The sequence below is a fragment of the Acinetobacter sp. SwsAc2 genome, from assembly GCF_013391465.1.
Classification (GTDB): domain Bacteria; phylum Pseudomonadota; class Gammaproteobacteria; order Pseudomonadales; family Moraxellaceae; genus Acinetobacter; species Acinetobacter johnsonii.
The window spans coordinates 1-115,343 of sequence record NZ_JACBEZ010000004.1; the positions used below are offsets into that span (position 1 = coordinate 1).

At 41.4% G+C, this 115,343-nt stretch carries 109 protein-coding genes and 2 pseudogenes; 63 read left to right on the forward strand and 48 right to left on the reverse strand.

Annotated features, from left to right (window positions below; translation table 11 throughout):
• Positions 1-120 (forward strand): annotated as a pseudogene (locus HYI04_RS02920) (IS30 family transposase); the annotation flags it as partial.
• 29 nt (positions 121-149) lie between these two features.
• Here the strand turns inward: HYI04_RS02920 and HYI04_RS02925 are convergent.
• The 4 genes from HYI04_RS02925 to HYI04_RS02940 all read right to left on the reverse strand — a co-directional run bounded on the left by HYI04_RS02925 (position 150) and on the right by HYI04_RS02940 (position 3,130).
• Positions 150-755 (reverse strand): regulatory protein RecX, encoded by a 606-nt coding sequence (locus tag HYI04_RS02925; protein ID WP_005401033.1) that lies wholly within the window; start codon positions 753-755, stop codon positions 150-152.
• Positions 756-861: 106 nt separating this feature from the next.
• A complete protein-coding gene (gene recA, locus HYI04_RS02930) occupies positions 862-1,905 on the reverse strand; it encodes a recombinase RecA (RefSeq protein ID WP_005401034.1) in 1,044 nt (347 codons plus the stop codon).
• A gap of 114 nt (positions 1,906-2,019) precedes the next feature.
• Positions 2,020-2,463, reverse strand: a complete 444-nt coding sequence (locus HYI04_RS02935) for an RNA-binding S4 domain-containing protein (RefSeq protein ID WP_005401035.1) — start codon at positions 2,461-2,463, stop codon at positions 2,020-2,022.
• Positions 2,456-3,130 carry an HAD-IA family hydrolase gene (locus tag HYI04_RS02940; RefSeq protein WP_005401036.1) on the reverse strand — a complete coding sequence of 225 codons (675 nt, stop codon included), beginning with the start codon at positions 3,128-3,130 and terminating at the stop codon, positions 2,456-2,458. The genes HYI04_RS02935 and HYI04_RS02940 overlap by 8 nt, the downstream gene beginning before the upstream one ends.
• A 697-nt stretch (positions 3,131-3,827) precedes the next feature.
• On the opposite strand from HYI04_RS02940, the gene HYI04_RS02945 reads away from it, so the two are divergent.
• The 4 genes from HYI04_RS02945 to HYI04_RS02960 all read left to right on the forward strand — a co-directional run bounded on the left by HYI04_RS02945 (position 3,828) and on the right by HYI04_RS02960 (position 6,779).
• Complete coding sequence (locus tag HYI04_RS02945; RefSeq protein ID WP_004696593.1) at positions 3,828-4,073, forward strand: hypothetical protein; 246 nt, start codon at positions 3,828-3,830, stop codon at positions 4,071-4,073.
• Positions 4,074-4,390: 317 nt separating this feature from the next.
• A complete protein-coding gene (locus HYI04_RS02950; protein ID WP_178895825.1) occupies positions 4,391-4,642 on the forward strand; it encodes a hypothetical protein in 252 nt (83 codons plus the stop codon).
• A gap of 496 nt (positions 4,643-5,138) precedes the next feature.
• Positions 5,139-5,993 carry a 3'(2'),5'-bisphosphate nucleotidase CysQ gene (locus HYI04_RS02955; protein WP_010326979.1) on the forward strand — a complete coding sequence of 285 codons (855 nt, stop codon included), beginning with the start codon at positions 5,139-5,141 and terminating at the stop codon, positions 5,991-5,993.
• 54 nt (positions 5,994-6,047) lie between these two features.
• Positions 6,048-6,779: a histidine phosphatase family protein gene (locus HYI04_RS02960; protein WP_004696597.1), complete on the forward strand. Its 732-nt coding sequence runs from the start codon at positions 6,048-6,050 to the stop codon at positions 6,777-6,779.
• Between the two features lie 140 nt (positions 6,780-6,919).
• On the opposite strand, the gene HYI04_RS02965 is transcribed toward HYI04_RS02960, so the two are convergent.
• On the reverse strand, positions 6,920-7,360 hold the full coding sequence (locus HYI04_RS02965) for a hypothetical protein (protein ID WP_010326978.1): 441 nt from the start codon (positions 7,358-7,360) through the stop codon (positions 6,920-6,922).
• A gap of 466 nt (positions 7,361-7,826) precedes the next feature.
• On the opposite strand from HYI04_RS02965, the gene HYI04_RS02970 reads away from it, so the two are divergent.
• A complete protein-coding gene (locus tag HYI04_RS02970) occupies positions 7,827-10,451 on the forward strand; it encodes a M66 family metalloprotease (protein WP_171519347.1) in 2,625 nt (874 codons plus the stop codon).
• Between the two features lie 232 nt (positions 10,452-10,683).
• On the opposite strand, the gene rpsT is transcribed toward HYI04_RS02970, so the two are convergent.
• Complete coding sequence (rpsT, locus tag HYI04_RS02975) at positions 10,684-10,950, reverse strand: 30S ribosomal protein S20 (protein WP_004696602.1); 267 nt, start codon at positions 10,948-10,950, stop codon at positions 10,684-10,686.
• Positions 10,951-11,163: 213 nt separating this feature from the next.
• Here rpsT and HYI04_RS02980 point away from each other — a divergent pair, with 213 nt between their 5' ends.
• Genes HYI04_RS02980 through HYI04_RS02990 form a run of 3 tightly spaced genes read left to right on the forward strand, consistent with a single transcriptional unit; the run spans position 11,164 to position 13,179 of the window.
• Complete coding sequence (locus HYI04_RS02980; RefSeq protein ID WP_094148188.1) at positions 11,164-11,829, forward strand: nucleoside-diphosphate sugar epimerase; 666 nt, start codon at positions 11,164-11,166, stop codon at positions 11,827-11,829.
• Between the two features lie 8 nt (positions 11,830-11,837).
• Positions 11,838-12,350 carry a ribonuclease E activity regulator RraA gene (gene rraA / locus HYI04_RS02985; protein WP_062033117.1) on the forward strand — a complete coding sequence of 171 codons (513 nt, stop codon included), beginning with the start codon at positions 11,838-11,840 and terminating at the stop codon, positions 12,348-12,350.
• Positions 12,351-12,399: 49 nt separating this feature from the next.
• On the forward strand, positions 12,400-13,179 hold the full coding sequence (locus HYI04_RS02990) for a glutathione S-transferase N-terminal domain-containing protein (RefSeq protein ID WP_159152808.1): 780 nt from the start codon (positions 12,400-12,402) through the stop codon (positions 13,177-13,179).
• Positions 13,180-13,336: 157 nt separating this feature from the next.
• Here the strand turns inward: HYI04_RS02990 and HYI04_RS02995 are convergent, their stop codons facing one another.
• Both HYI04_RS02995 and HYI04_RS03000 read right to left on the reverse strand, forming a co-directional pair.
• Entirely contained in the window at positions 13,337-14,248 is a 912-nt protein-coding gene (locus HYI04_RS02995) for an alpha/beta fold hydrolase (protein WP_005401044.1), read from the reverse strand.
• A gap of 22 nt (positions 14,249-14,270) precedes the next feature.
• Positions 14,271-14,810 carry a PadR family transcriptional regulator gene (locus HYI04_RS03000; RefSeq protein ID WP_039890479.1) on the reverse strand — a complete coding sequence of 180 codons (540 nt, stop codon included), beginning with the start codon at positions 14,808-14,810 and terminating at the stop codon, positions 14,271-14,273.
• A 169-nt stretch (positions 14,811-14,979) separates the two neighbouring features.
• Between HYI04_RS03000 and HYI04_RS03005 the strand changes: the two genes are divergently transcribed.
• The 3 genes from HYI04_RS03005 (at position 14,980) to HYI04_RS03015 (ending at position 18,789) form a co-directional block, all read left to right on the forward strand.
• Positions 14,980-17,004: an NADPH-dependent 2,4-dienoyl-CoA reductase gene (locus tag HYI04_RS03005; RefSeq protein ID WP_005401046.1), complete on the forward strand. Its 2,025-nt coding sequence runs from the start codon at positions 14,980-14,982 to the stop codon at positions 17,002-17,004.
• 192 nt (positions 17,005-17,196) lie between these two features.
• The gene (locus HYI04_RS03010; RefSeq protein WP_005401047.1) at positions 17,197-17,610 is read left to right on the forward strand and encodes a nuclear transport factor 2 family protein; all 414 of its coding nucleotides are present in this window, start codon (positions 17,197-17,199) and stop codon (positions 17,608-17,610) included.
• A gap of 81 nt (positions 17,611-17,691) precedes the next feature.
• Entirely contained in the window at positions 17,692-18,789 is a 1,098-nt protein-coding gene (locus HYI04_RS03015) for a YheT family hydrolase (protein WP_005401048.1), read from the forward strand.
• A 59-nt stretch (positions 18,790-18,848) separates the two neighbouring features.
• Here the strand turns inward: HYI04_RS03015 and HYI04_RS03020 are convergent, their stop codons facing one another.
• The gene (locus HYI04_RS03020; protein ID WP_039890397.1) at positions 18,849-20,018 is read right to left on the reverse strand and encodes an MFS transporter; all 1,170 of its coding nucleotides are present in this window, start codon (positions 20,016-20,018) and stop codon (positions 18,849-18,851) included.
• A gap of 8 nt (positions 20,019-20,026) precedes the next feature.
• Complete coding sequence (gene dkgB / locus HYI04_RS03025; protein WP_005401050.1) at positions 20,027-20,833, reverse strand: 2,5-didehydrogluconate reductase DkgB; 807 nt, start codon at positions 20,831-20,833, stop codon at positions 20,027-20,029.
• 110 nt (positions 20,834-20,943) lie between these two features.
• On the opposite strand from dkgB, the gene HYI04_RS03030 reads away from it, so the two are divergent.
• Positions 20,944-21,834, forward strand: a complete 891-nt coding sequence (locus tag HYI04_RS03030; RefSeq protein ID WP_005401051.1) for a LysR family transcriptional regulator — start codon at positions 20,944-20,946, stop codon at positions 21,832-21,834.
• 60 nt (positions 21,835-21,894) lie between these two features.
• Here HYI04_RS03030 and HYI04_RS03035 read toward each other — a convergent pair whose 3' ends face one another.
• The gene (locus HYI04_RS03035) at positions 21,895-22,296 is read right to left on the reverse strand and encodes a hypothetical protein (RefSeq protein WP_004696625.1); all 402 of its coding nucleotides are present in this window, start codon (positions 22,294-22,296) and stop codon (positions 21,895-21,897) included.
• A 226-nt stretch (positions 22,297-22,522) separates the two neighbouring features.
• On the opposite strand from HYI04_RS03035, the gene HYI04_RS03040 reads away from it, so the two are divergent.
• From HYI04_RS03040 to rodA, 6 genes are all read left to right on the forward strand, one after another.
• On the forward strand, positions 22,523-24,163 hold the full coding sequence (locus tag HYI04_RS03040; RefSeq protein ID WP_004696627.1) for a CTP synthase: 1,641 nt from the start codon (positions 22,523-22,525) through the stop codon (positions 24,161-24,163).
• A 31-nt stretch (positions 24,164-24,194) separates the two neighbouring features.
• A complete protein-coding gene (gene kdsA / locus HYI04_RS03045; protein WP_005401052.1) occupies positions 24,195-25,052 on the forward strand; it encodes a 3-deoxy-8-phosphooctulonate synthase in 858 nt (285 codons plus the stop codon).
• Positions 25,053-25,112: 60 nt separating this feature from the next.
• Positions 25,113-26,402 (forward strand): phosphopyruvate hydratase, encoded by a 1,290-nt coding sequence (eno, locus tag HYI04_RS03050; protein ID WP_004696631.1) that lies wholly within the window; start codon positions 25,113-25,115, stop codon positions 26,400-26,402.
• A gap of 7 nt (positions 26,403-26,409) precedes the next feature.
• On the forward strand, positions 26,410-26,811 hold the full coding sequence (locus HYI04_RS03055; protein ID WP_010326966.1) for a septum formation initiator family protein: 402 nt from the start codon (positions 26,410-26,412) through the stop codon (positions 26,809-26,811).
• Entirely contained in the window at positions 26,771-27,490 is a 720-nt protein-coding gene (ispD, locus tag HYI04_RS03060; protein WP_005401055.1) for a 2-C-methyl-D-erythritol 4-phosphate cytidylyltransferase, read from the forward strand. Before HYI04_RS03055 ends, ispD begins: the two co-directional genes overlap by 41 nt.
• A gap of 113 nt (positions 27,491-27,603) precedes the next feature.
• Positions 27,604-28,740, forward strand: coding sequence for a rod shape-determining protein RodA (gene rodA, locus HYI04_RS03065; protein WP_005401056.1), 1,137 nt, complete (start codon positions 27,604-27,606; stop codon positions 28,738-28,740).
• An 81-nt stretch (positions 28,741-28,821) separates the two neighbouring features.
• Here rodA and HYI04_RS03070 read toward each other — a convergent pair whose 3' ends face one another.
• From HYI04_RS03070 to betI, 6 genes are all read right to left on the reverse strand, one after another.
• Positions 28,822-29,307 carry a hypothetical protein gene (locus tag HYI04_RS03070; RefSeq protein ID WP_005401057.1) on the reverse strand — a complete coding sequence of 162 codons (486 nt, stop codon included), beginning with the start codon at positions 29,305-29,307 and terminating at the stop codon, positions 28,822-28,824.
• Positions 29,308-29,363: 56 nt separating this feature from the next.
• Positions 29,364-30,638: an MFS transporter gene (locus tag HYI04_RS03075; protein WP_005401058.1), complete on the reverse strand. Its 1,275-nt coding sequence runs from the start codon at positions 30,636-30,638 to the stop codon at positions 29,364-29,366.
• Between the two features lie 73 nt (positions 30,639-30,711).
• Positions 30,712-32,346, reverse strand: coding sequence for a malate dehydrogenase (quinone) (gene mqo, locus HYI04_RS03080; protein ID WP_005401059.1), 1,635 nt, complete (start codon positions 32,344-32,346; stop codon positions 30,712-30,714).
• A gap of 492 nt (positions 32,347-32,838) precedes the next feature.
• Entirely contained in the window at positions 32,839-34,503 is a 1,665-nt protein-coding gene (gene betA / locus HYI04_RS03085; RefSeq protein WP_010326964.1) for a choline dehydrogenase, read from the reverse strand.
• Positions 34,504-34,623: 120 nt separating this feature from the next.
• Positions 34,624-36,096, reverse strand: a complete 1,473-nt coding sequence (gene betB / locus HYI04_RS03090; RefSeq protein WP_005401061.1) for a betaine-aldehyde dehydrogenase — start codon at positions 36,094-36,096, stop codon at positions 34,624-34,626.
• Positions 36,089-36,715 carry a transcriptional regulator BetI gene (gene betI / locus HYI04_RS03095; protein WP_005401062.1) on the reverse strand — a complete coding sequence of 209 codons (627 nt, stop codon included), beginning with the start codon at positions 36,713-36,715 and terminating at the stop codon, positions 36,089-36,091. The genes betB and betI overlap by 8 nt, the downstream gene beginning before the upstream one ends.
• A gap of 546 nt (positions 36,716-37,261) precedes the next feature.
• On the opposite strand from betI, the gene HYI04_RS03100 reads away from it, so the two are divergent.
• Positions 37,262-39,322 (forward strand): choline transporter, encoded by a 2,061-nt coding sequence (locus tag HYI04_RS03100; protein ID WP_005401063.1) that lies wholly within the window; start codon positions 37,262-37,264, stop codon positions 39,320-39,322.
• Positions 39,323-39,334: 12 nt separating this feature from the next.
• Entirely contained in the window at positions 39,335-39,949 is a 615-nt protein-coding gene (locus tag HYI04_RS03105) for a MarC family protein (RefSeq protein WP_004981851.1), read from the forward strand.
• A 54-nt stretch (positions 39,950-40,003) separates the two neighbouring features.
• On the opposite strand, the gene HYI04_RS03110 is transcribed toward HYI04_RS03105, so the two are convergent.
• From HYI04_RS03110 to HYI04_RS03145, 8 genes are all read right to left on the reverse strand, one after another.
• Complete coding sequence (locus HYI04_RS03110; protein ID WP_004696655.1) at positions 40,004-40,306, reverse strand: cyd operon YbgE family protein; 303 nt, start codon at positions 40,304-40,306, stop codon at positions 40,004-40,006.
• A gap of 3 nt (positions 40,307-40,309) precedes the next feature.
• Positions 40,310-40,411: a cytochrome bd-I oxidase subunit CydX gene (gene cydX, locus HYI04_RS03115; protein ID WP_002120988.1), complete on the reverse strand. Its 102-nt coding sequence runs from the start codon at positions 40,409-40,411 to the stop codon at positions 40,310-40,312.
• A gap of 24 nt (positions 40,412-40,435) precedes the next feature.
• Positions 40,436-41,581: a cytochrome d ubiquinol oxidase subunit II gene (gene cydB, locus HYI04_RS03120; protein WP_004981849.1), complete on the reverse strand. Its 1,146-nt coding sequence runs from the start codon at positions 41,579-41,581 to the stop codon at positions 40,436-40,438.
• The gene (locus HYI04_RS03125) at positions 41,578-43,158 is read right to left on the reverse strand and encodes a cytochrome ubiquinol oxidase subunit I (protein ID WP_010326963.1); all 1,581 of its coding nucleotides are present in this window, start codon (positions 43,156-43,158) and stop codon (positions 41,578-41,580) included. Before HYI04_RS03125 ends, cydB begins: the two co-directional genes overlap by 4 nt.
• Complete coding sequence (gene cydP, locus HYI04_RS03130) at positions 43,158-43,349, reverse strand: cytochrome oxidase putative small subunit CydP (RefSeq protein WP_004696660.1); 192 nt, start codon at positions 43,347-43,349, stop codon at positions 43,158-43,160. The genes HYI04_RS03125 and cydP overlap by 1 nt, the downstream gene beginning before the upstream one ends.
• Positions 43,350-44,048: 699 nt before the next feature.
• Positions 44,049-44,666 (reverse strand): OB-fold-containig protein, encoded by a 618-nt coding sequence (locus HYI04_RS03135; RefSeq protein ID WP_010326962.1) that lies wholly within the window; start codon positions 44,664-44,666, stop codon positions 44,049-44,051.
• Positions 44,667-44,684: 18 nt separating this feature from the next.
• Complete coding sequence (locus HYI04_RS03140; protein WP_010326961.1) at positions 44,685-44,996, reverse strand: Rieske (2Fe-2S) protein; 312 nt, start codon at positions 44,994-44,996, stop codon at positions 44,685-44,687.
• A 14-nt stretch (positions 44,997-45,010) separates the two neighbouring features.
• Entirely contained in the window at positions 45,011-46,015 is a 1,005-nt protein-coding gene (locus HYI04_RS03145; protein ID WP_010326960.1) for an adenosine kinase, read from the reverse strand.
• 139 nt (positions 46,016-46,154) lie between these two features.
• Between HYI04_RS03145 and HYI04_RS03150 the strand changes: the two genes are divergently transcribed.
• The 3 genes from HYI04_RS03150 (at position 46,155) to HYI04_RS03160 (ending at position 50,860) form a co-directional block, all read left to right on the forward strand.
• The gene (locus tag HYI04_RS03150) at positions 46,155-46,604 is read left to right on the forward strand and encodes a GNAT family N-acetyltransferase (RefSeq protein ID WP_010326959.1); all 450 of its coding nucleotides are present in this window, start codon (positions 46,155-46,157) and stop codon (positions 46,602-46,604) included.
• A gap of 159 nt (positions 46,605-46,763) precedes the next feature.
• Complete coding sequence (locus HYI04_RS03155) at positions 46,764-49,703, forward strand: insulinase family protein (RefSeq protein WP_094149052.1); 2,940 nt, start codon at positions 46,764-46,766, stop codon at positions 49,701-49,703.
• 17 nt (positions 49,704-49,720) lie between these two features.
• A complete protein-coding gene (locus HYI04_RS03160) occupies positions 49,721-50,860 on the forward strand; it encodes a phospholipase A (protein ID WP_178895826.1) in 1,140 nt (379 codons plus the stop codon).
• Between the two features lie 62 nt (positions 50,861-50,922).
• On the opposite strand, the gene HYI04_RS03165 is transcribed toward HYI04_RS03160, so the two are convergent.
• Positions 50,923-52,272, reverse strand: coding sequence for a TrkH family potassium uptake protein (locus tag HYI04_RS03165; RefSeq protein ID WP_178895827.1), 1,350 nt, complete (start codon positions 52,270-52,272; stop codon positions 50,923-50,925).
• Positions 52,269-52,922, reverse strand: a complete 654-nt coding sequence (locus HYI04_RS03170; protein WP_178895828.1) for a TrkA family potassium uptake protein — start codon at positions 52,920-52,922, stop codon at positions 52,269-52,271. The genes HYI04_RS03165 and HYI04_RS03170 overlap by 4 nt, the downstream gene beginning before the upstream one ends.
• Positions 52,923-53,072: 150 nt before the next feature.
• Between HYI04_RS03170 and HYI04_RS03175 the strand changes: the two genes are divergently transcribed.
• On the forward strand, positions 53,073-53,567 hold the full coding sequence (locus HYI04_RS03175; RefSeq protein ID WP_178895829.1) for a hypothetical protein: 495 nt from the start codon (positions 53,073-53,075) through the stop codon (positions 53,565-53,567).
• A gap of 40 nt (positions 53,568-53,607) precedes the next feature.
• Here the strand turns inward: HYI04_RS03175 and ilvA are convergent, their stop codons facing one another.
• The gene (ilvA, locus tag HYI04_RS03180) at positions 53,608-55,146 is read right to left on the reverse strand and encodes a threonine ammonia-lyase, biosynthetic (protein WP_178895830.1); all 1,539 of its coding nucleotides are present in this window, start codon (positions 55,144-55,146) and stop codon (positions 53,608-53,610) included.
• Positions 55,147-55,253: 107 nt separating this feature from the next.
• Here ilvA and rpiA point away from each other — a divergent pair, with 107 nt between their 5' ends.
• The 8 genes from rpiA to HYI04_RS03220 all read left to right on the forward strand — a co-directional run bounded on the left by rpiA (position 55,254) and on the right by HYI04_RS03220 (position 63,180).
• The gene (rpiA, locus tag HYI04_RS03185) at positions 55,254-55,925 is read left to right on the forward strand and encodes a ribose-5-phosphate isomerase RpiA (RefSeq protein ID WP_178895831.1); all 672 of its coding nucleotides are present in this window, start codon (positions 55,254-55,256) and stop codon (positions 55,923-55,925) included.
• A 127-nt stretch (positions 55,926-56,052) separates the two neighbouring features.
• Positions 56,053-56,736: a SprT family zinc-dependent metalloprotease gene (locus HYI04_RS03190; protein WP_010326953.1), complete on the forward strand. Its 684-nt coding sequence runs from the start codon at positions 56,053-56,055 to the stop codon at positions 56,734-56,736.
• Positions 56,737-56,995: 259 nt separating this feature from the next.
• Entirely contained in the window at positions 56,996-58,030 is a 1,035-nt protein-coding gene (locus tag HYI04_RS03195; RefSeq protein WP_010326952.1) for a GGDEF domain-containing protein, read from the forward strand.
• A 107-nt stretch (positions 58,031-58,137) separates the two neighbouring features.
• Positions 58,138-59,193, forward strand: coding sequence for an N-acetyl-gamma-glutamyl-phosphate reductase (argC, locus tag HYI04_RS03200; protein WP_171056745.1), 1,056 nt, complete (start codon positions 58,138-58,140; stop codon positions 59,191-59,193).
• 79 nt (positions 59,194-59,272) lie between these two features.
• Positions 59,273-60,019, forward strand: coding sequence for a DUF6776 family protein (locus HYI04_RS03205; protein ID WP_010326950.1), 747 nt, complete (start codon positions 59,273-59,275; stop codon positions 60,017-60,019).
• A 17-nt stretch (positions 60,020-60,036) separates the two neighbouring features.
• Positions 60,037-60,453 carry an ATP-dependent Clp protease adapter ClpS gene (gene clpS, locus HYI04_RS03210; RefSeq protein ID WP_004981811.1) on the forward strand — a complete coding sequence of 139 codons (417 nt, stop codon included), beginning with the start codon at positions 60,037-60,039 and terminating at the stop codon, positions 60,451-60,453.
• Positions 60,454-60,462: 9 nt separating this feature from the next.
• Complete coding sequence (gene clpA, locus HYI04_RS03215) at positions 60,463-62,739, forward strand: ATP-dependent Clp protease ATP-binding subunit ClpA (protein WP_010326949.1); 2,277 nt, start codon at positions 60,463-60,465, stop codon at positions 62,737-62,739.
• Positions 62,740-62,826: 87 nt separating this feature from the next.
• Positions 62,827-63,180: a YnfA family protein gene (locus HYI04_RS03220; RefSeq protein WP_010326948.1), complete on the forward strand. Its 354-nt coding sequence runs from the start codon at positions 62,827-62,829 to the stop codon at positions 63,178-63,180.
• Positions 63,181-63,207: 27 nt separating this feature from the next.
• On the opposite strand, the gene HYI04_RS03225 is transcribed toward HYI04_RS03220, so the two are convergent.
• From HYI04_RS03225 to HYI04_RS03235, 3 genes are all read right to left on the reverse strand, one after another.
• Complete coding sequence (locus HYI04_RS03225) at positions 63,208-63,681, reverse strand: hypothetical protein (protein ID WP_010326947.1); 474 nt, start codon at positions 63,679-63,681, stop codon at positions 63,208-63,210.
• Between the two features lie 90 nt (positions 63,682-63,771).
• Complete coding sequence (gene argF, locus HYI04_RS03230) at positions 63,772-64,692, reverse strand: ornithine carbamoyltransferase (RefSeq protein ID WP_010326946.1); 921 nt, start codon at positions 64,690-64,692, stop codon at positions 63,772-63,774.
• 119 nt (positions 64,693-64,811) lie between these two features.
• Positions 64,812-65,462 (reverse strand): TetR/AcrR family transcriptional regulator, encoded by a 651-nt coding sequence (locus HYI04_RS03235; protein WP_005401081.1) that lies wholly within the window; start codon positions 65,460-65,462, stop codon positions 64,812-64,814.
• Positions 65,463-65,708: 246 nt separating this feature from the next.
• On the opposite strand from HYI04_RS03235, the gene prpB reads away from it, so the two are divergent.
• The 5 genes from prpB (at position 65,709) to HYI04_RS16865 (ending at position 69,577) form a co-directional block, all read left to right on the forward strand.
• Positions 65,709-66,593, forward strand: coding sequence for a methylisocitrate lyase (gene prpB / locus HYI04_RS03240; protein WP_004696708.1), 885 nt, complete (start codon positions 65,709-65,711; stop codon positions 66,591-66,593).
• Between the two features lie 2 nt (positions 66,594-66,595).
• Positions 66,596-67,732 (forward strand): 2-methylcitrate synthase, encoded by a 1,137-nt coding sequence (gene prpC / locus HYI04_RS03245; RefSeq protein WP_004696709.1) that lies wholly within the window; start codon positions 66,596-66,598, stop codon positions 67,730-67,732.
• Between the two features lie 188 nt (positions 67,733-67,920).
• Positions 67,921-68,382, forward strand: coding sequence for a DUF2147 domain-containing protein (locus HYI04_RS03250; protein ID WP_010326945.1), 462 nt, complete (start codon positions 67,921-67,923; stop codon positions 68,380-68,382).
• Between the two features lie 302 nt (positions 68,383-68,684).
• The gene (locus tag HYI04_RS16860; protein ID WP_228127580.1) at positions 68,685-69,197 is read left to right on the forward strand and encodes a hypothetical protein; all 513 of its coding nucleotides are present in this window, start codon (positions 68,685-68,687) and stop codon (positions 69,195-69,197) included.
• 11 nt (positions 69,198-69,208) lie between these two features.
• Entirely contained in the window at positions 69,209-69,577 is a 369-nt protein-coding gene (locus HYI04_RS16865) for a hypothetical protein (protein WP_228140123.1), read from the forward strand.
• A gap of 67 nt (positions 69,578-69,644) precedes the next feature.
• On the opposite strand, the gene HYI04_RS03260 is transcribed toward HYI04_RS16865, so the two are convergent.
• Positions 69,645-71,282 (reverse strand): long-chain-fatty-acid--CoA ligase, encoded by a 1,638-nt coding sequence (locus tag HYI04_RS03260; RefSeq protein WP_010326941.1) that lies wholly within the window; start codon positions 71,280-71,282, stop codon positions 69,645-69,647.
• A gap of 603 nt (positions 71,283-71,885) precedes the next feature.
• Here HYI04_RS03260 and HYI04_RS03265 point away from each other — a divergent pair.
• Positions 71,886-72,122 (forward strand): hypothetical protein, encoded by a 237-nt coding sequence (locus tag HYI04_RS03265; protein ID WP_029575047.1) that lies wholly within the window; start codon positions 71,886-71,888, stop codon positions 72,120-72,122.
• A gap of 67 nt (positions 72,123-72,189) precedes the next feature.
• On the opposite strand, the gene bioB is transcribed toward HYI04_RS03265, so the two are convergent.
• Both bioB and queG read right to left on the reverse strand, forming a co-directional pair.
• Positions 72,190-73,179, reverse strand: coding sequence for a biotin synthase BioB (gene bioB / locus HYI04_RS03270; protein WP_004981788.1), 990 nt, complete (start codon positions 73,177-73,179; stop codon positions 72,190-72,192).
• A 301-nt stretch (positions 73,180-73,480) separates the two neighbouring features.
• The gene (gene queG, locus HYI04_RS03275) at positions 73,481-74,575 is read right to left on the reverse strand and encodes a tRNA epoxyqueuosine(34) reductase QueG (RefSeq protein WP_178895832.1); all 1,095 of its coding nucleotides are present in this window, start codon (positions 74,573-74,575) and stop codon (positions 73,481-73,483) included.
• A gap of 22 nt (positions 74,576-74,597) precedes the next feature.
• Here queG and HYI04_RS03280 point away from each other — a divergent pair, with 22 nt between their 5' ends.
• Together HYI04_RS03280 and HYI04_RS03285 are read left to right on the forward strand one after the other, a co-directional pair.
• Positions 74,598-76,067, forward strand: a complete 1,470-nt coding sequence (locus HYI04_RS03280; protein WP_159152533.1) for an NAD(P)H-hydrate dehydratase — start codon at positions 74,598-74,600, stop codon at positions 76,065-76,067.
• A complete protein-coding gene (locus HYI04_RS03285) occupies positions 76,064-76,342 on the forward strand; it encodes an acylphosphatase (RefSeq protein WP_178895833.1) in 279 nt (92 codons plus the stop codon). The genes HYI04_RS03280 and HYI04_RS03285 overlap by 4 nt, the downstream gene beginning before the upstream one ends.
• A 62-nt stretch (positions 76,343-76,404) precedes the next feature.
• Here the strand turns inward: HYI04_RS03285 and slyD are convergent, their stop codons facing one another.
• The 3 genes from slyD to HYI04_RS03300 form a co-directional block, all read right to left on the reverse strand.
• The gene (gene slyD / locus HYI04_RS03290) at positions 76,405-76,887 is read right to left on the reverse strand and encodes a peptidylprolyl isomerase (RefSeq protein WP_004696728.1); all 483 of its coding nucleotides are present in this window, start codon (positions 76,885-76,887) and stop codon (positions 76,405-76,407) included.
• Positions 76,888-77,026: 139 nt separating this feature from the next.
• On the reverse strand, positions 77,027-78,328 hold the full coding sequence (locus HYI04_RS03295; protein ID WP_178895834.1) for an NAD(P)/FAD-dependent oxidoreductase: 1,302 nt from the start codon (positions 78,326-78,328) through the stop codon (positions 77,027-77,029).
• Positions 78,329-78,453: 125 nt separating this feature from the next.
• Complete coding sequence (locus tag HYI04_RS03300) at positions 78,454-79,764, reverse strand: D-alanyl-D-alanine carboxypeptidase PBP6B (RefSeq protein WP_178895835.1); 1,311 nt, start codon at positions 79,762-79,764, stop codon at positions 78,454-78,456.
• A 179-nt stretch (positions 79,765-79,943) separates the two neighbouring features.
• Here HYI04_RS03300 and HYI04_RS03305 point away from each other — a divergent pair, with 179 nt between their 5' ends.
• Positions 79,944-81,647, forward strand: coding sequence for a M61 family metallopeptidase (locus HYI04_RS03305; protein WP_010326933.1), 1,704 nt, complete (start codon positions 79,944-79,946; stop codon positions 81,645-81,647).
• 82 nt (positions 81,648-81,729) lie between these two features.
• On the opposite strand, the gene uraH is transcribed toward HYI04_RS03305, so the two are convergent.
• Positions 81,730-82,128 (reverse strand): hydroxyisourate hydrolase, encoded by a 399-nt coding sequence (gene uraH / locus HYI04_RS03310; RefSeq protein ID WP_010326932.1) that lies wholly within the window; start codon positions 82,126-82,128, stop codon positions 81,730-81,732.
• 494 nt (positions 82,129-82,622) lie between these two features.
• Here uraH and HYI04_RS03315 point away from each other — a divergent pair, with 494 nt between their 5' ends.
• Both HYI04_RS03315 and HYI04_RS03320 read left to right on the forward strand, forming a co-directional pair.
• Positions 82,623-84,854, forward strand: a complete 2,232-nt coding sequence (locus tag HYI04_RS03315) for an NADP-dependent isocitrate dehydrogenase (protein WP_010326931.1) — start codon at positions 82,623-82,625, stop codon at positions 84,852-84,854.
• 126 nt (positions 84,855-84,980) lie between these two features.
• Entirely contained in the window at positions 84,981-85,355 is a 375-nt protein-coding gene (locus tag HYI04_RS03320) for a hypothetical protein (protein ID WP_010326930.1), read from the forward strand.
• 39 nt (positions 85,356-85,394) lie between these two features.
• On the opposite strand, the gene HYI04_RS03325 is transcribed toward HYI04_RS03320, so the two are convergent.
• A complete protein-coding gene (locus tag HYI04_RS03325; RefSeq protein WP_010326929.1) occupies positions 85,395-86,186 on the reverse strand; it encodes a pseudouridine synthase in 792 nt (263 codons plus the stop codon).
• Between the two features lie 197 nt (positions 86,187-86,383).
• On the opposite strand from HYI04_RS03325, the gene icd reads away from it, so the two are divergent.
• From icd to HYI04_RS03340, 3 genes are all read left to right on the forward strand, one after another.
• Positions 86,384-87,637 (forward strand): NADP-dependent isocitrate dehydrogenase, encoded by a 1,254-nt coding sequence (gene icd, locus HYI04_RS03330; RefSeq protein WP_010326897.1) that lies wholly within the window; start codon positions 86,384-86,386, stop codon positions 87,635-87,637.
• Between the two features lie 283 nt (positions 87,638-87,920).
• On the forward strand, positions 87,921-88,094 hold the full coding sequence (locus HYI04_RS03335) for a hypothetical protein (RefSeq protein ID WP_004696738.1): 174 nt from the start codon (positions 87,921-87,923) through the stop codon (positions 88,092-88,094).
• A gap of 350 nt (positions 88,095-88,444) precedes the next feature.
• Positions 88,445-88,996, forward strand: coding sequence for a M23 family metallopeptidase (locus HYI04_RS03340; protein WP_029575042.1), 552 nt, complete (start codon positions 88,445-88,447; stop codon positions 88,994-88,996).
• Between the two features lie 219 nt (positions 88,997-89,215).
• Here the strand turns inward: HYI04_RS03340 and HYI04_RS03345 are convergent, their stop codons facing one another.
• A complete protein-coding gene (locus HYI04_RS03345; RefSeq protein ID WP_029575041.1) occupies positions 89,216-90,418 on the reverse strand; it encodes a YbfB/YjiJ family MFS transporter in 1,203 nt (400 codons plus the stop codon).
• 108 nt (positions 90,419-90,526) lie between these two features.
• Complete coding sequence (locus HYI04_RS03350) at positions 90,527-91,132, reverse strand: flavin reductase family protein (RefSeq protein WP_010326894.1); 606 nt, start codon at positions 91,130-91,132, stop codon at positions 90,527-90,529.
• A gap of 159 nt (positions 91,133-91,291) precedes the next feature.
• Between HYI04_RS03350 and HYI04_RS03355 the strand changes: the two genes are divergently transcribed.
• The 3 genes and pseudogenes from HYI04_RS03355 to HYI04_RS03365 all read left to right on the forward strand — a co-directional run bounded on the left by HYI04_RS03355 (position 91,292) and on the right by HYI04_RS03365 (position 96,584).
• A complete protein-coding gene (locus HYI04_RS03355) occupies positions 91,292-92,680 on the forward strand; it encodes an L-cystine transporter (RefSeq protein WP_010326893.1) in 1,389 nt (462 codons plus the stop codon).
• Between the two features lie 152 nt (positions 92,681-92,832).
• Positions 92,833-93,660 carry a PhzF family phenazine biosynthesis protein gene (locus HYI04_RS03360; protein ID WP_010326892.1) on the forward strand — a complete coding sequence of 276 codons (828 nt, stop codon included), beginning with the start codon at positions 92,833-92,835 and terminating at the stop codon, positions 93,658-93,660.
• A gap of 146 nt (positions 93,661-93,806) precedes the next feature.
• A pseudogene (locus tag HYI04_RS03365) lies at positions 93,807-96,584 on the forward strand (M16 family metallopeptidase).
• A 92-nt stretch (positions 96,585-96,676) separates the two neighbouring features.
• Here the strand turns inward: HYI04_RS03365 and HYI04_RS03370 are convergent.
• The gene (locus HYI04_RS03370; protein ID WP_178895836.1) at positions 96,677-97,741 is read right to left on the reverse strand and encodes an amidohydrolase; all 1,065 of its coding nucleotides are present in this window, start codon (positions 97,739-97,741) and stop codon (positions 96,677-96,679) included.
• A 121-nt stretch (positions 97,742-97,862) separates the two neighbouring features.
• Positions 97,863-98,258 (reverse strand): DUF3144 domain-containing protein, encoded by a 396-nt coding sequence (locus HYI04_RS03375; RefSeq protein WP_004696747.1) that lies wholly within the window; start codon positions 98,256-98,258, stop codon positions 97,863-97,865.
• Positions 98,259-98,371: 113 nt separating this feature from the next.
• Between HYI04_RS03375 and HYI04_RS03380 the strand changes: the two genes are divergently transcribed.
• Positions 98,372-99,004: a hypothetical protein gene (locus HYI04_RS03380; RefSeq protein ID WP_178895837.1), complete on the forward strand. Its 633-nt coding sequence runs from the start codon at positions 98,372-98,374 to the stop codon at positions 99,002-99,004.
• Positions 99,005-99,074: 70 nt separating this feature from the next.
• Here the strand turns inward: HYI04_RS03380 and HYI04_RS03385 are convergent, their stop codons facing one another.
• Complete coding sequence (locus HYI04_RS03385) at positions 99,075-100,538, reverse strand: CHAD domain-containing protein (protein WP_010326890.1); 1,464 nt, start codon at positions 100,536-100,538, stop codon at positions 99,075-99,077.
• Positions 100,539-100,940: 402 nt separating this feature from the next.
• Positions 100,941-102,401 carry a CYTH domain-containing protein gene (locus HYI04_RS03390; RefSeq protein ID WP_010326889.1) on the reverse strand — a complete coding sequence of 487 codons (1,461 nt, stop codon included), beginning with the start codon at positions 102,399-102,401 and terminating at the stop codon, positions 100,941-100,943.
• Positions 102,402-102,687: 286 nt separating this feature from the next.
• Here HYI04_RS03390 and HYI04_RS03395 point away from each other — a divergent pair, with 286 nt between their 5' ends.
• From HYI04_RS03395 to HYI04_RS03415, 5 genes are all read left to right on the forward strand, one after another.
• Positions 102,688-103,071 (forward strand): DUF962 domain-containing protein, encoded by a 384-nt coding sequence (locus HYI04_RS03395; RefSeq protein ID WP_005401111.1) that lies wholly within the window; start codon positions 102,688-102,690, stop codon positions 103,069-103,071.
• 521 nt (positions 103,072-103,592) lie between these two features.
• Positions 103,593-104,213, forward strand: a complete 621-nt coding sequence (gene thiE, locus HYI04_RS03400; protein ID WP_010326888.1) for a thiamine phosphate synthase — start codon at positions 103,593-103,595, stop codon at positions 104,211-104,213.
• Positions 104,214-104,255: 42 nt separating this feature from the next.
• On the forward strand, positions 104,256-105,554 hold the full coding sequence (hemL, locus tag HYI04_RS03405; protein ID WP_005401113.1) for a glutamate-1-semialdehyde 2,1-aminomutase: 1,299 nt from the start codon (positions 104,256-104,258) through the stop codon (positions 105,552-105,554).
• 143 nt (positions 105,555-105,697) lie between these two features.
• Entirely contained in the window at positions 105,698-106,528 is an 831-nt protein-coding gene (locus tag HYI04_RS03410; RefSeq protein WP_005401114.1) for a hypothetical protein, read from the forward strand.
• A 103-nt stretch (positions 106,529-106,631) separates the two neighbouring features.
• Complete coding sequence (locus HYI04_RS03415; protein WP_010326887.1) at positions 106,632-106,958, forward strand: hypothetical protein; 327 nt, start codon at positions 106,632-106,634, stop codon at positions 106,956-106,958.
• Positions 106,959-106,961: 3 nt separating this feature from the next.
• Here the strand turns inward: HYI04_RS03415 and ruvC are convergent, their stop codons facing one another.
• Positions 106,962-107,507 carry a crossover junction endodeoxyribonuclease RuvC gene (gene ruvC / locus HYI04_RS03420; RefSeq protein ID WP_005401116.1) on the reverse strand — a complete coding sequence of 182 codons (546 nt, stop codon included), beginning with the start codon at positions 107,505-107,507 and terminating at the stop codon, positions 106,962-106,964.
• A gap of 122 nt (positions 107,508-107,629) precedes the next feature.
• Here ruvC and HYI04_RS03425 point away from each other — a divergent pair, with 122 nt between their 5' ends.
• Both HYI04_RS03425 and HYI04_RS03430 read left to right on the forward strand, forming a co-directional pair.
• The gene (locus HYI04_RS03425) at positions 107,630-108,202 is read left to right on the forward strand and encodes an FxsA family protein (protein ID WP_178895838.1); all 573 of its coding nucleotides are present in this window, start codon (positions 107,630-107,632) and stop codon (positions 108,200-108,202) included.
• Between the two features lie 132 nt (positions 108,203-108,334).
• Positions 108,335-108,976, forward strand: coding sequence for a LysE family transporter (locus HYI04_RS03430; RefSeq protein WP_087013406.1), 642 nt, complete (start codon positions 108,335-108,337; stop codon positions 108,974-108,976).
• Here the strand turns inward: HYI04_RS03430 and HYI04_RS03435 are convergent.
• On the reverse strand, positions 108,938-109,150 hold the full coding sequence (locus HYI04_RS03435) for a hypothetical protein (protein ID WP_004984928.1): 213 nt from the start codon (positions 109,148-109,150) through the stop codon (positions 108,938-108,940). The genes HYI04_RS03430 and HYI04_RS03435 overlap by 39 nt on opposite strands.
• Positions 109,151-109,464: 314 nt before the next feature.
• Here HYI04_RS03435 and HYI04_RS03440 point away from each other — a divergent pair, with 314 nt between their 5' ends.
• Positions 109,465-109,710 (forward strand): hypothetical protein, encoded by a 246-nt coding sequence (locus HYI04_RS03440; protein ID WP_005401120.1) that lies wholly within the window; start codon positions 109,465-109,467, stop codon positions 109,708-109,710.
• 97 nt (positions 109,711-109,807) lie between these two features.
• Here the strand turns inward: HYI04_RS03440 and metK are convergent, their stop codons facing one another.
• Positions 109,808-110,974, reverse strand: coding sequence for a methionine adenosyltransferase (gene metK, locus HYI04_RS03445; RefSeq protein WP_004984924.1), 1,167 nt, complete (start codon positions 110,972-110,974; stop codon positions 109,808-109,810).
• A 720-nt stretch (positions 110,975-111,694) separates the two neighbouring features.
• On the opposite strand from metK, the gene tkt reads away from it, so the two are divergent.
• The 4 genes from tkt (at position 111,695) to HYI04_RS03465 (ending at position 115,299) form a co-directional block, all read left to right on the forward strand.
• The gene (tkt, locus tag HYI04_RS03450) at positions 111,695-113,683 is read left to right on the forward strand and encodes a transketolase (protein WP_178895839.1); all 1,989 of its coding nucleotides are present in this window, start codon (positions 111,695-111,697) and stop codon (positions 113,681-113,683) included.
• Between the two features lie 116 nt (positions 113,684-113,799).
• Positions 113,800-114,015 (forward strand): hypothetical protein, encoded by a 216-nt coding sequence (locus HYI04_RS03455; protein WP_004696769.1) that lies wholly within the window; start codon positions 113,800-113,802, stop codon positions 114,013-114,015.
• Between the two features lie 114 nt (positions 114,016-114,129).
• The gene (locus HYI04_RS03460) at positions 114,130-114,579 is read left to right on the forward strand and encodes a GNAT family N-acetyltransferase (RefSeq protein WP_010326882.1); all 450 of its coding nucleotides are present in this window, start codon (positions 114,130-114,132) and stop codon (positions 114,577-114,579) included.
• A gap of 123 nt (positions 114,580-114,702) precedes the next feature.
• A complete protein-coding gene (locus tag HYI04_RS03465) occupies positions 114,703-115,299 on the forward strand; it encodes a YceI family protein (RefSeq protein WP_004984916.1) in 597 nt (198 codons plus the stop codon).
• Positions 115,300-115,343 lie beyond the last annotated feature (44 nt).

The window sequence follows — 115,343 nt, forward strand, 5'->3', positions numbered from 1 at the left end:
GTTGCCATGTCACTGAATACTCGTCCTAGAAAAGCGTTAGATTGGCTTACACCATTAGAGAAATTTGCTCAGCTTGTTGATTATCATAAGACTTTTCAAACTGTCGCACCTCATGTTTGAATTCGCCCTTGGTCAAGAGTGAATGGTGATTAGTCATCAACCCTGCGATTAATCGCTTTCATAATCGCGTCCATTTCAAAGCCACGATACATTAAAAAACGGATTTGCTTGGCTTTTAGTTTTGGATCTGTTGCGACCTCAGTTCCATACTTTCTAACTTTGAGTTGATAGGCTTGTTCGACCCAATCCGTTTCTTTCAATTCTTCTAAAATTAAACCAGTGTCAATCTTTTTGGTTTTTAGCGCCATTTTAATGCGATTAGGGCCTTTGCCTTTACGCTTTTGGCTCGATAGCATGATCTCAGCTACGCGTTGATCACTCTGATAGTTTTGTGCTGAAAGCTCTTCAACCAGTGTAATCACTTCTTCACGGTGCATCGCCCATGTAGCCAGTTTCTCAATCAATTCTGCTTTTGAATATTCCTTACGTGTTAATACAGCAAAGGCATAAGAACGTAGACGAGAACCTGTTAAACCTGTGGGTTTGGGCTGATTTTCTTCATCAAAATCTAAAGCATCATCAGTTTCTTGTGTTACCTGCGTGTGGCCGTATTGAGTAGCAGGGGATTCTTCCTCACCAAATTGTTGTTTGAGAGCATCATAGTCAAGGAGTTTGGGGAATTTTGAATTAGGCATAATCGGCTATGAAATAGATCTGAATAAACAAAACGCCCCGTAGGGCGTTTCTGAGTGTAAGCCTAAATGTCGTATAATAACATTTAATCTTTTTCGATACTTTTAATTAAGCATCTAAAAAGTCTGGCTCTTCTTCATTCTCTTCTACAGGCGCAGCGTTTGCAGTCGTCAGGAGTTTTTCTCGAATGATTTTCTCAATGGTTTCAGCCAACTGAGGGTTTTCTTCAAGGTGACGGATCACATTGTTTTTACCTTGACCAATTTTATCACCTTGGTATGAATACCAAGCACCTGCTTTTTGTACGATTTCTTGTTGAACAGCTAAGTCTACAAGTTCGCCCAAGTGGTTGACGCCTTTACCATATAGGATTTGGAAGAGCGCTTCGCGGAATGGAGGTGCCATTTTGTTTTTGACAACTTTCACTTTGGTTTCAGAACCAACGATTTCATCGCCTTCTTTGACCTGACCTACGCGACGAATGTCTAAACGCACAGACGCATAGAATTTCAACGCATTACCACCAGTCGTGGTTTCAGGGCTACCAAACATTACACCAATTTTCATACGAATTTGGTTAATGAAAATCACCATACAGTTTGAGCGTTTTGCATTACCTGTAATTTTACGTAATGCTTGGCTCATTAAACGTGCTTGGAGGCCCATGTGCGAGTCGCCCATTTCACCTTCAATTTCCGCACGTGGTGTCAATGCTGCAACAGAATCGACAACGATGAGGTCAATAGCACCAGAGCGAACCAGCATGTCTGCAATTTCAAGTGCTTGCTCACCATGGTCAGGCTGAGAAACCAGTAGATTGTCAATATCTACGCCAAGTTTACGCGCATACTGTGGGTCTAAAGCGTGTTCTGCATCGATAAATGCACATGTACCACCTGCTTTTTGACATTCGGCAATCGCTTGTAAAGTCATGGTTGTTTTACCTGAAGATTCAGGACCATAAATCTCAACGATACGACCTTTCGGTAAGCCGCCAATGCCTAGTGCAATATCAAGTGTCAAAGAACCCGTTGATACCGCTTCAACAGCTTGTACGGTGTTATCGCCAAGACGCATTACTGTGTTTTTACCAAACTGCTTTTCAATTTGGCTTAGCGCAGCATTGAGCGCCTTGCTTTTATTATCATCCATCTTACAACCTCAAAACGATGTCACGGATATTTACTGAATATGCTCAGTATAGTGACAGATTTAGTCTGTATCTTCTATAAAAGTCAGATCGTGTGCGACACAATATGACGCATGTCATTCATCATCATTATAAGACCAATATTGGTCAAATTGTTGATCATTTTCTTGTCTAAACTTACTGATATCGCGTCGGTCTTTTTTACTTGGACGATGATCAGGTCGAGCTAGATTATGCAACTTTCTTTGGCTTGCAATCAATTCCCGTCGTGTAATACTGACTTCAGTTTCTTCATATAATTTTTGTGCAACAGTAGCGGGGCCACGCACGTCAGAGAGTTCTTTGATCACTACGGTTTTCTTGTCAATACCTTGTTGTATGGTGAGTTCCATTCCAACCCGAACTTCTCTCGACACTTTGACACGTTCGCCATGGTGGTGAACTTTGCCCCCCTCAATTGCATTTTTGGCAATGGAGCGCGTTTTAAAAAAACGTGCTGCCCATAACCATTTGTCAATGCGCATGCCTACAGCATCTTCCGCTAAAGTGGATTTACGCATATTTGGCCGTGACCTCAGCTTGCTCTAAATAAGGAATTAAATCGGTGAGCTGATTTAAGATCGGATAAGGGCTGGATGTCTTGCTTTGACCTAGTGATGAGGGTTGAGCAATGGTAAATAGGTTTTGAATACCATAACTTTCAGCACCCTTTAGTACTTTTTCAGTGTCATCGATAAAGTAACACTGTGTGGTTGCAAAAGGATGGCGTTCATGGAGATGTTGCCAAAACTCAGTAAATTCCTTGGCATGACCGAGGGTTTCGCTGCTAATGATGACATCGAAATATGAGGCCAGCTTCGTGTGTTCGAGTTTGAACTTGAGTCCCTCACAGTCCGCATTGGTGGCAAGCCAGCAAGGGTAGCCGTTACTTTTTAAATAGTCGAGAAGTTCAAGACAGCCTTCACGCAGGCTAACTTTATGCTTAAATTCCTGCTGTAAGGCGAGTGTATCTACGCCGACTTTGGCTGTCCAAAAGCGCGTAGAATACCAATTGAGTGTGTGATTATGGGTTTGATAAAACTGAAATAGCGCTTGAGTACTTTGTTCTAAAGAGCACTGGTGTTGTTCAGCATAACGGATAGGAAGCTGATGATTCCAAATAAAATCATCATAGGCAAGATCCAGTAATGTACCGTCCATATCAAAAATGATAATTGGCTTTTCCACTCAAAAAATCTCCAAGGTTTCAAAGTTCAGCAATCGCGATAGAAAACAGTTAGCAACCGATTTAGCAGTTTTGCTTTATGCAAATATGGCGTAATTATAGCGTATAGCTGTATAAGATTACGGGCTTGCATAGCCCATTGTCAAAAATTGAAGAATACGGGATCTCAATTTTTTAAGTAAGAGCATATAAGATGTGTTAATCGCACATTGATTCACAACAATATTGAACTTCAGCATAAGAAATGATTCACCTTATGGAGAAGGAAGAGTTTTTATAAACATCCGATGAGAGCGCTTACAGCTGTAATTATTATGGAAAATCTTTACTGTTGTTGCTGATCTAAATCAGCCATGGATTACAACGGACTGCATCATTGGTTTTGGTCAGCTTTTCAGTACCACTTAGCTATTCGGCTCTCATGTCTATTTCATCAAATGTTCATTTTACATCGATACCATTAACACCACCTGAGGGTGATTTTCTATATTTGAATCTAAATTCAAAACACTTCATCTGATTGAGAAAGATTCGTTGTATCCAGCCTAGCGCAATAAAAGTAAGTTTTCTGACAAAAATGAAAATGAAAATGAAAATGAAAATGAAAATGAAAATGAAAATAAAGGGGTTTTGCTGGTTATTTAAACAAGAATCGGTTAAAAAAGATGTGGCGAATGAGAATAAAATAGAGAGGAATAGATGAGTGAATTAAATTTAGATTTTTTAGATGAAACCTTAGATAAATATGAAGCAAAAGGTAAGAAAAAGGCCATTAAAAAAATCCGTATTGGTTATATGCTTTATGCAAAATTTATGTCGAATAAAAAATTTGCAGAAAATGTAATGAGTTCATCTTTAGATCCAAATAAGCGGACTTATCGTAATACCAAGATTAAAATTACACATGATGAATATGAGCTAACTTTTTTACGTAATGATGATTAAATATTCAATTGTGTAAAAAAACTAAGGTTTCATTTCTTTGAAATATTTGAGCTGTAGAGTGTATGGCATAAAGAAATGAAAATATAATGATTAGATGATGTTTGTGCAGTTAAACCTGTTTATTTGGAGAGAGGTAAACAGGTTTTTTATTATAATAACTTTCTGGTCTGAGTGATTACAGACAAAAACCCGATTTGTTTTCATACTGATCGGGTTTTTATTTTTCTATTGAAATAAAAATAGTGAGAAAGATGATTTCTGACATCTTTTGATCATATTATTCATGGATAATCTTTTTTATTTTGAGTTGCTTCGATATGTCAATTGTTACTGCAAATGAACTAGACGATATTCTAAAAGAATTAATTTCCAAAAATAAAAAGCCTGAAAAGATTTTGATTGGTTATAAAGCATATAGCGAGCTTATGAATGACCGTAAATTTTTGCATGAAGTCGCTAGTTCGTCTATGGATCCGAATAAAAGAAAGTATCAAAAGATTAAGATCAAAGTGACGCAGGATGAGTATCAATTAGAAGTGAAGTGTTCAGATAAAAATGAGTCGCTGTAAAGTAATTTAAAAAAAACTGGAGAAAGGGTGCATTTTTTAATTGATGTATTTGAAATGCAGGTTTATACTACACTCGAAATTAAAGCGCTGTAGCTTTTCTTGTTTTATATCCCACGCTCCCATGCGTGGGATTTTTTTGCGCAATGATTTTTCATAAAGAAATCACTTGGATGTATAAAGCTGAAAAGAAATTAAGAGTAAGCACAAATTAGAAACGGTCAGCTTGTGACTTTCTATAGCCTCAATATTTAAGGTGTGGGTAAAGGTAAAGTCAGGTTGATTGGACCACTCAACCCAAAGTCAAAAGAAGAATTGGAATTGAGTGATATTTCCTGAGTGTCTTAGGCGTATAATATTTTTAAGGCAGTGTTGAAAAAGTGTTCGCGTGTTCTCCTCTGAGGTGACTGTATACCGTTGAATACGAGGCGATCAGCATGCTGCTATCCCAATAGATGAACTTCTCGATCTATAACTTAATGAATAAAAAGGCGGTCTCATGTTTAAGCCCACAACTGCACCTCAAGATGCGCTGATATTGCAACTTGTACCGATTGTGACTCAAGCGTGCGAGATTTTACGAGCAGAGTATCAAGCTTATGTTGCAGGTGGTGATTTTACAGTTGAACGAAAATCCGATCATTCACCCGTCACGCAAGCGGACTATCGTGTCAATCAATTTATTACTGATGCTTTAAACAACACCTTTCCTCATTTGCCTGTTCTTTCTGAAGAAGGGCAGCATGTGCATAGACAGCAGTGGCAGTCTTTTTGGATGCTTGATCCTTTAGATGGCACCAAAGAATTTTTGCATCAACGTCCTGAATTCACCATTAATCTCAGTCTAATTGAGGGTGCACATACAACTTTTGCTGTGCTGGCTATTCCTTGTGAACAGCAAATTTACTTCTGTCCACTACAAGGTCAGCCTTTAAAATATAATATTGAAAAAGACGTATGGTCTGAATATGTTCCAGTTGAAAACCACAGTGCTGTTAAAGTCGGCTTAAGTCAAAGTAGTCAGAGTAAACCACAGTACCATGTGTATTTAGAGCAGTTAGAAAAACTTACACCTATTCAAGAGTATCGCGCAGGGAGTGCATATAAGTTTTGTATGGTGTTGGAAGATCGAGTCGATATTTACCCGCGCTTTCACCCAACGAGTGAGTGGGATACCAGTGCTGGGCAGTGTTTATTGGAGCGAATCGGTGGTGGTTTGGTTGATTTTCAGGGACGACCATTCGTATATAACCAAAGATTGAGTTTACTGAATGGAGGTTTTATTGCATATCGAAATAAAGATATGAAAAAACTGGCATTACAAGCACTTGAACTAATGCCTTCGTCGGCTTGAGCTAAAAACTGAGCGTGCTATAGTGTTTTTTGAATTATTGAGTTGCTAGTGATTATGGCCTTAGAGTTACTCCCGCCTAGTATGTTAAAGGCAATCGATTTATTGCCAGATGCAAAAACGCCAGTGACGTTGTTTACACGTCATTCCATTCGTGAAGTAGTTACGGGTCAGGGGCTTGCAGGCTATGATTTACAGTTGACGCATCAAGGGCGCGATTTGGCGGAGGCGTGGGGTTCCTATCTGATCGATAATACGGATCGAGTGATACAACACTGTATTTCTAGCCCAATTCAACGTTGTATTGATACCGCTGCGCTAATGATTCAAGGGGCAGATGGACAAACCCTTGAGCCGAATACCCACCGCATTGAAATTATCGAACAAGGTTTATTGGTTGAGCCAGGCAGTTTTGTTTTGGATATTAAGCAAGCCGGGCCTTATTTTCAGCGTCAAGGCGCTCTAGGATTTATTAATAGCTTTGTGAATAATGCCTTACCTGGTATGAAGCACCCAATTCATGGCGTCGTAGATGTATTGGAGCTCATATATAACACGCATCCGAACAATCCCTATGGTTTGAGCCTTGCGGTCAGTCATGACACGATTTTAGCCGCAATTTTGGCGGTTATTTCAGGGCGCACGATTGTGACCAAAGAAGACTGGCCGAAAATGATGGAAGGTCTTTTTGTGTGGTTTGAGGGAGATGTGTTTTTGGAATCAAAATTGAAATGGATTTGGCGCGGGGAAATGAATGAACTTAATATTCATGAGTTTCAAAATCTGTAAGTGCTTTGTTCAAAAATAAAAATTAATTCAACTATAAATCTCGTTCATTCATTTAGACGTTCGTTTAAACGAGAAAAAGAATATACGAGATTTATAGATCGATCATTTGTCACCGTTATTGAATGATATATCGCATCAATTTAAATTTTTGCTTTGAGTCGATTGGGAAAATCGAGCAAGTCGATACTTAGGCCTTCATCATTTAAAGGCCATAATGAGGTATTCACCGCTACGCTGTGCTGATGAATACGATTGTATTTATCTGCAGCAATGAGCGTGGCAATCTCATGATTCGAAAGGGTATAAGCATTGACAACATCGGCTGGATATTGAGTGCGGTCATAAAACTCAGCTTCCGTTTCCCCTTGGTGCAGTGCAAAAATACGTTCAATTGCAGGCAAGTAAACGCCATAGCCTAACCATGCATCAACGCCCTGAGAAGCCTGAATTTCTGCGGTTCCCCGCATATTTGAGATGACTTTGGCGAGTATGTCTTTTTCACCTTTGGTATGAAAATACTCAATATATTGTTGTTCTGTCGGTTGGAATTTTTCAAGTGTTGGAAGAAATTTATTAATCATGCTATTCCCCAGTAGAACATTCTATGTGGTTTCATTATAAGAAAACAGAATACCATAATTTATTTATGGGATTTTAGTCATTTTGGATCTAAAAATTAAAATAAGCTACGTGCTTACAAAGAAAATTAATTGAAATATATTTTTTAAAGAAATTGACTGACAAATATTGGCACTATATTGGTGCAAATTTAAATGTATAACTTATCATTATTTTTCATAAATTCAAGCCCTGTCACAGAACTTTTATTTTTCGAACATTAGTTTCAAGACCGATAAAAAATATGTCCTGAAGTGACAAATTATGTAAATTGAATATGTATAGAAAATAGTGTTAAATAATTAAGCTTTTGATTTATATAAATTATTAATGGTTTTTTAATTTTTATTTGTGACTATTTTGGGGGAAGATGTGAAAAGTGTGAATGAGTTCTTGTATTGCAAGCTAAGTCTTTGCGTTGTAACACTGATGCTTGCTGCGTGTGGTGGAGGTGGTGGAGAAAGTGGAACCGAAAACTCTACAACGCCTGTAGTGAAAACCTATGCGGAACCTACACAGGATGTGGCTGATGGAAATACATTGGGTTATTTTGATTACGATGCAAACTCAAAAATACGTGTGATACGAAATGATTTAACTGGTAGTTTTGAGGCGATGTTGCAATTTGGTCAGAGTCATGTGGTTGATCCAAATGGTAATGAAAGTAAAAAAATGCCACGTCTTACGATGGAAAAAGAAGCATTGTTATTGGTTACACCCAGTCAAGCAATGGGAACAATCGAGAGGCTGAGTGCAGACATCTATATGAATAACCAATGGTTAAGAACTATTGAATTGGATGATCCAACACACATTCCTCAGTCTGATCAAACCAATACCGATGAGCGTCCGCGTGTGCAATATAGTAAGCGCGCGTGGAGTGCTCGACTCAATTGGGATGAAATACGCCCTGGTTTACGTATTCAGTTTAAAGATTTTCATGGACGTCAGGGACAAATTACGGAAGATAAAATTGACTTTGCCTCTCCAGGAGAGTTGGTCTTAAACAATATTCGTATTGGCATGTTAACTGCTCCCCCTGTTTCCAATGGTCACTATATGCTGAATGATCCTGTTCGGGCCGGTTCAGATTACTTTCAAACGATTCCAGCTGCTGAAATGACCGTTGCAAAATATGATGATATTCAGTTAGATCGCGTCATGATTGCCGACGGGACCATTTACGATACGGCAAGTGCCAGCCAAGGTGGGGTTTATGAGGGCGACATGCGTGAAAACGTGGGTAAGTCGACATTTAGCGTAGGCATTAATCTAGCAAACTGGGGAATTACCAGTGCTTCGATGGCAAGTCAAAATCAACCACAATTAACCCAAACCGTAGTTGCACACCATAGCCGTGGAAAATATGCCAATGGCGAAAGTAATCATGGTTTAAGTGGTGGTAACGGCATGCTGACGTTGTATGATTCGGTTGGAAACGAGTTTAGTCATGAAATTGGGCACCACTATGGACTGGGGCATTATCCTGGGCAGGAGGGTGATAACCAGTTTTGGACTTCACATCATGCGGATAGTGGTTGGGGTTATATTCCGTATCGCAATATGATGCGGGGTAATTTAATTTGGAATAATAAGGATTTATGGGCTGCTTCTACAGGAATTGCAAATTTTTTAGCTTTATATCCGCATAGCCGAGATGCAATGTCTGGTGGTTATGCATCAAGCTCAGTTTCACGTTATACCCACTATACGGGTTATAGCACTTATTTAAAAATTCAACCGCACTTTAACCGCTATGTGTGGGATAAGACTTCACCGACGGGCTATAAAAAATGGAATGAAGTCATACGGCAGATGGAAGTGGTTCAGCCTACTATGCCAGATTCTGCTGCACCTGTTTGGTATCAACCAAAGCAAAACTATTTACGCCCACGTGTCTTTGGTGAGCCTGTAGTGACCATTTTGGGTGGCTATGACCCTGTTGCAAAGGTTGGGCTACTATATCCTGCGGCACGTTCAAATTGGGGCAATGTCTATGATTTACCCGCTGCAAATACGGCGTTAAATCAGGATGCATGTTGGTTAAATGTACAGTATCCAAATACAGTAACCAATATTGCACTGGCTCCGACACGATTAGGTAGTAATGCCAATAAATTACATGTCAATTTAGCGCTTGCAGATCACCCTCAAAAAGTTGATTTATATTGTAAGCAGGCCAATGCTGCTGCCAAATTATTATCGACTACAGTGATTCCCCAATATGCTACGGCTATTACGCCTGCAGTTAAGATTGGGAAAGCACAGGGTTATAAAGCCTTACGCGATGTAGAGTTGCCCCTACTTGAGCAAGAGCTACTGAATCAAGCGGCGAACAATATTATTGTTTTGTCACCAAACGGTTTAATGCTTTATCAGGCTTATAAGTCATATAAAAATGAGATGAGTTTAGCTGCACAGCAGGTACTTGAGCGTTATGAAGAGCAAGAAACTAGGTGGATGCGTTTAAATCGTTGGGTAAATGTTTATTATGATGATTTAGCCAAAGATGTACCTGCTGCGATTGATGCACTCAATGCTTTTATCAAACAGCTAGGTTTACAACAAGATGACCCACTTGCACAAAGTGGATTGTTGAAAAATAACAAAAACTGTTTAAAAACGGAGTTAACTGCGAACAAAAAAATGGATGTTTACATTAGTGGTCCGTCGGCTTGTACTGCTGATGATACTGAGCAGTGGGTTTATGACAGTTTAGGACGTATCCATAGCAAAGCGGCTATGGGACAATGTTTAACGGGTAATGGAGGAAGTGCTAAAGTCACCTTGACTGACTGTGTGGCGAATAATACAGCACAAGTGTGGTCAATGGATGCGACGACGTCTGCTATTAAACAATCAGGACAGTGCTTAGATCTAAACTCGGGTAATTTGGTAAATAACCGTCAAATAGCAATTCGATATAGTTGCTCTGGAAATAATAATCAAAGATGGACAATGCTGAATCAAAATACAAGCTTGATTTTGGCTGGGGCAACCTCAAAAAATATGGGTATTTTAGTGAAAAACTTGAAAGCTCAATCTTTGAATTAAACCACTGCTCATCTGGCAAATGATTCAACATAAAATGAAAAGAGCTCCCTAAAGGGGGCTTTTTTTGTAAGTAGATGTTCTCGTGGGTGTTAGAGAGCGCTTGCTAAATTTTATTTGAGTTTTAAGCTGTATTGTTAAGTAACAGATGTATTGGAAAAGGTTTAGGCGTTGGAAGGTTCAAAAAATAGATACAAAAAAAGCCCTTTAAAAAGGGCTTTTTTTAATGCATAAATTAGTTAGCTAAAGCTTTAACTTGTGCATTTAAACGGCTCTTATGACGAGCAGCTTTGTTCTTATGGATGATGCCTTTATCAGCCATACGGTCGATTACTGGTACAGCAGTTTTGTATGCTTCAGAAGCAACTGCGTAATCACCAGCAGCGATAGCAGCTACTGTACGTTTGATGTAAGTACGAACCATAGAACGTAAGCTTGCGTTGTGTTTGCGTGCTTTAACGTTTTGACGAGCACGTTTTTTAGCTTGAGCAGAGTTTGCCACTCGTGCACTCCTTGAAATAGATTGGTCTGGGCGGGCTGAAATTCAAACTGAAAACCACATCAGAAGAACAATCACCAGCCCGTAAACAAGTGGCATATTTTGATTAATATACGCAGTGAAGTCAAGTCTTGACATGCTTTGACTATATTTAAGATACATAAAAATTCTAAAGAAAAGGTAAGATTAGCCATCTGCATGGGAGTTTGTATAAAAATGACACAAAATATAGAACAAGCGATTGTGATTGGAGCAACGGGTTTGGTGGGCTTAAACCTGATTCAACAATTACAACAACTGCCAAGTTGTAGCAAAATACTGGCTGTGGTCAGAAAGCATAATGTGCAGCTCGATCACTATGACAAAGTTCAGCAACTGGAGCTGGATGATTTTTTATTACTTAACCATGAAGATGTTCAGGGCTACAGTCATGCTTTTAGTTGTTTGGGGACGACTTTAAAGAAAGCTGGCTCAAAAGAGCAGTTTTATGCCATCGACTATGTGGTGAATGCACATTTTGCTGAGTTGTTTGTTTTGACCAAAACCCATTATGTGTTGATCAGTGCCTTGGGTGCGCAAGCCAATTCAAAAATTTTCTATAATCGCGTCAAAGGTGAGCTTGAAGAGACTATTCGAGGACTCGATTTATATAAGGTCAGTATTTTGCAGCCATCCTTACTGATCGGACAGCGTAATGAAGGTCGCATGTTGGAAGATATATTCCAAAAGGCTTATACCAAACTATCGCATTTTATACCAAAGCATTTTAAATATAAGCCAGTGACAGCAGAACAAGTGGCTCATACTATGGTCGAGGCTGCCCAAACGCAGACCGAGAAATTTGAAATATATGATAATTTACGCATACAAAAGACAAAATGAGGGGAAGTGTGGTGACGACAGCATTTGTGACATGCGATTTATTGGATGATCATCCTGAACTTGATTTACAAGTGGTCAGCCCATCGATGGATGGTAAGTTCTTTAGGAGCTATGGTGCACGTAAAACCTTTGGTGGTGAGGTGGTTACGGTTAAATGCTTTGAAGATAACTCTCGGGTGAAAGAGCTGTTAGCAACAGATGGTACGGGTAAAGTATTGGTTGTGGATGGTGGCGCTTCGATGCGCTGTGCCTTGATGGGAGACTTAATTGCAGAGTCAGCAGTCAAAAATCACTGGAATGGTGTGGTGATTTATGGCTGTGTCCGTGATGTAGATGCCATTGCTGAACTAGATTTAGGTGTGCATGCTTTAGCCGCCATTCCACAAAAAAGTAACCGTAAAGGTGTAGGGGAAGTTGATATCAGCCTGCATTTTGGTGGAGTCACCATTCAATCAGGTCATTATCTCTATGCGGATAATAACGGCATTGTCATTGCAAAAGAAAAACTGGTCGATGCATAAGTAGCAACCAGACTCATAACAACATAAACAAAAGATATGGACGTGTAATATGGTGAAGCATCAAATTAAAGTGATTCAGGCTCTTTTTTCGGGGCTTGCGCAAGGTGGGCGTGGTGTAACAGGAACGCCGCATCCTAAACAACCTGAGCAACCTTTAAAGCTCTATGAGTTTGAAGGCTCGCCATATTGTCGTCGTGTGCGTGAAGTATTGACTTTGTTGAACTTAGATTATGAAGTGTATCCATGTCCTAAGGGTGGAACTAAATATCGTCCTTTGGTGAAACAGTTGGGTGGAAAACCCCAATTTCCTTTTTTACTCGATGAAAATACAGACACTAAGCTATACGAGTCTGAAGATATTATTCACTACTTGTTTGAACAGTATGGACGCAGTGGTAAAACACCGAAAAAGTATGCACATTATCCCAAAACGCCTTATGTTGCTTATGTCGGTACATTGGTAAATGGAGCGCGTGGAGTGTGGATCAATAAGAGTATTAAAGATCGCGTAGCGCCAGAACAGCTGTTACAACTTTGGGGATTTGAAGCCAGTCCTTATACTCGGATTGTCCGTGGTTTGCTGACCGAGTTGGAGCTCCCTTTTAAGTTTCATAATGTGCCTAAAGAACGTTGGCAAGATCAAGGCCCAGCAGTACTGCGTTTAAAGCCGGGCAAATATGTACCTTTGGCAGGTGGAAAGCGCGAGCAAGTCATGCAGGTGATGGGGCGTGATATTCAAGTGCCATATTTGGTTGATCCGAATACCGAAACAGCTTTGTTTGAGTCGGCAGATATTGTTGCTTATCTCAAGCAGACCTATGCAGCATAAGAAAAAGGCATCTCTTAGAGATGCCTTTTTTAATTCCTAAACATTGGTGTTTTATCGGGTTGCTCTAATTTTTTGTCATTACAATGGAATGATTAAGTGTATATATATTTAGTTTTTATAAAAATATTCATTATTTGATTGATAATACGACACACATTCAAACATCCGTAGCGTTGAGGAAACGTGTAATTTCTTGGGAGAATTTGCGCGGTTCACTCAATAAAGGCGTATGCCCAGATTTTTTAAAGATCACTATTCTTGCATGAGGCACACTTGAGGCAATCAGCTTTTGTCCTTGAGCAGGATAAAGTTTTGAGCCTTCACCAATAAAAAATGTAGCCGGTCGGTCAATCTGACTGAGCGCACTGCGATAGTCTTCTTGATGGTCAAGATAATTTTGAATATACCAAGCCATATAGTCTAAACGCTGGATCGGGAGCATGAATTTTTGCAAGTATGGCTGTTGAAATGCTTTTTGAAATAAAGCCGCAGTTCGAGATGGTGTGGCTTGTAGTTGAATAAAAGCCAACCATTGCTTAACCAGTTCTGTACGCATGGACGCTGTTAAGTCTGAGACCAAACGATACTGCACATTTTGAGCCAATAGGTCTGCAATGTTTTGTAGGATGACTTTGAAATCGGCATGCTTTTCCGCAAATAAACCATGTGGCCAGTCTGCATCGACGCTAATCTTGGGGGTTTGGTCAATGTGTAAATAGCTGCGGAAATGGTTTTGAAAGCGACCATACTGCATGCCATGCATGGCTGTCGTGGCGCCCATAGAATAGGCAATCACATGGAATGCTGTATCAGCATATTGTTTTAGAAAGCAGTTTAAATCTTGCCAGTGGCTGGAAATCGCATCCAGTGTGGGAATTTTGCACTGCGCTGAACCACCAAAACCCCGCCAGTCAGGAATGTAAAAACGGTACTTTTTACGGTGTTGATATAAAAAAGGTAGCCATTGCCAACTTTGCATCCCTAAGCCAGATAAAACCAGTACAGGTGTGCCTTGTCCAAATTCTCGAACATAGAGTTTTTCGCCATCTGGCATTAAATAATGTGGCATGGTCCATCCTTTGCGTGGCTTATTATTTTTCGAAGTTTTTAAGCGCTGGAATCATGGTCTCTAGCCACTCAATCCAACCACATTCTAAATTAATTCCAAGTTGTAAAATCATTTTATGAATATATAAGGTACGATCATTTTCTTCAGCATGACCAAAGTCTTTGGCAAAAATACTTTGGTAGATCTGCAATTTTTCTTTGTGTAGGATCAGATGGCGTTCAAGTTCAGGCAAAACTGTATTGCCACCAAGCTGAGCCTCAACACGCAGTCTCACCATCAGTTCTTCACGGAGCTGGGCAGGTGGGCTTTGCTTTACTAACCAGTCCGCAAGTTCTGTACGTCCAAGCTGTTCTGCTTGATAGGTTTTTTTACGCGAGGTAGCACCATCATCTTCTACTGTTGAAATCCAGCCTTTGCTCTGCATAGCGCTGAGTTCTCTATATATCTGTTGATGTGTTGCATTCCAAAAGAAGCCCATTGAACGGTCAAAACGACGCGCTAACTCAATACCTGTGCTTGGTTTTTCAATCAAACTGGTCAATAAAACATGAGCTAATGACATTTCGGTAATATTTCGCAAATAAAATGGACGTAGAGTCATTATGCAACATGTTGCATAAAAAACAAATCTCGATTATAAAGATAAACATTATGCAACTTGTTGCATTAAATAATTTGATCTAACCTTGTATTTAAAATACCAGCCAGCGAAAGCACGCCAAGGAGTACACATGTCTAATTATCCGCATTTACTTGCGCCTTTAGATTTAGGCTTTACCACATTAAAAAACCGCGTATTAATGGGATCTATGCACGTTGGACTTGAAGAAGTTGAGGGTGGTTATGATCGCATGGCGGCATTTTATGCAGAGCGTGCCGCTGGCGGTGTAGGGCTCATTGTAACAGGTGGTATTTCACCGAATGATCATGGTGTGACTTTTCACGGTGGTTCTAAGTTAGATACTTTAGAAGAAGCGGAAAAGCATAAAGTCATCACACAAGCCGTACATGATGCGGGCGGTAAAATCGCATTACAGATTTTACATACTGGGCGTTATTCTTATCAGGCTGAAAACGTCGCACCATCTGCAATTCAAGCGCCGATTAACCCTGTAAAACCCCATGCTCTTACTTCTGCTGAAGTGAATCAGACTATTGCGGACTTTGTGAATTGTGCAAAATTGTCACAAGTTGCTGGCTATGATGGTGTTGAAATCATGGGTTCAGAAGGCTACTTAATCAATGAATTTATCGCAGCACGTACCAATCATCGTGATGATGAATGGGGTGGAAGCTATGAAAATCGTATTCGCTTTCCGATTGAGATCGTAAAACGCACTCGTGCAGAAGTTGGTGAAAACTTTATTATTATTTATCGTCTTTCAATGCTGGATTTGGTTGAAGGTGGTTCGACTTTAGAAGAAGTGATTCAGCTTGCCAAAGAAATTGAAAAGGCGGGTGCAACCATTATCAATACAGGTATTGGTTGGCATGAAGCGCGTATTCCAACGATTGCAACCAAAGTGCCACGTGCGGCATTTACATGGGTGACCAAGAAGCTAAAAGGTTCGGTTCAAATTCCTTTGGTGACGTCTAACCGTATTAATACCCCTGAAATGGCTGAACATGTTTTGGCTCAGGGCGATGCAGATATGGTGTCTATGGCACGTCCAATGCTTGCAGACGCGGAGTTTGTACTCAAGGCCGAACAAGGCCGTAGCGATGAAATCAATACTTGTATTGGTTGTAACCAAGCTTGTTTAGATCAAATTTTCTCCATGCAAATTGCGACGTGTTTAGTCAATCCACGTGCATGTTATGAAACTGAACTGATTTTTAAAGAAAGTGCGGCTAAGAAAAATATTGCGGTGATTGGTGCTGGGCCTGCAGGTTTGAGTTTTGCGACTTATGCCGCTGACCGTGGACATCAGGTGACTGTTTTTGATGCAGCAAGTCAGATTGGTGGTCAGTTTAATATTGCGAAGACTATTCCTGGTAAAGAAGAGTTTTACGAAACACTGCGTTATTTCAAACGTAAAATTGAATTACAACCGAATATCAAATTGGTGCTGAATCATACCGCAACTTATGAGGAGCTGAGCGCTGAGAACTATGATGACATCGTGGTTGCAACAGGCGTTACTCCACGTGAGCTGACTATAGAAGGGATTGATCACCCGAAAGTGTTGAGCTATATCGAAGTTCTACGTGAGCGTAAGCCTGTTGGTAAAAAAGTCGCGATTATTGGTGCGGGCGGTATTGGTTTTGATACGGCAGAATACTTAAGCCATGAAGGTGAAAGCGGTAGTTTAAACCCACAAAAATTCTATGATGAGTGGGGAATCGACACCAGCTATGCGCATGTCGGTGGCTTAAAACAGCCAGTTTTGGAGCAATCGGATCGTGAAATTTACCTTCTACAGCGTAAAGCGAAGGCAGTCGGTGCAAGCTTAGGTAAAACCACGGGTTGGATTCACCGTACGGGGCTAAAACATCGCGATGTAAAAATGATTGCAGGTGCAAGCTACGACAAAATTGATGATCAAGGTCTCCACATTACAGTGAATGATCAGCCAACAGTTTTAGAGGTTGATCACGTGATTATCTGTGCAGGACAAGAGTCTTATACTGCAATGTACGACCAGTTAAAAGCCGATGGTAAAAATGTGCATTTGATTGGTGGTGCGAAAGAAGCAGGTGAGTTGGATGCGAAGCGTGCGATTCGTCAAGGCGCTGAACTGGCTGCGACCATTTAATCGATAACAATAATTTATCCGCTTAAATTTTGTAATAAATCTCCCTCTCCTATACGGAGAGGGTTTGGGAGAGGTATTTTCTAAAATATTATCCTTTTCCCTCGTGTTGCCTTTTCCATGAAACGTGTGTGGTGTAAGAGAAGGTACCTTTATTGCAGATTTGAGTGGATTCACTTTCATAAGGACATAAGAATGAGTTTAGCAACAACAAAACAAGCATTGGTACGCTGGCATGATATGGTCACGACTCGTGATATGAGCATCTTAAATGAGCTTTTAGCAGAAGATGTCGTGTTCCGTTCACCTGTGGCATTTAATCCTTATCCGGGTAAGCAAGTGGTTTTTTTTATTTTAAGTAATGTGATTCAGGTTTTTGAAAACTTTACTTACCACCGTGAATTTTTTACAGAAGATGGTTTAAGTGTCGTCCTTGAGTTTTCTGCCAATGTCGGCGAAAAAAAGCTCAAAGGGATTGACATGATTCGTTTTAATGAGCAAGGTCAAATTGTAGATTTTGAAGTGATGATCCGTCCTAAATCGGGGTTAGAGGCCTTGGCTGTACAAATGGGACAGCGAATGGCAACTTTTGCACCTCAAGCTGGATGATAAACGTGTGACTTGTTATTTATAGTTAGGCACGAAAATTGATGCATCACCAAGAAAGATAGGAAAAAAGAAGGTACTGATATGAATGCTGTGTTCAGTTTGCTAAACCAATTAAGCCAAACGGCGTGGGATCGAGTGACTGGTGCGGAACAACCGAAGCTCTATATTAATCCGAAAGGGCAAATTCAAGAGACTGTTGGGGCGCTTACACAGCTTCAAGAAAAGTACCGACCAACGCCGTGGTTATCCAACACGCATGCCCATCTTTTGTATTTTGATGTGATTCGTAAGCGTCGGATTCAATTGGAATACGATCATTTTGATCAGTTAGAGATGCAAGACGGTGGGGTCACTGGCATTATGTGGTTCGGTTATGACTTGCCTGAAGCGACGCCAACGGTTGTGGTTATGCATACGATTACGGGCTCTCCTGAAAGTATGCGTGAAGTGGTGCGTGACTTAAATCGTTATACGGGTTGGCGCGTTGCACTGTGCTTACGCCGTGGACATGCAGACCTTCCAATGCCTGTACCTAAAATGAATCTTTTTGGTTCAACCGATGATTTACGTGAGCAAATTGCCTTTATTCAAAGCACATTTCCAAGTTCAATGTTGTATGCGGTAGGCTCTTCTGCGGGAACGGGGCTTTTGGTGCGTTACTTAGGCGAAGAAGGGAGTCAGACCCCTTTTAAAGCGGCTTTTGCGCTGTGCCCAGGTTATAACACGGAGTTGGGTTTTGTAAATGTGCATCCCTTTTACAGTAAAGTCATGACCAAGAAGCTGTTTAAGAAATTTATTTTTCCCTACCAGCAAACGTGGCAACAAACAGCGTCTGTGTCGCAAGTCTTAATGACCAAAACCTTGGCTGAGTTTGAGTCGAGTTATTATGAAATGGCGGGTTATGTGGACTATGATAGTTATAACCAAGCCACAAACCCAATCTATGTATTTGAAAATGTCACCATTCCATTGCTGATTTTAAATGCAGAGGATGATCCCGTCTGTCACATTAAAAATTTTGAACCGTATAAAGACATGATCCGTCAAATGCCGAATATTGCCGTTGTGACCACCAAAAAAGGCAGCCATTGTGGCTTCTATGAAGGGGCGCTTAATACTGAGTCTTGGGCAACCAAGCTGATTGCGGATTTTTTGAAATTGGAACAACAAAAACACTAAGTATAAAAAAGACCTACAGCAGTGTAGGTCTTTTTTTGATTGGTTTAGTCGTGTAAGGCTTAAACGGCTTCACAAGCTTTCTTGCTGAGACCGAACTTCATCTGCAGTAAAACCAAGATTAAGGCCATAAAGCTGAGTGCGGCACCTGCATATGAAACCGCTGTATAGCTGAGTTGCATACTCAGTACCGTTGCTCCTGCAAAGGCACCTAAGGCATTGCCTAAGTTAAACGCGCCAATGTTAACTGAAGAGGCGAGACCAGGCGCATCTGCTGCAACTGACATGACGCGCATTTGCAGTGGTGGTACTACCGCAAATGCTGCCGTACCCCAAATCACTAAGCCAATCGCTGCACCAACGGTTGTTTGCGCTAATACTGGGAAAACAAGCATCATCACCATTAAAAGTATAAGGAAGCCTATCAGGGTTTTCTCTAGGGATAGATCGGCAAACTTTCCACCCAAATGATTACCAATGGAGAAACCAATCCCGATTAAAACCAACATTAAGGTGATGGTTTGCGGTGATGCCTGCATAAATACATGTAGGCTCGGAGCAATGTAGGTATATAACGCAAACATTGCGCCCGCGCTCATGACCGTGGTTAATAAAGCAAGGACGACAGGCGCACGTGTTAAAACACGTAATTCTTTTGCTACATTCGGTTTAACCACATCGTGATCTTGTGGGAGTGCTTTCCATAGTGCCAATATGGTCATAATGCCTAAGATTGAAATCGCAGCAAAAGCCATGCGCCAACTGGTATTTTGACTGAGCCACGTTGCAAGTGGCACACCGCCAATATTGGCAATGGTGAGACCCATAAACATCATGGCGACTGCACTGGCTTGTTTGTCTTTAGGCACAACACTGGCTGCCACCACCGAACCTAAGCCAAAGAATGCACCATGGTTTAAACTGGTAATTAAACGTGCACCCATTAAGCTCATATAATCAGGTGCAACGGTCGCCAACACATTCCCAATCGTGAAAATAGCCATCAATAGGATTAAAGCGGTTTTCTTAGGAAAGCGTGCCAGCCATAAGGTCATGAGCGGAGCCCCAATCATGACACCTACTGCATAGGCACTAATCAGCAGTCCGGCTTGTGGAATTGAAACGGACAAATCGTTGGCAATTTCAGGCAAAAAGCCCATGGGTGAAAACTCGGTGGTTCCAATGGCAAAAGCACCCACTGCAAGTGCCAAAAGTGGAAAATTAATTTTCATAGCGATGCTCAATCCCACATCGGTGCTAATCCCTCAGGACTAACTTCACGTTGATTTCGGTCTAATTGCGTAATTGCCATCATTTCTTCAGTCGACAGTTGAATCTCTTGCGCCTTTAAGTTGGACATCAAGTGTTCACGTTTGGTTGAAGAAGGTATGACTGCAAAACCACGTTGTAATGCCCAAGCCAAGCTAATTTGTGCAGTCGATACTTGATGTTGCTGCGCGATGTGCATTAAAACAGGATCATTCAAAACCTTACCGTAAGCCAGTGTCATATATGAAGTGACATCAATGTTTTGTGCTTGGAGGAAATCAACCAGTTGATGGTTTTGTAGGTAAGGACTGAGTTCAATTTGGTTGGTTGCGATGTTTTCTAGCCCAATACTCTCAATCGCCTGTTGAGTCAGCTCAATATTGAAGTTAGAAATACCAATGTGTTCGGTCAAACCTTGTTGTTTCGCTTGCAATAAGTTCTGCATGAGTTCTGTAATGTTTACACCTGTACTTGGGGCAGGCCAGTGGATCAAGGTTAGATTCACGGTATCGGTTTTTAGTTTATGCAAACTTTCTTTTAAGCTTGGAATCAATTTTTCTACTGAATAATTTTCTGTCCAGATCTTTGTGGTGAGAAAAAGATCTTGACGATTGATACCACTGAGTTCAATGGCTTGACCAACTTCGGCTTCATTACCATAGATTTGAGCAGTATCGACCGCACGATAACCGACTTCTAGTGCAGTTTTAACAGACTCAATGACAGTGTCACCTGTTAAACGGAAAGTGCCTAGGCCGAATTGAGGAACGATATTCATTTTTTACTCGATAACTTGTTTCATGGAATGAGGCCATTTTGTAGAAAAAAGACTTGCTTAAAAACTAGGTAATTTGCAAAATATTATTGACTATTAATCAATAATTACACATGAAATCTACCATAGAAGAATTAACGGCTTTTGTGAGCATTGTTGATAGTGGCTCTATCGTCAAAGCTGCGCAGCAATTGGATCAAACCACATCGGGTGTCAGCCGTGCCTTGCAACGTTTAGAGTCAAAGTTGAATGTGACTTTGCTAGAGCGAACGACACGGAAGCTCAAGTTGACCTATGAAGGGCAGCAGTTTTTGACAAAGGCACGTAAAATTTTACTCGACTTGACCGAAGCTGAAGAAAGTTTGCAAAATAATGATGCTGAGGCATTTGGTTTAATTCGGATTGATTCAGCAACGCCTTTTGTGCTGCATGTGATAGTGCCGCTGATTGAAGAGTTTATGCAGCGCTATCCAAAAATTGATATAGAAATTACCAATCACGATCAGGTTATAGACTTACTTGAACATAAAACCGATGTCGCGATTCGGTTTGGTGAGTTGGCGGATTCAAGCTTACATGCCAAGCTACTTTGTAAAAGTCGGTTATATATTGTGGCTAGTCCTGTTTATGCGCAAAAACATGGTCTACCTAAAAATGCAGCAGAATTAAGCTCACATACTTTGCTTGGTTTTAGTCAGCCTGCACATTTAAATACGTGGCCTATTCAGTTGGAGGATGAGCCTTTAATTATTCAGGCCAAAATTAAATGTTCAAATGGAGAAACGGTTCGTCAGTTGGCATTGCAGGGGGCAGGGATTGCCTGTTTATCACGCTTTATGGTCGAGCAAGATATTCAAGATGGGCGGTTTATTGCTTTGTTGGAAGATCAAATTCAGATCAAAGAGCAGAAAATACATGCGGTCTACTATCAACAGAATTATGTGCCAAAACGTATTCGCTTATTTATTGACTTTCTTGCAGAAAAATTAAAAGCTTATTTATAAGCCGGCAATAAAAAAACCCGATATCAATCGGGTTTTTTTAATCATCTAATATAGCGATGATTAGTTTTCTAAAGCTGGTGTCGCTGCTGCAATGGCTGCTGCAACCGCATCATCTTCAGTTTGCGTATTTGGGTTTGTATTACTTGGGCGTGCTTGCGTTGGTTTTTCTTCTGCTTTTGGTGCTTCTGCTTTTGGTGCAGGCTGAGCTGCTGGAGCAGGTGCTGGCGTTTCACGACGGATCTCAGTAGTTGTATTCGGTGTTTCTTCGCGAATCACTTCAACTTGCGCTGGAATCTCAGGCTCAGATGCTGCTAAAGGTTGAAGTTCAACAGTTTGTTGTTGCTCTGTAGTAACGACTTCAACTTGTTCTTGTTCATCTTCTTTAGGTGCTTCTTTCTTTACACATGCTGTTAATAGTAAGCCTGCTGCAATGGCACCACAAATTAAAAGTTTTTTATTCATAATTACATAAAATCGAGTGTTTGAAGGATCGCGCCATTATAACAGCAAAATGCAAGATGAAAATCCTATGAACTTAGCTTAATTTTATCTGCCAAATGCTGATAGAATATCCAATTGTTTATTGTTCTATGAATTGATGCGGATTGACTTTGCTTTATTGGTACAAGGTAAAGTAAAATTGCGCAACATTGCAGGCCGAATTAGGCTCGATTGTACGAGAAACCCAATGACCCATTTTATTTTCGTGACTGGTGGTGTAGTTTCATCACTAGGTAAAGGTATTTCAGCTGCTTCAGTTGCTGCGCTTTTAGAAGCCCGTGGATTAAAAGTAACCATGGTAAAAATGGATCCATACATTAATGTCGATCCAGGGACTATGAGCCCGTTCCAACATGGTGAAGTTTTTGTCACAGAGGATGGTGCAGAAACCGATTTAGACTTGGGTTATTACGAACGTTTCTTGCGTCGTGCGAAAATGACCAAGTTAAATAACTTTACTTCTGGTCGCGTATACCAAGACGTTTTAAATAAAGAACGCCGTGGTGACTACCTTGGTGGAACTGTTCAAGTTATTCCACATATTACAGACAACATCAAAGAACGTGTACTTCGCGCAGGCGAAGGTTATGACGTTGCGATTGTTGAAATTGGCGGCACAGTAGGTGACATCGAATCTCTCCCATTCATGGAATCTGTACGTCAACTTATGGTTGAACTAGGTCATAAGCGCACTATGCTTATGCACTTAACTTTGCTTCCATATATCAAATCTGCGGCAGAGTTGAAAACTAAACCAACTCAGCACTCGGTAAAAGAATTGTTATCGATTGGTATTCAGCCAGACATTTTAATTTGTCGTACTGAATATGATGTTGATGCAGACACGACCCGTAAAATTGCCTTGTTCACAAACGTTGAAGCGCGTGCAGTTGTGGTGTGTAAAGATGCACGCAGCATTTACCAAATTCCGCGTACCTTCTATGAACAAAATGTTGACGACTTAATCTGTGAACGTTTTGGTTTCAATGACTTGCCTGAAGCTGATTTAACAGATTGGGACAATGTTGTAGAAGCACTACTAAACCCTGAATACACGGTTCGTGTTGCAATGGTTGGTAAGTATGTTGAACTTCCAGATGCGTATAAGTCTGTGAATGAAGCGCTTTTACATGCGGGCATTCAAAATCGCGTTAAAGTTCAAATTGACTATGTCAATGCTGAAGAACTTGAAAGCCAAGATGTCAATGAAGTATTGAAAGATATGGATGCAATCTTGGTACCGGGTGGTTTTGGTGAACGTGGTACTGAAGGGAAAATGCAAGCGATTAAATTCGCACGTGAAAACGGTGTTCCATTCTTGGGTATCTGTTTAGGTATGCAGTTGGCTGTGATCGAATATGCACGTAATGTCGTGGGTATTAGTGACGCGAGTTCGACTGAATTCAACCGTTCGACTAAGTCTCCATTGATTGGTCTAATCACTGAATGGTTAGATGAGCGTGGTGAAGTTCAACAGCGTAATGTTGACTCTGATCTTGGCGGTACGATGCGTCTTGGTGCTCAAAAATCAGAATTGGTTGAAGGGACTAAAACACGTGAAGTGTATGGTTCAGCAGATATTATTGAACGTCACCGTCACCGTTATGAGATGAATAACCGTTTTATTCCAGCGCTTGAAGAAGCTGGCATGAAAATTTCGGGCTATTCACCTGTACAGCACTTAGTAGAAACAGTTGAAATTCCTCAACATCCTTGGTTTATTGCTGTACAATTCCACCCGGAATTTACAAGTTCACCACGTGATGGACACCCATTATTTGCTAGTTTTATTGATGCTGCAAAAGCACAGTACAAAAAAGCGAAGTAATTTGGGTTAAGCAATAAACTAGGAAGTTTAAATGTCACAATTAAAACCACAAGAAATTGTACGTTTAGGCGATATACAAATGGCAAACCACTTGCCATTTGTACTATTCGGCGGCATGAACGTACTTGAGTCTAAAGATTTGGCTTTTGAAATTGCAGAGACTTATGTCGATATCTGCAAGCGTTTGGAGATTCCTTACGTATTTAAAGCCAGTTTTGATAAGGCCAACCGTTCAAGCTTGAACTCGTTTCGAGGGCCAGGCCTAGAAAAAGGGATTGAGTGGTTAGCTGACATTAAAAAACATTTCAATGTACCTATCATTACTGATGTACATGAACCTTACCAAGCTGCACCTGTAGCGGAAGTTGCGGATATTATCCAACTTCCTGCTTTCCTAAGTCGTCAGACTGATTTGGTTGAAGCGATGGCAAAAACTGATGCCATCATTAACATCAAAAAAGCACAATTCCTTGCACCACATGAAATGCGCCATATTTTGCATAAGTGTTTAGAGGCCGGGAATGACAAGCTCATTATTTGTGAACGTGGTTCGGCATTTGGTTACAACAATTTGGTTGTAGACATGTTGGGCTTTGACATCATGAAGGAAATGAATGTCCCTGTGTTCTTTGATGTGACCCATGCGCTTCAAACTCCGGGTGGTCGTGCGGATTCTGCGGGTGGTCGTCGCGCGCAAATCACGACACTTGCTCGCGCGGGAATGGCAACAGGTCTAGCAGGTTTATTCTTGGAAGCGCATCCAGACCCAGAAAAAGCCAAGTGTGATGGACCATGCGCATTGCGTATGTCTCAGCTTGAGCCTTTCTTGGCACAGCTAAAAGAATTGGACACCTTGGTTAAAGGTTTCAAAAAGCTAGATACACACTAAATTATAAACTCATTGATGCCATCTAAAGCATCTCGTTATTAATCAACTGAGGAATTGTTCATGAGCCAAATCGTTGACATCCGTGCACGTGAAATTTTGGACTCTCGTGGTAACCCAACCATCGAAGCAGACGTAATCTTAGCATCTGGCGTAGTTGGCCGTGCATGTGCACCATCTGGTGCTTCAACTGGTTCTCGTGAAGCTTTAGAACTTCGTGATGGCGACAAAGCACGCTATTTGGGTAAAGGTGTTAAAACTGCGGTTAACAACGTAAACACGATTATCCGTGATGCTTTAGTGGGCAAATCAGTATTTGAACAAAAAGACATCGATAATACGATGATCGAACTTGATGGTACTGAAAACAAAGAAAAATTGGGTGCAAATGCAACTTTAGCTGTTTCGCTCGCTGCTGCACGTGCTGCTGCCGATGAAAAGAAAATTCCTCTTTTCCAATACATTGCAGACTTACGTGGTCAAACTATTTTGACTATGCCTGTACCAATGATGAACATCATCAATGGTGGTTCGCATGCAGACAACAATGTTGATATTCAAGAGTTTATGATTGAGCCTGTAGGCTTCACGTCATTCTCTGAAGCACTACGTGCGGGTGCTGAAATCTTCCATTCTCTTAAGTCAGTTTTAAACAAAAAGGGTTTAAACACTGCTGTAGGTGATGAGGGTGGTTTTGCGCCGAACTTACGTTCAAACGAAGAAGCAATCACGGTTATTCTTGAAGCGATTGGTCAAACGGGCTACAAAGCGGGTTCTGATATTATGCTTGCGCTTGACTGTGCATCTTCAGAATTTTACAAAAATGGTCAGTACATCCTTGCTGGTGAAGGCAATAAAGCATTCACAAGCAACCAGTTCTCTGACTATTTGGCGGGCCTTGTAAACCAATATCCAATTATCTCAATTGAAGATGGTTTGGATGAGTCGGATTGGGAAGGTTGGTCTTACTTGACATCTATCCTAGGCGACAAAATCCAGTTGGTGGGTGATGACTTGTTCGTTACAAACCCGAAAATCCTTCAACGTGGTATTAATGAGAAAGTCGGTAACTCTATCTTAATTAAATACAACCAAATTGGTACGTTGACTGAAACTCTAGATGCAATCTATCTTGCGAAAGAAAATGGTTACTCTACTGTAATTTCACACCGTTCTGGCGAAACTGAAGATTCTACGATTGCTGATCTTGCGGTGGGTACTGCGGCTGGTCAAATCAAGACAGGTTCACTGTGCCGTTCTGACCGTGTAGCGAAATACAACCAATTGCTTCGTATTGAAGAATTGACAAATGCTGCTTACCGCGGTAAAGCTGAGTTTAAAGGTTTAAACTAAGCGACTAATGTCAATGTTCAATGTATTCGACTCGTTGATGAGTAAAGTACTACTAGGCCTTGCGATCATTTTGATCGCAGGGTTTCAGTATTTATACTGGTTTGGTGAGGGTGGTTATCAAGACCATTTACAACTCACACAAAAAATCCAACAACAAACTGAAATTAATAACGACTTAAAAGAACGTAATCGTGTCTTGGCGGCAGAAGTGTATGATTTGAAAAATGGTATTGAAGCCATTGAAGAGCATGCGCGCTTGGACTTGGGTTTAATCAAACCCCGAGAAACATTTATTCAAATGAGTACCATCAGTACTCAATATAAGCCTGTTTATATTGATCCTAACGCCCAAATTGATTTGCGAACCAATGAAGACGATGAGCCTGAAACCCCTCCAGCTACCCCATAAATTGTGGGCTATTATTCCTGCTGCTGGCTCGGGTAGTCGCTTTTCTAAAACTGAACTAAAACAATATCAAATGATTGGACAAAAGACCGTACTTGAACATACGGTTTTACGTCTTAACCAATTGCCTTTACAGGGCTATGTTTTGGCGATTGGTTTAGATGATGATGTCGCTCAAAGTTTGCCTTTTACCAACATGGAAAAAGCACATTTTTGTGAAGGTGGTGCTGAGCGTGTAGACTCAGTGCTCAATGCGCTCAATTATCTTTCCACAATCGCTGATGCTGACGACTGGGTTTTTGTGCATGATGCAGCTCGTCCATGTGTCACGCAGGATTGTTTGGTGAGACTGGTTGATACTGCTATTCAGTCCAATACAGGGGCGATTTTAGCTATTCCTGTTAGAGATACTTTAAAGCGTGTAGCCTCAGCGCAAGATATTCAAGAAACCGTTGATCGTTCACAGCTTTGGCAGGCACAAACTCCGCAGATTGCTAAACTGGGGGTACTGAAAAAGGCAATTGAACATGCACTAGAGGCACAAGCCTTAATTACAGATGAAGCTAGTGCTTTAGAGTTTGTTGGTGAAAAGGTTCAAGTCGTACAAGGGCGCTCCGATAATATTAAAATTACCTATCCAGATGACCTTGAGCTTGCGCGCCTGATTTTGGTAGCACAATAAAAATTATTTGGATTTATTGGGTTAAAACTACAGAAATATGGGTTTGAATGATGTTATCTAAAACACTTTGAACTTATAATTTGCCCTGTCTTTAGCTCATTCAATTTACGCAAATGATACCATCACAGCAGTATCGTTTTTTACGTCAGTCTTTACGTGACGGTAGAAGCATTAAACATGACTCATCTCGATGGGCTAAATTACATTTAGATCCATGGCTTTTATGCTTTCTGATTTTAAATGCCGTGTTGGGATTGTTGGTTATTTATAGTGCGTCAGCACAAGATATGGGCATGGTATTTCGCCAAGCCACGAGCTTTGCTGTGGGCTTCATTGTGATGATGATCTGTGCGCAAATCCCACCCAAAGTCTATCAGGCCATTAGTCCTTATTTTTTCATCTTCGCTGTGATTTTAATGGTATTGGTCTTGGTGGTGGGCGAAACCCGCATGGGAGCCAGACGTTGGATTAGTCTACCAGGTATTGGTAGCATGCAGCCTTCTGAGTTTATGAAGTTTGCCATGCCTTTGATGATGGCGTGGTACTTTGCAGGCCGCGCATTCCCGCCTAAGTTTATGCATATTGTGATTTCGTTGGGCATTATGATGTTGCCGTTTTTATTGGCAGCTTTACAGCCTGACTTAAACCTAGGTCTCTTGATCCCTGGTGTGTGTGTCATTTTCCTTAGCGGTATTTCTTGGCGGCTCATTGCGTTGGCCTGTGGTGCATTGGCTGTTGTCGCTCCCTTACTTTGGATGTTCTTTTTGCAAGAGTACCAAAAAAAGCGAGTGCTCACTTTATTTGACCCAGAGTCAGATGCATTGGGTGCGGGTTGGAATATTATCCAATCCAAGATTGCCATTGGTTCAGGTGGTTTAATGGGGAAGGGTTTTACAGAGGGCACACAGTCACATTTGGGGTATTTGCCTGAGCACCATACCGACTTCATTATGTCTACGTATGCGGAAGAGTTTGGCTTTATTGGGGTGTTCTTGCTGTTTAGTTTGTTTGCGGCCATTATCATTCGTTGTTTGATTATTGGTATGAACAGCTTTCATAATTTTGGGCGTTTATACGCGGGTGCTGTGGGCTTAACATTCTTCTTCTTTGTGTTGTTAAACTCGGGGATGGTCAGTGGGATTTTACCTGTAACAGGTGATCCATTGCCACTGATGAGTTATGGTGGAACCGCGGTGATTACCATGTTGGCCAGCATGGGTATCGTGATGTCAATTCATACTCATCGCTAAAGTTTAAAAGAATCAAGCCAGCGGTATTGCTGGCTTTTTTGTGTTTAAAATAAGAGGAAAACTCTAACGTTTTTTTGATCTTTATAAAGCACCATATTGTTGCCATGTTTCGCCTGTATGCAGGCTGTCATAATAGTTTTGCAGAGTATTCAAGTCATGGTATTGCGTATAGGCTAATACTAAAAGCCCAAAAATTAAAGCCGCCTTCAATAGATTTAAATGCAAGTGCTGCTGTGAAAAATAGCCTAAGCTAAGTGCGGTGAGTATGACTGAGGGAAGAATGGCAATACTTTCATACTGAGAAAGAAACATCCAATGATTGAGATAAATCAGAATTAGAATGAGTCCAATCAATCCCATGTAGTTATAGATCTTTTTATTTACAGATGCTTTAAAAACAGTAATTGTTTGAAATATTAAAATCAGACTACTGAAAAGGTATGCACTTTTTCCACCAATAATCACACTATAGATTGCATTGAATAGGCAATAAGCCAACAACATGGATAGTACGAAAGAATAGAGTTTGACATAGAGAGTGTGTGAAAAGGGGAGAATCTGTTTCATAATTTGCTCTATTGAAAACTCACATCATATTAAAAGGAGATTTGAAGCTTAACATGCTATTCGATTTTTGTGACGGTAGCATGTTTTTTCCGTGTTGGGGATGGCTTGAATAAATGTTGCGTACGAGTAGAACTTAGACCACAAATTATTAAACACAGCGTCCCGCCAATAAGTACTGCTGGCACTACCGAAAAATAGCGCGTCATTAGGCTTGTGTGTAGGGCACCGAGTTGATTGCCTGAAGTCACTAAGATGCCATTTAAAGCTGCTACACGCCCTAATAGTGCTTTTGGGGGGAGTTGCTGTAATAAAGTTTGCCGAATGATCATGCTGATGCTATCAAAGGCGCCAATCAAAACAAGGAAGAAGACTGAGAGCCAAACATGGGGGGATAGTGCAAAGGCCAAAGTGCACAAAGCAATTGCAAAACTACTATAGAGCATGTTTCTCCATGCATTTTTCATCGGAGAATAACAGGTCAATATCAACATCATGATACAGGCGCCAATGGCTGGAGCCGCTCTGAGTATACCTAAGCCTTCAACGCCTAGATGAAGGATATCGTGTGCAAAAATAGGCAGTAAGATAATGACACTACAAAAAAGCATAGCGCTGAGATCCAGCAACATACTCCAAAACATCAGTGGATGTTTAAAGATAAACAAATAGGCCTCTTTTAAGCTTTTGCTTAAATGTTGTTTATGCGTGCTAGGGAAGTCACGAGCACTTAATCCGAACAAGCAGATGCTACCCACGCAACACAAGAAAAAAACAATCAAGAGGGTTTTTTCAAGCCCAAGTTGGCCGAGTAAAAGTCCTGCGCATAAGGGCGCTAAAATGCCGCCTATTTGCCAAATGAGGGCAGTCCATGTGGCTGCATTGCTATAGGCTGACTCTGGGGTTAGAAAAGGGCGTAATGAATTAAAAGATGGGCTGTAAATACCTCTAAGTATGCCTAAGCAAAAGATGAGGCTATAAATGCCGCATAAAAGTGTATATTGTTGAATGTGCTGTTGTTGGTACTGAGAAAAAAGAACAATAAACAATAAGGGAATTAGTGTGCTACAGCTAAAACTCCACTGCACAATTTTTTGTCGGTTATAGCGGTCAGCCCAATCGCCACTAATCAGGGAGAGGCAAATAAAGGGAAGTAACTCAATTAAGGCAATCATGCCAAGGCTGAGTGGATTCTGAGTGAGTTGGTAGACGCTATAGGCAATGACGACTTCTTGAATCATGATGGCTAGAATTAAGCACAACTGATTGACACTCAGAAGTGAAAAATCACGTGAACGAAAAGCCAAAAAAGCGTCGGAATGGAAAAGCGACATAAACAGAATAGTTTCAAATATGAATTAAAAAAAGGATGGCGCAAAGTCCATCCTTTTTAGGGTTTAAAGCAGATTACTGTGCTTTTGCTACAGCAACAGTTTCGTCATTTGCAGCCTTAGCCATCGGTGTATATTTCAAACCCAAGGTTGTGCTGGTGTATTGGCGAACTTGATCAAGAAGAACAGGATTGGTGCTGAGTTCTTGTTGGTACGATTTTACAATTTCATGTAATTTCGGATTCCATTTACCTTCTACTTGTTGTGGGAATGCTTTTTCAAGCAAGCTCAACATAATATAAGGAGAAGTTGAAGCACCTGGTGAAGCACCTAATAGGGCAGTCACAGCACCATCTTGTGATGCAAAAATCTCGGTACCAAATTGCAAGCTTGCAGGTTTGCCTGGTTCTTTCTTAATGATTTGAACACGTTGACCACCTTGATTCATGCGCCAGTCCTCTGGTTTTGCATCAGGATAGTATTTTTTCAACTCATTAAAACGGTCTTCATCGGTCATCATGACTTGGCTAACTAAGTATTTCACCAAATCAAGATTTTCCATACCCACAGCGGTCATTGGTAAAACGTTGTTCTTCGTGGTTGATTTCAATAAATCAAGCTGAGAACCTTGTTTTAAGAACTTGTTTGAATAAGTTGCAAATGGACCAAACAACACATATTTTTTACCGTCGATATAACGTGTATCAATATGTGGAACAGACATTGGCGGTGCGCCTAATTCAGCACGACCATAAACTTTTGCAGTATGACCTTCAGTGACTTTTGGGTTGTCGGTCATTAAGAACACGCCACCTACAGGGAAGCCAGCATATTGCTTCGCTTCTGGTAAGCCTGTCATTTGTAAAAGTTTAACCGCTGCACCGCCTGCACCAATAAAGACAAAGCGCGTTTTCACGTGATCTGTTTTCCCTGTAGTGAGGTTTTTAAATGCAACAGTCCACGTTTTATCATCATTTTGGCTAATGCCAGTCACTTCAGTGGATGTTTGTAACTGGAAATTAGATTGTTTTTTAAGGTGATCGACCAATTGAGTGGTGATCGAACCATAGTTCACATCCGAACCTACATCCATGCGTGTTGCAGCTACTTTTTGTGCAGCATCACGGCCATTCATCACCAATGGTGCCCATTGTTTAATTTCAGCAGGATTCTCAGAGAATTTCATGCCATAAAACATTGGGTTTTTAACCATTGCAGCGTAACGTTTTTCGAGGAAATTCACGTTATCGCCCCAAACGAAAGCAATGTGCGGTACAGGGTTGATGAAGCTATTTGGTTGACCCAAAACCCCTTCTTTGACTTGATAAGACCAGAACTGTTTTGCAACTTCAAATTGTTCAGCCACTTTTACAGCTTTGGTAATGTCCATTTTCCCATCTTTTTCAGAGGTGTAGTTCATTTCCATAAAGCCAGAGTGACCAGTGCCGGCATTGTTGAAACCATTAGAGCTTTCTTGTGCAACTTTGTCGAGTCGTTCATACATGCGAATTTGCCAGTTTGGCTCAAGCTCGCTTAGATATGTGCCTAAAGTTGCACTCATGATGCCACCGCCAACTAAGACTGCGTCAACAACAGGCTCATTGTTGGTGGTTTGAATTTTTTTAGACGTGATGGGTCTAAATAAAAAGATCAGTGCTGCAATAATAAGCAGGACGATGAATACCAATAGGTATTTTAAAAATTTGTTCATGCGATTATGACCTTGGGGAGCAGGTTTTGGATCGCTTTATAGCGAAGAGAAAATAACAATTATGGTGATAGAGGTGCTTGTAAAAAATTAGCTTGGCAGAATTGAAGTAATACTTAAAAGCACAAGCATACAAAGATTAACGTTTGAAGCTATCACGCATTTTTGATTGATGTATATTTTAGACTAAATATGTATTGACTTAGTAATTTTTATTGTAAATGGGTTGGGTTGAATTATAAATATCAGTGATGTTTGTTTTTATTTATTGTTTTTATTGAATTTTATTTTGGTTTAATTTCTGCATTTAAAATGCAGATGTTGAATATCTATACAACTACTCAATATCTTAAACGTTTAAATGTCTAAGTTGAGTCGTAATATTAGTTTAAAAATCAAGCAATTTGTGATTATGTTGTTTTAGAAAATATGAATAATTGCCTGACCTAATTATTCTAAAGTTGAATAAAAGGTCAGGTTTTACACCATTAAGAGTTATGCGATTTCGGCGCGGTAAAATGGAGCAGTTGAACGTGGTAAAGCTTGATGACCACGTATTTGATCCGCGATTTTCTCAGCCATCATAATGGTGGTTGCATTTAAGTTACCTGTGATAATCAGCGGCATAATCGATGCATCAACAACACGTAAATTTTGCATGCCATGCACACGACCTTGTCCATCGACTACTGCCATATCATCTTCGCCCATTTTACAACTACAGGATGGATGATAAGCAGTTTCAGCGTGATTCCGCACAAATTCATCTAATTCAGCATCGGTACTCACATCTTTTCCAGGGCTGATTTCTTCGCCTCGATAAGGATCAAGTGCAGGTTGGTTCATAATTTCACGAGTAATCCGGATAGCGTCACGAAATTCCTGCCAGTCTTGTTCGGTCGACATGTAGTTAAATAAAATACTTGGATGGTCGAAAGGGTTTTTAGATGTCACCTGTACTCGACCGCGTGAAGGTGAGCGCATCGAACCGACATGGGCTTGGAAGCCATGCTCTTTGACGGCATTACTGCCATTATAGTTAATTGCAACAGGCAAGAAGTGGTATTGAATATTTGGCCAAGCAAACTCTTTGGAGGATCGAATAAAGCCACCTGCTTCAAACTGGTTGCTTGCTCCAATCCCTATTCCGTTAAACAACCACTCTGCACCAATTGCAGGTTGGTTTTGCCATTTTAAAGCAGGGTAGAGAGAAACAGGTTGCTTACACTTATATTGTAAGTACATTTCTAAATGGTCTTGCAGGTTTTCACCGACACCCGGTAAGTCATGCACGACTGGAATGTCGAGAGATTGAAGTAAGGTGCTTGAACCCACACCCGAACGTTGCAAAATTTGCGGTGATGCAATCGCTCCAGCACAGAGTAGGACTTCTTTATTGGCATAGACCTGAAGCAAGTTGTTTTGATTAGCACCTTGAATATATTCAACACCAATCGCTTGTTTGCCATTGAACAAAATTTGATTGGTCATGGCATGGGTGATAATGGTTAGATTCGCTCGACCTTTGGCCATATCTAAATAGCCACGTGCTGTGCTTGAGCGTCGACCTTTGGGGGTCACGGTTCGATCCATTGGGCCGAAACCTTCTTGTTGATAACCATTTAAATCATCAGTGCGTGGATAGCCTGCTTGCACACCTGCTTCAACCATGGCATGGAATAAAACATTATTGTCTGCTTTAGGCGTGGCGACAGAAACAGGGCCAGCATCGCCATGATAGTCATTGCCACCAATATCACGGGTTTCAGCTTTTTTGTAGTAAGGCAGACAGTCCGCATAACTCCAATCTTCAAGACCTTTAAGGGTTGCCCACTGTTCTAAATCCATGGCATTTCCACGGATATAACACATGCCATTAATGAGGGACGAACCGCCTAAGCCTTTGCCGCGACCACATTCCATACGACGGTTGTTCATGTGGGGTTCTGGGTCGGTTAAATACGCCCAGTTATAACGACGGCCTTGTAAGGGATAGGCCAAAGCCGCAGGCATTTGGGTGCGAAAGTCGAGTCGATAATCAGGTCCACCCGCTTCGAGTAAGAGCACTGAAACATCTGGGTCTTCGGTTAAGCGAGCAGCCAGTACATTACCCGCAGAACCTGCGCCAATAATAATATAATCGTAGTGTTGAGAATGCATAATGATCCTTTTTCTATGGCAGGGCCACGTTGCATGAGAACGTGGCCACATGTTGAGTTGAGGATGAAAAAAAGAATAAATAAAAAGGAAGTAAGGATTTAGATAATTAAAATTCAGACTTTAAAAAATACTTTGGTATTCGCTCAGTTCAACTTGAACCGATTTGATACGGGTATAGTGTTCAAGTGTGGTGATGCCATTTTCACGTCCGACTCCTGACTGTTTATAACCCCCTACAGGCATTTCAGCAGGGGATTCGCCCCATGTATTGATCCAGCAAATACCTGCCTCAAGCTGATGAATAATGCGATGCGCTTGGGAAATATCTTGTGTTACCACACCCGCAGCTAAACCATAACTGGTGTTGTTGGCACGTTGAATAGCTTCTTCAATACTGTCATAGCTTAAAATGCTCATGACCGGACCAAAGATTTCATCTTGCACAATGTGCATGTCGTCATGACAGTCGGTGAACACGGTCGGTAATACATATGCGCCCTGAGCAAGCGCTGCTTCAGTGGCACGTTGTCCACCAGTCAGTAAGGTCGCACCTTGTTGTTTGCCCGACTCAATATAAGACAAGACTTTTTCCATATGGGGAAAGCTGACTAAAGGTCCAAAGTTGGTTTCAGCCTGCATCGGGTCACCTATGCGGATACGTTTTACACGCTCAATCACTGCTTGTTCAAATGCAGCCTTGAGGGTTTGTGGTACAAACACACGGGTGCCATTGGTACATACTTGACCTGAGCTAAAGAAGTTTGCCATCACCGCAATATCGGCTGCGCGGTCAAGGTTGGCGTCGGCACAAATAATCAGAGGTGATTTGCCACCGAGCTCCATGGTGACTTCTTTGAGACTGGAAGCTGCAGCACTGGCCATGACCTTTTTACCCGTTGCCACACCACCTGTGAACGAAATTTTTTGGATATCTGGGTGTTCAGTCAACCATTGACCCACGTCAGCACCAAAACCCTGTACCACGTTGAAAACCCCAGCAGGTACGCCTGCTTCAGTATAGATCTCTGCTAACTTTAAGGCAGTAAGAGGGGTCACTTCGCTCGGTTTAAAAATCATGGCATTCCCAGCAGCAAGGGCCGGAGCTGATTTCCAAAGTGCTATTTGGATTGGATAATTCCAAGCACCAATGCCTGCCACCACACCTAAGGGTTCACGGCGTGTGTAGAAAAAACTACTTTCACGTAGCGGCACTTGTTCACCTTGAATGGCCGTTGCAAGTCCTGCGTAGTACTCTAAAACGTCTGCACCAGTGACAATATCGACGGTAGAGGTTTCACTGAACGCTTTACCTGTATCGAGTGTTTCTAGGCGTGCTAATTCGTCATTACGAGCGCGTAAAATATCGACTGCACGACGTAAAATACGGGCACGTTCGACCGCTGTTTTGGCAGCCCATTCACGCTGCCCTTGTACAGCACTTTGCACGGCTGCATCGACATCAGCTTTAGAGGCTTGCTGAATAGTGGCAATGACCTGACCTGTGGCAGGATTAATACTGTCAAAGGTTTGACCACTGGTGGCATTGAAATATTGTCCGTGAATATAAAGCGAGTGAAGCTGTACATCATTCATTTTGTTGTTCCTGCCGTATCTGTTGAATTAAGCGAAGTTGCATATCGACATAGTCGTATGCAATAGAACGTGCCAAATCACGATCAAATGCTTGATGACCACTTAAACTTCCACGTAACCATAAGCCATCAATCAGTGCTGCTAGCCCTTTAGCGGCTTGGCTTGCTTGGGCCTTTGGCATGAGCTGCAAGAAATGAAACTTCAAATTTGAATAAAGACGTTGGTCATTGATTCGTTGCAGTCGACCTAAGTCGGGTAGGTGCATACTGGCAGACCAGAAATCGAGCCAAACCCGCATAGCAGTGTTGTTGACCTGACTGATGTCAAAGTTGGCATCAATAATGGCTTTGAGCGAATGTTCTGGACTGGGCTGCACCACCTTTGCCTTATAGCTTGCTGTGGTCTCGGCTAAGACATTGAGCATTTGACGCATGCAACTGTGAATAAGGCCTTGTTTATCACCAAAATAATGACTCACAATGCCCGTAGAAAGCTGTGCTTTTTTCGCAATTTGAGCAATGGTGGTGTTGGATAAGCCCACTTCATAAATGACTGCATAGGCAGCATTAATGATTTCTTCACGGCGCTCATGCTCAGGTTTTACTCTACGTTTATTCATGACAATCCAGAACAATTTGCCTTAAATTTAAAGGCGTTAGATTCAATAACTTACATGGAAAGCATCATAGCATTTTTTTATGATACTTTTTATTGATTGAACGTTCAATCAATAAAAAGTACACTTATGGTTAAATTCAAAGCAAAATACTGCTAAATTGCTTTGAGTATTCGACATAACTTTTTATTTATCAAAAGGATGTGCCATAAGGGTTTAATTGCAGAACATCATTCAGAAAAGTGAGCTGATGAGCTATAGGCTTACGGTTTTATACTTTTTTTGAGTTGAGAAAACTCTTATAGTCATGTTGAAGGGAGATATGTGTAGGATTCCTATCAAAATATCGATGAACAAGGGTGGCTCACATTTTAAGCCTGTGTAGCAAATGCACCTCATAAATGATTTAAACCTTCAGGTTTAAAGAAGATAGCGTTTTTATTTCTGATAAAAGTACTGTCGTTTTCGTTAGTCGATTTTTAAGCTCTCGACCACGAGAAGTTTAAAAATTGGCTTTTGTCTTTTTTTATTTACTTTCTTGAGGATTGTATGGCAACAGATAATCCAAGAGCAGTTGATGATCAAACATTAGCGCCTAAAGACCGTTTAAATGGTGTGGTCTTTTATATTTCAGCTCTCATTATTTTAATTTTTTCTATTACCACCATTTTGTTTAATGACTTTGCTAATCGGACCTTAAATACAGTCTTGGCGTGGGTGAGTTCAACTTTTAGTTGGTATTACTTACTCGCAGCGACTTTGTACATGGTCTTTGTCATTTTTATTGCCTGTTCTCGCTATGGCAACATCAAATTAGGCCCCAAACATTCCAAGCCAGAATTTAGCCTTTTAAGTTGGTCTGCAATGTTGTTCTCAGCTGGGATCGGCATCGATTTGATGTTTTTCTCGGTAGCGGAACCTTTATCCCACTATATGCATCCACCCGTGGGTGAGGGGCAGACCCTAGAGGCTGCACGTCAAGGCATGGTGTGGACCCTGTTTCACTATGGTCTAACGGGATGGTGTATGTATGCCTTGATTGGCATGGCATTGGGGTATTTTAGTTATCGCTATAACTTACCACTGACCATTCGCTCTGCTTTATATCCGATCTTTGGGAATAAGATTCATGGGCCGATTGGTCATAGTGTTGATACCGCAGCGGTCATCGGGACGATTTTTGGTATTGCGACAACCTGCGGGATTGGGGTAGTACAGCTGAACTATGGCTTACATGTGTTGTTCGATTTACCTGAAAACCTCTGGATGCAAACCGCATTAATTGTGGTTGCGGTGGTAATGACCATTATTTCAGTGACTTCAGGGGTGAATAAGGGACTGCGAGTTCTCTCTGAGATCAATATTTATGTTTCTGTTGGGTTGATGCTGTTTATTTTGTTTTTAGGCAATACCGAATTTTTACTGAATGCTTTTGTGCAAAATATTGGGGACTACATTAACCGTTTTCCAAGTATGACTTTGGAAAGTTTTGCCTTTCAACAACCCAAAGAATGGATGAACAGTTGGACATTGTTCTTTTGGGCATGGTGGGTGGCTTGGTCACCATTTGTAGGTTTGTTTTTAGCACGGATTTCACGTGGTCGAACCATTCGTGAGTTTGTTAGCGGAACGCTCATTATTCCTTTATTTTTCACACTCACGTGGTTATCAATATTTGGAAATAGTGCACTACATAGTGTGATTTTTGATGGTAATTTAGCCCTCGCACAGAGTGTCATTGCCAACCCAGCACATGGTTTTTATGACTTGCTGGCACAGTATCCGTGGTTTCCGTTTATTGCAGGTGTAGCCACAATTACTGGCTTACTGTTTTATGTGACCTCGGCGGACTCTGGTGCACTGGTATTGGGTAATTTCACCACTCAATTTACCAATGTCGATCATGATGCACCGCGATGGTTGAGTGTATTCTGGGCCATAGCGATTGGTTTATTGACCCTTGCAATGTTGATGGCTAACGGGATTACGGCACTACAAAATGCCACGATTATTATGGGGTTGCCGTTTAGTTTTGTGATGTTCTTGGTGATGGCAGGTTTGTATAAATCACTGCGGTTAGAAGACTACCGACAAGCCAGTAGCAGTTTAAATGCCGCACCCGTGGTGGGCAATGTCGACATCCTCAACTGGAAAAAACGTTTGTCCCGAGTCATGCACCATCCAGGAACAACTGATACTCGGCGTATGCTCGATGACATCTGCCGACCTGCGGTAATGGCCGTTGCAGAGGAAATGCAAAAACGAGGTATCGACATCAGTGTTCAAGAGAGTGCACTAGAAGAAGACCCAAATCTATATCATTTAGATTTGATGATACATTTGGAAGAAGAACAAAACTTTGTCTATCAAATTTGGCCAGTGCGTTATATCGCGCCGACCTTTAGTGAGCGTGGCAAACTGGGTAAACGGTTCTACTACCGTCTTGAAACCTATTTGTATGAAGGTTCTCAAGGCAACGACCTTGTTGGTTATACCAAAGAGCAAGTGATTAATGATGTGCTGGATCGTTATGAACGTCACATGACCTTCTTACATATCAATCGAATCAGTCCAGGGAATCGTCCCTTATTTCCAGACCCTCAAGGATAATTAGGAGGAACCATGTTGACCTCATATTTACATGCTTTTGCTTTGTTTTTCTCATTGCTGAATCCGTTTTTAATGAGTATTTACATGATTGGCATGATTCGGAACTCCGAAGCTAAAGTGTTTAATAAGGCCTTGATTCAGGGCTGTCTCATTGCTTTTATAGTATTTATGCTGTTCGCATGGGGTGGGGAAGCGATTTTTAGTAAATATTTAAATGTACGCTTTGAAGCCTTTCAAATATTTGGTGGTCTGATCTTCTTGGTGATTGGTTATCGCTACGTGTTTCAGGGAGCAGATACCATTGGTGAAATGCGTGGTGCGCCTGAGCATTTGGCAGGAACCATTGCGATGCCTTTTATGATTGGTCCAGGAACCATCAGTGCTGCTGTGGTGACAGGTATGGCACTGCCAATCAGTGGTGCGGCCATGATTATTTTCCTGACTTTGGCGTTGACCTGTGGCTTGATGATTTTAATGAAATTTGCGCATGACCATTTGCGTTACAAGCATGCCAAATATATTGACCGTTATGTTGATATTGTCGGGCGACTGTCGGCCTTACTGATTGGGACTATTGCGGTAGATATGATTATTAATGGGATTATTGGTGTCATGGCTGAAATGTAGAATCCAAGAAAAACGAACTATAAAAAAGCCCTCAGTCAATGAGGGCTTTTTTATTTAACTGAAGAACCAGGTGTAATAACCCCAGATCATCAGTGGCCACGATAGAAACGGGCTAAACAGCCATTTCCAAATCCAGTGGCGTGGCACGAAGCCAACACCGTGGATAAAGCCACCTGAGATACCAATCATGATATACATCAGTGCACTGTGGCTATAGTGACCATTGTCATCCAACATAGCAGCAGGATGCACTAACAACACCGCTGCAAGTGGAAAGGCCAATAGGCAGGAAATTAGCATCGCAAATTTGTTCGGCTTTTTATCTACAGTTTGGTTTTCCATAGCAACGTCTGTCATGGTTTATTCCTCATCAAGGTCTTGATGATGTTCGATATACAAAGCACTGAGTACACCTGCAAAGCAAGCCATCAAAATGCCGAGAATCCATGCAAAATACCACATAATTTGATCTCCTTAGACACAGCCTTAGTAAAGGCTGTGTGAATTCTCTTTAATGTGTGTGTTGGTAATAACACCCCACATTTTGTAGTAACACCAAGTGGTATAGCACAAAATGAGTGGGACAAAGATACATGCTGCAACTGTCATTACAGTTAACGTCGTTTTACTTGAAACTGCATCCCACATGGTCAAGCTTGCAACAGGTTGAATGCTTGATGGCATTAAGAATGGGAACAGCGCAAAACCAGCAGTTAAAATTGCACCCACGACCGCTAAACTCGAACCTAAGAAGCTAAAGCCCGCTTTGTTTTTGCCTGCTGCAAGCACCACAATTAAACCACCTAAGATACCAGCGATAGGCGCAATCATGGTAATTGGGTAAGTCGAGTAGTTGTTCATCCAGCCATGGTTGGCATTGGTCAACACTTCTTTTGCCAATGGGTTAGCAACACCGTTGGTGTCAAATGGAGTGACTAAGGTATAACCTTCGATTCCACCAAAGTACAACCAAGCACCAGCACCTAAGAAACAGATGAGGTAAACAATGCCCATAAGTTTCGTTGCTTGAGCTGAGCGTCTGCGTAAGTCACCATCGGTACGAAGCATGAGCCATGCACCGCCGTGTGCACATAGCATTGATAAGCTAACGAGACCGCAGACTAAAGCAAATGGGTTGAGTAGGGCAAAGAAGCTCCCTGTATAAGTTGAACGGACGGTATCATCTAAGCTAAATGGCACGCCTAAGAACATGTTCCCAAACGCCACACCGAAGACCAGTGCAGGCACAGCACCACCCACGGCTAAACCCCAGTCCCATGACGTACGCCATTTGGTATTTTGCAGTTTAGAGCGGTAGTCAAAACCTACAGGTCGTAAGAATAGGGCAAACAGTACCAACAGTAGCGCCCAATACATGCCTGAGAATGCTGTTGCATAAACCATTGGCCATGCGGCAAACAATGCACCGCCAGCAGTAATGAACCAAACTTGGTTACCGTCCCAGTGCGGAGCGATAGTGTTGATGGCCGCACGGCGTTCTTCATCTGTTTTGCCCACAAATGGCATGATCGCCATAGAGCCCATATCGAAGCCATCGGTGAGAGCAAAGCCAATCAGCAAGACACCGACTAAAACCCACCAAATGATTTTGAGTAATTCATATTCGATCATGCTTGAGTCTCCTCATTACGAGCTGCTTCAAATTTTTCAAAATGGTATTTACCAGTGTGAAGCGAACTTGGACCAAGACGTGAGAATTTGATCATTAAATACATTTCAATAATCAAAAGAACGGTATAGAACGCAGCTAAAGCAGCGATAGAACCCCACACATCACCTGTGCTTAAGCTCGATGCTGACAAGTGTGTAGGTAGAACTTCACCAATCGTCCACGGCTGACGACCTACTTCTGCAACATACCAACCTGTTTGTGCAGCAATCCATGGCAGAGGCAGAGCGAAAAGCGCGAACTTCAGTAACCATGGTTTGTTTTCTGCATTGCGTTTTGCCACAGCAAAGGTTGCTAGAGCAAATAACAACAGCATAAGGAAACCAGATACAACCATGGCACGGAATGCCCAGAATAAGCTTGGCACGTGAGGAATCGTGTCTTTTGCAGCAGATTTGATTTGATCTTCAGATGCATCAACTACATTTGGTGTGTATTTCTTCAGCAGTAAGCCATAACCCAAGTCTTTTTGAGTTTCAGCAAAGGCAGCTTTTAGCTCTGGAGAAGTATCACCTGCGCGTAGTTTTTCCAGTTGTGAGTAAGCCACCATACCGTTACGAATACGATCTTCGTGTTGTACGATCAAATCTTTAATACCAGTCACTTCTTTGTCTAAAGAACGTGTTGCAATAAGACCCATCACATATGGAATTTTCACTGCATAATCTGTAGTCATGGTTTCTTTATTTGGAATACCAAACAAAGTAAAGGGTGCAGGTGCAGGGTGAGTATCCCATTCTGCTTCAATGGCCGCGAGTTTAGTTTTTTGAACATCACCCAGTTCATAACCTGACTCATCGCCCAGTAAAATCACTGAAAGTGTTGAAGCTAAACCAAAAATTGCGGCAATGGCAAATGAACGACGCGCAAACGGAATATCGCGTTTTTTCAGTAAGTAGTAGCTTGAAATAGCAAGGACGAAAATAGCACCTGTCACATAACCCGCAGACACGGTATGTACAAATTTTACCTGTGCAACTGGGTTAAAAATGAGAGCACCAAAATCTACCAGTTCCATGCGCATGGTTTCATAGTTAAAGACAGAACCGACAGGGTTTTGCATCCAACCATTTGCAACCAAAATCCATAAGGCAGACATATTAGAACCGAGTGCAACCAGCCATGTCACACATAAGTGCTGCACTTTGGATAAGCGATCCCATCCAAAGAAGAACAGACCGATGAATGTCGATTCTAAGAAGAATGCCATTAATCCTTCAATGGCTAATGGAGCACCGAAAATATCCCCCACATAGTGTGAGTAATATGCCCAGTTAGTCCCGAACTGGAACTCCATGGTTAAGCCAGTAGTGACCCCTAAAGCGAAGTTAATACCGAAGAGTTTCCCCCAAAACTTGGTCATGTCTTTATAAATTTCTTTACCTGAAATCACATAGGTGGTTTCCATAATGGCAAGAATAAAGGCAAGCCCCAGTGTAAGTGGAACAAAAATAAAGTGATACATCGCGGTCATAGCGAACTGGAACCGCGAAAGATCGACCACGCTTTCAGATATCATCAACGTGTCTCCTTGATTGGGGATGGATTGCCTGCAATACGCTCAGCAACTTGATTGTCAAAATTTTTAGGAATAGTCGGGGCGTCAAACCAGATGTTCTTAATGACCATTAAAATAATCACCTTAATGATTAAAATGGCCACAATCTCTCTGGTGACTTTTTGATTGAGATTTTTGGGGACTAAGCTCATTTCACAAAGCCTATTTTTTAACTTGCTATATATTATTAAACAAAAACATACAAAAGATAAATAGTCTTTAAACTTAAATAAAAAATATATTATTAAGTCTTTTAAATACATGAACTTAAAATAATGATGTGATGAAAAATAAACTAATATTTTTGTATTTTAAAGTTGACCAAATTACTTATGTTTTTATTTAAATACTTGACTAAAATACTTGTATATATTTATTTTAAATCCGACTAAAACGCTTATATTTAACGTTTATCGTTATTTTATTGATAATTCGTCTTAAGAATATAAAAGTGATAGGGCTTTTAAATGATGGATTTTAACGGATATGAATCATGGATGATTTGATCTGTTGCATATACCACAAGGAAATTAGGAATTGAAAATCGAATTCATATTAAAAAGTCTTTTATTGTGTCATATAAGCTTGAAGGCAGAGGCGGGGAGTAAAATTCTCATCCTGAGCTTATTTTGCGCAAATATTTTTAAATTGTAGAAAGCTGGATTGTGAATGAAAGATTGCTATAAAAGATTGAACAAGAAGATGAGGCAAGGGTTCGATTTAAACAACGCGTTGTGAGGCGTTTTTGGAGGTTGACGCTGTATCAAGATCTTGGTAGGTTAGGCATGGCAAAGGATAAACTTGCTCATAAAGGCGTACAGCGTTGAAATGGGATCAGATGGGGTGCTTGTTTAGCGCGTACTTTCACCACTAAAAAGTTGATTGGATTTTGAAATTTTCTTTGCTATGTAATGTGACTTTTTTAGACGAATGAGAATAATTTGTGACTGAAATTCAAGTTCACCAAACTCAGGTTCAACTTGCACATAGTGTAGCTGACCATATTCATCGCGAACGCGAGCTTGAGCCGAAAAACCAGGACGTGCATTCCCGCTGGAGATAGTCGCCAGACGACCCAGTAAGTTGGTTTGTTTTTTATCAGGTCTGGGTTTAATAACTTGATCCAAACAGTGGATCATAAAAACGGTAAAGAAAATTGCAATAATTAGCGCGGGCAAGATCAGATAGTAAGCCGAAGTAAACGCTTGTTCTTTGGCGTAGATGCAGAACTGAAGGAAATAACCTGCAACACTAAAATTAAGTAAGAGAAAAACGACAATCAGCACTTTAGAAAACTTAACGTCCAGCAGTGGAGATTCAGTCAGTTTTTGCGGCGAGAGCCTTTTGAGGAAATGACTTGGGCGGGATTTAAAAAAGTAGCCTAAGGTTTCCACCATGCTGAGTATGACTAAAGTCAATAAGCTGAAATGAAAGAGCATCAAGTCAGGGTGATGTAACAACTCATACATGGTGCACGTCCAATTTCATTATTCTTCTGTGAGATAAATCCCACCGTCAGAATGCACGGTAATCGCTACTTTTTCAAGTGCTTCGCCTTGGCATGGGCCAGAAATGCATTCACCTGTTTCCACCATAAATAGCGCACCATGGGTCGAACATTCAATAAATTCTTGGTCGCGGTCTAAAAACTGGTTTTCCAAAAATTCAAGTTCAACTTGCAAATGTGGGCAAATGTTTTGGTAAGCAAAGAAGGCACCGTCACGTTGGGTGATAAAAATCGTATCCCCTTTAGGTGTTTCAAAAGAACGCGCTTCGCGTTCTGGGATGTCTTCTGTCATGCAAATTTTTTGCATCATGCACATTCCTTTTGCAGTTGTTGGAGCAATTCGGCGTAATCTGCCACAGCTAAACGAGGGCCAAACTGAGACACCACTTCACTTGAAATCAAAATTGCAAGTTGCGCAGCTGTATGTAAGCCTAAGCCTGCATTCACAGCATAGAGGAAGGCACCAGCAAAGGCATCACCTGCACCATTGGCATCGATAGCGTGTACTTTACGACCCGCGACATTAAATGTTTCTTGTGCATTTGAAATAAGTGCACCTTCAGCTGAAAGCGTAATCACCACATGCTGGCTTAGTGTTTTGAGTTTTGCTAAAGCCGCCTCAACTGTTTCAGTTTCGGTGTACATCATGGCTTCTTGTTGGTTACAGAACAATAAGTCCACACCATCTGCAATCATTTCATCTAGACCCTGACGCGCGTATTGCACCATCGCAGGGTCAGATAGGGTTAATGCAATTTTAACACCATGAGCTTTGGCAATTTCACGCGCCTGCTTAACAGCTAAACGTGCGCTATCGCTGGTTGAAAGATAACCTTCGATATAGAGCCATTTCGCTGTTTTTAAGGGTTCAAAGTCAATCTGTTGTTCAGTTAACTCGGCTGTAATACCTAAATAGGTATGCATAGTGCGTTCAGAGTCTTCACTGACTAGAACCATACACGTGCCTGTTACGCCTTCACTGATTGATTTTTCAGTGTTTTTAATGCCTGCTTCGTGCAAACCGTTGAGGTAAGTTTGTCCTAGTTCATCATTGCCCACGCGGCATGCATAAAATGCTGAACCACCCAAGGCACTAAAAGCAACGGTGGTGTTGGCTGCTGAACCACCTGAAGCCTGACCTTTATAGCTTTGTGTTTCTTTTAATTTTTTGTAAAGATCTGCTTGTGTTTCACCATCAGTTAACTGCATAGTGCCTTTTTGCAAATGTTGTTGAATAAGGAAGTCGTCAGAGACTTTAAATTCTTGGTCGATTAGTGCATTACCAATTGCAAAAAGATCAACAGTTGCCATGTCTTTTTTCGTCACGTATTGAAAATAAAGCGACATTTTACACCAATGCTCAAGATTGCTGTAGTTTGTTGAGGAAAATTCATTTTATTTACGTGGCAAATGTAGTGAAATGGCTTTGCTCATATTCAAGGAAGTTTAGATGGAAATTTTAATTCAAGCGGCAGAACAATTACCTCCTCAAATACAAGCTTTAGCACAACTGGCGGCAAAAGAAGGATATGAACCGTTGACCCGCTTGATCGAAGAATATCAAAGTGGAAAAAATCGTTTTGATCAAACGGGTGAGGTGTTGTTATTGGCCTATGATCAAGACCAATTGATTGCCTGTGGCGGTTTAAATCAACAATGGGGTGAGAATGAAATCGAGGCGCGTATTGGGCGCGTACGTCGTTTTTATGTACATCCTAAATACCGTAAGAGCGGTGTGGGTCGTCAGTTGTTGGCGCATCTAGAAAAATGTGCACGTCCGAACTTTTCTGCACTGTGTTTAAATACCGCAGATTTGTCAGCAGCCAGTTTTTATCAAAAGCAAAACTATGTTTTTGTAGAAAATCACCCGAACTATAATTATTTTAAATATCTCATCTAGTTTTACTTTTTGAGAACGCTTCCCTCAAAAAGACTGAAATTTGGAAAGCAGCGAGATGCTTTTCAAATTTCCAGCAAATTACTCGGGTTTTCAGCGTGAAATCTTTTGACAACTAAAGCTATAATGCAGGCAGTGTATTAATTATTGTTAGGAGATCACATGACTGTAGATGTCACTGAAACCATTTCTCAAACTGTACATCCTGCGTTTCAGTTGGTACGTCAACACCATGTTGAAGCTTTAGACATTTTAGTGTCTGAATATAAACATAAAGTCACTGGGGCAGTGCATTATCACTTGGCCACCAATCATGATGAAAATGTATTCTTGGTTGCCTTTCGCACCCAACCTATGGATTCAAAAGGCGAAGCGCATATTTTAGAACACACAGCACTGTGCGGTTCGGAAAAGTTTCCTGTTCGTGATCCGTTCTTTTTAATGATTCGTCGTTCACTGAACACTTTTATGAACGCCTTTACTGCGGCGGACTGGACAGCGTATCCATTTGCGACTCAGAATAAGAAAGATTTCCAAAATTTACTCGAAGTGTATTTAGATGCGGCTTTTGCAGCCAATTTGAATCCGCTGGATTTTGCCCAAGAAGGAATCCGCATTGAGCTTGAAAACGGTGAGCCTGTTTATAAAGGTGTGGTTTTCAACGAAATGAAAGGGGCTATGAGTTCGCCTTCAGACCAGTTGTATCATCAGTTAGCGCACCACTTATTCCCTGAAACCACTTATCACTACAACTCAGGTGGCGACCCTAAAGATATTCCAGACTTGACTTACCCTGAGTTAGTGGATTTCTACAAGTCGCATTATCACCCAAGTAACGCAGTTTTCATGACCTTTGGTAATGAGCCTGCTTACAATCTACAAGAGCAGTTTGAAACTTTAGCCTTGGCCAAGTTTTCAAAAGGTGAAACGCTCTTTTCTAAAGAAGAGCGCCGTTTGACTGCGCCACTAGAAGTGACTGAAACCTATGCGGTAGATGCAGAAGATTTAAAAGACAAAACTTATCACATTATTTCGTGGTTATTGCCTAAAGCCAGTGAGATCAAACTACGCTTAGGTATGCGCCTTGTTGAAGGTGTATTGTTAGAAGATTCAGCTTCTCCATTGCGTCATTATTTAGAGACCTGTGGTTATGCACAGTCTACTGGCCCGATTATGGGTGTAGATGATTCAAACTACGAAATGACTTTCTACTGTGGCGTACAAGGTTCAAACCCTGAACATACAGCTGAGTTTAAAGCAGGTGTGTTTAAGGTTTTAGAAGATGTTGCTTCGAAACCTGTCGATCAAAACATGGTGGATGCGATTTTACATCAAATTGAATTGCACCAACGTGAAATCAATGGCGATGGCATGCCTTACGGTCTAAGCCTGATTTTAAATGGTTTGGGCAGTGCGATTCACCACAGCGACCCAGTCACTGTATGGGATGTGGACTCAGCCATTGCTGCGGTAAAAGAAGAACTGAAAGATCCAATGTGGTTGTCAAACTTAATCAAAACCTATTTGATTGATAACCCGCACCGTGTACAAATGACTTTGGTGCCTGATGCCAATAAATCTGCAGTAGAAGCAGCGGCAGAAAAAGCACGTTTAGCCGAAATAGGTGCGCAGCTAACAGACGCTGAAAAAGCAGAAATTGAAGCACAAACTGAAGCACTTAAAGTCCGTCAAGATACCCCTGATGACCTTAATCTTTTGCCAAAAGTGGGCTTGGAAGATGTGCCTGCTGAACTGCAAATTGTACAAGGGCAGTTGCGCGAGATTATCTCAAATCGTATCGATTATCCGTTGAATCTTTATCATGCGGGTACCAACGGTATTTACTACAACCAAGTACTGATTGAAATTCCGCAAGATGTAGTGCAGTCACCTTACTTTAACTTGCTATCCATTTTGATGGGTGAAGTTGGTGCAGGTCAGTATGACTATCTTGAACTACAACAACTACAAACTGCGGTGAGTGGTGGTTTAGGTATGGGCGCCTCTTTACGTTCTCAAGTAAATGACAAAAATCAAATCAGTGCATGGTTAACGCTGACCACAAAATCGTTGGTGAGTAATTTTGACAGTATTGCTTTGTTGAAGTTGGCATTTGAACAACTTCGTTTTGACGAAAAAGATCGCATTGTTGAGTTATTGCAACAACGTAAAACACGTTGGGCATCCCGTCTTTCAGGTTCAGGTCACAGTTATGCCATGCAAATTGCAGGACGTAACCACAGTGCTTTGGCAAAACGTGATTATCACAACACGGGCTTAGGTGCATTAAACTGGTTAGGCGATCTAGTCAGCCGTATTGAAAAAGATGCAGCAGCTTATGATGATTTGATCAATGAATTAAAAGCGATTCATTTAAAACTTTTACAAGCACCAAAACAGTTCTTACTGGTTTGTGAAGAACATCAGTCAGACCGTTTGGTTGAAGAAGTTCAAAATGTGTGGGACAAGTTAGCTATTCCTGAGCAAACTGTGACTTTAAAAGCTACTGAGCAGGTTGATACTGATGCAGATGAGGCGTGGTTAATTCAAGCCAATGTTCAATTCTGTTCATCGGCTTATCAGGCTGTTGAGGTGTCACATCCAGATGCTGCACCGCTGATGGTACTGGCAGCGTACTTGCGTAATGGTTTCTTACACAGTGCAATTCGTGAAAAAGGTGGGGCTTATGGTGGTGGCGCAAGCTATGACGGCAATGCATGTTCATTCCGCTTCTATAGCTATCGTGACCCGCGTTTGGCTGAAACCTTCAATGACTTTGAAGCCAGTGTGCAATGGTTGCTCAATACTGAGCAAAAGCCTCATCAGCTTGAAGAAGCAATTTTAGGTTTGATTGCTGGTATGGACAAACCAGGTTCACCAGCGGGTGAAGCGATTACGGCATGTTATGCACTTTTACATGCACGTACGCCAGCCTTCCGTAAGCAGTTACGTAGCCGTCTTTTGGCTGTGGGTTTAGAGGACTTGCAACGTGTGGCGGTACAATACTTGCTTGAACAAAAACCAACGAAAGCTGTGGTTGCACCTATGGCGAAGCGTGATACTTTAATTGAGTTAGGTTTTAGTATTCAACAAGTTCAGTAAAACAATAAGAGGGTCGTATGGCGTTCAAATCATTTGAGCGTTCAACTTTAGTACTGAGCATGACTGTACTCAGTACTTTGGGTGTCGCTAAAACACATGCACAAATTTCCGAAGTACCCGCAGCTCCTGCAACAGCCGAGGCATGTGTTGCATTAGCATCGAATGCAGACCGTTTGGCTTGTTATGATGCATTATTTAAAATTCCTGAAGCGGTAAAACCACATATTGTTTCTGAGCAACGTGCAGCTATGGAAATTGCACCAGAACCTGAAAATATCACAGGGAAGATTGCACAAAGTGTAAGCTCTGTCTTTGCTTCGGAAGGCCCTAAAATATCGCCAAATTTATCTTTAATGGATAGCCGTTGGGAGCTTTCACCAGAAAGCAAACTGGGAACTTGGAATATTCGTGCCTACCAACCTGTGTATTTAATGCCTGGTTTTTGGACGACAGATAAAAATGAATATCCACAAAGTCCAAATCCGACCAATACGGTGGATGAAGATCAGAACCTAAAGTCAATGGAAGCGAAATTCCAACTGTCTTTAAAAACTAAAGCGGTGGAAAACCTATTTGGGGACAATGGTGATGTTTGGTTGGGTTATACCCAGTCTTCTCGTTGGCAGCTTTATAATAGTGATGAATCACGTCCGTTCCGTGAAACAAACTATGAGCCTGAAGCCAGTTTGGTTTTCCGCACCAATTATGAATTGTTGGGTTTAAATGGTCGCTTACTGGGATTAACTTTCAATCACCAGTCTAATGGTCGTTCCGATCCGCTGTCACGTAGTTGGAACCGTGTCATGTTGAATGTGGGTTTAGAAAGAGACAACTTTGCGCTCATGCTGCGCCCTTGGTACCGTCTAGACGAAGACGCCGATGATGATAATAACCCTGATATTAAGGATTATGTCGGACGGGGTGATTTAACAGCATTCTACCGTTGGAATGAACATGATTTTTCAGTCATGCTACGCCATAGTTTAAAAGGTGGCGATGACTCGCGCGGTGCTGCACAGTTTGACTGGGCTTTTCCTATTTCAGGGAAGTTGCGTGGCCATTTCCAGTTGTTTGATGGTTATGGCGAAAGTTTAATTGATTATAACCACCGAGCGACTTATGTGGGCTTGGGCGTGTCTTTAATGAATTGGTACTAATTTAGAAACATAAAAAAACCACGTTTGATACGTGGTTTTTTTATGTTTAAGTGTTAGGTTTCTTAACCAATTTGAATATCAGCAGTTGGGTGTTTTAGGCGGCTCTTTTTCGGCGTTGCTATCAGGTAGGCCAGCGTTAAAGGACCTAAACGACCTGCAAACATCAAGAGCATCAGAATAAATAAACTTGCAGGTTGAAGTTCGCCGGTGATGCCACGTGACAAACCGACAGTACAAGCAGCGGAAATGGCTTCAAATAACAAATCCATAAACTGATGATTAGGTTCGATTAAAGATAAACTAAAGATGCCTAAGAAAATAAGTGCTGTAGTAATAGAGACGACAGCCATCGCCTTAAAAGAGGTTTTTTGAGAAACAGAGTGATTGAACACACGAATTTCATCTTCACGTCTAAGGAAGCTAATCACGCTGAGTAAAACAATAATAAAAGTACCTACTTTAATCCCGCCCGCGGTACTCATCGAGCCGCCCCCAATGAACATCAGTAACATGGTCACGAGGGTCGAAGCATCTTTCATTTGTGCTAAATCAAGACTGTTAAAGCCCGATGAACGAGGCACGGTGGCATGGAACCATGCATTTAAAGCTTGGTCACCTAAGCTCATTGGCGCTAAAGTGAGGGGATTGTTCGATTCAATCGCCCATAAGAGAACAAAAGCAATCAGGTTCAAACCTGCAATGGTGGATAAAATCAGTTTGCTATTGGTACTTAAGCCTTTCCAACGTTTGCTGCGTTTAATGTCCATTAACACCACAAAACCTGTCCCACCAATGATGTATAGCATACTGATGGTAAAGGTAATGAGATACTGACCCGAGAAGCTCATTAGACTGTTGGGAAACAGTGAAAAGCCACCATTGTTAAATGCGGATACACTGTAAAAAGCCGCATAAAACAGAGCTTGATTGAAGTTGTAATCTTCTAACCATGCAATGGTCAAAATAACCGTGCCGATCGCTTCAAAAAATAAGGAATACAGCAGTACCCCTTTAATGGTGAAGGATACTTTGGATAAGCTGGTTTGGCCAATGGTCTCTTGCGCCATGATTTGTTGCTTTAAACCGAGTTTGGTCGACAGACTCAGTGCGGCTAAAATTGCAAAAGTCATAAAGCCTAAGCCACCAATTTGAATCAGTAGCATGATGATGATTTTACCTGTTACGGTAAAAGTTTCACCGACATTCACCACAGACAGTCCCGTAATGGTGACTGCTGAGCTGGCGGTGAACAAAGAGTGAATCCAACTGAGTTCACCGTGGTGCGAAATGGGTAACTTTAATAATAGAGTCCCAATAATAATAAAGCTCAAAAAACCCAAAGCCAGCAGGCTGGGCGGGCTTAAATTAATGGTACTGTTTTGTGGGGTTTGCCATTCTTTGACTTTTTTCATGATTTGAACCGTGCTGAAAGACGACGTAATGTTTCAACTAAACCTTCAACAACAAGAATATCACCCACTTGTAAAATTAAATTGGGGTCAATGCTGTACAAAACGTTTTTTCCGCGTTTATGGAGTAATGTTTTCACATCAGGTGCTTGATCCATCAGTTGGCGGAAGCGAGTCCCTTGTAGTTTTTCATCAATTTCAATTTTGACAATATAGTGGTTATCTTCAAGCGCCATATAGCGACTGACCATGGGATAGCATAAAGACTGCGCAATCCGCACGCCCATGTCCTCTTCAGGGTGAATAATTTTACTAATCCCTAAATGGCTTAAAATCATATGGTGCGACTTTGATTTGGCTTTGACCCAAATTTTTTCAACCCCAATATTTTTGAGGTGCAGCACACACAAAATACTGGCTTCAATATTTTCACCAATTGCGACCACCACGGCATCGCAGTTTTTAATATTTAATTCATCGAGGACATGTTCATCTGTTGCGTCGGCGATGACAGCATGGGTCACCTGCTCAGAAATATTTTCAACATATTTTTTTTCACTATCGATACCAATGACATCATGTCCCAGTTCAATGAGTTGAGTTGCAACTGTGGCTCCAAAGCTTCCTAAACCAATCACTGCAAATTGTGCCATGTCATCTTTCCTTTAAATTTTTTTATACGTCGATTGTTAACGAATGTTGTGCCAAATTTCACAAGATGTCATCTTTATACAGACACGCTATTTTCGATCAACCGCGCTTTGCCTTATACCAATATATCACTCATCCAAAGGAGTATATAAATGCGGAAGACACTGTATGAATCCCTGAGGATCGCGTTTCCAGAATTGAATGATACCGCAATTCCAGAAGAACAAGATGAGTTCGAGCACTTTGTACGTTGGTTGAATAGCTATTATTCAAACATTCAAAAAATAGAGCTCGATGATTTTCGACAAAATGGTATTGATGAATGCCATCGACTCCAACAGTTAGGTATTGACTTAGACGAGCTGAAAAACCAAATCAATGATGATATGGCGTCTTTTTATCAAATGTATGACAGTGAGGAAGAAGAAACCTCAGACATGCATGGTTATGATTTTGAATTTAGTTTTGATGTTATTTTTAACCACATTAAAATTTTTATTGAGCCTTATGAACTCAGTTTACTGGTTATTGAGCGAGAGAACCCCTATTGGCTGTTGGTACCGCATAATGATGAACTGATCGACAGGATTATTGTCACGTATAACCACACGTTTGGTGATGAAGAGCCGCTGCAGCTCATAGAATAAAACCGCCTCGAAGGGCGGTTTTATGTATGTATTGAATCTTTTATTTTAAGAAACGTTGATAACCTAGGTTATTGGTAATTTCTTCATATGGATACGAAATACTTTCTAAGGTTTCAATCAACCCATCTGGGTTTTGTTTCGCATCACTTGCTTCTAAACCAACAAGGACACGACCTTCCGCCGCACCATGGTTGCGGTAGTGGAATAGGGTAATGTTATGCGTAGGGCCAAGGCGTTCGAGGAACATTAACAGTGCACCTGGACGTTCAGGGAACTCAACACGGAACAAACGCTCATTTTCAAGGTCTGCATGACCACCAATTAGGTAGCGAATATGCAGTTTTGCCACCTCATCATCAGACAAGTCATCGACATCGAACTGCGTTTTCAGCGCTTCAAAAATATCGTGACGCTCTTTTTCACCGCCTTTTAAGCTAATCCCGACAAAGACTTGCGCTGCACTGGCATCGCTCGCACGGTAGTTAAACTCGGTGATATTACGGCCCTGTAGCGCTCGGCAGAAATTCAGGAATGAACCTTTTTTCTCTGGAATGGTCACCGCAAAAATAGCTTCTTTACGTTCACCCAATTCAGTACGTTCTGCAATATAACGTAAACGGTCAAAGTTCATGTTGGCACCGCATACAATTGAAACGATGTTTTGCCCAATCAGCTCGTGAGTTTCAACATATTTTTTAATCCCTGCCAAGGCCATCGCACCCGATGGTTCAACGATGCTACGACATTCATCATAGGTGTCTTTAATGGCGGCACAAATTTCATCGGTATTGACTAAAACCACTTCACGCTCAACGATCGGGCCTGAGTTATCCGACTTTTGTAGTTGAATCACTTCAAATGGTTTTTCACCAATTTGTGCTACAGCTGTGCCATCAGCAAATAGACCAACTTGAGGCAGTACTACGCGTTCACCTGCTTCAAATGCGGCTTTTAAACAAGCAGATTCGTCATATTCAACAGGAATAACTTTGACATGTGGTGCAACATCGCCTAAGTAGGCTGCTATACCAGCAATTAAACCGCCGCCACCAACAGCGACGAAAACGTAGTCGACATCGCGCCATTGGCGCAAAATTTCATTGCCAATCGTGCCTTGACCTGCCATGACCAGTTCATCGTCATAGGGAGGGATAAAACTCATACCGTCTTCTGCGGCACGTTGAATTGCGTATTTGTTGGCAACATCAAAAGAGTCGCCGTGGAGAACCACTTCACCGCCTAAGCGTTTGACTGCCTGAACTTTAATATCTGGGGTAGTTTTCGGCATCACAATAATGGCACGAATCCCGAGTTTTTTACCTGACAGTGCTACGCCTTGGGCATGGTTGCCAGCAGATGCAGTAATCACGCCACGTTCAAGTTGAGCTCTAGGAAGTTGGCTAATGCGGTTATAGGCACCGCGTAGCTTAAATGAAAAGACTGGTTGTAAGTCTTCACGTTTAAAACGAATGTTGTTATTGAGTTTCTCACTAATTCGAGGTGCCGCTTCGAGTGGAGTTTCGATTGCAACATCGTAGACTGTTGCTTGTAATATTTGTCGAACCAAACGAGACAGCATGTTAATTTCCCATTTAACAGTTTAAAATAGAGGATCATTGTAACAAACCCCTGTACATTTGGGCTGTAAAATCAGCAACAAATGTCAAAAAATAGTTGAGCCAAATTATGAGTCTGTATGCTACCCAAGATGAAAAAAAGCAAGCTGCTGCAAAAGCTGCCTTAAAGCACTTACCTAAAGGTGGCATTTTAGGGGTGGGTACAGGCAGCACCGTAAATTTCTTAATTGAACTTTTACCAGAACTTCAGCTTGAAGCGGCTGTGGCAAGTTCAGAAGCAACGGCTGAGCGCTTAAAGAAATTAGGCATTGAAGTGGTTGATATGAACTCTGTCGGCGGTTTAGATGCCTATGTCGATGGGGCAGATGAAATTGACCGTCATATGCATATGATCAAAGGCGGTGGCGCCGCACTGACTCGCGAGAAAATTGTGGCTTCAATTGCGAGAAAATTTGTTTGTATTGTGGATGACTCTAAGTGGGTCGATCAATTGGGCCGCGACTTTCCACTTCCGATTGAAGTGATTCCAATGGCTCGTTCAGCTGTGGCACGTAAAATTGTCTCACTTGGTGGTGATCCTGCTTACCGTGAAGGCGTGGTGACGGATAACGGTAACGTGATTTTAGACGTTTATAACTTAAATATCTTAAATGCGCTTGAGCTTGAAAAAACCATTAACGACATTCCAGGTGTGGTGTGTAATGGTATTTTTGCAATCAATAAAGCAGATGTGGCAGTTGTTGCAACAGACAGTGGTATTGAAGAGCGTACCGTGGTTTAATTTTAAATCTTCCCTGAGCTCTTCTTTTAAAAAGAGGGGCTAAAAGCAAAAACATTTTTATCTTATGTTTTTCTCCCTCCTTTCAAAAGGAGGGTCGGGAGGATGATTCAATAAAAGAATAATATTAATGACCTTAGCAGACCTACCTGAAATTCAAATCACCCATCATGCACGTGCGACCCGGTTACGACTTCGTGTTGAACCAACTCAAATTCGTTTAACCGTGCCTAAATTTTGTAGCAAACGGCAAATTCAGGATTTTTTAAATCAATCTGAACAGTGGATGGTTGAAACTTGGCAGAAGCAACAAGCCAGTCTGCTACAGATAGATCAAACCCTTCCCACAGAATTACGGTTATTTAATCGCCAAAATGCTTTAACGGTGAGCTATCAAACACAAAAAAATGCATATATTTTGGATGAGGATAATCACCAGCTTTGGATCAGTGACCGTCAGCCCGAAAGTTATTTAAAATCTTTTGTAATTGCATATGCCAAACAGCACTTGCCTGTTTATTTGCAACAGATTAGTCATGAAACTGGTTTAAAATTTGCACAATGTTCAATTCGTCAGCCCAAGACCCGCTGGGGGAGTTGTAGTGCCAAATATGACATCATGCTTAACAGTGCTCTAGTGCTGTTTCCTGAAGTCATTACGCGTTACGTCTGTGTGCATGAACTCGCACATACGCAACATTTTGATCATAGTGCACGTTTTTGGGCGGAAGTTGCCAAATATGATGCCACTTTTCAACAGCATCGAAAAACCTTAAAAACAACCGCATTGCCGTATTGGTGGGCAAGCGTTTAAAGTTAATTTTACGTGCAAAATTTAAAAATAATTTCTTCTGATTGATTGAGCGTTAGTCAAAAAATGCTCTAAACTTCATGATCTAAGGTAAACATTCCTCAATTTCAGTCCAAAGACCTCAAATGTGAATTTTACAGATATCCACTATTTTATATTAATCGTTCCAGCTTGCCTGATTTTAATGGGAAGCTTACTTTTAATATGTCATTTTGCTTTTAGGGCTCCCTCATATTTATTGTGGCTCGGGCTTGGATATATTGTGCCTTCGTTTTCTGTGGCGGCACAAAGTTTTATGTCGAATAAGCAGTTGGCTTTGTCGGCACCCATTTTAGGCAGTATGTATTTGTTTGGTGCATGGGCCAGCGCTTATGCTATGGGCTTAAGAAAGAATGCGAATGCACGTCCATATTGGTGTCTGGCCTTGGTCGTAATGGCTTTACTTTCACTGAGTTATTATTCCTATGTAGATGATCAACTGTGGATCAGGATGCTGATTCTGAACATTTCAATTGCATTGGTTGAGTTTTTGGTTTTGTTTTCAATGTTTAAACATTATCAAGGGATTGATTTGCTCAATAAAATAGTCGACTTTTCCTACTTGTTTATTGTGCTGTATACCTTTGTTCGCGGAATCATTATTTTTCTCTTTTTAAGAAATATCGAAGTAGACATGCTGGCAAACTCAGTCTGGTGGTTGATGATGCTTGCTGCGAGCATTATCTTAAGTATGTGGTTTGCAATAGTGCTGCTCGGAACCTTGGTGCGCGATATTATCCATCAACTCAATGATGAGCGGCTAAGAGATCCGCTAACACATTTATTCAATCGACGTGGCTTTAACGAAGCCGCTAAACGAAAGTTGCATCAGCTCTCTAAACAGTCTTATTTCTTGCTCATGTGTGATATTGACCATTTTAAGAAAATTAATGACACCTATGGGCATTTGGTGGGTGATCAAATTTTACAACAAGTCGGTCAAATTATTGGGCAAAACGTCTGTGATCATGACTTAGTGGGGCGTTTTGGCGGGGAAGAGTTCATTGTCTTATTGCAAATTGATGACCCCACGCTGGCTTATAACATTGCCAATCGTATTCGTTTAGGTATTGCCGATGCACAATTATCCTCAAAAAGTATTGCCGTGACAGCAAGTTTTGGACTGGCTGCAGTACATCAACCCAACTTAAAATATGCCATACATACTGCCGATCAATTGTTATATCAGGCGAAACATTCGGGACGAAATCAGATTGGTTTTGAGCCTGCACAGAGTATATTGGATGCGTCTCATTAGGTGTCGATAGCACTAAAAACGCATAAATTCCAAGTAAAACAGTTTAGAAAGCAGAAACTTCCTGTCATACTAGGCAGTTACGAAATGGACAGTTTAAGTTTGAGGTAATACACGTGATTTCAGTTGGTATTGTCGGCGGTACAGGTTATACAGGCGTTGAATTGTTGCGTCTTTTACTACGACACCCAAATGTGCAAGTAAGCGTATTAACATCGCGTACAGAAGACGGTCGCCGTGTAGATGATATGTTCCCAAGCCTACGTGGACATACCGAACTCAAATATTCAGATTTGAATATTGATGAACTGAAAAAATGTGATGTGGTGTTCTTTGCGACACCGCATGGCGTTGCCATGAAGTATGCCGAAGAGTTGGTGGCTGCAAATACTAAAGTGATTGACCTTGCCGCAGACTTTCGTTTACAAGACTTAGAACAGTTTGAAAAATGGTATGGTATGCAGCATGCGTGCCCTGAACTACTGAAAGACTCGGTTTATGGTTTATCAGAATTAAACCGTGAGCAGATTAAACAAGCCAATGTCATTGGTAACCCTGGTTGTTATCCAACAACAGTACAACTGGGTTTAGCGCCGTTATTTAAGCAAAACGACACATTAGTTAAACCTGAAAGCATTATTATTGATGCAAAATCGGGTGTGTCTGGTGCTGGTCGTAAAGCCAGCCTTGGTATGATCTATTCTGAAAATGCTGATAATTTCAAAGCTTATGGCGTTGCAGGTCACCGTCATCATCCTGAAATTGTGGAAGCGTTGGAAGATATTTCAGGCTTAAAAGATGTATTTAACCACATTTTGTTTGTTCCGCATTTGGTGCCAATGATTCGTGGCATGCTGAGCACGATTTATGTGGACTTAACCGATGCGGGTGAAGCTGCTGATTTGCAAAGTTTATATGAACAGTTTTATGCCAATGAAGCTTTTGTCGATGTGATGCCTGCGGGAAGTTCACCAGAGACACGTTCTGTGCGGGGCGCAAATCAACTACGTATTGCACTGTATAAACCACAACCGAAAAAATTAGTGGTCATTTCTGTACAAGACAATTTGGTTAAAGGGGCAGCAGGTCAGGCCGTTCAAAACATGAACTTAATGTTTGGATTTGCTGAAACTGCGGGCCTAGACGGAATTGGTTTATTACCATAAAAAACGTTTTAAAACTTCACACACATTTAGATTTCGATTTAAATGTGTGTTTTGAATTGAATCAAAATAAGAGATGACGATGCCGAACACTGACACAAATATGACGTCACAACAGCCTGAACCTGCAAAGCCGTTTTTACAGACCAATAAGCCCTTGGCAATTGGTGCTGCAATATTGATGGTTGCAAGTGGGGTATTGGGCTATACCGTCGGACATCGTCAGGGTTTAACGGTGGTAGGTTTTGATGCAGATGCTGAGCAACTGGTCGAAGTGGTACAAAAGCAAAAGACCAGTCTGGATGCTTTAAATAAAAACTACAATGCTGCTGTTCAGGAGCGTGATGTTGCTGTGACCAATTCAAATGAGCTGTATTTGTCATTGCAAAAAGCTTTAGATCAACAAGCGCAATCTGAAACCACTGCTGTGATTTACCGTGAGGTTTTACGTCAACGCGGCGGTATTCCACTGGCTGTGCAGCATATTGCGATTAAACCTTTGCCTGAAAATGCATTTGAATATCAACTCGACTTGGTTCAAGTCAGTCCATCTAAACGTGCAGCTTCAGGTACAGTTGAACTCCGACTCATTCGTGGTACAGAGGTTTTAGTTGTACCTCTTGAAGACAAAAACTTTAACTTTGAAAACTATGAGCGTTTAACAGGGCGTTGGACAATGCCTAAAGGCTTTATGCCACAGTTTATCGAAGTCCGTTTAACAGGTAGCACACCAGTGACACGACGCTTTAGTTGGTCACGTGGTGAAGCCGTAGAAAGTCAATCAGCATTTGTCTCTGAAATTCCTCAGGCTGAGGCGAATGCACAATAATTGTGAATTGTAAGTTTATGGGTATCTCTAAGCGTTCAACGTGTTTAAATGAAATCAAGCAGTCTTTTCATGAATCTGGCTATGTCGATTGGCATATCAGCCCGCGCTTGAGCAATGATGAACCGCATGAAGAAGAAAATGGGGATGTCGCTGTTCAAACCGCGCCACCAGAACTTAAGCGTCCTCCACTCTATGCTGTCGTTTTAATGAACGATGACTACACCCCAATGGACTTTGTTATTGAAATTTTACAACAATACTTTGCTTTGAATCTTGACCAAGCCACTCAAGTAATGCTAACTGTACATTATGAAGGAAAAGGTGTTGCAGGCGTTTACCCGAGAGACATCGCGGAAACAAAAGCAAACCAAGTCAATAATTACGCTCGGTCTCAAGGTCATCCTTTACTTTGTCAGATTGAGCCGAAAGATTAAGGGGGTTCCATGCTCAGTCGTCAATTAGAAGTATCCTTACGTTTGGCTGTTAGTATGGCTCGACAAAAGAGACATGAATTCCTAACCGTTGAACATTTATTATTGGCTTTACTCGATAATGATTCGGCCGTAAATGCATTGAAAGCCTGTGGTGCAGATATTATTGTGCTTCGCAAAGAGCTTGAAGAATATGTAGAGCAGCACACCCCTAAACTGGGCGAAAACAGTGACCAAGCTCCGCATCCAACTGAAAGTTTTGACCGTATTTTACAACGTGCAATTTTCCATGTGCAATCAAGTGGTGGTGATCGTACAGTTGAAGGCGCAGATATTTTAGTGGCGATGTACTCTGAGCGTGACTCTTTTGCAGTCTACCTCTTAAAACGCCATCAAATTAACCGTTTAACTCTGACACAATACTTGGCCCACGGCACACGTAAAGACGAAGTGCAAGTGGAAGAAGAAATTGAAGATCTCGATGGTGAATCTGCTAGTTCAAGCAACGCAGGCCCTTTAGAGCTGTATACGAGCAACTTAAATGTTGAGGCACAAAAGGGTAAAACGGATCCTTTAATTGGTCGTGAAAAAGAAATTGAGCGTGCAGCACAAATTCTATGCCGTCGTCGTAAAAATAACCCGTTATTGGTCGGTGATCCTGGTGTCGGTAAAACATCGATTGCTGAAGGCTTAGCTTGGCTCATTGTTAATGGTAAAGCACCGAAACCATTGGCAAATGCTGAAGTGTATAGTTTGGACATTGGGGCTTTGGTGGCAGGAACCAAATACCGTGGTGACTTTGAAAAACGTTTAAAACAGCTTTTGAACGCGTTGAAAAAGAAACCAGAAGCAGTTTTGTTTATTGACGAAATCCACATGATTATTGGTGCAGGCTCAAGTATGGGCAGCACGATGGATGCGTCAAATTTGATTAAACCCGCTTTGGCCAATGGCTCATTGCGCTGCATCGGCTCAACCACATTCCAAGAATACCGCCAAGTCTTTGAAAAAGATCATGCATTGTCACGCCGTTTCCAAAAAATTGATGTCAATGAGCCATCTATTTCAGAAACGATTGATATTCTACGTGGTTTGAAGAGCAAGTTTGAGGATTTCCATCATGTTAAATATGATGACAAAGCATTAATTTCTGCGGTTGAGCTGTCTGCGAAGTTCATTAATGATCGTTTCTTGCCAGATAAAGCCATTGATGTCATTGATGAAGCAGGGGCACAACGTCGTCTGAAAGCTGAACAAGATGACACCTTGATTACCGTGGAAAATATTGAAGATATCGTGTCGAAAATTGCACGTATTCCACCAAAAACTGTGTCTAAAGATGACAAGACCGTTCTTGAAAATCTTGAGCGTGATTTAAAACGTGTGGTCTTTGGTCAAGATGAAGCCATTGAAGCTTTAGGCTCAGCAATTAAGCTGTCGCGTGCAGGCTTAAAATCACCAGATAAGCCTGTGGGTAGTTTTGTTTTTGCAGGCCCAACTGGGGTAGGGAAAACAGAAGTCACCAAGCAGCTTGCGAAATTACTGGGTGTTGAGCTGGTTCGCTTCGATATGTCAGAGTATATGGAACGCCATGCAGTTTCACGTTTGATCGGTGCGCCTCCAGGTTATGTGGGCTTTGATCAAGGCGGTCTATTGACCGATGCGATTCATAAAAATCCGCACTGTGTATTATTGCTAGATGAGATTGAAAAAGCGCATCCAGACGTGTTCAACTTATTGCTACAAATCATGGATCATGGTTCATTGACCGATAACAATGGTCGTAAATCAGACTTCCGTAATGTGGTGTTGGTCCTGACCACAAATATTGGCGCGGAAAGTATTTCTCGCGTGAGTATTGGTTTTATGGATCAAGACAATAGCAATGATAACCAAGATGCGATGAAAAAAGCATTTTCTCCAGAGTTCCGTAACCGTTTAGACAGCGTGATTCAGTTTAAAGCTTTACCAACGACAGTAATTGAAAATGTAGTGGATAAATTCTTAACTGAATTGCAAGCACAACTCGATGATAAAAAAGTCATTCTAGAAGTGGATCAAAGTGCACGTGAGTGGATGGCTGAAAATGGCTATGACCGTTTAATGGGCGCTCGCCCAATGCAACGACTCATCCAAGAGCATTTGAAAAAGCCACTGGCTGAAATGATTCTATTTGGTGAGCTTGCAGAACATGGTGGTAATGTTGCGGTCTCTGTGAAGAACGAAAATGGTAAAGCGGTTGGCTTAAAACTTGAAGTTTTTGAAGACCAAACGGCTGAACCTGCTTAAAGATCGCTACATAATAAAAAACCTGTGTTCGCACGGGTTTTTTATTGAAAAAGTATTTAACAGTTAGAAGTCACAAAAGTAGGTTGCATGGACATTCAATTGACGAAAGTTTTAAGTACATTTGTACTGTTTTTGGTAACCGCTGTGATGGAAATATTAGGCTGTTATTTCCCTTATTTGATTTTAAATCAGGGAAAAAGTCATTGGTTGTGGATTCCTACAGCTTTAGCGCTAGGTGCTTTTGTGTGGTTGTTGACTTTACATCCGGCTGCGTCAGGACGTATTTATGCCGCCTATGGCGGAATTTATATTTTTACCGCATTGCTATGGTTGCGTTATATTGATCAAGTATATTTATCCCGTTGGGACCTGATGGGTGGGGTAGTGGTACTAATTGGCGCGGGCATGATTATCTTACAACCGCAAGGATTGGTTCGCTAAAGTAGAGAACCAATCGCTAGAAAGGTACTATTTGATACCACAATCTTTTTGCTTGAGTTCTAAATCGTAGCTATTTTTCTCAGAGCTGAGCTGTAATTTTACAATGTAGGGGTTATGGTGTTGATATTGATGCTCGAAGAAAATATTGCAGTTTTGCACAACATTCTTTTTAATCACTTTTTGAACTTCTTTCGCACCCAAATCCTGTTCAAACTGCGCAAAATCAGGGGTAATGATCAAGCCTTTAAGCTCGGTACGGTCTGCATATAGATTAAATTGTTCAATGATAGTGTTGTTATCAATTTCAATTGGGAGGGTTCGAGAGTCTTCTGCAGTTAATACCGTTAATATTTCATTCAACGTTTCTGGTTGCTTAATTTTAAAATTTTGATCAATGATTTGTTTGGATTGTAAGTAGTCATCAAACTCTGAGGCTTGAACCTGAAAAAAAGTAGAGCTCAGAATTGTAGCAAGGCACAGGCCAGTTTTTTTGAAATGCATGGAAAGTGTCGCTTATAAAAATTATGTTCCGATTATAGCTTTGCTCGTATAAAAAAAGCACCCTTAGGTGCTTTTCGTTGGAAAAATTAATTAATCTTTCTTAGTGTTTTCATTGATTAAAAACTCAACCAATGCTTTTTGTGCATGTAAGCGGTTTTCAGCTTCATCCCAAACCACGGCATTTTTATGGTCGAGCATCTTTTCAGAAATTTCTTCGCCGCGATGCGCAGGTAAACAATGCATAAATAAACAGTCAGGATGAGCAAGATCCATAAGACGTTCATTCACTTGATAGTCTGCAAAAGCCGCTTCACGAATTTTTTGCTCTTCTTCTTGGCCCATGCTTGCCCATACATCGGTCACGATGAGGTCTGCATTTACAGCAGCATCTTCAGCTGAGTTAACCAGTTCTGCACAATGTGCAAATTCACTTAAAAATTCTGCTTTGGGTTCATAACCTTTAGGTGCAGCAATTTTTAACTTGAAGCCCCACATATGCGCAGCTTCAATATATGAATTACACATGTTGTTGCCATCACCAATCCAGGCTACCGTTTTGCCTGCAATGGGCCCACGGTGTTCAACAAAAGTTTGAACATCTGCAAGTAGTTGGCAAGGGTGGTGATCATCAGTCAAGGCATTAATCACAGGAACTTTTGAATAAGAGGCAAAACGTTCAACAATGTCATGTCCAAAAGTACGGATCATCACAATATCCAACATGCTTGAAATCACGCGTGCTGAATCTTCAATCGGTTCACCACGACCCAATTGGGTGTCTCGTGGAGAGAGGAAAATTGCACTGCCACCAAATTGGCTCATGCCTGCTTCGAACGATACACGGGTACGGGTGCTCGATTTTTCAAAAATCATACCCATGACTTTACCAACAAATGGTTGGAATACTTCGCTGTTGTGCTGTTTACGCTTTAGTTCGATACCGCGTTGCACAACTTGGTTCAGTTCTAAAGTAGATAAATCGCGTAAGGTAAGAAAGTGACGTAGAGCCATTGTTACTCCACAATAATTGCTGAAAACCGAAATAGGTACAGAACAACAATTAGTTGTTGGTTGGTGGAAAGAAAAAGAGAGTCGATTAATATACTATATGCAAAGGAAATTGCAAAAAACTAGACTTTTTGATGACCTGCTAAGAAACGATCTACGCAATAATGAACATATTCTAGATTTTCTTGTTCATTTTCTTCAACATAGATGTTCATAAGCACGCGCCACTCTAATTCGCGCACAATGCCAAAAAAAAGCTGCGCAGAATAATTCGGGTGTTCACATCGAATAATGCCTATTTCATCTGCTTTGGTTAAAACACAAGCCACGGCATCTTCAATATGTTTAGGCCCTTGTTTGTGAATATGGAAGGCCAACTGTGGATTACGTTGCACTTGTTCCATAATGAGTCTTAAAAAAGAGGCATTTTCTGGAAGCACAAGATGCGTTTGAATATTTAAAATGGTTTGTATTAAATAAACGCGCAAATTGTCCTTAGTGAAATCAAAAGGCATACAAATATCTTTAAAAAACAGCTCACGACGGTAGTCGCAAATTGCTGTAAAAAGACCGTCTTTATTTCCAAAATATTTGTAAATCGATGCTTTTGAACCACCCGCATGATTGACAATATCATCAAGTGAAACTGCATCGTAGCCATGTTGCAAAAACAACTCGTTTGCACTTAATAAAAATGCAAGACAGCGTTCATGACCTCGTTTTGTGTGAGGTATGTCACGTGTAAGGGGTTCTAGTTGAACTGAGTCGTGCATATAACTAACAACAGCCTAATAAATGTGGATCTCTGGTTGCTATCATAGCAAAAATATGCACACATTGTTGTTTTGGGGCTTATCTGTTTACCACTAAACCCCAATGCATGGAAGAAAATTACACAATAAAAACGTGAACCATGGGACTAAAGTTTTAGAGTGATCATTCTAAAATGTCATAGCCAATTCAGTCATTATGGCTATACTCAAAACTCGAAAATTAAAGTAAATGCCGTGGAAAGGACGATGACAGAACAAAGATCTGCAGGCTTAAGATTTAGACAAGCACTGGAAGTGGAAAAACCATTACAAATTATCGGTACAGTCAATGCTTATGCAGCAATGATGGCGAAACAGGTGGGCTACAAGGCCATCTACCTTTCGGGTGCTGGTGTAGCCAACTACTCTTATGGATTGCCTGACTTAGGCATGACCAGTCTGGATAATGTTTTGGAAGATGTACGCCGCATTACCGAACGTGTAGACACCCCGTTACTGGTCGATATCGACACCGGTTGGGGTGGGGCATTTAACATTGCCCGTACTGTGAAACAAATGATTGCCGCAGGGGCAGCCGCAGTGCACATCGAAGACCAAGTAGCACAAAAACGTTGTGGCCACCGCCCCAACAAAGAAATTGTCACCCAACAAGAAATGGTTGATCGCGTAAAAGCCGCAGTTGATGCCAAAACCGATGCAAACTTTGTGGTGATGGCCCGTACCGATGCCCTACAAAAAGAAGGCCTACAAGCGGTGATTGACCGTGCCTGTGCCTGTGTAGAAGCCGGTGCCGATGCGATCTTTGCCGAAGCAATGACTGACATTACCATGTACAAAACCGTCTGTGATGCAGTCGGTGTCCCTGTACTGGCCAACATTACCGAATTTGGCGATACCCCGTACTACACCAAAGAACAACTGGCAGAACAAGGCATCTCGATGGTGCTGTATCCATTGTCACCGACCCGTGCCATGCAAAAGGCAGCACTGGAAGTCATGCATGCCATTCGCAATGACGGTACCCAAGTCAACGTCCTCGACAAAATGCAACAGCGCAAAGAACTCTACGAATTTCTGGATTATCACACCTTTGAAAACACATTAGACAAGCTGTTTAAACAGGAGAATTAAAAATGGCTGAAGGAAAAGTCCTCACAGGCGCAGGATTGCGCGGACAAGTCGCAGGTAAAACAGCACTATCAACCGTAGGCAAAAGCGGAGCAGGTCTAACCTACCGTGGTTATGACGTCCAAGACCTCGCTGAAAACTGCCAGTTTGAAGAAGTGGCTTACCTGATCTTCTTTGGTGAACTACCAACAGCAGCACAGCTCACCGCTTACAAGGCTAAACTTAAATCACTGCGCCAACTACCACAAGCACTCAAAGAAGTCTTAGAGCGTATCCCAGCAGACTCACACCCAATGGATGTAATGCGCACAGGCGTATCAATGCTGGGCAACCTAGAAACGGAACAATCTTTTGCAGAACAACAAGATGTTGCAGACCGTATTCTTGCAACCCTTCCAGCAATCATTTGCTACTGGTACCGTTTTAGCCATGATGGCGTACGCATTGAAGAAAACACCGATGATGATTCAATCGGTGCTCAATTCCTACACCTACTTCGTGGTGAAAAACCAAATGAACTGCATGAGCAAGTGATGAACGTATCACTGATCCTCTATGCAGAGCATGAATTCAACGCATCGACTTTCACCGCACGTGTATGCGCATCAACATTATCCGATATGCATTCATGCATCACTGGGGCAATTGGTTCACTACGTGGTCCATTGCACGGTGGAGCAAACGAAGCAGCGATGGAAATGATTGAAAACTGGACGTCCCCTGAAGAAGCAGAGCGAGAAATGCTGGGTAAATTGGAACGTAAAGAAAAGATCATGGGCTTTGGACATGCAATCTACAAAGACAATGACCCACGTAATGGCATCATTAAAATTTGGTCAGAGCGTTTAGCCAAAGATGTCGGTGACACGGTACTGTATCCAGTTTCAGTACGCTGTGAAGAAGTGATGTGGCGTGAAAAGAAATTATTCTGTAACGCAGACTTCTTCCATGCATCGGCTTACCACTTCATGGATATTGCGACTAAATTATTCACCCCAATCTTCGTGATGAGCCGTGTGACAGGTTGGGCAGCGCATGTGATGGAACAACGTGCAGACAACCGTATTATTCGCCCAAGTGCGGACTATACGGGGCCTGAGCTGCGTAAAGTAGTACCGATTGAAGAACGTTCAGCGGCTTAATATAAAGCTCTGATACATTATAAAAAAAGCCTCTTCGGAGGCTTTTTTTATATGCAATTTTTTTGTTGATGCTTCTCACAGCTTAATTCATATAAATATTTAATTTTAATGAAATAATAGATAATTAAAAGAATAGAATTGCTATAATCTCGACCGTTTATTTCTTCATTTTTATTGTAATTTACTTTATGAAACATAAGTTTTTGTGTGCATCAGCACTGTTTTTGGGGTTGTCTCATTCTGCTTTCGCCATGCCATTTGACCCGCTTATTGGAACATGGAAAGTGATTGATGATCGGACAGGATATTACATTTCAGATATTGTGATTCGTAAGAATTCTAAAACATCACAATATAGCGCAGTGGTGACTAAGTACTATCCTTTGGCTGGAGCGCCTGTGAGTGATGTATGTAGTAAGTGTCAGGGTGGGCTTAAGGATAAACCGATTTTTGGTATGCAAGTGCTGAATGGCTTAATGGGTGATGCAACAGGTCAAAAATTCGCAAAAGGCCAATGGCTGAATCCTCAAGATGGCCGTGTGTATAATATCAATACTGCGCAGTTAAATGCTGGTAAAGATCAGATGAAGGTACAAGCCACAGCAAAAGATGCGAAAGGTTTGAGCAACATGACATGGAAAAAGCTTTAAGTTTTTTGCTTGTATCGATAAAGCCATCGCACGGTCATAATGCGGTGGCTTTTTTATGGATAAAAAAGCTGGAAGGGTATTTTCTAGACTTGTTGAATCCGTATAAAAAGGAAAAATCATCTTTCGGAGTGCGTGGTCAAAGAAAATGTAGTCTATTTAATCGATGAGATGTACGTCATGACAGAGAGATGATTAAGATTTACTTAATTGATAATGATAACTATTATTGTGTGTTAAGCTTCGGTATCTCATGGCTGTATATACGAAAAATGACTCATCTTTATAGAAAGATTTTTACTACTGTGCTTTTGCGAATTTTTGGCTCGTTATTGATTTTGGGTGCCAGTTTAAGTATTTATGCGAAACCTGAAATGAAACCTTTACCTGCCAATATTGCAGAAATCGGCTCGGCTTATTACAGTTTTAAAGTCAAAGAGTTTACAACTACAGATCCAAATAAAACTTATCGCGTTTGGTTAGGTATTCCAAAGACAGTACAGAAGACGCCGAACGCCTATGCATCGGTCTTTATGCTGGATGGAAACGCTGCGATGTCCCATCTGAATGAAGAAATACTTAAGTCTTTGTATGAAAATGATGCCCCTGTATTGGTTGCCATTGGTTATAAAACCAATTTGTCATTTGCCACAGCTTTTCGTTCACTTGACTATACTCCAGCAGATTTATTAATGGGGAAACCCGCTCAAGACCCAAGAAATCCAGAGCGGATGAGCGGGGGACGTGCTAATTTTAGAAATGTGATTTTGAAGGATATCGCCCCTTGGGTTGAGCAGAATGTAAAGTTGGATGCGTAAAAAAGAGCGTTATGGGGCATTCCTATGGAGGGCTTTTTGTGCTTGATAGCTTGCTCGATGGGCGTTATTTCAACCATTTCTTTGCTGCAAGTCCATCACTTTCTTGGGCTGATGAGCGTATGATGCAAAAAATTAGAACAGTAAAATTAGTCAAAGAGCCACAAAAACATCTATTGTTGATGGAAGGTGATCTTTTAACACATACTGGAGCACAGCAAAGCGCTAATTTTGATGCAAATGGCATCAATAAAAATAGAGAAATTTTGTCTATATTCGATCAGCAGGGCATAGAGTCTAAATTTTTAATCTATCCAAATCTAAAGCATGGTGAGGTGTTTAAAGCGTCTTTATTAGACGTGCTTTCAAATAAATTGTATTGATGGTATTTACACTATCCGAACATGAGAAAAGCCTGATTATAAGATCAGGCTTTTATTCTCAACAACGTTAAACAGGATTTTGTTCCAGTAGGACTTGTCCATATTGGGCGCGGAGTTCACGTTTTAGCATTTTACCCGTACCGCTCAGTGGAATACTGTCGACAAAGATCACACGGTCAGGGATCTGCCATTTCGCAATTTTGTCGGTATAGTAGTCTAAGACACCTTGTTCAGTGACCGTGCTATCAGGTTTCTTCACAGCGATGACAATAGGACGTTCATCCCATTTTGGATGTTCGGCTGCAATAACGGCTGCCATAAGAATGTCTGAATGTCCCATCGCAAGGTTTTCAAGTTCAACTGATGAAATCCATTCGCCGCCAGACTTGATCAGATCTTTAGAGCGGTCACTGATGCATAAGAAGCCATCCTCATCTAAGGTTGCAATATCACCTGTGTCAAACCAGCCATCGGTTGTGAGTGCAGATTCATCTTTACCAAAGTAGCTATCAATAATCCAGTGACCCTTAATTTGTAGATTTCCAATTTGCTCACCATCGCGGGCAATTTCATGGCTGCCTTTTTCTTCATCGGTAAGACGTAAATCCACGCCAAAAGGCGGACGGCCTTGAGAAAGACGTAGCTTGAAACGCTCTTGTTCAGAGAGCTGTTGATGTTTGGCTTTAAGTTGGTTGGCAGAACCGAGTGGACTGGTTTCGGTCATGCCCCATGCATGGATAGTGTCGCAGTTATAGTCATTTTTAAAGGCCGCTAACATGGATGGTGGACATGCAGAACCACCAACAACGTTACGGTTCATACTTGCCAGCTGGCTGCCTGTTTGTTTGGCTGCTACCAGTAAACCTTGCCAAATGGTGGGAACACCCAAAGCCACAGTGACTTTATAGGTGTCAATCATATTCACTAAACTTGGCCCATCTAAGCCTGGCCCAGGCAATACAACTGTACAACCGACCATAGCTGCTGCATAAGGCGTACCCCAAGCATTGACATGGAACATGGGTACTACAGGCAACATAATGTCATTTGCAGACAGATTGAGAGAATCGGGTAGGCTGATGGCAAAACTATGCAAAATGGTGGAGCGGTGGCTATATAGCACGCCTTTTGGATTTCCAGTTGTGCCCGAGGTATAGCACAAAGAGCTTGCAGTTTGCTCATCAAAACTTGGCCATGTGAATTGTTCAGACTCTTTGCTGACCAAGTCATCATAAAATTTTACATCGGCAATTTTTTCTGCAATAGCGTCATCTACGGCATCTAAGCAAATAAAGTGCTCTACATGGGGTAAATGTGCTTTTACCGCAGCAATGAGTGGTGCAAAGGTTTTATCAAATAACACCACACGGTCTTGGGCATCATTGATAATAAAAATCAGTTGTTCTGGAAATAAACGTGGGTTGATGGTATGGCAAATATAGCCACTACCAGAGATCGCATACCAAGATTCTAGGTGACGATGATTGTTCCATGCGATGGTCGCCACGCGGTCACTTTGCGAAAGTCCTAAATCTTTGAGTACATTGGCAAATCGCTTAGAATTGGCTGCGACTTTGGCCCAGTTGGTTTCAGTGATACTTCCGTCTGTATTTTTAGAAATAATGGCTGTATCCGCATGGTAGCGTTCTGCGTGATCAATAAGATTGCTAATTAATAGCGGTTGAAACATCATACGTCCAAGCATGTATAAATATCCTTATCGTTGCTTTTTTATCAAATTCTTTATTGGTTGCTCGATACATCTGTTTTGAGCATTCATTGTATTTTTATCCTAGCTTGATCCAAATTTAAATCAAGCATTGTTTCATTCTCAGCCGCATTTTTAACAGCGATGTAATATAGAACCACAATTAAATGAAAAGCATCATTTAAAAAAGTAAATGACCATTTATCACTTTATGCTGTTATTCGACAAAAGGCACTTGAAATTTATAAAAAGTATGTTTAAAACTGTGTATAGCTCATGAGATATGAGTTGTGGGTATTTCAGGAAGATATACCTATTTTAAGAAGCGAATTTTTAAAAAATCATTTACAGGAGTTAAAAATGCTTCAGTTGTTTAAAAAATTATTTTGCATCCACGTTTATGAATATGAACAAATGACTGAAATAGGGGAGCATATGGAATGCCGAAAGTGCGGTGATTCTAAAACCGACTAATCATCTTAAGGAAAAGTGAGCGTAGGCTCACTTTTTAATGCCTGTATTTTTTTATGGCTTAGTTCGACTGAATTGACGCAGAACGGCTTACAATAGCCGAATAACAGTGTTTAGCGTATTCGGATGATGACCAAAAATTTTCAAGCACAGACTTATATTGTTGATAATAATTTGAGTGATACCTTAAGCTGGCTGTGTCAGCATCAAGAGTGTTTTGATTCTTTTCACTATGACGCGATTCGCCAAACCTTAACTGTACGCCATGCCAATGGTGAAGATGAGATATTCCAAGGCGATTATCTGAATGTCAGTTATGGTATTTTAATTACTGCGCATAATTTTGCTCAGTCATCTGAAGGTTAAATAGATAGACATTAAAAAAGCCCCATACTGAATAAGGGGCTTTTTTGTGCTTAGCAAATCTTGGGAATTAGCTTGCCATGGCATCTAGGCTAAGGTCTGCCACCGTTGGTTTTGGCTTTTCTGCCACTAAACCTAATTTTGTGAACAGTTGACGATCTTTACCTTCGCCTGCATTTGGCGTGGTCAGTAGTTTCTCACCCGAGAACAATGAGTTTGCACCCGCCATAAATGCAAGTGCTTGGTCTGAGTCAGAAAGTGCTTCACGACCTGCAGATAGGCGGATATAGCTGTGCGGCATGATAATTCGCGCAACAGCAATGGTACGAATCCATTCCGTCACATCGAGTTTTTCAACATCTGCCAGTGGCGTGCCTTCAATTGGAACCAACATGTTGATTGGCACAGATTCTGGGTGAATTGGCATCGTTGCAAGCTCTTGCAATAAACCAATACGGTCTTCTTTCTTTTCACCTAGACCAACGATACCACCGCTACACACTTTCATACCTGCTTGACGGACATATTCTAAGGTATTTAAACGGTCGTCAAAGGTACGTGTACTAATAATATGTGAATAATACTCGCGTGAAGTGTCGAGGTTATGGTTGTAATAATCTAAACCTGCATCTTTTAAACGTCCAGCTTGAGACTCATTCAGCATCCCTAAAGTCATGCAAGTCTCTAAACCAAGAGCTTTCACTTCTTTAACCATTTCTAGTACATAAGGCATGTCACGTTCATGTGGATTCCGCCAAGCTGCGCCCATACAAAAACGAGATGAGCCTGAGGCTAAAGCTTCTTTGGCTTCTGAAATCACTTTGTCTACAGCAATGCGTTTTTCGGCTTCAAGTTTTGAGTCATAACGTGCTGACTGAGAACAGTACTTACAGTCTTCAGGACATTTACCTGTTTTAATCGACAATAAAGTACTGACTTGAATGGTGTTGGCTTGGAAATGTTGGCGATGTACGGTCTGCGCTTGAAAGACGAGATCAAGAAAAGGCTGATCATACAAAGCTTCGATTTCTTCACGCGTCCAATCATTGCGTAGGTTCATAATGGGGATCCATTTTTAATTCTAACTTGTATACATCATACATTTAACGTGCCAACTTAAAAGGCATTATTGCTCAGTTTTGATAGTATCTCCCGATTATATTTTTAATTTTATCTTTTTATGAGATTGTAAAAATAGTTGCAAAGTTGAGCGTTTTTTCGCAAATTTGGCCGCAAAATTCTATTTATTTGGATTTTGATTTACACTGAAAATGCAGCTAAATAGATAAAATAAATAAAATTATGCAAGCAAATGTCTGTTTGATTGAACTTTTATTGATTGAGTCTGTTTGAAGCAAGTATTAGTGCCTTTTCATCAGTTGCTCTTGGATGGCCCATTCAATATGGACTTGCACAATATCGTTAAGCTCTGGGCGAGAAGCTTGTAATTGCTGCAATATTTCATCTGAAAATGGTGCATTACCTAGACCAATCGCGACGTTACGCATAAAGCTTTGGTAGCCTGTACGACGTAGGGGACTCCCTTCTGTATTTGCCATAAAGATGTTTTCATCCCATTGCCAAAGGTCAATTAGTTGAATGTCATCCAAACCATGACGCGGGTTAAAATCATCAATTGGTGTGGTTTTGGCAAAGCTATTCCACGGGCAAATGAGCTGGCAGTCATCGCAACCAAACACACGGTTACCAATACCGCGGCGTAGTTCTTCAGGAATAATGCCTTGAAACTCAATAGTTAAATAGGCAATGCATTTACGCGCATCTAATAAATAAGGCTCAACAATCGCTTGAGTCGGGCAAATATCAATACAAGCGCTACATGAACCACAGTGTTTGGTGGTGGCTTGGTCAAAAGGTAGCTCTAAAGAGGTAAAGAGCTCACCCAAAACAAAAAATGAGCCTGATGTTTTATGAATGAGTAAGGTGTGTTTACCGACCCATCCCATCCCTGCATTTTCAGCCAATGATTTTTCAAAAATGGGTGCTGAGTCTGCAAATGGGCGAGATTCAAAATCGCCAACTTTGGCTTTGATTTTCTGAGAAAGGGTCTTTAAACGCCCACGCATGACTTTGTGATAGTCACGTCCGCGTGCATAACGCGCAATGATGGCGCTATTTGGTGCAAAAGGCACAAGACGTGGTTCAGGAACGGCAACTAAATAATCCATACGCACACAAATAATGCTTTTGGTGCCCGGAACAAGCAGTGTTGGATCTGCGCGTTTTTCTAAGTTTGCAGCAAGAAAATGCATGTCACCATGATAACCAAGCTCTAAATATTTTTTAAAACGCGGCAATTCAACTTGAGCATCTGGTTTGGCGATGACACAATCAGAAAATCCTAAAGCCAGTGCTTCAGCTTTAATCCAAGCCTTAAGCTGCTCTGGATCATATTGATCTACAGGGATTTTTGAGGAAGATGTGGATGTTGTCATAACCAAGAACAAAGGAAAAATCATGCATCAGCAAGTGTACCACAGCAGCGAGATTCAAGCATGGGAAGGGCGTTGGTTCGCACAGCAAAATAGTGCTTATGGGTTGATGCAACAAGTCGCATGGTCAACAACTGAACATATGCTGCCTAGGCTTAAACAGCAGCAGGTCAAAAGCCTCGCAGTGTGTTGTGGTCAAGGCAACAATGCAGGTGACGGTTACTTGATTGCATCGTATCTAGCCGCGCAAGGTTATGACGTTGAAATTTATGCAGCTGCATTGGGAGAGTCTGTATCACTACAACAAGCACATGCAGCGGCCGTGAAACAGGGAATAATGATTCATACCGGTTTTGCATTTCAACGCCCTTATGATGCCTATATTGATGCTTTGTTTGGCATTGGGTTAAACCGTGAACTAAGTTCAGACTGGCAGGCAGTGATTCAGCAGATTAATAGACAAACAGGTTTAAAAATTGCGGTTGATATTCCAAGTGGTTTGCAGGCCAACACGGGGCAAGCTTTACCTTGTGCAGTTGTCGCCGATTATACCTTTACAGCTCTGGGCTTAAAGGCGGGTTTATTTACTGGGCAGGGTAAAGCCTATGCAGGAGTCGTTGAGCTTATTTCGCTACTTCCCGTAGACAGTGCTTTAAAACCTTTAGCTTCGCTTGCTCCACAACATATGCACCTTGTACCGCGTCAAGCATTTGGACATAAAGGAAGCTATGGGCACGTACTGGTGATTGGGGGACATGCACAGATGGGTGGTGCGGTGATGTTAGCCGCTGAAGCTGCCTTTCATGCGGGAGCTGGCAAGGTGACGGTGGTGTGTGATGCAAAACACCATACTGCAATTTTAGCCCGTGCACCGAATATTATGCTGCGCGATATTAACCAAATGTCGCTCCAAGAGCGTGAAGCATTGGTGGAACATGTGGATGCAGTCAGTTTTGGTATGGGCTTGGGAAGAGACTCGTGGGCTCAGCAGCAGTTTGATGCATGGTTTCCACTCATTCAAACCAGTGCTTTTCAGGTGGTATTGGATGCAGATGCTTTATGGTTTTTGGCTGAAAAGCCAGTAAAACTCGGTGAGCAGGTGTACGCAACACCGCATCCTGGGGAGGCCGCGACTTTACTCGGTATCAGTACTTCAGCGGTGGAGTCCGACCGTATTGCAGCTATTTACGCTTTACAAGAAAAATATGCAGGACAATGGGTGCTGAAAGGTTCGGGAAGCTTGATTTTAGATAAGCAACTCTGGATTTGTACCGCAGGTAATCCAGGGATGGGGACAGGTGGAATGGGTGATGTATTGGCAGGCATGATTGCCAGTTTAAAAGCACAGTTGCAAGATGACATTGCGTTACATCAAATTGTGACCTTACATGCCCAAGCAGGCGACCTTTTGGCTCAGCAAGGTGAGCGTGGTTTACAAGCGCAGCAAATGAGTCAGGCTATTTATACGGTCGTGAACCGAGAGCATACAGTATGAAAGCAGTAAAACTGACCATATCGGGAAAAGTTCAGGGTGTTGGATATCGACGCTGGTTTGCACAATATGCTGTTGCTTTAGGTTTAAAGGGTTATGTACAGAATCTGGATTCAGGTGCAGTTGAAGCACTGCTTTTTGGGGATGATGGTATGGTTGCCGAACTGGTGAATCATGCTAAAGTCGGGCCAACTCATGCGGTAGTTACGGATGTGGTCATCGTAGAATTGGCTTCAGAACAGCAAGGATTTACAGATTTTCAAATACGTCGCGAATGATCAAGTATGCAAAAAAAAGGGCGGAAGTTAAACTTTCGCCCTTTTTTCTAAGATGTTGAATCTTAGTGGTGGTGACCACCAGCACCGTGCGCATGGCCGTGCTGTAATTCTTCTTCAGTTGCATCGCGGATTTCTACGATTTCAACTTCGAAAGTTAAGTCTTGACCAGCAAGTGGGAAGTTCGCATCAACAATTACGTTTTCGCCTTCAACTGCTTTTACAGTTACGATTTGAACGCCATCATCAGTTTGAGCTTGGAACTGCATACCCGCTTGGATGTTGTCTACGCCTTGGAACATTTGCGCTGGAACTTCTTGAACGAGTTCAGGGTTGTATTCGCCATAACCTTCAGCAGCAGGAACAGTAACAGTGAATTTTTCACCTACAGTTTTGCCTAGCAATGCATTTTCTAAACCTGGGATGATGTTACCTGCGCCGTGCAAATATGCAAGTGGTTCACCTTGTGATTGGTCTAGCGTTTCGCCTTCAGCGTTAGTCAATTTGTAGTTGAAAGAAACCACGTGATCATTTGCGATAGCAGTCATGTTTTTCGTCCATTCATTTAGAATTTAAGGGGTATATCATAAAGTGAAAAGCAGCTTTTGTAGACTAAATTTAGCAAAAAAACTGCATTTTCCACGTTCTTATGGCGTTTTTTTATTAGTGGGGACGCATTTTTAGATTTCAATGCAATTTTATTTTCGGACCGACTTTTTTATTCATCAGGTCTTTTGCGGTCATCAGCCCAGCTTGGGTATAGCCATGTAAGGTGGCCTGATGGAGTCGATATAAAGAAACATACATGGTTTTTGCCAGCACGCCTTGCACATTGACTTGGCCCAGTAGCTCGCCGACAGCTTTATATTGACTGAGGGAAACCAAAGAGCCTTTGTCAGAAAATTTAAACATCGGCAAAGACTGACTACGAATGCGCGCTTTGAGGGCTCGAAGCAAAAAGGCCGCTTGTTGACTGGCCACTTGAGCGCGTGGGCCAAGGACTGGTTCATCGGCTGCGGGCTGGCAGTGAGCGCAATCACCAAAGGCAAAAATGTTGGGGTCGGAACGGGTTTGCAAAGTCGCATAGACTTTAAGACGTCCAATCGCATCTTTTTCAAAGCCTTCAAGCGCATTTAAAACGAAAGGTGCTTTGATGCCTGCCGCCCAAACTTTTAGATCGGCATCGATTTGTGTGCCGTCGGCAAAATAGACATGGTCTTTATCTAACTTGGCAACACGGTGATGGGTGAGGACTTCAATGCCAAGCTTTTCCAATTGGGTATGTGTGTGATTTGCCATTTTGGTGGATAGGGCGGGAAGAATGCGATCCGCTGCCTCAATCAAGGTCACTTTGACTTTGTTTGGGTCAATTTTATTGAGACCGTATTTAAAAAAGGTACTTTTCGCATGGACCAATTCGGCTGCAAGCTCGACTCCTGTGGCACCTGCACCAATAATCGCAATATTGAGTGCGCGTGTTTCGGGACGGTTTTGTGCATCCAAATACAAATGTAGAAGGTCTTGCTGGAAAATTTCAGCTTGCTGGCGACTGTCGAGGAAGTGGCAGTAATGTTTAGCGCCTTCGGTCGCAAAGTCGTTAGAGGTCGAACCGACTGCCAGGACTAAGGTGTCGTAGTTGAGTTCAAACTGCGTGGTTTCCGTGCTTTGTTTGGCATATTGGCGTGCTTCAAGTTTTACTTGTTTATGTTCTTGGTCTAAGCCGACAAAACGACCTAAAACAAACTCATAGTGATGTTTAGACGCATGTGCAAAATAATTGATTTCTTCAACACTTGGGTTGAGTGTACCTGCCGCAATTTCGTGTAGTAAGGGTTTCCAGATATGGGTGAGGTTTTGATCGACGAGGGTGATTTTCACCCACTTGGATTTTGCGAAGCTGTCACCGAGTTGCGTTGCTAACTCTAGACCACCAGCACCACCGCCAATAATAACAATATGGTGTGGCACTTGTTCTGTTTGTACAGCCATATGAAGCAACCTATTTATTATTAAAAAAAAGAAGATGACATTGAATATGCCATCTTCTTGATTTATTGATAATTAGATTGTCTTACAAGTTACATAAAGTATAAAACTCGGGATTCTGCTCGAACTTAACCGAGTGTATAGGTTTTTACTTTAGGTTCATCGCTTGATAAAAATGGAAACAAGCTTTTGAACCAAAACATAAGTCGCTGGAAAATATTGGCTTCTTCAATTTGTACATCTTCTTCAATGGTAAACGTTTGAATGAGCTGATTGTTTTGATAAACCTGCACTTTCGCCAGTTGCATCACTTCAGCCAGCGGAGCGGTCAGTTTGTTTTGCAAAACTTCAATATTGAAATGCGTTTTTGTAGACTCTAATGGATCAATGCGTTGTATAGTGCCATTGCCTGTATTGAGCATAATGCGTTGGTTGGTCTGGTCAAAGGCATGTAAGTCAATGGCATAGGGCTGCTCGTACAATGATGTGGTCACAATTTTCGGTTGCTTACTTTCCACTTTGAACATTTTTAATGTCGATTTGACTACAGGCAGTTCTGCGATAATTTGCTTATCTTTCAGCGCAACTTCGTTACGAGTATAGGTATAAGACAAATTCATGAGGTTGTGTGCAACTTCAGCGCGTTTTGCTGCACTTTCTGTACCCAATACAATCACCACCAAACGACGGTTTGGATTATCTGGATTCATGGTCGGGCGGTTTGCTGTCAGCGCTAAGTTGTATCCCGCTGCTTTGGTATAACCTGTTTTTAAGCCATCTACCGTCGGGTCTTGTTTTAACAGAATATTGGTTGCACGGTGAAAACGTTGGTTGTAGCTAAAACTTTGCTGTTTTGAATAGTATAAATAGTCTGGCGTTTCATTCACCAAGGCTTGGCCTAAGAGCGCTAAATCATGAGCGGTCGAATAGTGCTCTGGCATGGTGATACCCGCAGGGTTTTGAAAATGCGTTTCAGTCATTCCCAGCGCTTTGGCTTCTTGGTTCATTCGTGCAACAAAGTTTGGAATATCACCTGAGATGCGTTCCGCTAAAGTCACGGCTGCGTCGTTGGCAGACATCACCACTAAACCGGCTAGAAGCTGATCCACAGAAATCTGTTCGCCTTGTTTTAAGTACATTTGGGACTCATCCCACATCACTGTACTGACCACAGGTGTTGCGGTAAGAATTTCGCTCTTATTGAGCTTCCCTGCATTGATTTCTTTGAGTGCAATATACGCCACCATCATTTTGGTGAGCGAAGCGGGTGCACGTTGAACATGACTATTATGCTCTGCAATGACTTGCCCCGATTGGCTGTCAAAAATGGTCCAAGCTTGAGCTTCAACTGTTTCAGGAACAATATTGAGCAATGCCGCTTGAGTGAAACTTGAACATAAGGCGAAGAGTGTAGCGATGAAGTAGATGACAGCTTTCAATGAAATTCCCTAACCAAGCCATTCCGTGACTTTTAAACCTAAAACAGCTGCAAATGCTATGCCTTTTTTTCCTCAATGACCAGTCAAAAATGCAGACAAATGTGACTGTGACGCAAAACTGGCGTAAATAATGCTAAGCTAAGTTATAACTCATTTCATTTTATTTTGTATCGCCCATTATGTTGCATTATCAGATCGAATTTGACGATTATCGTCAGCACCTTATACACGTGACTTTACGTTTTGTAGCAGACCCAACACAGGTACTTTCATTACCGACTTGGATTCCGGGTAGTTACCTCATTCGCGAGTTTTCAAAGCATATAGAGTCGGTTCGTGCTTATGATGAAGAAGGGCGTTTGTTAGAAATTCAAAAATTTGAAAAGAATAAATGGCGTCTTTTTAATACTGACCATGAACTGATTACGGTTGAATATGATGTCTATGCCTATGATCTGTCGGTGCGCGGTGCGTATGTAGATCAAACCCGTTTATATGTAAACCCTGCATGTGCTTGCTTAGGTTTGGAGGGTCAAGAGGACAAAGCAGTTGAAGTTGAACTCTTCCTTCCTGATGAGCTGAAACACTTCCAATTGGCTACTGGTATGGCTTCAAAAAGCCTCGTTAAAGGTCGTTTTACTTTAAAAGCCAAAAACTATGCCGAGCTGATTGATGCACCATTTGAGTTGGCCGAACAGACGCGTTTTGGTTTTGAAGCCAATGGTATTCCGCACGAGTTTGTGGTGTCAGGTAAACATGCCATGAATGCTGCACGTATGCAGCAAGACATTGAAAAAATCTGTGCAACAGAAATCTCAATGTTTGGGTCAGCGCCATTTTCAAACTACACCTTTATGACGATGGCGACAGCAAATAGTTATGGTGGTTTGGAGCATCCAAATTCAACCAGCTTGATTGGTCCACGTGAAGACTTACCAAAAGCTAACGAGCCTGAAGAGCCGTCTGAAGACTACCAACGTTTCTTGGGTTTATGTAGCCATGAATACTTCCACTCATGGTTGGTCAAATTCATTCGTCCTGAAAATTTTGTCAATTATGATCTGAACAAAGAAGGCTATACCTCTTTGCTTTGGATTTTTGAAGGTTTCACGTCTTATTATGATGACCTGATTTTGCTGCGTAGTGGTGTGATTTCCCAAGCCTCATATATCAAACTACTCAAAACTCAGATTGATCGTTATTTGCAAAATCCGGGTCGTTTTGTTCAGTCTGTGTCTGAGTCCAGCTTTGATGCATGGGTGAAATTTTACCGTCAGGATGAAAACTCGAACAATGCAGGCACTAGCTATTACAACAAAGGCTGTTTGGTTGCACTATGCTTAGACTTAGGTTTGCGCTTACGTGGTTCAAGTCTAGACGCGCTTATGCGTAAACTTTATGAGAACGCGCAAAAGGGCATACAAGTACATGAGCGTACGATTGTAGAGTTGTGTAATGAGCTGACGGGTGATAACTGGATTGAGCAAATCAATCACTTAATTAATACCACAGATGAGTTACCGCTGGATCAACTTTTCCCTGAGTTTGGTTTAAGTTATAGCCTGAAAAATGATAAGTCATTACCTTTAGGTTTAAAGCTTGTAGATAAGCCAGAAGGCGTATTGGTGCAAAGCGCACGTCGTGATGGCGCTGCGGCTCAAGCTGGCCTTTCTGCCCATGATGTGATCATTGCGATTGATGGTCTCAAAGCAACGGTGAAACTGGTAGAAAAGTATGCCAAGCAAGAAGGCTCGTATAGCATATTGGCATTCCGCCGTGATGAGTTGATGAGCTTTGACGTAAAAGCTGCTGGCTCAGAGCTGACTGAAGTTGAATTGAAAGTCGAAGATCAAGCGAAAGCAGAGAAGTGGTTCAAGGCTTAGTCCCTAAGCCACTTTATTTGATTCTGTACAGACAAAAAACCGATGCTTAGGCATCGGTTTTTTATGCGCTTATTTATGTGCATTAACTACCACGGTAAGTGGAATAGCCATATGGGCTAATTAATAGAGGAATATGGTAATGATCTAATGAGCCATCAATTACAAACACCACGGGCACTTCAGGAAAGAATGAGCGCTGATTTTTTTGGCGAAACCAATCACCCGTTTTAAAGGTAACTTTGTATACACCTTTTTGTAAGGTCGTATCTTTTGGATATAAATCATTGATTCGACCTTGGTCATCGGTCGTACTTGAGCTGATTTCTGTCCATTTATCATTTTGTTGGGCTTCAAGTGTCACTTTGACATTGGCAGAAGGGAGACCATTTTCCAAATTCAGCACATGAACGCTCAATGGATTTTGAGCAAAACACCAAGAAGAAAAACCAAGTCCAATGAGCGGAAGCAGCATTTTTAGCATTGAATTGACCCTTACCGTTGCAGAAAAAAGATTAAGTTTAACCAACCCTATAAAAATCATAGGTTTAAAAATGTAAAAATGGAGGAGTACGAGTACATGGTTTATGTATCAATATTTAAGCTGTGGCATGATGAATGGTTCTGCCGATCTAAATTTAGTGCTGAAAAAAGTCATTCTGATGCATGTAGGGCTACAAGACTGTATTATGTGAAAAGTATCTGTTGTTGTGGCTTAAATGAGGTAAATAACACATTTCGCTAAAAAATTTGTTTATTTGCTAAGCAAAAGCTAAAGCCTTGTGGAAAGACGTGATTTTGAAAAACGAAGGCTGTAGTGGTATTTTCTGGCGAAATGTCGTTATCACTGGATATTACGTTGACTGTAAAGCCCTGAGGGACGATACTTTCAGGGTTTTATTCAAGCACATCGGTTCGCAGGGGTTGAGCCAGAAGCTCATCACCCTAAAAAACTCAATCTAACGCAAGGGGCTATATATGGCTGGTGGAAAGTCAACCATCATTTACACACTGACCGACGAGGCGCCATTGCTAGCGACTTATTCGCTACTGCCGATCATTGAGACCTTTACTAAACCTGCTGGTGTAGAGATCGTTAAAACTGATATCTCTGTTGCCGCACGTGTTCTCGCAGAATTCTCTGAATACCTAAAAGAAGAGCAAAAAGTCCCAGACAATCTTGCAGAACTAGGTCGTCTTACCCAAGATCCAGATACTAATATCATCAAACTCCCGAATATTAGTGCCTCTGTTGCTCAGTTAACAGCATGTATCAAAGAGCTTCAATCAAAAGGCTACGCGATTCCTGACTATCCTGAAAACCCAACCACTGAAGACGAAAAAGCGCTTAAAGCACGCTATGGCAAATGTCTTGGTTCAGCTGTAAACCCTGTATTGCGTGAAGGTAACTCTGACCGTCGTGCACCAGCTGCAGTGAAAAACTATGCGAAAAAACACCCGCACTCTATGAGCGAGTGGAAGCAATGGTCTCAAACTCACGTTTCTCACATGGATGAAGGCGACTTCTACCACGGTGAAAAGTCGATGACTTTAGACCGTGCACGTAATGTGAAAATGGAACTCATCACCAAGTCTGGTGAAACGATTGTTCTGAAGTCAAAAGTTGCACTTCAAGACGGCGAAATCATCGACTCAATGTTCATGAGCAAGAAAGCGCTTTGCGACTTCTATGAAAAAGAACTTGATGATTGTAAAGAAGCGGGCATTTTGTTCTCTTTACACGTTAAAGCAACCATGATGAAAGTTTCACATCCGATTGTTTTCGGTCACTGTGTGAAAATTTACTACAAAGATGCTTTTGAAAAACACGGTAAATTGTTCGATGAGCTAGGCATTAACGTAAACAACGGTATGGCTGGTCTTTACGAGAAGATCGCAACTTTACCGACGTCTTTACGTGAAGAAATCATCGAAGATTTACATGCTTGCCAAGAACACCGTCCTGCACTTGCAATGGTTGATTCGGCGAAAGGTATCACCAACTTCCACTCACCAAACGATGTAATTGTAGATGCTTCAATGCCTGCAATGATCCGTGGTGGCGGTAAAATGTGGGGTGCTGACGGCAAACCTTACGACTGTAAAGCAGTAATGCCTGAGTCAACTTTCGCACGTATTTACCAAGAAATGATCAATTTCTGTAAGTGGAATGGTAACTTTGACCCACGTACGATGGGTACTGTGCCTAACGTTGGTTTGATGGCGCAAAAAGCTGAAGAATACGGTTCGCACGACAAAACTTTCGAAATGTCTGAAGCGGGTGTTGCAAACATCACTGACCTAGAAACTGGCGAAGTGTTGATGACTCAAAATGTTGAGGAAGGCGACATCTGGCGTATGTGTCAGGTGAAAGATGCACCGATTCAAGATTGGGTAAAACTTGCAGTAAACCGTGCTCGTAACTCGGGTATGCCAGCAATCTTCTGGTTAGACCCATACCGTCCGCACGAAAATGAAGTGATCAAGAAAGTACAAAAATACTTGAAAGACCACGACACTGCTGGTTTAGACATTCAGATCATGTCTCAAGTACGCGCAATGCGTTATACACTTGAACGTGTAGCGCGTGGCCTAGATACGATTTCTGTAACGGGTAACATCCTACGTGACTACCTGACCGACTTGTTCCCAATTATGGAATTGGGTACTTCAGCGAAAATGTTGTCTATCGTTCCGTTAATGGCGGGCGGTGGTATGTACGAAACTGGTGCGGGTGGTTCAGCGCCTAAACACGTACAACAGCTTGTTGAAGAAAACCACTTACGTTGGGATTCTTTAGGTGAGTTCTTGGCGCTTGCTGTTTCTTTAGAAGAGCTAGGTATTAAAGAAGATAACGCTCAAGCGAAACTTCTTGCGAAGACTTTAGACCAAGCGACTGGCAAATTACTTGATAACGACAAGTCTCCATCACGTCGTACTGGCGAGCTAGATAACCGTGGCAGCCACTTCTATTTAGCGAAGTTCTGGGCTGAAGCGCTTACTGCACAAGATGAAGACGCTGAGTTGAAAGCGAAGTTTGCTCCACTTGCGAAAGCACTTGCTGAAAACGAAGACAAGATCATTGCTGAACTTGCTCTAGTTCAAGGTCAAGCTGCTGACATCGGTGGTTACTATGCTGTAGATACAGCTAAAGTAAATGCTGTAATGCGTCCAAGCGAGACTTTGAATGCTGCACTTGAAGCGATCTAAGTCAAAACTAAATCGGTAAATTTACCGATGAAGTGAAAAAAGCCGATGCATATGCGTCGGCTTTTTTTAATAAATATATAATTAATGTAAAACACACTGAGCATGGATTTAAAGAAGAAAAAGTAGATGAAAGTTTATAAATATAGATATGGCTCAAAACGTGATAGCTATCAGTTTGAATATGTAGAAATTGAAGATTTGTTTAAAGATTCACCTAAATATAAAAGTAATATTAAATCTATAGATAAGTCTTTGATTGATTATAATGATTATGGGTGGGGTGTAGAAAAGCAATATTTTGATAAAGTAGCAGAGGTTATTAGATGTGACCCGTATTTTGAAAAATTGGACTCAATATTTATTTCGTCAAGTGAATCAAAAAGTAGGAATGAGCCAATAATTTATGTTGGCTTTTATAGGTCGGGAAATGATTTATTGCCAAATAAGCGGTATTTGACTTTGACACAAATTGATGAGCTATATAAAGAAATAAATTTATAATAAAAAGCCCACTTTCGTGGGCTTTAAAATACTTAATTTTTAACGACCATTATTACGTCCGCGACCACGTGGTGCTTTCGTATTTGGACGAGTAGTACCATTGGTTTTACGCTTTGGTTTCTCACTATCATCCATTTGCCAAATACGCTTTGTACCTGACTTTTTCACAGAACCATCTTTGTTCTTACGAACCATAGGCTTACCACCTGTACCACCCGGTTTTTTCACATAAGAGCGCGAACGGTAAGGTTCTTCCGCAGGAATGTTTTGAAAGTCAGGGTATAAAAGGGGTTCGATTTCTTTAGATTCACCTGGTTGTAAACCCATTTGAACCAAATCAATTGCACCAATTTTAGTACGGATTAAACGTAAAGTAGGAAAACCTACAGCAGCAGTCATGCGACGTACTTGACGGTTACGGCCTTCACAAATTGAAATTTCGACCCAAGAAGTCGGCACAGACGCACGAAAACGTACAGGAGGATCTCGCTCCCATAACCACTCAGGTTGTTCAACTTTAGATGCTTCAGCAGGCAAAGTCATACCATCTTTCAGTTCCACGCCTTTACGCAACTGCTTCAGCGCTTCTTCAGTGACATCACCATCGACCTGAACCAAATACGTTTTAAATTTTTTATTGGCAGGGTTGGTGATGTATTGGTTCAAACCACCATGATCGGTTAAAAATACCAAGCCTTCAGAGTCCATATCCAAACGACCAGCCAAGCGCAAAGTAGAGTCGCTGACAAAGTCAGACATCGTCATATGTGCTTCATCTTTACGGAACTGGGAGAGGACGTCATAGGGCTTATTCAGGATGACGATTTTCATAGTCAATAACTTCTGTAATTACATAAAATAAGAAATATCAAGATTTATTTAATAGAGAAATGTAGTTATTTCTCGTATAAATCTCAAAAACAGCGGAATTCGATTAAGCTATTATGCGATAAGAAGAGTGGAAAGTATTGTCTATCGGCAATTATTTTTTAAATTTGCCAATTATAATAAAAGGGAGCGCCTGCAAAATGGGTTATCAGAAGATCATCGTTCCTGCGGATGGTAGTAAAATTACCGTAAACGCAGATTTATCCTTAAATGTTCCAAATCAACCGATTATTCCTTTTATTGAAGGCGATGGTATTGGTGTCGACATTACACCAGCCATGAAAACTGTAGTAGATGCTGCAGTACAAAAAGCATATGGCGGTAAACGCTCGATTGAGTGGATGGAAGTTTACTGCGGTGAAAAAGCCAATAAAATTTATGGCTCCTATATGCCAGAAGAAACTTTTGATGCGCTACGCGAGTTTGTGGTTTCAATTAAAGGCCCTTTAACCACACCTGTCGGTGGGGGCATTCGTTCTTTGAACGTGGCGCTACGCCAAGAATTAGATTTGTACGTTTGTGTACGTCCTGTACGTTGGTTTGAAGGGGTACCATCACCTGTTCAGCATCCTGAACTGACCGATATGGTTATTTTCCGTGAAAACTCAGAAGATATTTATGCTGGAATTGAGTGGAAAGCCGATTCTCCTGAAGCGAAGAAAGTGATTAAGTTTCTCAAAGAAGAAATGGGCGTGACTAAAATCCGATTTGAAGATAACTGTGGTATTGGGATTAAGCCCGTATCGAAAGAGGGAACGCAGCGTCTTGTGCGTAAAGCGATTCAATTTGCGATTGATAATGATAAGCCGAGTGTGACCTTGGTTCACAAAGGCAATATCATGAAATATACCGAAGGGGCATTTAAAGAGTGGGGCTATGAACTTGCGATGGACCGTTTCGGTGGTAAGCTCATTGATGGCGGGCCATGGGTAAAAATTAAAAACCCAAAAAATGGTAAAGACATCATCATTAAAGATGTGATTGCCGATGCATTCTTGCAGCAGATTTTAATGCGTCCTGCGGACTATTCAGTGATTGCAACTTTAAACCTGAATGGTGACTATATTTCTGATGCATTGGCTGCAGAAGTTGGAGGGATTGGTATTGCGCCGGGTGCGAATATTGGTGGGGCGATTTCTGTTTATGAAGCCACGCACGGAACAGCGCCAAAATATGCCGGTCAAGATAAAGTCAACCCAGGCTCTATTATTCTTTCTGCTGAAATGATGCTACGGGACATGGGCTGGGTAGAGGCGGCAGATTTGATCATTAAGGGGATTTCAGGGGCAATTGAGGCGAAAACAGTCACTTATGATTTTGAGCGATTAATGCCGAATGCAACCTTATTGCGTTGTTCGGAGTTTGGAGAGGCTATCATTGCAAATATGGAATAAGTTTTAAGCTGAATTGGTAGAAGCCCGCACATACTGCGGGTTTTCTTTTGTTGTGTTGAAAATAGCTCTGGAAATAGGTTTGCAATGTAAAACTAGGTTAAAGGATTTGTGCTTTCAGTGAGTATAGGTAAGGTTAAATAAAAAGGAGAGTTGATTCTTAACCACAATTTATATATGTAATTACAATGAAGTACTTTGATACAGCTTATAGCTTGGGTTTTTAGCTGAGTGATGTATGGTGGTCTTTGTCGAATGTTACGGCAGATGATAAAGGAGTAGTCTCATGGCTAATCAACAAAATCAACAGCAGAACAATCAGCAGCAACGTCAACAACAACCAAATCAACCACAAGAACAACCAGACCAGCAACAACAGCAACAACAACCCAAACCAAATCAAGGTCAGCAAAAACAGCCGAATCAAAACCAACCGAACCCAGATCAGCAACAACGCTAGGCGTATTGCTATTTCATGAACGAATGTTAAAGGCATTTCAAGGAAGAATCGATCAAAGGGAGTTGAACCAAAGGAGGACCCTATGTCGAATAATGTTGTGAAAACATTAAAACAGAAGATCAAAGCACGTTTAAAAAAGATCTCTAAGCATCAGTCTAAGCTGAAAGCCTTAGAGAAAAAACTGAAGAAGCGTAAGTAGTTTTACGTGGTTTATTCGAAGCAAAGCCCTCATTTTATATGAGGGCTTTGCCGTTACATATATAAGATATCTTTCAATATATGAGGCATTTAGTATGAAAAGGTAACTTTATCTTATTTTAATATCTAAAAATTAGCTGAGTAGTTGAATCATGTCTCGTTTAGTTCTGAGTGGAGCTATTTTAAGTACAAGTCTGTTGATGAGTGGATGTCAGCCATCCGTTTCGGGTGAAGCAGCAGGTTTGAGTTATCCATATTTATATTGGCAGTTATATAAGACGCCTTTAGAGAAAAACTTAAATGTGCCTGTACAAGGTGTAAGTCATAAGCACATACAGGACACTTGGTGGGCTGCACGTGGTCAGGGCCGAAAACATCAAGGTATTGATATCTTCGCTAAACGTGGTACACCTGTCTTAAGTGCTACATCAGGCATTGTCTTGGATGTCGGCATCAATAGTTTAGGTGGACAAGTGGTATGGGTAATGGGACCAAACTTAAGCCGTCATTACTATGCACATTTAGATGCTTATGCGCCTAATATTCAAACGGGTGATTGGGTTGAAGTGGGAGAAGTATTGGGCTATGTCGGGAACACCGGCAATGCCAAGAATACGCCACCACATTTGCACTATGGAATTTATAGGACTGGGAAAGGAGCTGTGAATCCTTATCCGTATTTAACTTTAAATGCATCGAAATAACCGAGCTTTGATCTACAGATGTAAAAGTTCGAATGCGTGAATTGTATTGGTGATAGAAGGTCCCTCAATTGGGTTCTTTTCTTATACTTGCACAGTACATTTGTATTATTTAGAGGTAAGTTAAAAATATCACAGGTATTTAACATGGACGGCCTTCTATAACGGAACCTACTAACCTAAGTAGGTTACCTCTTTTTCGATTTCCTTCTATGTGAAGGATTAAAAGGCCTCTTTTTTAGTTGTTGGATTGGAGGTGGATGTCCTACGGGTAAAGTAAAATAGTTGCAATGTTCCTAAACCGAGGACTCCCGCAGCAAGCATAAACTGAAAGTGATATGACCAACCCAAATGCTGTAAGGTACTAAAACTTAAACCACCGACCAGTTGTACCGTTGCAAAGCTGAGTGTCGCCATACTCCACAGTTTTTTATAGGCCAAGCCGTAGAGTTGTAAGATGGTGTAGGAGGTGAGAAAGACTACCGCAGGGTTCAGTAGACCTGTGAGAAATGAAGACAGGAGCGTAAATACAGGCGAAAAACTCAGAACCGCAATAAAAACTGCCGCAATATAGACACTGTATAGAATCTTTAAAGCCAGAAAGTTACCAAATTTACGTGCTAAAGCATAAGCTGTCGCTGCACCTAGAGCGCTGCCTAAGCCATATAAAATCCAGTTAAAATTGATCCAATATAAATTCAGCGTTAAAACATGGCTTAAATAATCAATCCAAAACAAAGAATGGGGAATATAGGCAAAGGCGCTGCAGGCATAAACAATGAGTAAGCTATAGTAAGTTTTATTCACTGTATGAGTCTGGGGCTGGCTTGTAGGGATACTGTGCAGTTGCTTTTGGAAAGGACGAACAAGTATCCATAATAACCACGTAATGACAAATGCAAAGCCACAGAGAATGAACCATGCGCTACTGATTGCAATACGGTCTAAATACGGCATAAACAGCGTGGCTGCCAATACACCAATTCCTATTCCACTAAATCCAATCAGATTAATTTTAAAACGGTGCTGTAACTCACTGCACTGTGCCACAATACTGGGTGATAGAATCATCAGCAAACCGCCGCCGATACCTGAAATGATGCGCCACACCAAATACCAAACTTCGTTAAAATGCGAAAATGCACAGGCAAACAGGCTGATTGAACCAAAGAGCGCAGCAAAAATGATATAGATCGGCATTTTTGCATTTTGTGGCAACTTCATCGCCCAAAATGCGCCGATCAGATAACCCAGCAGATTAGCGCTACCGAGTAAGCTGGCGAAATTGTGTGACCATTCATAGGCTTCGCGTGTGGACGGCAGTAGCGCGGTATAAGAAAAACGTAAGATGCCAATTCCCAAGCACATACTCAGGCAGAGAAAGAGACTCAGTTGTACGGTGCTTGAGAACGTCCTGTTCATCATAATTTGACTATTTGTTTAAAAAATACACTTGAACTATAAGATGAAATTTACAATAAAACAATCGGGTGATGTCCACCTTTAGTCGAGCGGAGTAAAGGCGCAGTCAATTTAATCAGTATCTTTGAGTTGATTGATATCCACTGCATCACCAATGGTATAAAAGTGTCCGCCTGCAACATGATGGATGCTTTTCCATTCATCTGCGGCTTCATGGTAGTACCAATGGCCATCTCTAAAAACCCGATCATCTGCATAAGCTGCAATGACTTTGCCAATAAACAAGTCATGCTGTTGCTGATTATGTGGTTCAGGAATGAGTTCACACAGAATCCATGCGCTACAGCCTTCAACCACTGGAATTGGGCTGTGACCAAACTGAAAAAGGTCGACCCCACACTGACGTAACTTTTCAGGAGCATCATATTGACTGATCATGCCTAGTGCGTAGACCATTTTCAGCTGTTTAAGTGTAGGGACTTGCAGCGCAAACAAACCCGATTTTTCAATAATGCTGCGGGTTTTTGTCGATTTATCGAGTACCACCGTCACTTTGGCTGGGCTAAACTCTAGGGCGCATGCCCAAGCCGCGGCCATGACATCGGTGCTTTCATCATCTTGACTGGAAACCAGCACGGTTGGGCCGTGGTTGAGTAGCCGATATGCTTTTTCTAAAGGTACGGGCAGAATGTGAGGATTAAGCAGAGATTGATTCATATAAAAGAACACTTTAACAGCCGTTTAAATGCTTTATACCACATTCTAAAACTGCCAATTCAGTCTAAATTTGTACATTCAGCGTGGAATATGGCGCAAAACAGTAAGCCCGTTTAAATTTTGATTTATAATTATGACAGCATCATTTAGGGAAACAGTATGAATATCCCCTTAATCGTCAATGTCATCATTTTTATTGCATTGCTTTTTTTACTGGGCCGAACCCGTAAAACCGATTGGAGTTTAGCGAAGAAGGTACTGGCAGGTCTCTGTCTCGGTATTGTTTTTGGTCTCGCTTTACATGGGTTTTATGGTACGCATTCGCCTGTACTACAAGAGTCGGTACAGTGGTTTAATTTGGTCGGTAAAGGCTATGTCAAACTACTACAAATGGTGGTGATGCCTTTGGTATTTGTTTCCATTTTAGGCGCTGTGATTAAGCTGCACGATGCGGGTTCATTGGGTAAAATTAGTTTTATCAGTATTGGGACTTTGTTATTTACCACAGCGATTGCTGCATTTGTCGGTGTGGTGGTGACCAATCTGTTTGGCTTAACTGCGGCAGGTTTAGTGCAAGGGACACAAGAAACTGAACGTTTAAATACGATTCAAACTGACTATGTCGGGCAAGTGGCTGACTTGCAAGTGCCTGATTTATTTCTGTCATTTATTCCGAGCAATCCTTTTGCCGAGCTGACTGGGGCACATCCAACCTCCATTATTAGCGTAGTCATTTTTGCAGTGTTTTTAGGCATTGCAGGCTTGAACCTCATGAAAGCGGATGCTGAGAAAGGGCAAAAGCTGTTGTCTGCAATTGACATCTTGCAAGCGTGGGTCATGAAGTTGGTGCGTCTCATTATGATGCTCACTCCTTATGGTGTGTTCGCACTCATGACCAATATTGTGGCCAACTCTAAAATGGTGGACATCTTAAACTTAGGTGGCTTCTTGGTTGCGTCTTATATCGGTTTGGCGATTATGTTTATCGTGCACGCCGTGATTTTGGCGCTCACAGGCGTGAACCCAATTCAGTTCTTTAAAAAGGTTTGGCCTGTGCTGACCTTTGCGTTTACCAGCCGTTCAAGTGCTGCCAGTATTCCTTTAAATATTGAAGCGCAAACACGACGTCTGGGCGTACCTGAGTCGATTGCCAGCTTTTCAGCATCATTTGGTACGACCATTGGGCAAAATGGCTGTGCGGGGCTGTATCCTGCGATGTTGGCTGTTATGGTTGCACCGACAGTGGGTATTAATCCGCTCGATCCAATTTGGATTTTGACTTTAGTTTGTGTCGTGACCTTGAGCTCGATTGGGGTGGCGGGTGTAGGTGGTGGAGCAACATTTGCAGCACTGATTGTCCTGCCGATGCTGGGCTTGCCTGTGACTTTGGTTGCACTGCTTATTTCAATTGAGCCTTTAATTGATATGGGGCGTACGGCTTTGAATGTGAATGGTTCTATGACTGCAGGTGTTGTGACCAGTCAAGTCTTAGGTCAAACGGATAAGCGTATTTTTGAGCAAGACAATGTGGACTTAAAAGAAGTCTAAGCTGAGAAATATATAGCTTATGAACTGAAAAGAAGCCTATCTTCATGATTAGGCTTCTTTTTATTGGGCGTGTATCCATAAATGACTAAAAACTGTATCTACTTTTTTACTCAGTTTTTTGCAAAATAAAGCCTCAATTTAGGAGAAAAACGATGAAAATGTATCAAGTCGATGCCTTTACAACTGAATTATTCAAAGGTAATCCTGCCGCTGTGATTGTGCGTGATGAATGGTTAGCAGTAGATTTGATGCAGAATATTGCCTTGGAAAATAATTTGGCAGAAACGGCTTTTGTGAAAGTGATTGATGCTGAAAACTATGAAATTCGCTGGTTCACTCCTCAGGTTGAAGTGGACTTTTGTGGGCACGCGACTTTAGCCAGTAGTTTCGTCCTATTTCGGGATTATACCGATGCCAAACGTATCCAGTTTCATGTAAAAGACTTGGGTGTTTTTATCATTGATCAAGATGTTGACGGTAAGATTCATATGAATTTTCCAATTCGAGCACCGCAAAAGTTAGAAGACTATCCTGCGGAAATTCATGAATTGGTCGATTGTGAAATTAAAGAAGTCTATTTAAACCCACAGGCTTATATTTTAGTGTGTGAGTCTGAGCAGGCCGTTAAGGATGCCAAACCGAACTTGGACAAAATTCGTCAACTGGCAGAAAAGCATAAAGTCAGTACTGCGATTACCGCTGAAAACTTGGATGTTACCCTGACCTCAACATCTCAAGACTATGACTATATCGCGCGTTATTTCGCACCGCATAAAGGCATCAATGAAGACCCAGTGACAGGCTCCATGCATACAGGTCTTGCACCACTATGGGCGGAGAAGTTGGGTAAAACCTCATTGATTGCCTATCAGGCATCGAGCCGTGGAGGATTGCTTTACTGCGATCTTCAGTCTGAAACACGGATCCAAATCTCAGGCTATGCCAAGTTATATATGACGGCTGAACTTTACTTAGATTAAGTTGTAATTCTTTTAAATTAAAACTGCTGGTGAAAAATAAGCATTGATTAAAATGCTATTTTTCACCAAATTACTATAAAAATAATTTCACTTTCCTCTATGATGTTGAGAATCATTCATATTTTGTCGAATTATTTGGAAAAATAATGTTAATGCGTTTTAAAACATTGAGTTTGTCGGTATTGCTACTTGGCTTTGGGGGCACAGTATGGGCACAACCCGTATTGGTAAAATCGGAACAGAAAATTGAAGAATATAAATTAGATAACGGTTTACGTATTATTCTTGCGCCAAACGATAAAGAAAATAAAGTGTATATGAACATGGTCTATTTGACTGGTTCATTGAACGACCCAAAAGGTAAGGGCGGTTTAGCGCACCTATTGGAACACTTAGCGTTCAAGGGGACTAAAAATGTTCCAGGGGACGAGTTTCAACGCCGTTTAGATCAATACGGTTTAATGAATAATGCCAGCACGGACTATTATTCAACCAAATATATTAATGTGGTTCGTCCTGAACAAAATGCAATTAATGAGCTAATTCATCTTGAAGCAGAGCGTATGGACGGTTTGGTGCTCCAAGAAAAATATGTACCATCTGAAATCGCGATTGTAAAACGCGAGCGTGAAGTCCGTATGGATCAGCCTTTTTCAGTGCTCATGGATCAGATGTGGAAGTCCGCTTATGGTAATCAATATTTAGGGCGTTTACCGATTGGTGATTTAAATGAGTTACAGTCAATCAAAATGGCTGAGCTGAATAAGTTTTATCGTGACTGGTATGCACCGAATAATGCGGTGTTTGTCATTTCGGGCAAGTTTGACCAAGCTGCTGTACTGAAGCAGATAGATGAAAAGTTTAGTGCGATTAAAGCGCGTGCTGTGCCTGCGAAAGTCAAAGTGCCTGTCTTAGATGCCAGTAAGATTAAAGATCGTCAGTTTGTGGTGAAAAAGGGCAGTAACTTAGCCAAATATAATATCTACCTGAATGGTAAAAACGAGAACATTAAGACCGCGTTGGCGGTGTCACCGTATTTATACACCATGCAACCCAGTGGGCATTTGTACCAAAGCATTGTAGAAACGGGAACGGCGACAGCTGTTCAGTCGACCACATGGTTAGACCAAGATTTTAATATGGTGTTTATGGGCGCAGTTTATGCCCCCAACCATGATGTGAAGAAAGTCGAGTCGGCTTTGGTTACTGGTGTAGAAAAAACACCAAGCTTCAATGAGGTTGAGCTCAACCGTGTGAAGAGTATGATTAAAAATGCACAAGAAAGCATGTTCAGCAGTGCAACGGCAGTCGGTGGCATGCTCAGTGACTATGTGGTTTCTGCCAATGGTGATTGGACACAATACTTTAAAGATCAGCAACAATTACAACAGCTCAGCGTTACTGATGTGAACCAACGTTTAGATGACTTTTTAGTGCCTGAGCATCGTATTTCAGGCACTATTTTACCGACCCCAGAAGATCAGAAAAAAGCACTTGAACAAGCGGCAGCAGCGACCCCAGCAAAAACTTTAGACCAACAAGCCGTTGCTGAAGAACCATTGAAAGATGTCAGTGCGTATAAGGCAGAAGTGGCTGGATACGTAAAAAGCTCAAAGCAATATTTAGAAAGTGCTGAAAAACAAATTCAGCGTGGCAAGTTAAAAAATGGTATGCAATATGCGCTGTACCCAAGTACCACGCGTGATGATAAGACTTATGCCACCATTTCGATTGATTTTGGTACTGCAGAAAGTCTGTTTAATAAAGCAGAGTTATTAGATCTTACCTCTTATTTACTGCTCAGAGCTTCAACTCAATATAGTTTGCAAGATATTGCCGATCACTCGATCGATGCGGGTGGTGGAGCAAGTGCCTCAAGTAATGGTAACGGCATCAATATTTCAATCGTGGCAAAGAAAGAAAAGTTTGATGAATTTTTTAACTTCGTGATAGATGTACTTAAAAATCCAACCTTTGAACAAAGCCAGTTTGATTTGATTAAGTCACAAAGCTTAGCAAGTCTAGATCGACCGTATACAGAACCTGAAACTGTAGCAGCTTTAACCATTGCTCGTTTACTTGAAACTTATCCAATAGGGGATATTCGACATCACTTCGAACCTGAATATGTCAAGAAGCAGTATCAGGCCGCAACACAAGGACAGGTGAAACAGCTGTATCAGCAGTTCTTTGCGATGAATCATGCACAAATTTCGGTAACGGGCGTGATTGATACGAAAAAGATGAAAAAGACTTTAAATCAGGCTTTTGCAAACTGGAATTCGGCAGCGCCTTATCAGCGGATTACTTCTGACTTTACTGCATATAAAGCGCAGCGTGTACATGCACTGTCAGAGCAGCGTGAGTTTGGTAGCTATCAGAGCATTATGACGTTCCCTGTGGGTACATACCACCCAGATGCACCTGCTTTACAGGTACTCGAGCACATTTTAGGTGAGTCGCAGTTATCTTCTCGTTTGGCACAAGAGCTACGTGAAAAGAATGCCTTGGTCTATGGTTTTGGTAGTAGTATTTCGCTGGATGACTGGACGGAGTCAGGAGCGCTGACGATTGATGCGAACTATAGCGCAGGCAAATAGGCTCAAGTGTCTCAAGCGGTGTATAAAGTGTTGAATGAGTTACTGGCAAAAGGCGTTACTGAACAGGAAGTGGAAGCTGCCAAGGCTGATATTTTGAAAAAGCGTGTGACTGCACTTGAAGATAGTCGCAATATCCATCGCATGTTGATTCCTCAAATGAAGCGTAATCGTACTTTACTGGATCGCGAACAGCGTGATTTAGCATTAGCAAAAATTAGTAAAGCCGATGTTGATGCGGTGATTCAGAAGTATATTAAGCTGGATCAGTTGGTTGAAGTGATGGCTGACCAATATGGCAAAGCGCAACCAGCGCTGAAAAAGTAAAGATTTCAGTTTTCATCTAAAAAGAACCCCTCAAAATTGAGAGGTTCTTTTTGTCATAGGTTTGATAAATTAGTTTTCTTATTTTTTCTCAATTAAAGCCGATAAAACTGTTTGGCATTGTGATGGAAGACGCGCTCTACAGCATCAGGGTCATAGGCTGCGACAACATCACTAAAGGCATCGATAATATTCACCAACGATGTACTGACCGAATCCATCGGAAAGTTAGAGGCAAACATCACCCGATAGGTGCCAAAACAGGCGAGGGCATGTGTAATCATGGGATGTGCAAGGTCAAAGACTTCTTGTTTAGACGCCAGTCGACCTTCTTTATGAAAGCGATGTCCCAATACAGGCATGAAGAGCCCTGACATTTTGGTATAGACATTTGGACAACTGGCGAGTTCTGCTAAGTCGTCCTTCCAACGGAAGAAAATATTTTCCCGCGCCGTTTGTGTTATCCCTGTATTTGCACCAATTGGGCCAAATAAACCTGCGGGTGTACCCAAATGATCTAACACAATGGAGGTTTCAGGGAACTGCTTGGCTAGATAAATTACATCTTCAAGCTGTGTGGAATAAACCCAAGCATCAAAACTCAAGTTGTATTGGGACAATACTTCGAAGCCTTTGAGAAATTTTTTATTGCGATATAAGTGAGGCTCATCTGTCCACGCATGGATTGCTTTGTCTTCATGAAAAGACGCCATTTTACGAATACCACGAAAGTGTGGTGAAGCTTTATGGTGTAATTTTAGGATCTTTTTAAAGTTACGATCACGTGGATCAGCTGTTGCGACAATGCCACCCAATTTGACGGTATCTACCCCAAAAGCTAAAGACTCGATAAACTGAGTTTCCTCAACCACACCTTTGCCTTTGCTGTGATGCCAACTGGCTTCAACATGTACCACTTGTTCGACTGTGTATGGGCCAGTATCGAGTTTATAGTCTTGGGGCAAATAAGGACGTGTAATATGACGGGTTAGACCGATGGTTTCAATCAGGTCTTTAGGTTTCACCAAACGAACCATTTTGTCCAAAAGCTTAGGATGCTTACCTAATAATTTGACTGCCAAAGCCGCTGCATGTGGCGTGTTATAGGGGTCCCACTGGTGGATGTGTGGATCGATGAGTGCAAAGTCCAAATGCTGCATGTTCTTCCCTAAGTCATATTCCTTAGCGATTACCTTACTGTAAATTGAGGTGTTGCAACATTGTATTTCGTTTCAAATATAACGAAATGAAAAAAGCCTGCGCAAGGCAGGCTTTGATTGATCAGTGATCGTGTTTGTGGTCATGCTTATTGGCATGAAATTCTTCGTTATGACGGAAACGAAGGTAGTTTTCAAACTGTTCACAGTATTCGTCATAGTTGTCTTCAAGCATCATTTGGAACTGCTGCAAAATATAAGACATCACTTGCTCTTTGGCATCACGCATTTCATCGCCATCTTTAAAGTTGTTGGCTGCCACCCACGTGTTAAAACGGGCTGTACCAAACAACATCGCAGCACTCACTTGGCCACGTATTTCGGCAGGTTTCACTTGTGAACCTTTTTCAGTGCGACAAAAATCGTTGGCTTGCTTAATAAATTCATCTGCACGTTCAAAAAAAGCAGCATTCAACGCTTCTTCTTCGGTTACATCTGTTGCTTCAATCTTCTGAACCATGAACTTGTCCTAAAATACATAAATAACTCAGACTGCATTATAGGCAAAGCCTTGCAGAAACTAAACCTTTGCCTTAATCTAAAAATAGCCTAAGCAGTAAAAAGAGAATATCCATGCAAGACGCGATTGCGGTACAAAGTTTAAAAAGTGATATTGCCTTATTGCGTCAAAACATTTGGCCACCACAAAATTTAGCCAATGTCGAAGGCTTACCGATCTATTACGGAACGAAAACAGAGGTTGAGGATTACTACCGTCAGTGGACGGGTTTGATTGAGCGGGCACAAGACTTGTTCCAACCTTTTATGGAAGATGAAGTGTTGGATGCAATTCATTTACCTAGTCATTTGAACTTACCGCTGTTTTATTTTCACGTCGATCGTATTCGGATCAATAAAACCCGCGCCAAAGAGTCTAAAAGTTTTCGTGGCATTGCGAGCCTAATCGAAAAATGTGGGCAGTTTGAACCCGAGCAAGTCCAAGCCATGAGCGCTTGGTTGGACAGCGATGATAACGCAGCCTTGGTTGCGCATAGGGAATTTATTGACCTCAGAACCTATGTGTTTCAGCATGGGCAGAGTGAATATACCCGTACCCGATTTTATGTAAATGGTATCGTGTTAAGTACCGAAGCACACTTTGAACTGGTCGATGCACGAGACAAACCACGTAAGCAGCGGAGTGATAGCTATAACGACCCCTTAGCAGATAACAATACGTGGAAAGTGTACGGAAAGTATCGTTAACTTAGGTGTAGACAGGGAATTCACCTATAGAAGAACTTTTCGCTACTGATGGATATTTTGATTTAAAAAACTATTTCAACGGTTTGGTTTGACTAAACTGCATCATCTGTTGTTCAACCAATTTGAGCATTCTATTTTTTTCCGCGGCGATCCATCCTGTGGCAAAACTATAAGCGGCTTCTGGTTCAGGGGCTTGTTGAAACAAGGCATCTGCAACCACCAAATCATTATAGTGCCCTAGGCTTTCCTGAACTGCTTTGAGTTTTTTTAAATAGGTTTTTAATGCTTTTGCATCGAGTAAAGACGCCACAAACTCAATGCTATAACGCAGTTGTTTGACTTGTTTACGAACGCGGTGTTTTTCCTCATCTTCAAGCTGGCTAAAGTGCTCGGCATGTGCGCATATTTTATGGTGTAAAGACTGTATCACTTTGAGCGCATGTTTTTTCAGTTTGGTTTTTGAAGGCGAATCTAGTTCTTGCTCTGTAAATAAAATTAATTCAAGCCAAAGTTGCGTCGTTTCTGGTTGTCGGAATAGAGCACAGACATCAGTGATAGCCTCTGTACTTGGTGGAAGATAGTCTAATGGATAACCTGCCTCAATTAGCTGAGGAAGTAAATCCTCGTTCAGCGCATCGATATCACGTGTTCCACCTAAGGCTTGAAAAATAGTGGTGAGTTCCGCTTTCCAGTGTGGTTGAATGTCGTCCGACCATGCAGCAAAACTTTTCAGTGCACTACGCAAGCGGCGAATCGCCACGCGGGCTTGGTGTATATGCTCACTGGAGTACTGCTGTCGAGCAATTGAACTGGCATTGGGAAGTAAGTGCTGTAGGCAATTGGCCAGTATGTTTTGTAGAGCCTCAACTTCGCTTGAACTTCTGTTCAATACAAGAGGTGTTTGATACTGCGCAGGAAAGTAACTTTGCTGACGAACGGCCTGAAGGCCATAGTCTGACTTGCTATGTGTGTCGAGACTCAGTTGGTATTTTTGAATCCAAGCTTGTATAAATGCGATCAGATCTTCTATCGATCCTTGTTTTAATTCAAATTCGATTTCGAAAATATCTACACTGCTTTGTTCTTTAAAAATTTTGCCAATATCGAGAGCAATTTCAACTGTAATACTTCCAACATCCTGCAAAACGCGTAAACGTTGGATCTTGGTTTCAAAGAGCAATTCAAGGGTTGGAAGTGGAAGCCCCAAAGCGCGTTTTAATTTTTTGTAGATAGCGGAATAATCTTTTTTATAGTTATCTAAGTCGAGTGTAGTCGTCTCAGGTGGCTCTATATCAAATTCAAGTTCAAAGCGACCCAATGCTTTTGCGGTATCTACTGCTTTGAAGGTTTGTTTCCATTCATCATTTTCCTGCCGACGTCGAATCGCGATGCAATGCTTAGCAAGCGTTTGATCGGCTGTATCAAAGTATTGGGCTGCTAAATGAATCGGCTCAGCCTTGAGCAGTGTAAAAGCTTTTTGCAATGCCTTACGCTTCTTAACTGGAACTTGAAACTTAAACTCAATCTCTTGCATAGCCCTGACTCATGACAACCTACGTTTTACTATATGCTAAATTGAGTAAAAAAAGACCAGCTTTGAATAGGTATAAGCTAAAAGAGCAGAAATAGTGTGCTAGATGTCACTTTTAAAATGAAGATGATGGTTAGAAATATGCAGAGTTAATAAGTACAGATGGTTACATCGAAGTGATAATAAACCTACATTGAGTAGGAATGTATAGGCTTACTTTTTAAGAATAAAAATGAATATAAAGCCTGTATTGTTCTGATAATAGGCCGCTTTGTCATAGATAAATTAGTGGTTTGAAGCGACCGACTACGATTTTTTATCGTGCATGATTTTGGGTCTTGTCAGACCTTATAGAGAGTCGATAGCAGTCATGTATTTAACATGACTGCTATCATATACAGTGCGTTATTTTAAGAATTTACGGCTAACTAAGAACTGTTCTGTCGCTTCTAAAAGTTTATCGGCATAAACTTCAAGCTTTGCCGTGAGCCAGCCCAAAACAAACCAATCACTGGCTTCTAACTCTGTTTGTTGAATGTACGCAGCAGAAGTCGCTAAGATTTGATATTCATGTGCGGCTTGTTGTGCATCGTTTAACGCTTTACTGTATTTCTGCAAATTTTTCACATCATAAATTGACGTTAAAATAGGAAAGCTAAACTTCAGTTCCTTAATTTTCTGCGCCACAACATCTAAACTTTCAAAGTGGCTAATATCGGCAGCATTTAAGCTTTCTTGTAGCTGTCGATATTGGTTTTGTAGGGTGTTGTGTGCATAGGTTTTTAAATCTTGCTTTTGCACTTGATCATGTGAGCTTAAACTAAAGGTCAATAATTCAAGATAATGATGTACGTTCTGCGTCGATTTAACTAAATTTCCAAGCTTTTCTTGAGCATATAAAATGTCTTTGGCAAGATTTTCTGTAGTGGTTGGATTCTGAAGAAAAGCGCCTAGGGTGCTTTGCATATGCTGCAAATGTTGTAAATGATCAAACTGATGTTTGAATGCGGCAAGTTGCATCGCCCATTTATCAGAAATATTGCTATTCCAGTCTTTAAATAAGGCTAGTGTTAGTTGTAGGTGTTCTAAAGCAGTTTGTGCTTGATCAATATGGCTTTGCTCAGCAACACCTGCCGAAATTGCGGCAATATTCGGCAGTAAATGCTGCATTTGCTGACCAATCAATAAACTCAGGTTATGTGCTGCACTTTCTTTTTTCGATAAGACAAACTCTTTTTCAAAACGTGCTGGACTTACGGTTTGCTCAAGTGCCAGTAGATTACCCATTTCGGCTTTGCTGCGGACATCTAACCACAGTTGATACTTCTTCACCCATTCAAAACTAAAAGCCAAAAGCGACTGAGCAGAGCCTGATTTAAGTTCAAACTCTACCTCATGGATGGTATGTTCTCGACCAGATGCACGAACCACACCAACATCCAAACAGACTTCAATTTCAGCATCTTCAAACTCAATGACGCGATAGGTACGTTGGATGTCCGTTTCAAAGGTGAGCTTTAACGCAGCTGCATCTGAGGCTAAAGCTTGGGTTAAAATCTGTTGAGCCTCTGGAATAGCTTCATAAATGCTTAAGTCCAGTTCAGGAGATGACTCTAACTCACCCAAATTATGATTATGTTCAAAACGGTGTAAATGACTTTTACCTGCGGCTTTGAGTGTTTGAATCCAGCAAGTGCCTTCAAGACGCTGACGCAAAGCAGCGCCGTGTTGAGCCAAAAGGCGATCAGGCGTATCAAAATACTTGGCTTGAAGTTGAATCGTTTCAGATTTTTTAGGATCTAAAGCTTTAAGAAGGGCGGTACGTCGTGCTTCGCTAATCTGAAATTTTAATTCAATTTCAACCATGAAAAATTCCTAATTTGAGGGGCTAGGTCAGTGCCAAGCCTTTATGTATTTAGATGCATGATCTGTAGTTTGTTTTTATGTGCGCTAAAGGCACACCAATGGACCACTGGATTGTAGCGAAAAAGAGATAGTATGTAAGACTTGACGACAGAATAAAACAAAGTTGCAGTGCGAGATTGATCAAAAAACAATTCTGTTTTTAGTGGATGCGCGACCAGAGGCGATTGCACTTTGCAGATTGCATATTTTCAGCTATGTTGGTAAAAAACCATCAGGATGATGACAGATGAATGCTCAGGTTGAACCGAAACAGGAACACGATGCTGAACCTAATTTTCAATTGCCGATTAAGGACTATCACCAGTTTTATCGTTTTTATCTAACAGAGCACCGCAACATCATGAGTCGTCGGCTACACGTCGCGGGCAGTTCAATTGGACTGTACTTTTTCTCTAAAGCCATACTTAAACGCAAGCCGCGTTATTTTATATACGGCTTAGTCTCTGGCTATGCCTGTGCGTGGGTAGGTCATTTTGTTTTTGAAAAAAATAAGCCAGCCAGTTTTAAACAGCCTTTGTATAGTTTTATTTCTGACTGGCGCATGTTTTCCGATGTTTTACGTGGAAATTTAAGCTTACAAGATCGTGCTTTGGATAAAATTCCAAGTTAGTGAAGCACTTTGTGACTTCATTATGAAAGTTTTATGAAAAGCTTGAAACTAACAGTTGCAAAGTATGAGTTAATGTTCTAATAATGAGGTCGTTGATTGTATTTTCATCAAATAATATATAAGTGCTTTGAACTTTAAAGTGCTTTTAGTTTTCCAAGCCTAGAGCGACCTTCTCTAGGCTTTTTTTATGTGGATTTTAAATAATAAAATATGCGGCTTTTTAGCTTTTATGATGTTGTTCAAACACCACTGGTTTAAAAAGCTAAAAAGCCGTATCAGATCGCTGAGTGTCTCTTATTCTTGTTATAAAGTTGTTATTTTTATTTTATTCTTGTTGCTTTCTGTATCCATTAAACTGCGAAAGCGGTGGGGCGACTATCACTGAAAATAGGTATTTTTACATAGCCTGAGCTTGGTCGCGGGATTTTTGTGCAAAGCAAAGCATTTTCAGTTCCAATTCATTAAAGCATCAGTCGCCTTTGGCTTTATAATAGAATGACATAACCCAAAGGTAGAGTTAAATGCGCGGTTTATATTTAATTACAAATGATGATCCTTTAGAGCTACTTTTGGCTAAATTAGAAGGTGCAATGGCAACACGTGAAGTTGCCATTTTGCAGTATCGCCGTAAAAAAGTACCCAAAGAAGAACAGGCTTACGAAGTCGAGTATATGAAAGCGATGTGCGCTGAGTATCGTGTTCCTTTTGTGATCAACGATGACTTAGAAATGGCCGTTAAATACGGTGTTGGTGTACATTTAGGGCAAGGTGATGGCGAAGTTGCCGAAGCTGTTGCACGTCTGCCAAAAGATGCGGTGATTGGTCGTACGTGTTTGAACTCGATTGAGCTGGCTGAAAAGGCGATTGCCGAAGGTGCAACATACGTTGCTTTTGGTGCAATTTACGCAACTGAGACCAAGCCAGAAGCTGGCAATATTGGCTTAGAGACTTTAAAAGAAGCCAAAGCCAAATTGAATGTGCCGATTTGTGCGATTGGTGGCTTAACAGTTGAAAATTCAAGTGAAGTGATCGATGCTGGTGCCGACCTTTGCGCAGTGATTAGTGATATATTAGGGCTATCAATGTCTGCGATTCCTGATCGTATAGAACAGTGGGCTGATTTATTTGCATCTAAAGCTTAAGCGTTTTTAGATGTTTTTTTATTTTTTGAGTTGAGTAACTTCATGAGCTTATCTCCAAAGCAAGAACAATTGTTTAAACAAGCAAGCAAACATATTCCGGGTGGTGTGAACTCACCTGTACGTGCATTTAATAGCGTAGGCGGAACGCCTGTCTTTATTGAAAAGGCGCAAGGTGCATACTTGTACGATGTGGATGGTAAGCGCTATGTAGACTATGTGGGCTCATGGGGACCAATGATTTTAGGTCATGCTCATCCTGAAATTATTAAAGCAGTTCAAAATGCTGCTGTGGATGGTTTAAGCTTCGGTGCGCCTACCGTACATGAAACAACTTTAGCCGACATTATTTGCGAAATTATGCCGTCAATTGAGCTGGTTCGTATGACCAACTCAGGTACTGAAGCAACCATGACAGCCATTCGTCTTGCACGTGGTTATACAGGTCGTGACAAGATTGTAAAATTTGAAGGCTGTTACCACGGTCACTCAGATTCACTGTTGGTCAAAGCAGGTTCAGGTTTGTTAACCAGCGGTGAAGGCGAAGCGACTTCAGCCGGTGTTCCTGCCGATTTTGCCAAACACACACTGACTCTTCCATATAACGATATAGCCACTTTAAAAGAGTGCTTTGCAAAGTTTGGTTCGGAGATTGCAGGGGTGATTGTGGAGCCTGTGGCAGGGAACATGAACCTAGTCAAACCAATCGAAGGCTTCTTACAAGCGATTCGTAATGTATGTGATGAACATGGTTCTGTTTTTATCATTGATGAAGTGATGACTGGTTTCCGTGTTGGATTGGGTGGTGCGCAAGCTCACTATGGCGTGACTCCTGATTTAACCACCTTGGGTAAAATTATTGGTGCAGGCTTACCCGTGGGTGCTTTTGGTGGGAAACGAGAAGTGATGGAGTGTATTGCGCCACTGGGCAAAGTTTACCAAGCTGGAACACTGTCGGGGAATCCACTTGCAATGCGCGCAGGGATTGAGATGTTTAAACACCTGCGCCAAGATGGTTTTTATGAAAAATTGACAGCGCAGCTAGAAAAACTGCTTGTGGGTTTACAAGCCGCAGCTGATGAAGCGGGAATTGCTTTTAAAACGCAACAAGTCGGCGGTATGTTTGGTTTGTACTTTACCGATCAAGAAGACATTACCAGCTTCGACTCAATGCTGAAGTGTGATATCGATGCATTCCGTAAGTTCTTCCACGGTATGTTAGACCGTGGTGTGAACCTTGCGCCATCTGCGTTTGAAGCTGGCTTTATTTCAGCTGCCCATTCTGATGAAGATATAGAATTTACGCTGCAAGCAGCGAAAGAAGTTTTTGCAAGCATGAAGTAAGTATTTGTCCTTGCTAAAAAGCCCATCTCATTTGATGGGCTTTTTTTATGATGGGTATTTTGAATAAAAAATACTATATCTCAAATACTTTGTGTTAATTTTAGGAGTACATGAAAAAAATGAATAATTAAATAAGATGACTTATGATTTTAGATTTTCTTAGAAAGCCTATTCAGCTAAAACATTTTTTGATTTTTATACTATTGTCACCAATCATTATCGTCATTTTGAGCGTTATTGTTAGTGTATTGGAACCAAGTGATATACCGAGCTTAAAAGAACAACCATATGAGTGCGGAAGTTTTGGCGATCAGAAAATGCGTATAGATCGACGATATTTATTTTTTACGAGAGTTGAATATCAAGATGTTAGTTATTGGGAGAAAGGTGCTAGTCAACTACATTATACCAAAGATTGTAATGATCAAATCGGTAACGCCACATTTCTTGTGAAATGGCCAGAAATGCATCCTTCAGAAGGTTTTCGGCTTTCCTCAAATCAACTTAGTGACATTGCTTTCACTGTATCACAACGTGGTGATTGGAAGGATGAGTGGGGAGACGACAAAACGTTTTTTGATTATACGCCTTCATTGAAATTTTATTTAAGTGAACGGATGGGTGCTCGAAAAGATATGAGCATAAGTGAGATTAATTCGGAGAAGAAATTTAATTCACGTTTATCACTTTATGAAATAGATTTGGGAGAGCAAGATAATATTTCTAAAAGAATTTACTGGAAAGAAGAAAACGGGAAAGGCATTAGTGTAGTCATTGCGTGTGATTCATATCCAGATGGCGCTACGGCATGTGAATTAAATAGTCATGTACCAAATTATGGCTTTAACACGAGTAGTTTAGATATAGATTTCCATGCGGAGCTTCTGCCACATTGGGAAAAAATTCAGCGTGATTCTTTAAAATTATTTAATTCTTTTCAGATGGAAGAAAATAAAGTAAATGCTTGCAAGTAAGAATATTGAAATAGCATAAGAACTATTATGTAGTAAGAAAACGCGATATAACGCGATCAAGCCTAAAATTTAAAGACTTCGAATAATGGTAAAAGGAGGAAGAATGGATAAATACTTACTGGTGGCCTTGGTAGTTGGTGCATGCATATTGCTGGTGATTTACACTCAACTTGCACCAGCAGGTGGACAGAAAAATTTTAAACAAATCGTACAGCAGGCATTTGGTCGTTATAAAGTGATCGAAAAAAACTACACCATTATGATTTGTGAGATCAATCACCGCAATGAGCCAGAAGAGTTGGTCTTTATTCGTATCGATCCTGCTCAAAAGAAAAATTTACGCATTTCGGGAAGAATGCTGATAGCAACTTATCCAAAAGCACCGTCGGTACGTGAAATGCGTAAAGACTTTAAAGACTATGTCACTTAACGTTTAGCGTCGACGAGAGCTACTACGGCTGCGTCCGCGCGCCATACCGCCAAGAGCATTGAGTACAGCAAGCTTGGTCATACTGCCTGAAGCATGTGCATGACAAATAGCAGCAGCGAGAGCATCGGCTGCATCTTGCTGTGGTTTGATGCTCAGGTTTAGGAGTCTCATCACCATTATTTGTACTTGTTCTTTGTCCGCAGCGCCATAACCGACCACCGACTGTTTAATCTGACGTGCGGTGTATTCAGCAACTTGTAGGTCAAGGTTGACCAGTGCAGCAATAGCAGCACCACGTGCTTGCCCCAGTTTCAGTGCGGAGTCAGGGTTTTGTGCCATAAATACTTGCTCAACTGCGGCTTCAGTTGGGCCATGAAATTTTACAATACGATCAATCCCTGCAAAAATACGTTTTAGCCGTTCAGGCATATCAGCAGCTTCGGTACGAATGGTGCCAGCATCGACAAAAATTAGTTTTTGACCTTCTTTTTGAATAATACCGTAGCCTGTGAGGCGAGAACCGGGGTCAATACCAATAATTAATGACATGCTTGCCCTTTAAAAAAAAAAATATGCCCATATTGTTACATAAGCGTATCAAAAAAGCTTGATGTAGATTGAGCACTTGATTCTTGCACCTTATTCATTTTGTTGAGATTAGATTAATTTTCATGAAATTATTTCTTTTTATATTAGCTGGTGTCATTCTCGAAGTCTTCGTATGGATTGGCGTGGGCGACCTCGTTGGTAGCATGTGGTACGTGTTCTTCTGGTTTATTGCCGCTTTCTTTATTGGTACGAGCCTGATTCGTAAGTATTCAGCAGGTTTAATGCAGCAAATGCAAGCGGGCCAGATGGGTGCAGATCCTGCATTAACAAACAATCTGCCAAAAATCATTGCGGGTTTTCTTTTATTGATTCCTGGCTTGGTGACAGACGTGGTTGCCGTGTTATTGCTTATTCCTGCGGTGCAAAAGGCCATGACAGGTGCACTGATGAACGTGATGATGAAACGTCAGCAAGCGATGATGGAAAAAATGATGGGTGGTATGATGGGGGATATGAATGGCATGGGCGGTGGTGCTCAAGGTCAAAACCCATTTGCAGATATCATGCGCCAGATGCAAGAAATGCAGCAACAGCAGGGCGGTTCAGCTTATCGTGACTCGAGTATTATTGATGGTGAAGCACGAGAAGTCACGCCAGAGGCGAAAAAAATTGAAATGAAAGATGTGAATAAATAATTTCATACCTAATTTTAAAGCCGAGTTCTAACTCGGCTTTTTTTATCTTTATGAAAATGTTTTAAGTGCTTATGATTTAAAATAAATATAACAAACGATATAATTATTTTTTAAAAATTATGCCGCTTTTTTATGTCATTGCTTTTCACGATTTGCGCATTGCATTTTGTTGCGCAGCTAAGTCCCGGTCCTGATGTTTTGCTGATTGCCAAAAGTTCAGCTTCGACCACACAAAAAAACACTTTAAAAACGATCTTAGGTATTTCCGTTGGCATCGTCGTTTGGGTGGTTTTAACCTTGTTAGGTTTTACCGTACTCATCGACAAAATGCCGTGGATTCAACAAGTATTGATGGTGATTGGTGGGGTGTTCCTTGCACGTATGGGGTGGCTGATGTTGAAAGCCGGTCTCAATACAATGCAGCAAGAAGCCTTGCTAGATGATGGTCAAAAACTGCCTACACCGAAGGCCAACCATTATTTCATGTCAGGTTTGCTGACGAACTTGTCTAACCCGAAAACACTGATTTATTTCAGTAGTGTGTTTTCATTAGCCTTGAGTTCTAGCGCAAGTCCCTATTTAAAAATGCAACTTGCGGTCATTATTCCCATTCAAACTTTTATGACTTTTGCACTGCTGATGCTGCTTTTATCATTACCTAAAATTAAGGCGGCATATCAGCGTTCAGGAAGTTATATTGACATTATTTCTGGCGGGTTGTTCCTGATTTTTGCTTTATGGCTTTGGTACGATGCTCTCGCAATCTACATCTAAGTCATTTTTAAGCTCTTTAGATGATGGAGCCTGTTCCAAGATAGACACTTCGTCTTTTTTACTTTGCGCATAGCGGTTGGGCTGCAATGTCGCTTCGGTATTTTCTGAGCCCTTATAGCTGCGACTGCGGTTGGCACGTTCGCGTAAACCGCCTTTTTTAATCAACTGAACCATTCTTTCTTCCTCATCGTTGCATCTTATTTTAATAAACAATCGCGAGAAAACTAAAGGGTTTCGAGCAAATACTTTGGAATACGTCAAAAACTATTATGTTACAAAATGAAATTGTCATGATTCGGTGTTATAAAGAGGAATATGCGTTAAATCAATTGATTAATCTTTCAGTGTAAGCCGTTGCTGACATCACTTCAGGTGAATGGCGCTTGAGTCTCAACAAATACTCACATAAGATAAATGAATCTAACATTCTGTGAGGCAGGGTGATGGACAATAAAAACAAGAAAGGACAAAAACAAGGGGGTAAAGCGATGCTCTATCAATACCACTGCGCATGTTGTGAAACAGTTGTCGCATCAACAGATAAAGACTGTCCAAACTGTGGATCACATAATATTCGAAGTCCTTTTGGATTTTGGATTTTCTGTATTGTTGCATGTCTTGCTGCAGCGATTATCGTTAAATCTGTACAAGTCTATTTGGCCGACCGCAACAGCGAACCTGCTGCCGTGACTTCGCTCTTTGATGTGCTCAATCATGACAACAAACCTAAGTAGTGAGGTTCAATGACTTCACGACTGAACTGATGGGCTATTTTTCATCAGTTAAAATAAAAAAAAACCCGCATTAAGCGGGTTTCTTTTTGGATCAAACTTATAGACCAGCTGAAGCTTTAAGCGCTTCCACTTTGTCTGTTTTTTCCCAAGTAAATGCAGTATCTGAACCTTCACGACCGAAGTGACCATAAGCAGCAGTTTGCTTATACATCGGTTGAATGAGGTCAAGCATACGAGTGATACCGTATGGGCGTAAGTCGAAGTGTTCACGGACTAATGCAATGATCAGCTCTTCAGATACTTTTGCTGTATTGAAGGTATTGATTGAAATAGACGTTGGCTCAGCCACACCAATGGCATAAGACACTTGAATTTCACATTTGTCTGCAAGACCCGCCGCTACGATGTTTTTCGCAACATAACGACCTGCGTAAGCAGCAGAACGGTCAACTTTAGATGGATCTTTACCAGAGAACGCACCACCACCGTGACGAGCCATACCACCGTAGGTGTCTACGATGATTTTACGACCTGTTAAACCACAGTCGCCCACTGGACCACCAATCACAAACATCCCTGTTGGGTTGATGTGAAATTTGGTGTCTGCATGGAACATTTCAGCAGGGATCACTTTTTTCACGATTTCTTCAATCACAGCTTCTTTTAAGTTGCTTTGAGAAATTTCAGGATCGTGCTGAGTAGATAATACGACTGCGTCTAAACGAACAGGCATGCCATTTTCATAAGCAAAAGTCACTTGGCTTTTTGCATCTGGGCGTAACCATGGTAAAGCGCCACTACGACGTAGTTCAGCTTGCTTTTCCATTAAACGGTGTGCATATGAAATTGGAGCAGGCATAAGCACGTCAGTTTCACGGCTTGCATAACCAAACATTAAACCTTGGTCACCTGCACCTTGATCTTCAGGCTTTTGACGGTCTACACCTTGAGCAATCTCTGGTGACTGTTTACCAATCATATTAATCACGGCACATGTTGAACCATCAAAACCAAGGTCAGAATGGTGGTAACCAATGCCATTTACGGTTTGACGAACAATCGCTTCGAAGTCCACATTTGCAGTTGTTGTGATTTCACCTGCAAGTACTACCGCACCCGTTTTTACAAGCGTTTCACAAGCAACCCGCGCATATGGGTCTTCTTTTAAGATCGCATCCAAGATAGCATCACTGATTTGGTCAGCCATTTTATCTGGATGGCCTTCGCTTACAGATTCCGAGGTAAATACAGCGTACTCGCGCATAAGTCCTATCACAGTTAATTTAAAAGACGCAATATGGTACATCGACTTAGCCGTTTGAGCCAGTTCTACACGACCAAAATGACTGAATTTATTTCAATTCAACGACTTTTTATCTGATATAAGCATCTAAAAAATTGATATAGCGTTTATTTTTAGTTCGAAATGACAAAGTAACGGGTTCTTATTCAAAGTTTAGGGGTGCGTATCATGAGGTTTTGTGCTTTGATTATATCTAATTTGAAAACAATAGCTTGTTTGAGTTTTTGTTGGCTTGGGTGTTAAGTTGGTAAATAAAAAATGCTCAAAATAAGCATCATAAAAGAATCTATAATTTGTACTAATTCATGAATAATTTAAAAAAGTGAATAAAATTCACCATGAATGTTTAATTGTATGTAAAAAATACAAATGTATCTTGTGATGTGTTTGATACTCAAGGATAACGGTTTGTTCTGATTAGTGAATAGGGTGGCCGAGCTTTGTTTTTAAAAATTGATGATTCTATCGTGTAGAATTTGACTCGGAGAAAAGCTAGAGAGACATTTCCGAGTGAAATTGTTGTGATTTTAGGCAATGCCCGCATTTATTAGACATTGATGATGAATAAATAGCGAAATATTGTCCATTAGGCTTTACCCATTCCTCTTTTTTTAAGACAATACACCTATCTTTGAATTCTATTCATCTTACTCTTTAAATCATTTGTTTGGACTCTGACCTATGACAACCCCGCTTAACGAACGTCGTATTGCAAACGCAATTCGTGTATTGGCAATGGATGCTGTGCAAAAAGCAAACTCTGGACATCCAGGTGCGCCAATGGGGATGGCTGATATCGCTGATGTGGTATGGCGTGAGTTTTTCAACCATAACCCGACTAACCCTCAATGGGCGAACCGTGACCGTTTTGTACTATCAAATGGTCATGGCTCTATGTTGCAATATGCGTTATTGCACCTTACGGGCTATGATTTATCAATTGAAGATTTAAAAGCATTCCGTCAACTGCACTCTAAAACGCCGGGTCACCCAGAATTAGGTTATGCGCCAGGTATTGAAACGACAACTGGCCCGCTTGGTCAGGGGATTGCAAACGCAGTTGGTTTTGCTCTAGCTGAAAAAACTTTAGCAGCACAGTTCAACAAAGATGAGATGAGTGTTGTTGACCATTTCACTTACTGCTTCTTAGGTGATGGTTGTTTAATGGAAGGTGTTTCTCACGAAGCATGTTCATTAGCGGGTACTTTGGGTCTAGGCAAGCTGATCGCTTACTATGACGACAATGGCATCTCGATCGATGGCGAAGTTGAAGGCTGGTTCTCTGACGATACAGAGCAACGTTTCAAATCTTATGGCTGGCAGGTCATCAAAGTTGATGGTCATGATGCGGATGCAATCCGTCAAGCGACTGTAGAAGCGAAAGCTGAAGCGAACAAACCAACCATCATCATGTGTAAAACAGTGATTGGTTTAGGTTCACCAAACAAACAGGGTAAAGAAGACTGTCATGGTGCGCCTTTAGGTAATGATGAAATCGTATTGACTCGTGAAGCGCTTGGCTGGTCAGACGAAGCATTTGTTATTCCTGCTGAAGTTTATGCAGCATGGGATGCCAAAGAAAAAGGTTCACAAGCTGAAGCAGCCTGGAATGAAACTTTTGCCGCTTATGAAGCAAAATACCCAACTGAAGCAGCTGAATTGAAACGTCGCCTTTCAGGTGAATTGCCAGCTGAATTCCTTGCTCAAGCAGATGCATTTATCGCAGAAACTAATGCAAAAGCTGAAACCATTGCTACACGTAAGGCAAGCCAAAACACATTGCAAGCTTTCGGTCCATTATTGCCTGAACTATTAGGCGGTTCTGCGGACTTGGCTGGTTCTAACTTAACACTTTGGAAAGGTTGCCAAGGCGTTCAGGACAATCCTGCAGGTAACTACGTACACTATGGCGTACGTGAGTTTGGTATGACTGCCATTGCAAACGGTGTTGCGCTTCACGGTGGTTTCATTCCTTACGTTGCAACATTCCTTATGTTTATGGAATATGCGCGTAATGCAGTACGTATGTCTGCGTTGATGAAACAACGTGTAATCCATGTATATACACATGACTCAATTGGTTTGGGTGAAGATGGTCCAACGCACCAACCTGTAGAGCAAATTGCGTCTTTACGTGGTACACCAAACTTAAATACTTGGCGTCCATGTGACACGGTTGAAGCAGCTGTGTCTTGGAAGTCTGCACTTGTACGCTCAGAAGGCCCAACTGCGTTGATCTTCTCTCGTCAAAACCTACCATTCCAAACACGTACAGATGCACAAATCGCAAATGTAGCGAAAGGTGGTTATGTATTGGCTGAAGAAAAAGGCGAATTAAAAGCGATTATTATTGCGACGGGTTCTGAAGTTTCTTTAGCAATGGAAGCGCATGCACAACTTGACGGTGTGCGTGTCGTGTCTATGCCATGTGCTGAAGAATTTGTGAAGCAAGATACAGCGTACCGTGAAGCGGTTCTTCCATCAAACATTCGTGCGCGTGTTGCTGTTGAAGCAGCACATGTAGACTACTGGTGGAAGTTTGTAGGTTTAGATGGTCGTGTAATTGGTATGACGACTTATGGTGAATCTGCACCTGCGAAAGACTTATACCAATACTTCGGTATTACCACTGAAGCAGTTGTTGCTGCGGTAAAAGAATTGACAGCTTAATTTTTAAAAATTGACTGTTTGAAGGACGCTCCAGTTTAGGGGCGTCTTTTATTTTGAATGGTGTATATAATATGCAAGCTGCTGCTGAAGTAGCTGCATAAATTTTAGGTGATGATATGAGCTTGTACGATCAAATTCATGATGAAGTTGTATTGATGGATGCGGGCGAACAGAAGTGGATTGGACCAGATCTACCTTTGGAGGCGATGGTTGCTGTTGAACTGTTATTGCAAGATTTAGCAGAAGATAAGCAAATTAAGATCCGTCGTAAAAACCATGAAAAGCAGACAGGTATGAAGTTGATTGATCGGATTCTGATTGAAAAACTATGATGGTTGTCACGTCTAAAAGAAGCCTTATTGAAGCGATTCAATAAGGCTTTTTCTTTGTGGTGATTTCAGTTTAAATATAAGCCTTACAAAAATAAACATCACTTTGAGAGCAAAATGGAAGTAGCAAATATTCATATTGTGTCACTGACAGAAATCGATCAGTCGATCTGGGCTACATTATGGCAAGCTTATCAGGCATTTTATCAGGTTGATTTATTGGAGCAGATATCTAAAAACACGTGGCATAAATTGACTGATTCTAAGCGTGAGCATATGTATGGTTTTGCTGCGCTTATAGCAGGTCGGGTTGTAGGCATTGTGCATGTGATAGAGCATGATAGCTGTTGGACGTTAAAGCCTTATGCCTACTTGCAAGATCTATTTACGCATGAGGACTATCGTGGGCTAGGGGTTGCAAGAGCTTTAATCGAACACGTCAAAATGCATACCGAAAAGCGAGCATGTGATCGGGTTTATTGGCTGACCCATCAGGACAATTTGGTCGCACAACAACTTTATAATAAAGTCGCGAAGAAGACTGGTTTCATTCAATATCGGGCATAGCTAAGTTGCTACATTTAAAAACAATTATATCGTTCTAAAGTTGCAACATATCGTTTTATCTTTATAGATGTATTCGTTGTAGAACTCTATAGACTAAGCAGTATTCCAATGTGAGATAAAAACATGAACTTTAAAGCTTTAACAATCGGTTTGGCTGTTGCAACTGCGACTACATTTGCTATGGCAAAACCTGTGGCATATCAAATTGACCCTACACATACAGCAACAGTTTTCACATGGAGCCACTTTGGTTTTTCAACTCCATCTGCAAATTTCAGCGACATTCAGGGTGTGATTAATGTTGATAATGCAAAACCTGCAAATTCGTCGGTGAATGTAACGATTCCTTTATCTAGCTTAAACACTAACGTAAAAGCTTTAGATGAACACTTACAAGCGGCTGATTTCTTTGATGCAGCAAAATACCCAAAGATCACCTTTAAAAGTACAAAAGTACAAGCTGTTGGCGCGAATAAGTACAAAATCACAGGTGATTTAACCATTAAAAATGTGACGAAGCCTGTCGTTTTAGATGCGGTGTTGAATAAACAAGGTGAGCACCCAATGACCAAAGCGCAGTCAATTGGTTTCAACGCAACCACTTCATTTGACCGTTCTGCTTTTGGTGTAGGTGCATACGTGCCAAATGTGGGTGATAAAATTACTGTAAATATCACCACTGAAGCATCAGTTCCACAGCCTAAAGCTGCTGCAAAATAAGCGACATCTACCAAAAAGCACCTTATCAGAGGTGCTTTTTTATG

What these genes read in the sequence shown, in the direction of transcription:
- HYI04_RS02925 (WP_005401033.1), bottom strand. Translation starts at nt 755, where the DNA reads ATGCCTAATTCAAAATTCCCCAAACTCCTTGACTATGATGCTCTCAAA.
- recA (WP_005401034.1), bottom strand. Translation starts at nt 1,905, where the DNA reads ATGGATGATAATAAAAGCAAGGCGCTCAATGCTGCGCTAAGCCAAATT.
- HYI04_RS02935 (WP_005401035.1), bottom strand. Translation starts at nt 2,463, where the DNA reads ATGCGTAAATCCACTTTAGCGGAAGATGCTGTAGGCATGCGCATTGAC.
- HYI04_RS02945 (WP_004696593.1), top strand. Translation starts at nt 3,828, where the DNA reads ATGAGTGAATTAAATTTAGATTTTTTAGATGAAACCTTAGATAAATAT.
- HYI04_RS02950 (WP_178895825.1), top strand. Translation starts at nt 4,391, where the DNA reads ATGTCAATTGTTACTGCAAATGAACTAGACGATATTCTAAAAGAATTA.
- HYI04_RS02955 (WP_010326979.1), top strand. Translation starts at nt 5,139, where the DNA reads ATGTTTAAGCCCACAACTGCACCTCAAGATGCGCTGATATTGCAACTT.
- HYI04_RS02960 (WP_004696597.1), top strand. Translation starts at nt 6,048, where the DNA reads ATGGCCTTAGAGTTACTCCCGCCTAGTATGTTAAAGGCAATCGATTTA.
- HYI04_RS02965 (WP_010326978.1), bottom strand. Translation starts at nt 7,360, where the DNA reads ATGATTAATAAATTTCTTCCAACACTTGAAAAATTCCAACCGACAGAA.
- HYI04_RS02970 (WP_171519347.1), top strand. Translation starts at nt 7,827, where the DNA reads ATGCTTGCTGCGTGTGGTGGAGGTGGTGGAGAAAGTGGAACCGAAAAC.
- HYI04_RS02980 (WP_094148188.1), top strand. Translation starts at nt 11,164, where the DNA reads ATGACACAAAATATAGAACAAGCGATTGTGATTGGAGCAACGGGTTTG.
- HYI04_RS02990 (WP_159152808.1), top strand. Translation starts at nt 12,400, where the DNA reads ATGGTGAAGCATCAAATTAAAGTGATTCAGGCTCTTTTTTCGGGGCTT.
- HYI04_RS02995 (WP_005401044.1), bottom strand. Translation starts at nt 14,248, where the DNA reads ATGCCACATTATTTAATGCCAGATGGCGAAAAACTCTATGTTCGAGAA.
- HYI04_RS03000 (WP_039890479.1), bottom strand. Translation starts at nt 14,810, where the DNA reads ATGTCATTAGCTCATGTTTTATTGACCAGTTTGATTGAAAAACCAAGC.
- HYI04_RS03005 (WP_005401046.1), top strand. Translation starts at nt 14,980, where the DNA reads ATGTCTAATTATCCGCATTTACTTGCGCCTTTAGATTTAGGCTTTACC.
- HYI04_RS03010 (WP_005401047.1), top strand. Translation starts at nt 17,197, where the DNA reads ATGAGTTTAGCAACAACAAAACAAGCATTGGTACGCTGGCATGATATG.
- HYI04_RS03015 (WP_005401048.1), top strand. Translation starts at nt 17,692, where the DNA reads ATGAATGCTGTGTTCAGTTTGCTAAACCAATTAAGCCAAACGGCGTGG.
- HYI04_RS03020 (WP_039890397.1), bottom strand. Translation starts at nt 20,018, where the DNA reads ATGAAAATTAATTTTCCACTTTTGGCACTTGCAGTGGGTGCTTTTGCC.
- dkgB (WP_005401050.1), bottom strand. Translation starts at nt 20,833, where the DNA reads ATGAATATCGTTCCTCAATTCGGCCTAGGCACTTTCCGTTTAACAGGT.
- HYI04_RS03030 (WP_005401051.1), top strand. Translation starts at nt 20,944, where the DNA reads ATGAAATCTACCATAGAAGAATTAACGGCTTTTGTGAGCATTGTTGAT.
- HYI04_RS03035 (WP_004696625.1), bottom strand. Translation starts at nt 22,296, where the DNA reads ATGAATAAAAAACTTTTAATTTGTGGTGCCATTGCAGCAGGCTTACTA.
- HYI04_RS03040 (WP_004696627.1), top strand. Translation starts at nt 22,523, where the DNA reads ATGACCCATTTTATTTTCGTGACTGGTGGTGTAGTTTCATCACTAGGT.
- kdsA (WP_005401052.1), top strand. Translation starts at nt 24,195, where the DNA reads ATGTCACAATTAAAACCACAAGAAATTGTACGTTTAGGCGATATACAA.
- eno (WP_004696631.1), top strand. Translation starts at nt 25,113, where the DNA reads ATGAGCCAAATCGTTGACATCCGTGCACGTGAAATTTTGGACTCTCGT.
- HYI04_RS03055 (WP_010326966.1), top strand. Translation starts at nt 26,410, where the DNA reads ATGTCAATGTTCAATGTATTCGACTCGTTGATGAGTAAAGTACTACTA.
- ispD (WP_005401055.1), top strand. Translation starts at nt 26,771, where the DNA reads ATGAAGACGATGAGCCTGAAACCCCTCCAGCTACCCCATAAATTGTGG.
- rodA (WP_005401056.1), top strand. Translation starts at nt 27,604, where the DNA reads ATGATACCATCACAGCAGTATCGTTTTTTACGTCAGTCTTTACGTGAC.
- HYI04_RS03070 (WP_005401057.1), bottom strand. Translation starts at nt 29,307, where the DNA reads ATGAAACAGATTCTCCCCTTTTCACACACTCTCTATGTCAAACTCTAT.
- HYI04_RS03075 (WP_005401058.1), bottom strand. Translation starts at nt 30,638, where the DNA reads ATGTCGCTTTTCCATTCCGACGCTTTTTTGGCTTTTCGTTCACGTGAT.
- mqo (WP_005401059.1), bottom strand. Translation starts at nt 32,346, where the DNA reads ATGAACAAATTTTTAAAATACCTATTGGTATTCATCGTCCTGCTTATT.
- betA (WP_010326964.1), bottom strand. Translation starts at nt 34,503, where the DNA reads ATGCATTCTCAACACTACGATTATATTATTATTGGCGCAGGTTCTGCG.
- betB (WP_005401061.1), bottom strand. Translation starts at nt 36,096, where the DNA reads ATGAATGATGTACAGCTTCACTCGCTTTATATTCACGGACAATATTTC.
- betI (WP_005401062.1), bottom strand. Translation starts at nt 36,715, where the DNA reads ATGAATAAACGTAGAGTAAAACCTGAGCATGAGCGCCGTGAAGAAATC.
- HYI04_RS03100 (WP_005401063.1), top strand. Translation starts at nt 37,262, where the DNA reads ATGGCAACAGATAATCCAAGAGCAGTTGATGATCAAACATTAGCGCCT.
- HYI04_RS03105 (WP_004981851.1), top strand. Translation starts at nt 39,335, where the DNA reads ATGTTGACCTCATATTTACATGCTTTTGCTTTGTTTTTCTCATTGCTG.
- HYI04_RS03110 (WP_004696655.1), bottom strand. Translation starts at nt 40,306, where the DNA reads ATGACAGACGTTGCTATGGAAAACCAAACTGTAGATAAAAAGCCGAAC.
- cydX (WP_002120988.1), bottom strand. Translation starts at nt 40,411, where the DNA reads ATGTGGTATTTTGCATGGATTCTCGGCATTTTGATGGCTTGCTTTGCA.
- cydB (WP_004981849.1), bottom strand. Translation starts at nt 41,581, where the DNA reads ATGATCGAATATGAATTACTCAAAATCATTTGGTGGGTTTTAGTCGGT.
- HYI04_RS03125 (WP_010326963.1), bottom strand. Translation starts at nt 43,158, where the DNA reads ATGATATCTGAAAGCGTGGTCGATCTTTCGCGGTTCCAGTTCGCTATG.
- cydP (WP_004696660.1), bottom strand. Translation starts at nt 43,349, where the DNA reads ATGAGCTTAGTCCCCAAAAATCTCAATCAAAAAGTCACCAGAGAGATT.
- HYI04_RS03135 (WP_010326962.1), bottom strand. Translation starts at nt 44,666, where the DNA reads ATGTATGAGTTGTTACATCACCCTGACTTGATGCTCTTTCATTTCAGC.
- HYI04_RS03140 (WP_010326961.1), bottom strand. Translation starts at nt 44,996, where the DNA reads ATGACAGAAGACATCCCAGAACGCGAAGCGCGTTCTTTTGAAACACCT.
- HYI04_RS03145 (WP_010326960.1), bottom strand. Translation starts at nt 46,015, where the DNA reads ATGGCAACTGTTGATCTTTTTGCAATTGGTAATGCACTAATCGACCAA.
- HYI04_RS03150 (WP_010326959.1), top strand. Translation starts at nt 46,155, where the DNA reads ATGGAAATTTTAATTCAAGCGGCAGAACAATTACCTCCTCAAATACAA.
- HYI04_RS03155 (WP_094149052.1), top strand. Translation starts at nt 46,764, where the DNA reads ATGACTGTAGATGTCACTGAAACCATTTCTCAAACTGTACATCCTGCG.
- HYI04_RS03160 (WP_178895826.1), top strand. Translation starts at nt 49,721, where the DNA reads ATGGCGTTCAAATCATTTGAGCGTTCAACTTTAGTACTGAGCATGACT.
- HYI04_RS03165 (WP_178895827.1), bottom strand. Translation starts at nt 52,272, where the DNA reads ATGAAAAAAGTCAAAGAATGGCAAACCCCACAAAACAGTACCATTAAT.
- HYI04_RS03170 (WP_178895828.1), bottom strand. Translation starts at nt 52,922, where the DNA reads ATGGCACAATTTGCAGTGATTGGTTTAGGAAGCTTTGGAGCCACAGTT.
- HYI04_RS03175 (WP_178895829.1), top strand. Translation starts at nt 53,073, where the DNA reads ATGCGGAAGACACTGTATGAATCCCTGAGGATCGCGTTTCCAGAATTG.
- ilvA (WP_178895830.1), bottom strand. Translation starts at nt 55,146, where the DNA reads ATGCTGTCTCGTTTGGTTCGACAAATATTACAAGCAACAGTCTACGAT.
- rpiA (WP_178895831.1), top strand. Translation starts at nt 55,254, where the DNA reads ATGAGTCTGTATGCTACCCAAGATGAAAAAAAGCAAGCTGCTGCAAAA.
- HYI04_RS03190 (WP_010326953.1), top strand. Translation starts at nt 56,053, where the DNA reads ATGACCTTAGCAGACCTACCTGAAATTCAAATCACCCATCATGCACGT.
- HYI04_RS03205 (WP_010326950.1), top strand. Translation starts at nt 59,273, where the DNA reads ATGCCGAACACTGACACAAATATGACGTCACAACAGCCTGAACCTGCA.
- clpS (WP_004981811.1), top strand. Translation starts at nt 60,037, where the DNA reads ATGGGTATCTCTAAGCGTTCAACGTGTTTAAATGAAATCAAGCAGTCT.
- clpA (WP_010326949.1), top strand. Translation starts at nt 60,463, where the DNA reads ATGCTCAGTCGTCAATTAGAAGTATCCTTACGTTTGGCTGTTAGTATG.
- HYI04_RS03220 (WP_010326948.1), top strand. Translation starts at nt 62,827, where the DNA reads ATGGACATTCAATTGACGAAAGTTTTAAGTACATTTGTACTGTTTTTG.
- HYI04_RS03225 (WP_010326947.1), bottom strand. Translation starts at nt 63,681, where the DNA reads ATGCATTTCAAAAAAACTGGCCTGTGCCTTGCTACAATTCTGAGCTCT.
- argF (WP_010326946.1), bottom strand. Translation starts at nt 64,692, where the DNA reads ATGGCTCTACGTCACTTTCTTACCTTACGCGATTTATCTACTTTAGAA.
- HYI04_RS03235 (WP_005401081.1), bottom strand. Translation starts at nt 65,462, where the DNA reads ATGCACGACTCAGTTCAACTAGAACCCCTTACACGTGACATACCTCAC.
- prpB (WP_004696708.1), top strand. Translation starts at nt 65,709, where the DNA reads ATGACAGAACAAAGATCTGCAGGCTTAAGATTTAGACAAGCACTGGAA.
- prpC (WP_004696709.1), top strand. Translation starts at nt 66,596, where the DNA reads ATGGCTGAAGGAAAAGTCCTCACAGGCGCAGGATTGCGCGGACAAGTC.
- HYI04_RS03250 (WP_010326945.1), top strand. Translation starts at nt 67,921, where the DNA reads ATGAAACATAAGTTTTTGTGTGCATCAGCACTGTTTTTGGGGTTGTCT.
- HYI04_RS16865 (WP_228140123.1), top strand. Translation starts at nt 69,209, where the DNA reads ATGGGGCATTCCTATGGAGGGCTTTTTGTGCTTGATAGCTTGCTCGAT.
- HYI04_RS03260 (WP_010326941.1), bottom strand. Translation starts at nt 71,282, where the DNA reads ATGCTTGGACGTATGATGTTTCAACCGCTATTAATTAGCAATCTTATT.
- HYI04_RS03265 (WP_029575047.1), top strand. Translation starts at nt 71,886, where the DNA reads ATGACCAAAAATTTTCAAGCACAGACTTATATTGTTGATAATAATTTG.
- bioB (WP_004981788.1), bottom strand. Translation starts at nt 73,179, where the DNA reads ATGAACCTACGCAATGATTGGACGCGTGAAGAAATCGAAGCTTTGTAT.
- queG (WP_178895832.1), bottom strand. Translation starts at nt 74,575, where the DNA reads ATGACAACATCCACATCTTCCTCAAAAATCCCTGTAGATCAATATGAT.
- HYI04_RS03280 (WP_159152533.1), top strand. Translation starts at nt 74,598, where the DNA reads ATGCATCAGCAAGTGTACCACAGCAGCGAGATTCAAGCATGGGAAGGG.
- HYI04_RS03285 (WP_178895833.1), top strand. Translation starts at nt 76,064, where the DNA reads ATGAAAGCAGTAAAACTGACCATATCGGGAAAAGTTCAGGGTGTTGGA.
- slyD (WP_004696728.1), bottom strand. Translation starts at nt 76,887, where the DNA reads ATGACTGCTATCGCAAATGATCACGTGGTTTCTTTCAACTACAAATTG.
- HYI04_RS03295 (WP_178895834.1), bottom strand. Translation starts at nt 78,328, where the DNA reads ATGGCTGTACAAACAGAACAAGTGCCACACCATATTGTTATTATTGGC.
- HYI04_RS03305 (WP_010326933.1), top strand. Translation starts at nt 79,944, where the DNA reads ATGTTGCATTATCAGATCGAATTTGACGATTATCGTCAGCACCTTATA.
- uraH (WP_010326932.1), bottom strand. Translation starts at nt 82,128, where the DNA reads ATGCTAAAAATGCTGCTTCCGCTCATTGGACTTGGTTTTTCTTCTTGG.
- HYI04_RS03315 (WP_010326931.1), top strand. Translation starts at nt 82,623, where the DNA reads ATGGCTGGTGGAAAGTCAACCATCATTTACACACTGACCGACGAGGCG.
- HYI04_RS03320 (WP_010326930.1), top strand. Translation starts at nt 84,981, where the DNA reads ATGAAAGTTTATAAATATAGATATGGCTCAAAACGTGATAGCTATCAG.
- HYI04_RS03325 (WP_010326929.1), bottom strand. Translation starts at nt 86,186, where the DNA reads ATGAAAATCGTCATCCTGAATAAGCCCTATGACGTCCTCTCCCAGTTC.
- icd (WP_010326897.1), top strand. Translation starts at nt 86,384, where the DNA reads ATGGGTTATCAGAAGATCATCGTTCCTGCGGATGGTAGTAAAATTACC.
- HYI04_RS03335 (WP_004696738.1), top strand. Translation starts at nt 87,921, where the DNA reads ATGGCTAATCAACAAAATCAACAGCAGAACAATCAGCAGCAACGTCAA.
- HYI04_RS03340 (WP_029575042.1), top strand. Translation starts at nt 88,445, where the DNA reads ATGTCTCGTTTAGTTCTGAGTGGAGCTATTTTAAGTACAAGTCTGTTG.
- HYI04_RS03345 (WP_029575041.1), bottom strand. Translation starts at nt 90,418, where the DNA reads ATGATGAACAGGACGTTCTCAAGCACCGTACAACTGAGTCTCTTTCTC.
- HYI04_RS03350 (WP_010326894.1), bottom strand. Translation starts at nt 91,132, where the DNA reads ATGAATCAATCTCTGCTTAATCCTCACATTCTGCCCGTACCTTTAGAA.
- HYI04_RS03355 (WP_010326893.1), top strand. Translation starts at nt 91,292, where the DNA reads ATGAATATCCCCTTAATCGTCAATGTCATCATTTTTATTGCATTGCTT.
- HYI04_RS03360 (WP_010326892.1), top strand. Translation starts at nt 92,833, where the DNA reads ATGAAAATGTATCAAGTCGATGCCTTTACAACTGAATTATTCAAAGGT.
- HYI04_RS03370 (WP_178895836.1), bottom strand. Translation starts at nt 97,741, where the DNA reads ATGCAGCATTTGGACTTTGCACTCATCGATCCACACATCCACCAGTGG.
- HYI04_RS03375 (WP_004696747.1), bottom strand. Translation starts at nt 98,258, where the DNA reads ATGGTTCAGAAGATTGAAGCAACAGATGTAACCGAAGAAGAAGCGTTG.
- HYI04_RS03380 (WP_178895837.1), top strand. Translation starts at nt 98,372, where the DNA reads ATGCAAGACGCGATTGCGGTACAAAGTTTAAAAAGTGATATTGCCTTA.
- HYI04_RS03385 (WP_010326890.1), bottom strand. Translation starts at nt 100,538, where the DNA reads ATGCAAGAGATTGAGTTTAAGTTTCAAGTTCCAGTTAAGAAGCGTAAG.
- HYI04_RS03390 (WP_010326889.1), bottom strand. Translation starts at nt 102,401, where the DNA reads ATGGTTGAAATTGAATTAAAATTTCAGATTAGCGAAGCACGACGTACC.
- HYI04_RS03395 (WP_005401111.1), top strand. Translation starts at nt 102,688, where the DNA reads ATGAATGCTCAGGTTGAACCGAAACAGGAACACGATGCTGAACCTAAT.
- thiE (WP_010326888.1), top strand. Translation starts at nt 103,593, where the DNA reads ATGCGCGGTTTATATTTAATTACAAATGATGATCCTTTAGAGCTACTT.
- hemL (WP_005401113.1), top strand. Translation starts at nt 104,256, where the DNA reads ATGAGCTTATCTCCAAAGCAAGAACAATTGTTTAAACAAGCAAGCAAA.
- HYI04_RS03410 (WP_005401114.1), top strand. Translation starts at nt 105,698, where the DNA reads ATGATTTTAGATTTTCTTAGAAAGCCTATTCAGCTAAAACATTTTTTG.
- HYI04_RS03415 (WP_010326887.1), top strand. Translation starts at nt 106,632, where the DNA reads ATGGATAAATACTTACTGGTGGCCTTGGTAGTTGGTGCATGCATATTG.
- ruvC (WP_005401116.1), bottom strand. Translation starts at nt 107,507, where the DNA reads ATGTCATTAATTATTGGTATTGACCCCGGTTCTCGCCTCACAGGCTAC.
- HYI04_RS03425 (WP_178895838.1), top strand. Translation starts at nt 107,630, where the DNA reads ATGAAATTATTTCTTTTTATATTAGCTGGTGTCATTCTCGAAGTCTTC.
- HYI04_RS03430 (WP_087013406.1), top strand. Translation starts at nt 108,335, where the DNA reads ATGTCATTGCTTTTCACGATTTGCGCATTGCATTTTGTTGCGCAGCTA.
- HYI04_RS03435 (WP_004984928.1), bottom strand. Translation starts at nt 109,150, where the DNA reads ATGGTTCAGTTGATTAAAAAAGGCGGTTTACGCGAACGTGCCAACCGC.
- HYI04_RS03440 (WP_005401120.1), top strand. Translation starts at nt 109,465, where the DNA reads ATGCTCTATCAATACCACTGCGCATGTTGTGAAACAGTTGTCGCATCA.
- metK (WP_004984924.1), bottom strand. Translation starts at nt 110,974, where the DNA reads ATGCGCGAGTACGCTGTATTTACCTCGGAATCTGTAAGCGAAGGCCAT.
- tkt (WP_178895839.1), top strand. Translation starts at nt 111,695, where the DNA reads ATGACAACCCCGCTTAACGAACGTCGTATTGCAAACGCAATTCGTGTA.
- HYI04_RS03455 (WP_004696769.1), top strand. Translation starts at nt 113,800, where the DNA reads ATGAGCTTGTACGATCAAATTCATGATGAAGTTGTATTGATGGATGCG.
- HYI04_RS03460 (WP_010326882.1), top strand. Translation starts at nt 114,130, where the DNA reads ATGGAAGTAGCAAATATTCATATTGTGTCACTGACAGAAATCGATCAG.
- HYI04_RS03465 (WP_004984916.1), top strand. Translation starts at nt 114,703, where the DNA reads ATGAACTTTAAAGCTTTAACAATCGGTTTGGCTGTTGCAACTGCGACT.